This window comes from Citrobacter sp. On2M, from assembly GCF_018035235.1.
Taxonomy (GTDB): Bacteria; Pseudomonadota; Gammaproteobacteria; order Enterobacterales; family Enterobacteriaceae; genus Citrobacter; species Citrobacter meridianamericanus.
The window spans coordinates 230,686-341,583 of the sequence record NZ_WPCV01000003.1; the positions used below are offsets into that span (position 1 = coordinate 230,686).

The following is a 110,898-nucleotide window of genomic DNA, read 5'->3' on the forward strand; positions in this document are numbered from 1 at the left end:
CGGTGCGCGTGGTTTGCGTTCTATCGTCGAAGCTGCGTTGCTCGACACCATGTACGATCTGCCTTCTATGGAAGACGTCGAAAAAGTGGTGATCGATGAGTCGGTGATTGGTGGCCAGAGCAAGCCATTGCTGATTTACGGTAAGCCGGAAGCACAGCAGGCATCTGGCGAATAATTCATCAATTCATACAGACATTTAATTTAAAAGGGGGGATTTTATCTCCCCTTTTATTTTTCCGTAAACATGGCGTTGAATGTGTGGGAAACATCCCCATATACTGACATACATGTTAAAGGTGGTGTGGAGCACAGTCGTACCACCTGATTACCTGGCGGAAACTAAACTAAGAGAGAGCTCTATGAATCCTGAGCGTTCTGAACGCATTGAAATCCCCGTATTGCCGTTGCGCGATGTGGTGGTTTATCCGCACATGGTCATACCCTTATTTGTAGGGCGGGAAAAATCTATCCGTTGTCTGGAAGCGGCTATGGACCATGATAAAAAAATCATGCTGGTCGCGCAGAAAGAAGCGTCAACGGATGAGCCGGGTGTAAACGATCTTTTCACCGTCGGGACCGTGGCCTCTATTTTGCAGATGCTGAAACTGCCTGATGGCACCGTAAAAGTGCTGGTCGAGGGGTTACAGCGCGCGCGTATTTCAGCGCTGTCTGACAATGGCGAGCACTTCTCTGCGAAAGCGGAGTACCTTGACTCGCCTGCTATTGATGAGCGCGAACAGGAAGTGCTGGTACGTACTGCTATCAGCCAGTTCGAAGGCTATATCAAGCTGAACAAGAAAATCCCACCAGAAGTGCTGACGTCGCTGAACAGCATTGACGATCCTGCGCGTCTGGCGGACACCATCGCAGCGCACATGCCGCTGAAGTTGGCTGACAAACAGTCCGTGCTGGAGATGTCCGACGTTAACGAACGTCTGGAATATCTGATGGCGATGATGGAGTCTGAAATCGATCTGCTGCAAGTTGAGAAGCGCATTCGCAACCGCGTGAAAAAGCAGATGGAAAAATCCCAGCGTGAGTACTATCTGAATGAGCAAATGAAAGCGATTCAGAAAGAGCTCGGCGAGATGGACGACGCGCCGGACGAAAACGAAGCGCTGAAGCGTAAGATCGACGCGGCGAAAATGCCGAAAGAGGCAAAAGAGAAAGCGGAAGCAGAACTGCAGAAGCTGAAAATGATGTCTCCGATGTCGGCGGAAGCGACCGTGGTGCGTGGTTACATCGACTGGATGGTACAGGTGCCGTGGAATGCGCGTAGTAAGGTCAAAAAAGACCTGCGTCAGGCGCAGGAAATCCTCGATACCGACCATTACGGTCTGGAACGCGTCAAAGACCGTATCCTTGAGTATCTCGCGGTACAAAGCCGTGTAAACAAAATCAAAGGCCCAATTCTGTGTCTGGTAGGACCGCCGGGGGTGGGTAAAACCTCTCTGGGACAGTCCATTGCTAAAGCTACTGGGCGTAAATACATCCGTATGGCCCTGGGCGGCGTGCGTGACGAGGCTGAAATTCGTGGTCACCGCCGGACCTACATCGGTTCAATGCCGGGTAAACTGATCCAGAAAATGGCCAAAGTAGGCGTGAAAAACCCGCTGTTCCTGCTTGATGAGATCGACAAAATGTCTTCTGACATGCGTGGCGATCCGGCTTCCGCACTGCTTGAGGTGCTGGATCCAGAGCAGAACGTGGCGTTCAGCGATCACTATCTGGAAGTGGACTACGATCTCAGCGACGTGATGTTTGTTGCGACCTCTAACTCCATGAATATTCCGGCCCCGTTGCTGGATCGTATGGAAGTGATCCGTCTGTCTGGATATACCGAAGACGAGAAGCTGAACATTGCTAAACGTCACCTGTTGCCGAAACAGATTGAGCGTAACGCGCTGAAAAAAGGTGAACTGACGGTCGACGATAGCGCCATTGTAGGCATTATTCGTTACTACACCCGTGAAGCGGGCGTGCGTAGTCTGGAGCGCGAAATCTCCAAACTGTGCCGCAAAGCGGTGAAACAGCTGCTGCTTGATAAGTCACTGAAACATATTGAGATCAACGGCGACAACCTGCACGACTACCTGGGCGTACAGCGCTTTGACTATGGCCGTGCGGACAACGAAAACCGCGTGGGCCAGGTGACCGGTCTGGCGTGGACGGAAGTGGGCGGCGATCTGCTGACCATCGAAACCGCCTGCGTACCGGGTAAAGGTAAGCTGACCTACACCGGTTCGCTGGGTGAAGTCATGCAGGAATCCATTCAGGCTGCGCTGACTGTGGTGCGTGCGCGTGCGGAAAAACTGGGTATTAATCCGGATTTTTACGAAAAACGCGACATCCACGTTCACGTTCCAGAAGGGGCGACGCCGAAAGATGGTCCAAGTGCGGGTATCGCCATGTGTACCGCGTTGGTTTCTTGCCTGACCGGTAACCCGGTCCGCGCCGACGTGGCGATGACCGGCGAGATCACCCTGCGTGGCCAGGTTCTGCCGATCGGTGGTTTGAAAGAAAAACTGCTGGCGGCACACCGTGGTGGTATTAAAACGGTCTTAATTCCAGACGAAAACAAACGTGACCTGGAAGAGATTCCGGACAACGTGATTGCCGATCTGGACATCCATCCGGTGAAACGCATTGAGGAAGTACTGACTCTCGCGTTGCAAAATGAACCCTCCGGAATGCAGGTTGTGACCGCAAAATAGTGACCTCGCGCAAAGAGCACTAATAAAAACTGGGCTGGCAGGCCATTTCGGACTTGCCAGCCTTTTTTTGTATAGCTAATTTAGATGACGGATTGGGCTTGCCATCATTAACGGGTGTTGTAAGGGCATGGCAGGCCTGATATAACTGCTGCGCGTTCGCACTTTGAAGGATTCATGTGCGATATAAATTATAAAGAGGAAGAGAAGAGTGAATAAATCTCAACTGATCGACAAAATTGCTGCAGGGGCTGATATCTCTAAAGCTGCGGCTGGACGTGCGTTAGATGCAATTATTGCTTCTGTTACCGAATCTCTGAAAGAAGGTGATGACGTAGCGCTGGTAGGTTTTGGTACTTTTGCCGTTAAAGAGCGTGCTGCCCGTACTGGTCGCAACCCGCAAACAGGTAAAGAGATCACCATTGCCGCGGCTAAAGTACCGGGCTTCCGTGCAGGTAAAGCACTGAAAGACGCGGTAAACTAAGTGATTTCCCCTTTGGGGATGTGACGAAGTACAAGGGCGCATCGACTGATGTGCCTTTTTTATTTGTAATTCCGGTACTTTCTACGTGTTGTGGGCTGACAATTACCCCTGTTTCTTGTCACAATAGGCCTTTGTGCGCAGCGTTCAGGAAACGCTATGCTGCGTGAAGCATATATACTCAAAATCCTTGCCGCCGTTGTTGTGTCAACGCGCAGGCGGCTTGAGAGATAACGCGTATAGTCATCTACAGCGGAGTGTGGTTACACCATGATGGACAGCTTACGCACGGCTGCTAACAGTCTCGTGCTCAAGATTATTTTCGGTATCATTATCGTGTCGTTCATTTTGACCGGCGTGAGTGGTTACCTGATTGGCGGGGGCAATAACTTCGCCGCCAAAGTGAATGGCCAGGAGATCAGCCGCGGGCAGTTCGAGAATGCGTTCAACAGTGAACGTAACCGCATGCAGCAACAGCTGGGCGATCAATACTCCGAGCTGGCCGCGAACGAAGGCTACATGAAAACGCTGCGTCAGCAGGTGCTGAATCGTCTTGTTGACGAAGCGCTGCTGGATCAGTATTCCCGCGAGCTTAAGCTCAATATCAGCGACGATCAGATTAAGCAGGCTATTTTTGCCACGCCTGCTTTTCAGGTCGATGGCAAATTTGATAACAACCGCTACAACGCGATTGTTAATCAGATGGGCATGACCGCGGATCAGTACGCACAGGCATTACGTAATCAGCTTACTACCCAGCAGCTGATTAACGGCGTTGCCGGTACGGACTTTATGCTCAAAGGTGAAACGGATGAGCTGGCAGCGCTGGTTGCACAGCAGCGTATCGTGCGCGAGGCGACAATTGACGTTAACGCTCTGGCCGCGAAGCAGTCTGTTACTGAGCAGGAAATTTCCAGCTACTACGAGCAGAATAAAAACAACTTTATGACGCCGGAACAGTTCCGTGTGAGCTACATCAAGCTGGATGCTGCAGCAATGCAGGAGACGGCCAGCGATGCTGATATTCAGTCTTACTATGACCAGCATCAGGACCAGTTCACGCAGCCGCAGCGTAACCGCTACAGCATCATTCAGACCAAAACGGAAGATGAAGCCAAAGCAGTACTGGACGCGCTGAACAAAGGTGGTGATTTCGCTGCGCTGGCAAAAGAAAAATCTGCTGACATCATCTCTGCGCGCAAAGGCGGGGACATGGGATGGCTGGAAGATTCCACCACCCCGGACGAGCTGAAGAATGCCGGTCTGAAAGAAAAAGGTCAGCTGTCTGGCGTGATTAAGTCTTCCGTTGGTTTCCTCGTTGCGCGTCTTGATGACGTACAGCCTGCGAAGGTTAAACCGCTGAGCGAAGCCCGTGACGACATTGCGGCGAAAGTGAAGCAGGAAAAAGCGCTGGATGCATACTATGCGCTGCAACAGAAAGTCAGCGATGCGGCCAGCAACGATAACGAATCTCTGGCGGGTGCAGAGCAGGCAGCAGGTATGAAAGCGGTTGAAACGGGCTGGTTTAGCCGTGACAGCCTGCCGGAAGAGCTGAATTTCAAACCTGTTTCAGACATCATTTTCAATGGCGGTCTGGTTGGCGAGAACGGAACGCCTGGCAGCAACTCTGACATCATCACCGTGGATGGCGATCGCGCATTTGTCCTGCGTATTGCAGAGCACAAAGCCGAAGCCGTTAAGCCGCTGGCGGAAGTGAAAGAGCAGGTAACTGCGCTTGTTAAGCACAATAAAGCAGTGCAACAGGCGAAGCTGGATGCTGATAAACTGCTGGTGGATCTGAAGGCCGGTAAAGGCGATGAAGCCATGAAAGCGGCGGGTCTGAGCTTTGGTGAAGCGAAAACCCTGAGCCGTACTGGTCAGGATCCGCTGAGCCAGGCTGCGTTTAGTCTGCCTCTGCCGACGAAGGATAAACCGAGCTACGGCGTGGCAAACGACATGCAGGGCAACGTTGTTCTGCTGGCGCTGGACGAGGTGAAAGCCGGTTCTATGCCTGAAGCGCAGAAGAAAGCGATGGTACAGGGGATTACCCAGAACAACGCGCAGATTGTCTTCGAAGCGCTAATGAGCAACCTGCGCAAAGCGGCAAAAATTAAAATCGGTGATGCGCTGGATCAGCAGCAATAACCGAGGCTGCTCGCAAAAAATTGCAAAAAGTTGTATCCCCCAAAGGCCGCTTTCGCGGCCTTTTCCAATTCTGATATTTGCTGTTTGTCTGCCGTACTGCACCTCGCTATCGTGATTCCACTGTTAACAAACAAGGAGAAAACAGTATGAAACATGGAATCAAAGCTCTGCTTATCACCCTTTCATTGACCTGTGCTGGCATGGCTCAAAGCGCACTGGCTGCAGAGCCTGTCGCCAAAAGTCAGGCGGTACAAACTAAAGCGGAGACCTCAGGGGCGGCACAAAGCAAAGCCACACTGCCGACTAAGGCAAGCGACGATGAAGGCACCAGGGTAAGCATCAACAGCGCTTCCGCGGAGGATTTAGCGCGAGTCATGAACGGTGTCGGCCTGAAGAAAGCACAGGCGATTGTGAGCTATCGTGAGGAGTACGGGCCGTTTAAAACGGTGGAGGACTTAAAGCAGGTACCGGGTATGGGCAGTTCGCTGGTGGAGCGTAACCTGGCAGTTTTAACACTTTAATAACTTGCACAGCGCTGAAAATTTGCCAGACTAGAGAGGTCATACCAGTTATGACCTCTCTACCCTAAAGTATGTTCTTATAAAAACAACCTAAGGTTTCTGCGCTATGCAAACACAAATCAAAGTCCGTGGTTTTCATCTTGATGTCTATCAGCACGTCAACAACGCCCGCTATCTCGAGTTTTTGGAAGAAGCCCGCTGGGATGGTCTGGAAAACAGCGACAGCTTTCAATGGATGACTGCGCACAATATCGCTTTTGTGGTCGTGAATATAAATATTAACTACCGCCGTCCAGCGGTACTCAGCGACCTGCTGACCATTACCAGCCAGGTTCAGCAATTAAATGGCAAAAGCGGGGTGTTAAACCAGACAATTACCCTGGAGCCGGAAGGGCAGGTGGTGGCAGACGCATTGATAACCTTCGTCTGTATTGATTTGAAAACGCAAAAAGCGCTGCCGCTGGAAGGGGAGTTACGCGAAAAGCTGGAGCAGATGGTGCAGTAGTGGCTGCAAGTGTCTGCAGGCCGGATAAGCAAAGGCTATCCGGCATCACTCAACACATTACTTTAACCCGGTTTTCTGCTTCATTGCCGCCATCACCGCCGGTTTATCTGCAAGATAATGGTTCAGGCCGTTGGCGCGCAGATTACACGCCGCACAGTGTCCGCAACCGTCACCTTTGATGCCGTTATAGCAGGTCAGCGTTTCTTCACGTACCAGATCCAGCTTACCCCAGTAGTCAGCCAGCGCCCAGGTTTCGGCTTTATCGATCCACATCAGCGGGGTTTCAAAGCGGATATTTTTCGCCATCCCCAGGCTCACGGCATGGTTCAGCGCTTTGACGAACTCATCGCGACAGTCCGGGTATCCAGAGAAATCCGTTTCACACACGCCGGTAATGACCGCCTCTGCCTGTACCTGATATGCGTAAATTGCTGCCAGCGTTAAAAACAGAATATTGCGTCCTGGCACAAAGGTGTTGGGAATGCCGTTCGCATCCGGTTCGTAATCAGGTACCGGAATATTATCGCGGGTCAGGCTGCTGACGGCCAGTTCGCTGAGCAGCGTGACATCAAGTACCTTGTGCGCGCGTGCGCCGAGTTTTAAGGCCAGGTCACGTGCGACATCGATCTCAGCGCGATGGCGCTGACCATAATCGAAGGTTACGCAATGTACTTCATCATATTGATGTAGCGCTTGCGCCAGACAGGTTGTGGAGTCCTGGCCCCCACTGAATACAACAACGGCACGTTTCATGGCTTTTCCTGACAAATAACAAAACCCTTATGGTAGCGCCTGGGCGTGTCGCCGACCAGCTTCTTCATGCCAACGGGGGCGGTAGCCAGGCTTCGGTGAACTCAAACCAGCCGCGAGGATTCAGGCGTACGCCGTTCACGCCCGGTGGCGCGCTGATACGATAGTGATAATTGAACAGCGGCGTCAGGGTTGCGTCATGCATCAGCGTGGCGAAAACTTGTTGTAAGGCCGCATGACGATCGTCTTCATCGGCCTGGATTTGCAGGGCATCCAGGGTAGTTTGCAGATGAGTAAATGCTGGTGCGCTCAATACGTGTGACCAGAGTTGATCGCAGCGCAGCCACTGCTCGAGCGTATATTCAGGTGCTTCGCCAATTAATCTGTCGCCCATCATCAGGTCGGCCAGAGCTAAAGGATGCTCGCCATCCCAGTTTTTAGCATTATGAAAAATAAGGGTTAATTCACAGCCGAGCTGTGCCAGCGCCAGTCGAAGCTGTTCAGCCATGGCGTGCAGTTCTACCGGCAGGTGATAAGCCAGCGTCAGTTTTTCCGGTAGCGCTACCTCGTCCAGCTCATCCCATTGTGGGATAGTCCATCCTGGCAACAGCGCATTGCTTGGCGTGATCAGATTTTCATCCACCTCAAGCGTTTGTAGCAGGGAAGAACGATGGATAATATTGACCAGCCGACGGGCCTGCTGCGTATTCAGGCGTGCGCTTTTTCTGAGCGTGAGATAACAAAAACCGAGGCTGATTCCGCTGCTCACCTGGCTTAGCATTGGCAGCTCTTCGGGTTTACCAATTGCAATTTGCACAGGATGGCGACAGCTGGTGCCCAAATCCTGAGAGAACAGCTGCGGGGTTATCCAGTATTCAATGGCTTTTAGTAGCGGATGTCTCAAATGGTAGTGATCGTGACTCTCGATACGCACCAGCTCAGGAGTAAATAGTGTCAACCTAAACGGGCCAGTACCCACAACCGGGTATGCAGGATGCGCAAGGTGACTGCTGTAGCTTGCCAGACGATGCGCCAGCCAGTAATCGGGGCGATGCAAAATAAAGGTCAGGCACTGGGGATGCGTCACCTCAATACGCTTTACGCTGATAAACAGCTTATTCAATGCCGGTAGCGCTAACAGCTTCAGCAATTGTTGATGTAGCTGCGTGCTGCTGACCGCATCGCCGTTATGCCAGTACAAGGTGGACCGAATATAGAAATCCCAGCGCAGACCGTCGGCGGAGATATTCCAGTGGTGGGCCAAATCACCGCAGGGGCGTTGCGTATTACTGTCAAACCGGGTCAGGCCAGAGAAAATTTGTCCGGCGAGGTGTTGCTCCGCGCGGCCGGGGAGAAATCCAGGGTGCAAAGGGTCAAGCTGGCGGTAATAGGGAATACGCAGGGTTGGCGTGTCGTTTTGCCACTGACCGCCCATAAACGGCTGTAGCAACGTTCTTAATTCTCCCGGTGCCAGTTGAGCCAGCTCCAGCACGCTAAGCTGTTCTCCCTTTTGTAGCGCCTGTTCCATCATGGTGTTGCGCAGGGAATCTGGCGTCACCAAAAAGCGTAACTGCCCGCGTTTCCCGCGCCCCGACTGGGCGTGCCACTCCAGCCAGCCAGCATCCTGAGCTTGCTTTAGCAGGGTGCGTACGTGGCGCTCGCTGCAAAAACAACGTTCGGCCAGTTCCCCTACGGTCACCGACTGCGGTTCGCCGTGCGACGGTTGCCACAGGCGTTGGTACTGGTTCAGGCGATTAAGCAGACGCATTGATACTTGATCCTTCAGGATGGCCCGTTAACGGTTTTTGCGCAGATAAACCCGGAACAATTCATTTTATCTATTCACTATTACTTCCGTATATCTCAGGTGATACTGAATCACAAGTTAACCGCGTCACAGTGTGGAGAAAGAAATGGCTCGTCTGGCTGCATTTGATATGGATGGCACCCTTTTGATGCCGAATCACCATTTAGGTGACGAAACGCTTTCAACGCTGGCGCGCCTGCGTGAACGCGATATCACCCTGACATTTGCCACCGGCCGCCATGTGCTGGAAATGCGCCATATTTTGGGTTCGATCTCACTGGACGCCTTTTTGATCACCGGTAACGGCACGCGCATTCACTCCCAGGAGGGCGATGTGTTGCACCGACAGGATCTGGATCCGAATGTTGCGGATATCGTGTTACATCAGAAATGGGATACCACCGCCAGCATGCATGTCTTTAATGACAACGGTTGGTTCACCGGACAAGAGATCCCCTCGCTATTACAGGCGCATGTATATAGCGGATTTCGCTACCAGATCGTCGATGTGAAACGTATTCCGGCTCATCAGGTAACGAAGGTCTGTTTCTGTGGCGATCATGAGTCTCTGATCCAATTGCGCATTCAACTGAATGAAGCGCTGGGAGAACAGGCGCATCTCTGTTTCTCCGCGTTTGATTGCCTCGAGGTGCTGCCGCTGGGCTGTAACAAAGGATCCGCGCTGGCGGTGTTGAGTGACCACTTAGGGTATTCAATGGCCGAGTGTATGGCATTTGGCGATGCTATGAACGATCGCGAAATGTTAGGCAGCGTTGGGCGTGGTCTTATTATGGGTAACGCAATGCCGCAACTGATGGCTGAACTGCCTCATTTATCGGTGATTGGGCATTGCCGTAATCAGGCGGTGTCACACTTTTTGACGCATTGGCTGGACAATCCGCATCTACCTTATTCCCCCGAATGAGAGATCCCTTCCAGCAAGCCAGACTTCGCGTCTGGCTTTTTTTTGTCTGCTCAGTGTGTATTCAGCAACTGGGCAAGTTCTGCTTTCCACGGCGTTAAATCACCAATGTGCGCGTCGACCCACTGCGGGTTGTAGTAGGTTTCCAGATAACGTTCGCCGCTGTCACACAGCAGCGTCACCAGTGAACCCGTTTCTCCGGCGTTGCGCATGCGCGCGGCAAGTTGCAGCGTTCCCCACATGTTGGTGCCGGTTGAGGCGCCGACTTTACGACCCAGCTGCGTTTCCAGCCAGTGCGCGGTCGCCACGCTTGCGGCATCCGGTACGCGCAGCATTTCATCAACTACGTCAGGAATAAAGGACGGTTCGACACGCGGGCGACCGATGCCTTCGATTTTGCTTCCGACCGGGCTGCGCAATGTCGCATCGCGCTCCTGCCAGAAGGGCAGAAAAACCGAGTTCTCCGGGTCTACTACCATCAGACGAGTGTCGTAGCCCTGACAGCGAATATAACGGCCAATGGTTGCTGAAGTGCCGCCGGTTCCGGCGCTCATTACGATATGACGGGGGACGGGGTTGGGCTCGCACTGCATCTGACGGAAAATGCTGTCGGCAATATTGTTATTGCCGCGCCAGTCGGTGGCGCGCTCAGCATAAGTGAACTGGTCCATGTAATGACCGTTCAGCTCACGCGCCAGCTGTTCAGAGGCTGCATAGATTTCGCAGGCGCTTTCCACGAAATGACAGCGACCGCCGTAAAATTCAATCTGTTCAATTTTACGTTTCGCGGTGCAGGAAGGCATGACGGCAATAAACGGCAGTCCTAACAGTCGGGCGAAATAAGCCTCAGAGACCGCCGTTGAACCGGACGATGATTCAATAATGGTGGTGCCTTCTTTGATCCAGCCATTGCACAGTCCGTACAAAAACAGTGAACGCGCCAGACGATGCTTCAGGCTCCCGGTAGGATGCGTGCTCTCATCTTTCAAATAGAGCTGAATACCCGGAAACGCCGGTAGCGACAGACGAATGAGATGCGTATCCGCAGAACGCTGATAATCCGCGTTGATTTCATTGATGGCGTTTTTAACCCAGGAGCTATTCATAATTAATGGATATCCATTTGTCATTTTGTGCCCAGAATAGCGAAAAGCACGGAAAAAATTGTTGCCATTTAGCCTTTAAAATAGAATGTAAGGAGAAAATTCTTCTCTGTGGAGTGGATATGTTAGACAAAATTGACCGTAAGCTGCTTGGCTTACTGCAACAGGACTGCACCCTTTCTTTGCAGGCGTTAGCAGATGCCGTTAATCTGACTACCACCCCCTGCTGGAAACGCCTCAAACGGCTCGAGGATGACGGTGTTCTGCTGGGTAGAGTCGCTTTGCTGGACCCCGAAAAACTGGGGCTGGGCTTAACCGCGTTTGTGCTGATCAAAACTCAGCACCACAGCAGCGAATGGTATTGCCGCTTTGTTACCGAAGTCACCGGTATGCCGGAAGTACTGGGGTTCTGGCGTATGGCAGGGGAGTATGACTACCTGATGCGAGTGCAGGTTGCTGATATGAAAAGCTACGATGAATTTTATAAACGCCTGGTGAACAGCGTACCGGGCTTGTCTGACGTCACCTCCAGCTTTGCGATGGAACAGATTAAATACACAACAGCTCTCCCTATTGAATAATTCTCCCGGCGCTTATTGCCGAAAATTTTGTCAGGACATTACACGTGCGATTATTTGCTCAATTAAGCTGGTACTTCCGCCGGGAGTGGCGTCGCTACCTCGGGGCGGTGGCCCTGCTTATCATCATCGCTATTCTTCAGCTTATTCCGCCGAAAGTGGTTGGGATCATTGTCGATGGGGTAACCACTCAACGCTTCACCACCGAGCGGCTGTTGATGTGGGTGGGAACCATTGCATTGATCGCCGTGGTGGTTTATTTGCTGCGCTATGTCTGGCGCGTGCTATTGTTTGGCGCATCCTACCAACTGGCGGTTGAGCTGCGGGAAGATTATTACCGTCAGTTGAGTCGCCAGCATCCAGAGTTTTATCTGCGTCACCGCACGGGCGATCTGATGGCGCGTGCCACCAACGATGTCGATCGCGTGGTATTCGCCGCTGGTGAAGGCGTGCTGACGCTCGTAGATTCTCTGGTCATGGGATGCGCGGTGCTGATCGTGATGTCCACGCAGATCAGCTGGCAGCTCACGCTCATTGCGCTGCTGCCGATGCCGGTGATGGCGTTAATGATCAAGCGTTACGGCGATCGACTCCACAACCGCTTTAAGCTGGCTCAGGCGGCGTTTTCCAGTCTCAACGATCGTACTCAGGAAAGTCTGACCAGTATTCGCATGATCAAGGCCTTTGGTCTCGAGGATCGGCAGTCGGCATTATTTGCCGCAGATGCCGAAGATACCGGTAAGAAAAACCTGCGCGTGGCACGCATTGACGCTCGCTTTGATCCCACAATTTATATCGCCATTGGGATGGCTAATCTACTGGCGATTGCCGGAGGAAGCTGGATGGTGGTACACGGTTCGCTGACGCTCGGCCAGCTCACCAGCTTTATGATGTATCTCGGCCTGATGATTTGGCCGATGCTGGCGCTGGCATGGATGTTTAACATCGTCGAGCGTGGCAGCGCCGCCTACAGCCGTATTCGCGCCATGCTGGCTGAGGCACCGGTGGTGGATGACGGCACAGAACCCGTGCCGGAAGGACGCGGCGAACTGGCGGTGGCGATTCGCGAATTTTGCTACCCGCAAACCACCCACCCGGCACTGGAAAATGTGAACTTCCAGCTCAATCCTGGGCAAATGCTGGGCATTTGTGGTCCGACCGGCGCGGGGAAAAGTACGGTGTTGTCGCTGATCCAGCGTCATTTTGATATCACCGAGGGCGATGTGCGCTTTCATGATATCCCGCTGACGCGCTTACAGTTGGATAGCTGGCGCAGCCGACTGGCGGTTGTCAGCCAGACGCCATTCCTGTTTTCGGATACCGTCGGCAACAACATCGCGTTGGGACGCCCACAGGCCACGCAAGAAGAGATCGAACATGTGGCGCGCCTCGCCAGCGTCCATGAGGATATTCTACGGCTTCCACAAGGCTATAACACCGAAGTAGGCGAACGCGGGGTGATGCTGTCGGGTGGGCAAAAACAGCGTATTTCTATCGCCCGAGCGCTACTGCTAAACGCTGAAATCCTGATTCTGGATGATGCGCTGTCGGCAGTAGATGGTCGTACCGAGCATCAGATCCTGCATAACCTGCGCCAGTGGGGCGAAGGCAGAACCGTGATTATCAGCGCCCACCGCTTATCCGCCCTGACGGAGGCCAGCGAGATTATTGTGATGCAACATGGGCATGTTGCTCAGCGCGGCGAACATGAGGCCTTAGTGCAGCAGCCTGGCTGGTATCGCGATATGTACCGCTATCAGCAACTGGAAGCGGCGCTGTCTGATACACCAGAAATAAACGAGGAGGCGGCTAATGCGTAGTTTTGGGCAGCTATGGCCGCCCCTGAAAAGACTACTGGCGTACGGCTCTCCGTGGCGAAAACAGCTGGCAATTGCGGTGGTCATGCTGTGGGTGGCGGCGGCGGCGGAAGTCAGCGGCCCGCTGCTGATTAGCTATTTTATCGATAACATGGTGGCGAAGAATAATCTGCCGCTGGCAATGGTCGCCGGGCTGGTTACGGCGTATATCGGTCTGCAACTGCTGGCAGCAGGCCTGCATTACGCACAGTCATTGCTGTTTAACCAGGCGGCGGTTGGCGTAGTACAACAGTTACGCACCGACGTAATGGACGCGGCGTTACGCCAGCCGCTGAGCGCCTTTGATACGCAACCTGTCGGGCAGCTTATCTCCCGCGTGACCAATGACACCGAAGTTATTCGCGATTTGTACGTGACGGTGGTTGCAACGGTGCTGCGCAGCGCGGCCTTAATCGGCGCCATGCTGGTAGCGATGTTTAGCCTCGAGTGGCGTATGGCGCTGGTGGCGATGGCCATTTTCCCGGCTGTGCTGGTGGTGATGGTGATTTATCAACGTTACAGCACCCCGATTGTGCGCCGGGTTCGCGCTTATCTGGCGGATATTAACGATGGCTTTAACGAAGTTATCAACGGCATGAGCGTTATCCAACAGTTCCGCCAGCAGGCGCGATTTGGCGAGAGAATGGGCGAGGCCAGCCGTTCGCACTATATGGCGCGTATGCAGACTCTGCGCCTGGATGGCTTTTTGCTGCGTCCGCTGTTGAGCCTTTTCTCGGCGCTGATCCTCTGCGGTTTGCTGATGTTGTTCAGCTTTACCTCTGGCAGCGCCATCGAGGTTGGCGTGCTGTACGCGTTTATCAGCTATCTTGGCCGTTTGAACGAACCGCTGATTGAGTTGACTACCCAGCAATCCATGTTGCAACAGGCGGTTGTCGCCGGTGAGCGAGTGTTCGAGCTGATGGACGGACCACGTCAGCGCTATGGTGACGATGAGCGACCGCTGAAGAGCGGGGACATTGAGGTGGATAACGTTTCATTTGCCTATCGTGACGACAATCTGGTGCTGCAAAACATCAGCCTGTCCGTACCATCGCGCAGTTTTGTGGCTTTGGTCGGACACACTGGCAGCGGCAAAAGTACGCTGGCCAGCCTGCTGATGGGGTACTACCCTCTGACGCAGGGTGAAATCCGTCTTGATGGACGGCCGTTGTCTTCACTGAGCCACGGTGCATTGCGTCAGGGCATCGCGATGGTGCAGCAGGATCCGGTGGTGATGGCAGATACTTTCCTGGCAAACGTCACGCTGGGTCGTGATATCTCAGAAGAACGGGTGTGGCAGGCGCTGGAAACCGTACAGCTAGCGGAACTGGCGCGGGGTCTAAGTGAGGGGATTCATACCCGGCTGGGCGAGCAGGGCAATAATCTCTCTGTTGGGCAGAAACAGCTGCTGGCGCTGGCACGGGTATTGGTTGAAACGCCGCAGGTGCTGATCCTCGACGAAGCCACGGCCAGTATTGACTCCGGCACTGAACAGGCCATACAGCACGCGCTGGCGGCGGTACGTGAACACACCACGCTGGTGGTGATTGCGCATCGGTTATCGACGATTGTCGATGCGGATACCATTCTGGTGCTGCATCGTGGGCAGGCGGTTGAGCGTGGTACGCACCAGCAATTACTCGCGGCACAAGGCCGTTACTGGCAGATGTACCAGCTGCAGCTGGCGGGTGAGGAGTTAGCCGCCAGCACGCAAGAGGATTCTGTGCTCGCCTGATAGCGTAGCTCTGATACGACAATCAACAATCTGGTGCAAAAATGTAACGCACTATGCACCGCCATAGTGCGTTTTTTCTTTTTCTCCCTCGACAGTACCCTGTAAGCCTGAACTATTCCGCATTTTTCATTCCTGGCACATCCCTTGCAACATTCAACAGGTGTATCTGCAGCCACTACTGAATTCTGACTGGAGGGGATCTATGAAGCTGGTTACCGTGGTAATCAAACCGTTCAAACTCGAAGACGTCCGTGAAGCATTGTCGTCTATTGGTATTCAGGGGCTAACCGTCACCGAAGTGAAGGGGTTTGGCCGACAGAAAGGTCATGCTGAGTTGTACCGTGGGGCAGAATATAGCGTCAACTTTCTGCCAAAGGTGAAGATTGATGTGGCGATTGCCGACGACCAACTGGATGGCGTGATTGATGTCATCAGTAAGGCGGCCTACACCGGAAAAATTGGCGACGGCAAAATCTTCGTCGCCGAGCTGCAACGTGTGATTCGTATTCGTACCGGCGAAGCCGACGAAGCCGCACTGTAATTTCTGGCACACAGTGATAGGAAACCAAAAAATGAAGATAGCGACGATGAAAACGGGTATTGCTTCACTGGCGCTGCTGCCGGGGCTGTCGATGGCGGCACCGGCTGTTGCGGATAAAGCGGATAATGCTTTTATGATGATCTGTACCGCACTGGTGCTGTTTATGACTATCCCAGGCATTGCGCTGTTCTACGGCGGTTTGATTCGCGGTAAGAACGTGTTGTCGATGCTGACCCAGGTTACAGTGACATTTGCTCTGGTTTGTATTTTATGGGTGGTTTATGGCTACTCACTGGCCTTTGGTGAAGGGAATAATTTCTTCGGCAACTTTAACTGGGTATTGCTGAAGAACATCGCGCTGACGGCGGTCACGGGGAGCTTCTACCAGTACATTCACGTTGCTTTTCAGGGCTCGTTCGCCTGCATCACCGTGGGACTTATCGTTGGGGCACTGGCTGAACGTATTCGCTTCTCTGCGGTGCTGATTTTTGTGGTGGTGTGGCTAACGCTATCCTATATCCCCATTGCCCATATGGTCTGGGGCGGCGGCTTGCTGGCTTCCCATGGCGCCTTGGATTTTGCAGGTGGAACAGTGGTGCACATCAACGCGGCGATTGCCGGCCTGGTGGGGGCGTATCTGATTGGCAAACGCGTCGGTTTTGGTAAAGAAGCCTTTAAACCGCACAATCTGCCGATGGTCTTCACCGGTACCGCTATCCTTTATATTGGTTGGTTTGGCTTTAACGCTGGTTCTGCGGGTATGGCGAATGAAATCGCTGCACTGGCCTTCGTCAACACCGTGGTTGCCACCGCGGCCGCCATCCTCGGATGGATCTTCGGCGAATGGGCGCTGCGTGGCAAACCGTCTCTGCTGGGCGCGTGTTCTGGCGCCATTGCCGGTCTGGTAGGCGTAACACCTGCATGTGGCTATATCGGTGTTGGCGGTGCGCTGATTATTGGTGTCGTTGCGGGGCTGGCAGGTCTGTGGGGCGTAACCATGCTGAAGCGTTTTCTGCGCGTGGATGACCCGTGTGACGTGTTTGGCGTTCACGGTGTGTGCGGCATTGTCGGCTGCATCATGACCGGAGTTTTCGCTGCAAGTTCTCTGGGAGGCGTGGGCTTTGCCGAGGGTGTGACCATGGGGCATCAGCTGCTGATACAACTGGAAAGCGTGGCGATCACCATCGTCTGGTCCGGTGTGGTGGCTTTCATTGGTTATAAGCTGGCGGACATGACGGTTGGTCTGCGCGTACCGGAAGAGCAGGAGCGCGAAGGTCTGGATGTGAACAGCCATGGTGAGAACGCTTATAACGCCTGAATCTCAAACTGCCGGATGGTGCTAAACGCTTATCCGGCCTACGATGATTTAGTCTGTAGGCCGGATAAGACATCAATTGCGATTACGCATTACCCCTTCCTGGACGGTAGAAGCGACCAGCACGCCGTCCTGGGTATAAAACTCTCCGCGAACAAAGCCCCGGGCACCGGAGGCCGAAGTACTCTCGACGTTATACAGCAGCCACTCATTGATATTGAACGGACGGTGGAACCACATGGAATGGTCAATAGTGGCGATCTGAATCCCTTTCTCCAGGAAGCCAATCCCGTAGGGCTGCAGCGCAACAGGCAGGAAGTTCAGATCTGAGGCATACCCCAGCAGATACTGATGAACGCGCAGATCGTCTTGTAGTGTTCCGTTGGCTCGGATCCACACCTGACGCGCCGGAGGTGCGACGTGACCTTTTAAGGGATTATGAAACTCCACTGGTCGCACTTCCAACGGACGATCGTTAATAAATTTTTCTTTCAACAACGGCGGCAGCAAATGCGCCACTGAGCGGGCAATTTCCGTTTCTGATTTCAGCTCATCGGGACCCGGTGCCTTTGGCATGGTTTTCTGATGTTCAAATCCGTCTTCCGGTGCCTGAAACGAAGCAGTCATGTAAAAAATGGGTTTACCATTCTGGATCGCGGCAACGCGACGTGCGCTAAAGCTGTTACCATCACGCAGGACTTCCACATCATAGATGATCGGCTTTTGGCTATCGCCGGGGCGTAAAAAATAACTGTGAAAGGAGTGCACCAGGCGCTCTTCCGGTACGGTTTCTTTTGCGGCATATAGCGCCTGACCGACAACCTGTCCCCCAAAAACCTGACGTAACCCTAAGTCTTCACTTTGGCCCCGAAAGAGTCCTTCTTCAATTTTTTCCAGATTTAACAATGTCAGCAAATTTTTCAGTGCCAGACTCATACGTGCTCTCCAGGTGATATCGATGTCGCAGCGAGGTAGGCAGAGTATAACGCAATTTTAAAAGTGGTCCGATGGGTGCAATTGTCTGAATTACTGGCCGATTACAGGCAAAACCAGCTGTCTTGTGCCACACTTAGTCACGTTATGTTTTTGTTAACCACTCTTCTGGCGAGGAAAGTTCTCGCTGGTGCATAGATGATAAGGAGAATTTAATGAAACTCGTGCACATGGTAAGTGGTTTAGCGGTTGCGGTCGCTTTAGCGGCCTGTGCTGATAAAAGCGCGGATATTCAGACACCTGCGCCAAGCCCTAATATGTCAATTGCTGACACACAGTCTAAAATTCAACAGCCGAATGTCTCCGGTACAGTATGGATCCGTCAGAAAGTGGCCTTGCCACCTGATGCGGTGCTGACCGTGACGCTGTCGGATGCGTCACTGGCTGATGCGCCGTCAAAAGTGCTGTCGCAAAAAGCGGTTCGTACTGAAGGTAAGCAAGCACCATTCAGCTTCGTATTACCGTTTAACCCGGCAGATATTCAGCCTAACGCGCGTATCCTGCTGAGTGCGGCCATTACGGTTAATGACAAACTGGTCTTTATCACCGATACCGTTCAGCCGGTGATTAATCAGGGTGGTAAGAAAGCCGACCTGACGCTGGTGCCTGTGCAGCAAACGGCAGTACCGGTTCAGGCGAGTGGTGGCTCTGCAACCACGGTGCCGTCAACGTCACCAACCCAGATGAATCCGTCTTCTGCGGTTCCTGCTCCCACGCAGTACTAAGGTTTTCATAACCCTCTCCGCCTGGGGAGGGTTAGTACACCCAGCGATAGCGCTGTAAATCGATCTGTCCGCTTCCTGAAACCACGATCCCTTCTGCCAGTAACGCCTGACGTTGGCGTTGCAGGTCAGGCCCAGTCAGCGAAATAATACCATGGCGATTGACCACCCGATGCCAGGGCAGGCTACTCCCTTCGGGAAGACGTTTAAGCACGCCGCCTACCTGACGCGCAGCCCGAGGCGATCCCGCAAGCCTGGCCACATCGCCATAAGTGGTGACGAAACCTTCGGGAATTGACGCGACAATTTGCCAGACGCGTTGGGGGAAAGTGTCTTGTATATCCATCATTTATTCCTGCGCTAATCCTTCAGCATAATGCCGAATGGTGAAGGAGTGAAGCCGCATTGCGCAAGAAAACAGCATCCGGTGCTGGATGGGTTGCAATTACAGGGTGCAGCAGTGATAATGCGCCTGCGCGTTGGTTAACAACGCTCTCAATGGGGGCTCTGTTGGTTCTCCCGCAACACTACTCTGTTTACCAGGTCAGGTCCGGAAGGAAGCAGCCAAGGCAGATGACGTGTGTGCCGGGATGTAGCTGGCAGGGCCCCCACCCAATTCTGCCGTCCGGCAATTTTCCTTCTGCTTATCTACTTTTTTTGTCATCGTATTGTCATTTTAATGTCATCAAATGCTGTCAATGTGTTTCGGGGATGTTATTTGATGCTTTTGCCGCTGCCATCGCGTTGTAATGCCATGGGTCTTGCATCCGATGTGTTTTGGCTGACCACAAGGATTTTTTACGATGTCGACCGCTGTATTGAATGTCAAAATTGATGAGGCGCTAAAAGAAAAGCTTCGCCATTACGCTGAAGTACATAACGAGAATTTAAGTATCGCAACGGAAAAACTGCTGCTAATCGCATTTTCCGCCGTTGAAGAGGCAGGAGTCTCTGCTGAGGATATCGATAGCCAGCATACGGAAGAATCCGTAGTTGACGCTCTGACTCCTAAAGAAATCAAAGCATTGCGAAAATTGCTGAAGAAGAAAAAATGAAACAACAACCGCTCTCAACCGCCTGTAATTACAGCGAAGCCTGTGAAATGCTGCGCTCCGGTTATGTGAAACATGTTCGTTTGAGCTGGAATGTCGGCAGCGATGAGTTCTTTCGTATTGCCTCCGACTGGTGTGATGCAGGGGCAAAAATTAAAAAAGATGGTGAGAATTTCGTCATTTCGCTGAAGGGATTTCCGGTTCCCCCTCAGCGGTAATATTGCCGGGACTTCCTCGTCCATTGCGGCATTCCTGGGCGAGTCCGTTGACTCGTCGCTTAGATTATTTTACGCATTTTCCCGCTGCTGGCCTGTAAACGCAGATTATCCCAAATGGGTTGCAATACTCTGAAGGCGGCGCGCGCAGTGTCACCCGGTAACGTGAAGGGCATACGCAAAAAGCGATCGAATGCGCCATCAAGGCCAAATCGCGTACCGGTACCCAACTGGATGCCAGCGCTTTCGACGCGCGTGGCAAAGAGCGTTGCCAGCGTATCGGGTAGTTCAACCCAGAAAGAGAGTCCTCCCTGTGGCTGGGTAAATTGCCACTCCGGGAAATGTGAGTTCATCAGGCTCGAGCACAAGTCTCGCTGCGATGTGAGCAGGCGTCTTCTGCCAGGAAGAAAGTCGGCGGCGTTATCCAGCAACCAGCTGGTGGCGAGTTGTTCCAGCACCGGAGAGCCCAAATCGAAGGTGTCGCGGGTTTGTACCAGCGCGGCAATGGTACGCGACGAGGCCCGAATCCAGCCCAGACGTAATCCGCCCCAAAAGCTTTTCCCTGCCGAACCCAGCAGAATTATCGGTGCATCGCGATTGAATGCAGCAAGTGGCGGTGGAGGCGGGGCGTCATACCACAGGTTCACCATGGTCTCATCGACCACCAGTGTAGTGCGCGTCCTTTCAGCAATATCCGCCACGACCTGACGAGTTGCGGCGTCCATACAGCGGCCGGTCGGGTTGTGAAAGTCCGGCATCAGATAGGCCATTCTCGGGGCGGTTTGCGCGAGAGTGGCAACCAGACCCGCCGTATCCCAACCGTGCTCAGGCAGCGACACGCCAACGGGGCGACATGACGCCCCTTGTATTGCTGCAATCGCCAGCGGATAAGTGGGATGATCGACCACTACGCGATCGCCGGGACCGGTGAGTAAACGCAGGATCAGCGCCAGTCCGCTGACCGCGCCGTTCACGACCATTATTTCATCGGGCTGTGTCGGGAGTCCGCGTTCGCAATAATGCCGGGCGATGGATTCACGCAAAACAGCAAGCCCCTGTGGCAGATACCCAGAGCTTAGCAAATGCTGCGGCATCGCAAACAGCGCTTGCTGGTAAGCCTGGTGAATTTCAGGGCCAGCACTCAGTGCCGCCGTGGACAAATCAAGCGCTGTGCCGGTGCTGGTTCGCGTTGGCACATGGCGAATGTGTTCCGGCAGGATCACCCGTGAGCCGCTCCCATGACGACTTTCCAGATATCCCTCTTCACGCAGTTGCGCCATGGCGCTGGCGACGGTGGTTCGACTTACTTCCAGAACGGCGGCGAGCTCGCGCTCACCGGGCAAGCGACTATCCAGCGCCAGTCGACCATCAAGGATCAGCAGACGTAATGCTTCCGCCAGTTGTCGCCAGATAGGCGTTCGTGAGGGGCTTTCCTGCCAGTGCCCGAGCAGGCGCTGCAAAGATTGACTTCCGTAACGGCGAGATGACATAACAGTCCACTTTTTGAAAACTGGACATTAATCATAGTGCCAATTGCGGTGAAGATGAAAGCCATCTGAGAGTAAAAGGGAAATAACATGCTGCGTCGTTTACTTCAGCTGTTTATCGGGCTGACGCTGTACGGTGTGTCGACGGCGATGTTTGTCCGTGCCGATCTAGGGGCCGATCCGTGGAACGTATTTCACCTGGGCGTGGCAAATTTAGTGTCGATGAATATCGGTGTCGTGATTATCGCCGTGGGCGTATTGGTGCTGCTGGCATGGATACCGCTACGCCAGCGCCCGGGTTTTGGCACGTTGAGCAACGTGATTATGATCGGGCTGGCGGCAGATGTCGCACTGGTGGTTATACCGGGATTTGAATCCCTGATGGCGCGCAGCGGGCTGTTGGTGTCAGCGGTGATCCTGAATGCGTTAGCCACCAGTCTGTACATTGGCGCCGGTTTTGGCGCAGGCCCGCGTGACGGTCTGATGACTGGTATTCACGCGCGAACCGGCTGGCCAGTACGACGAATTCGCACCGCAATTGAAGTGTCTGTTCTGCTTATCGGCTGGCTGCTGGGGGGAACCGTCGGGGTTGGGACGGTGCTGTATGCGCTGGCTATCGGGCCGCTCATTCAGATTTGCCTGCCGTGGTTTCGCCATCAGCCGCAGTCGCGAATCCGTCCCAGGAATGCGCCTGGGGCACGATCGTCTGCTGGCGACTAAACTTAGTCTCGACTGACGCGGCCGGAATCGGCTTGCCGCGCAGTACACTTCGGAGGTTTTTCTCATGAAGTATGTTGATGGCTTTGTGGTTGCCGTACCCGCTGAAAACAAGGAGGCGTACATTGCGATGGCGGCAAAAGCAGCTCCGCTTTTCAAGGAGTTCGGCGCATTGCGCGTGGTGGAGTGTTGGGCAGATGATGTTCCCGACGGCAAACTGACCGATTTTCGCATGGCAGTGAAAGCCTTGGATCATGAAGAGGTGGTATTCAGTTGGATTGAATACCCTTCCAAAGAGGTCCGTGACGCGGCGAATCAGAAGATGATGTCCGATCCCCGGATGAAGGAATTCGGGGAATCTATGCCATTTGATGGCAAGCGGATGATCTACGGTGGATTTGCGCCCATCATGGAAGAGTGATGTGACTGGCTGTGCGGCGTGCCGCCAGCCATCTCAGTATCAACCGCTACGTTAAAGCCGTTTTTCTGCCCACAGAATAAATGCCGCCTTCGGCAGCGCTTTGCTATAAAGCCAGCCCTGACCATACTGTACGCCATGCTGGCGTAGCCAGGCTTCCTGCTTCTCGGTTTCAATACCTTCAGCCACCATCTCCAGCTTCAGTGTTTTCGCGATCTCGATGATATGCGGTGTGACGTTGTTGTACTCCAGCGCATCGACAAACGATTTGTCTATCTTCAGGATGTCCACATCCAGATCCTGCAAATAGCTCAGGCTGGAATAGCCGGTGCCAAAGTCATCAATATAAATTGAATGACCAGCCTGACGGTATTTGGCAATAAAGGGCGCGCTGTTTTTCGGGTCGGCAAACTCGCGTTCGGTCAGCTCCAGCGCGATTTGCTCAGGCTTTAGTTGCCATTGATTCACCTTGCGGCTCAACAGCGCAGGAAGCGTTTCCGAGGTCAGATCGGCTGACTCAAGGTTAATGGAGATATGCTGGTCAGGATGTTGACGCAGCCATCTTCCAAGATCGTCAAATACGCTTTCAATAATCAAAAGAGTAAGCGGCTCAGAAAGCCCGGTTTCTTGTGCCATTGCGACGAAAATTTCCGGCGACAGATAGCTTCCGTCGGCTTGCTGCCAGCGAGCCAGCGCTTCTGCCCCGACCACTTTGCCCGTTTTAAGCGAGATAATCGGCTGGTAGTGAACCTTGATATCCCGATGCTGGATAGCGTCCTGCAATTGGTGATGGGGAGACTGTAAACGGCGTAAAATACGCAGAATAAAAGCGGCGGTGAGTAAACCGATAAGAATCCCTGCCGGCAGCCAGATCAGCGCCTGTCTATGCCAGCTTTTTTGCACGGGTAATGTGGATGCCCATGTTACAACCGTAATGCCCAACTCGGGGAAAGGGCGGGCGTTATAAATACTGCCATCTTTCTGAAAATGGGTAATCGAACGCTCTTGTTGCACATGGTGTAAAACGTCCGATGGCAGATCGGCGCTACTGGCTACCACCATGTTACGCGCGGTGCCAATGATGGCGACTTCAATCGGCCAGGATCCAAACGGGATGACGTCAATAAAAGAACCGGGATCGATCATCACGACGTAATGCTGGCTACCTAATGCCGCCATAAAACGTTTGATGCCCAAATCGTTTTGCGTGGTCAGCCACGCGCGATATCCATCTGGCGTGACTTTCATTGCCGGAGGAAACGCGACCGCCTGGCTTCTTTTTTCCAGGGATGAGCATTGTGGAACGTTATCTTTAAGGTACAGCACTTCCTGAATGTTACGGTAACTGTATGATAAACGACGCATTTCCAGCAAGTGTTCGTCGCTGCATGGCACGCCCTGAAAGGACTCGATACTGCGTAAGGCTTTTTTGGCCTGTTCGCCAACGCGTTCCGTACGTAATGCAGCGCGCATGGAGAACATATCGAGTTCATCGATAAATTTCGTTTCAACCTGACGATGCGCCAGCCACAGGCTTAAACCTACGGGGGCGAGGATGGAAAGAAACAGTACCCCTGTCACCAAGCTTATCAGATGTCGTGTTGTCACGGTGATATCCTTATTTATACAGCGTAGGGAAAGTATATCTGAAAGCCGAAAAAGCAATTCGATTGGCATCATATATTTACGGCCATTTATCGTCCCGTTAAAAAACCACAACGTAAATCGGGTTGAGATTCGTACAAGAGTGGTGTATTTTGTTTGTATGTTATAACATAACAATTTGAGGTTGCCATGAAACCGGATATTCATCCTTTTTACCGTACCGTGGTGTTTCACGATACCAGCGCCAATGAATTCTTTAAGGTCGGTTCGACCATCAAAACGGAGCGTGAGATTGAGTTTGAGGGGAAAATGTACCCGTATGTGACTCTGGATATCTCTTCCAAATCGCATCCGTACTACACCGGGAAACAAAAAACCTTTGATAACGAAGGCAGTGCAGCACGTTTCCAGAAGCGTTTTGGTCATTTTATTGGCACTAAGCGAGGTTAAGATGCAGGTACTTAATTCACTTCGTAGTGCAAAACAGCGTCATCCCGACTGCCAGATAGTGAAACGCAAAGGGCGTTTGTACGTTATCTGCAAAACGAATCCGCGCTTTAAAGCGGTTCAAGGACGTAAAAAAAGACGTTAGTTTCTTTGCCAGCATTTCAGGGAATAAAGTGCGTTCCCTTTACAGGGACGCACTTTTTTTATCTGCGCTGAGACGCGCTTACTAACTGTTCTGGGACCGAGTTAGCGTAAACACATCGTAGAAAGAGAGCTCGCCCTTACGGGATATCATCTTTTGCAACTGCGTTTTATGTTCGCTATCGACGGAAGGTGAGTGCATGATGGTATCTATGAGTGAAGAGGGAACAAAGCGCGTGTTATACCATTCGCCGTTATAGCAAACTCTGAAATCCAGTACGTCGATATCTTCAAAGCGGTATCTTGGCGCAACGTCGAAAAAGAAAAACGCGTTGAGTATGACGAACAGAACCACCAGCAGCCATACTGAATCGACTAACGTTTCTGACTGTAGCATCACCGCCAGCGTGGCAAACCACGCAACATACATGCCGATAAACAGGCCAGGATATTTGCGAATAAAGCTGATGCTAAAGCGCGGTTTGTTGTCGCGTTTTTCGCGAATATTTAAGTCGTCGATGGTTTCGGTAAGCAGGCGCTGTATTTCTGTCATCTCTTGCCTTCGTGGTGTCTGCGATGTTCAGGTACGATCGCCCTATTTTAAAAAGGGGATACCTTTTGATGAAAGTAACAGATTAACCACAATTTAGCATAACAGTTACATTTAAGATCACAGCGTTTTGATAATCCTGGCGGGATTGCCCCCGACCACGCTATTTGCTGGAACGCTTTTCGTAACCACCGCGCCTGAGGCCACAACCACATTATCACCCAACGTTACGCCAGGGTTTATCACCGCGCGTCCACCTATCCATACGTTGTTGCCAATAGTCACAGGTTTGCCAAGCTCCATGCCACTGTTTCGCTCGGTAGCATCCAGCGGATGGGTCGCGGTATAGATATGGACTCCTGGAGCTAACATGCAGTTGTCGCCAATATGGATTGGGCAGACGTCGAGCATAACGCAGTCGAAGTTGGCGTAAAATTCTTTACCGAGATAGATGTTGTAGCCGTAATCACAGCGAAAAGAGGGTTCAATGTAAGCGCCTTTACTCTGGCCCAACAGTTCATGCAGAATAGTCTGTCGCTCACTTTTTTCATCAGGAGCGGTAAGATTGTAGCGCCAGGTCAACTGACGAGCGCGTAGCCGGTCGTGGCGTAACGTTTCATCTGCAGGGCTATAAAGTTCGCCAGCGATCATTTTTTGCTTTTCATTACTCATTACGAATTCCCTGTGTCTGGTAGTCATTTCAACACAGTAAAACGCAATGCACTCAAGGGGAACGTTCCCGTTTCTTCGCTGTGATCGTAGTCACGTGATTTGAATTAAATAATCATTGTAAATACGAAAATGGTCAGCCAGACAAATGTGCCGCGATACCTGACTTAACCTGTGAGTATTAGCGAATGAATTTCCAAACAGAAGTTGGAATCTTGTCGTAGAGCTTATTCATGGTCAATTCAGCAAGGCGATGATCTGCTGCTGAGTAAAATACAGCCAGTTCGTTGTCGGACAATTCATATTTATTTTTTTCAATAACGCGCTCAAGGGTGTCAATTGTCTGGCAACGTCGCAGGCGCATCAAATAATCAGTTTTAGTTAATGGTTTATCGGACATAACTCTTACCTATGATTGTAATAATTTTTAACAAGACAAACTAACAGGATTAGCCCTGGTGGCATTGACAAAACAGCGAAACAGTCGATTACCTGACTTCCGCCATTTCTGCAGATCCTGCATATTAATACCATAACTGCTGAACAACATAAAAGTGTCATCCAGATATTCATCTATCTGCGTAATCAGCTTATTGTCCTCATTGTACTTAATTTTATAATTAAGTGCGAAGGTTGCAATATGCTCTATCAGTTCATTGAGCTGCAAGCTGGTGGCAGAGGTAGGGTCATTAACCCAGCCATGGTTACTTTGTTCAAGGTTTGCAAGACAGTCATGATACAGGGTTTCACAGAGAAATTTAAGCTGTGCGATATCATGTCTTTTGGGTGAGTATTCATCCATAACGCATCCCCTTCTTAGTGGCTTAAACTAACCGAACACCTTTCGGGATGGATACAACAAACTACCTGGAACTTGCCCGCGACTCCTGATGATTTAACTATAATCTACTCTAAAAAAGATTTCATCGTCATATCACGAAAAATTACAATTATGCAAAATTATGATGCAGGGTCATTTTTACATTTTAACAGATCTCTGCCGCTATTCGAAATGGGACAACTTCTTTATTCTTCGGGCAATCATCGGGTTATCTTGATTAGGTTAACAAATGCAAGGCCACTGCCAACAATGTGTGCTGCTTACCAGGAATAATCTTAATATTTATTAAGGTTAATAAGTACTCTTAATCATTTTTTAAGAATAGCCTTTAAGGCTACAAGGATTATATCGATTATTTAACCTGGAGAAAATAAACGAAATCGCAATACGTGAATTTTATGATTTTTCAGAAAAAAGGCCGCTTGCGCGGCCTTATGTTTAGAAAGGTATCAATGATGGTCTACTGAGTGGCTATGCTCAATATCTTCGCTTTTACGGCTAAAGCGGCGGCGTACCACCACAAAGAACACCGGCACAAAGAATATAGCCAACACGGTTGCCGTCACCATCCCGCCCATTACGCCAGTACCAACGGCGTTCTGCGCGCCGGAACCTGCGCCGGAGCTGATTACCAGTGGCATTACGCCCAGAATAAAGGCCAGCGAGGTCATCAGGATCGGACGTAAACGCATGCGGACCGCGTCCAGCGTCGCCTCTATCAGACCTTTGCCTTCTTTATCCATCAAGTCTTTGGCGAATTCGACGATAAGTATCGCGTTCTTCGCCGATAACCCAATGGTTGTGAGCAGGCCCACCTGGAAGTAAACGTCGTTGGTCAGGCCGCGGAATGTTGCTGCCAGCAATGCGCCGATTACCCCCAACGGTACCACCAGCATAACGGAGAACGGAATGGACCAGCTCTCGTACAATGCCGCCAGACACAGGAATACGACAATCAGTGAAATGGCATACAGGGCAGGGGCCTGGTTGCCGGACAGTCGTTCCTGGTAGGACATACCGGTCCAGTCATAGCCGATACCAGATGGCAGTTTGCTGGCCAGTTGCTCCATCATTGCCATGGCTTCACCGGTACTTTTACCCGGTGCGGCCTGGCCTAAGATTTCCATGGAAGGCAGACCGTTGTAGCGTTCCAGACGCGGTGAACCGTATTCCCAGCGTGAGGTCGAGAAGGCAGAGAACGGTACCATTTGTCCATCGCTGCCGCGGACATACCAGTTTCCAATGTCTTCCGGCAACATACGGTATTTCGCTTCAGACATGACGTAAACTTTCTTCACACGACCACGGTCAATGAAGTCATTCACGTAGCTTCCGCCCCATGCCGCACCCAGCGTTGTATTAATGTCGCTAATGGAAACACCCAGAGCCTGCGCTTTTTCCTGATCGATATCGATCTTGAACTGCGGCGTATCTTCCAGACCGTTAGGACGTACGCCGACTAGCAGGTCAGGATGCTTCGCGACTTCACCAAACAGCTGGTTACGTGCCTGCGTCAGTTTCTCATGGCCCAGGCCCGCCTGGTCAATCAACTGGAAGTCGAAACCGGTAGCAGTACCTAACTCCACAATTGCTGGCAGGTTGAAGGCAAAGACCATGGCATCTTTAATCTGCGAGAATGCGCCCATCGCACGTTGAGTAATGGCCTCAACTTTGTTCTCTTCGCCGGGACGTTCACTCCAGTCTTTCAACGAGACGAACGCGATACCGGTGTTCTGACCACGACCCGCAAAACCGAAACCGTTAACGGCAAACACCGATTCAACGTTCGCTTTTTCTTTGGTCAGATAGTAATCCGTCATCTCGTCCAACACCTTCTGGGTACGCTCTTGCGTTGCACCCGCTGGCAGCTGAGCCATTGACAGGAATACCCCCTGGTCTTCATCCGGCAGGAACGAACTTGGCAGACGAACGAACAGATAGGCCATGCCCACGACGATGATCAGATACAGCGCCAGATAACGACCGGTGCTGCGCAGAATACCGCCTACGCTGTCGGTGTAATGGTGCGTGCTCTTATCAAACATGCGGTTAAACCAGCCGAAGAAGCCTTTTTTACCTTCTCCGTGATCGCCTTTTGCAATCGGTTTGAGCATGGTCGCACACAGGGCAGGGGTCAGAATCAATGCCACCAGCACTGACAACGCCATTGCCGAAACAATGGTGATGGAGAACTGACGGTAGATTGCACCGGTAGACCCTCCGAAGAACGCCATCGGGATAAATACCGCTGACAGTACCATCGCGATACCCACCAGTGCGCCCTGAATCTGGCCCATTGATTTACGCGTTGCTTCCTTCGGCGGTAGACCTTCCTCAGCCATTACACGTTCAACGTTCTCGACCACAACGATGGCGTCATCCACCAACAGGCCGATGGCGAGCACCATACCGAACATCGTCAGTGTGTTTATCGAGAAGCCGAAAACCGCAAGGACGGCAAACGTACCCAATAACACTACTGGCACAGCGATAGTCGGAATCAACGTCGCGCGGAAGTTCTGCAGGAACAGATACATAACCAGGAATACGAGGATGATTGCTTCAACCAGCGTTTTCACTACTTCGTGAATAGAGATTTTTACGAATGGCGTAGTGTCATACGGGTATACGATCTTCAGACCTGACGGGAAGAACGGTTCCATCTTCTTCAGCTCTTCGCGGATAGCGTTAGCGGTGTCGAGGGCGTTCGCGCCTGTCGCCAGCTTGATACCCAGACCGGAAGCCGGTTTACCGTTGAACTTCGCAATGATGTCGTAGTTTTCGCCACCCAGTTCGACTTTCGCGACGTCGCGCAGACGCACCTGGGAACCATCCTGATTTACTTTCAGCAGAATTTTGCCGAACTCATCTGCGGAGGTCAGACGGGTTTGCGCAATGATCGACGCGTTAAGTTGCTGGCCTTTCACCGGCGGCGTACCGCCTAACTGACCGGCTGCAACCTGGGCATTCTGCGCTTTAATGGCGCTGATCACATCAACCGGGGTCAGTTGGAAGTTGTTCAGTTTGTTCGGATCCATCCAGATACGCATCGCGTACTGGGAACCGAACAGCTGCACATCACCCACACCTGAAGTACGGCTGATCGCGTCCTTCATGTTGGCGCCCACATAGTCGGAAATATCTTCCTGCGTCATGGTGCCGTTGGTGTTGATAACGCCGACAACCATCAGGAAGCTACTGGACGATTTCTCAACGCTCACGCCCTGTTGTTGTACTTCCTGCGGCAGCAGCGGCATCGCCAGTTGCAGTTTGTTCTGCACCTGAACCTGCGCAATGTCAGCATCAGTGCCTGACTGGAAAGTCAGGGTGATCTGAACCGTACCGGTTGAGTCACTGTTAGAGGACATGTACATCAGGTTATCGATACCGTTCATATTCTGTTCGATAACCTGCGTAACAGTATCCTGTACTGTTTTGGCATCAGCGCCAGGGTAGGTCGCGGAGATCGTCACTGCTGGCGGTGCAATAGTTGGATATTGCGCCACCGGCAATTTGAGGATCGCGAGCCCCCCTGCCAACATGATGATAATGGCGATCACCCACGCAAATATTGGGCGATCGATAAAGAAATTAGGCATGTCTTAACGGCTCCTGTTTAAGTTAAGACTTGGACTGCTCAGACTGGCTACCGCTTGCGCCTTGCTGGTTGTTATCTGCGGTTATTTCCTGCGCTTTTACCTGAGCGCCAGGACGTACTTTTTGCAGCCCAGTAACAATCACGCGGTCGCCTGGCTTAAGTCCATCAGTGACTAACCATTTGTCGCCAATCGCTTGTGCGGCGACAATTTGACGCGTTTCAACTTTGTTGTCAGCACCGATAACCAATGCACTGGCATCGCCACGCGGTGTGCGGGTAACGCCTTGCTGTGGAACCAGTAATGCAGTTGGGTTAATCCCTTCTTCCAGACGTGCGCGGACGAACATACCCGGCAGTAAGGTATGATCCGGGTTCGGGAAAATTGCGCGTAACGTAATCGACCCAGTGGTTTGATCTACCGTCACATCAGAAAATTCCAGCGTACCGGACTGCGGGTATTTAATGCCGTCATTGGTCACCAGCTCAACTTTCGCTTTACCGTTCTCTTGCTTCAGCGTGCCGTTGGCCAGCTCTTGTTTCAGGCGCAGGAAGTCATTACTTGACTGCGTCACGTCTACATAGATGGGATCCAACTGCTGAACGGTCGCCAGTGCGGTCGCCTGACCGTTTTGTACCAGAGCGCCTTCCGTAACGGATGATTTACCAATGCGACCGCTGATCGGCGACGTCACTTTGGTGTAAGCCAGATTGATGCGTGCAGTTTCTACCGCGGCTTTCGCGGCAACAACGGCGGCGTTTGCCTGCTGTGCGTCAGCCAGCGCGCTATCGTAGTCCTGTTGGCTGATGTACTTCGTACCTAACAGTTTCTGATAACGTTTCACCGTCAGTTGAGCGATATTTGCTGCGGCTTGTGCTTTGGCCAGATCACCTTTTGCACTTTCATAAGCGGCCTGGTAAGTAGCAGGATCAATCTGATAGAGAGATACACCCGCTTCGATGTCACCACCTTCCGTGAAATTACGTTTCAGGATAATCCCGCTAACCTGAGGACGAACTTCAGCAATACGAAACGCACTGGTGCGACCCGGAAGTTCGGTTGTGATCTGTAGAGGTTCAGTTTTGAGCGTAACAACTCCAACCTCTGGCATTTGCTGGCCCCCTTGTTGGGCCTGTTTGTCGTCACATCCTGTTAGCGCTAAGCTGCCTGAGAGCATCAGAACGACTGCCAGAGGCGTTAACCCTCTGTTTTTGTTCATATGTAAACCTCGAGTGTCCGATTTCAAATTGATCAATGGCTTAAAGCCCATAAACCCATTGCTGCGTTTATATTATCGTCGTGCTATGGTACATACATTCACAAATGTATGTAAATCTAACGCCTGTAAATTCACTGACCTATGGCACGAAAAACCAAACAACAAGCACAGGAAACACGACAACACATTCTCGATGTCGCTCTGCGTATGTTTTCGCAACAAGGGGTCTCATCCACCTCGCTGGCTGAGATCGCAAAAGCCGCTGGTGTGACGCGCGGTGCAATCTATTGGCATTTCAAAAACAAATCGGATTTATTCAGTGAAATCTGGGAGCTAGCAAAACCTAACATTGATGAGTTAGAGACTGAGTATCAGGCAAAATTCCCTGACGATCCACTATCAGTATTAAGAGAAATTTTAATTTACGTTCTTGAAACTACCGTGACAGAAGAACGCCGACGTTTATTGATGGAGATTATATTCCACAAATGCGAATTTGTCGGGGAAATAGCATCAGTTCAGTTAGTCGAACGTAGCCTGTGTCTGGAAAACTATGACCGCATAGAAAAAACGTTACGCCACTGTATGGATGTCAACATGTTGCCGGAAAACCTGAACACACGTCGTGTAGCGGTGTTAATGCGTAGCTATATTTCCGGGATCATGGAGAACTGGTTATTTGCTCCCGAATCATTTGATCTGAAGAATGAGGCTCGCCAGTACGTGGCGGTACTGCTGGAGATGTGTCTGCTTTGTCCAAGCTTGCGTCTGCAGGCAGGAGAGACAAGCTAGTTTGCCATTCTGCACCAGGAATTCTCCTGGTCATTTTGCCTTCTGCTATTCTGCCGTTCACAGCCGTGATATTCTTGTCACTTGACTATTTCCGGTCACTTTCCTGGTTCAGAAACATTCATTCTCATGACTATGTTGCAGCTCTATAAACGTTCACAGCATGTAATTGCTATTAGCATTCTTTTCTTCATTCTATTGTTATCCTGCCAGTCATCTGCATTTGCGCGGGCGCAACAGAGTGGTGAACTGCCGACGAAAGCTGATATTCAGAGCCAGTTAGACACGCTGAATAAACAAAAAGATCTCTCCGCGCAGGATAAGCTGGTCCAACAGGATCTCATCGATACCATTGCCACGCTGGATAAAATCGATCGCGTGAAAGATGAGACCGTACAGCTTCGCCAGAAAGTGGCCCAGGCGCCAGAGAAAATGCGCCAGGCGACGGATGCGCTAAATTCACTCAGCGATGTCGATAATGACGACGAAACGCGAAAAACGCTGAGCACGCTTTCCTTACGACAACTTGAGTCGCGCGTAGCGCAGGTCCTGGATGACCTGCAAAGCTCGCAAAACGATCTGGCCACGTATAACAGCCAACTGGTATCACTGCAGACCCAGCCAGAGCGCGTACAAAATGCGATGTACACCGCGTCGCAGCAGATGCAGCAAATCCGCAACCGACTTGATGGCACTAATGTAGGCGAAGGAGCTTTACGCCCCAGCCAGCAGGTGCTGTTACAGGCGCAGCAGGCGCTGCTGAATGCGCAGATCGACCAACAGCGTAAGAGCCTCGAAGGGAATACGATTTTGCAGGATACCTTGCAAAAACAACGTGATTACGTGACGGCGAACAGTAACCGCCTTGAGCATCAGCTCCAGCTCCTGCAGGAAGCGGTGAACAGCAAGCGACTGACGTTAACCGAAAAAACGGCGCAGGAAGCGGTCAATCCTGACGAGGCCGAGCGTATTCAGTCCAATCCGTTAGTGAAGCAGGAGCTTGATGTTAACCATCAGCTCAGCCAGCGTCTGATTGCCGCGACCGAAAATGGCAACAGCCTGATGCAGCAAAATATCAAAGTTAAAAACTGGCTTGACCGCGCGCTGCAATCCGAACGCAACATTAAAGAACAGATCGCCGTTCTGAAGGGAAGTCTGCTGCTGTCGCGTATTCTGTATCAGCAACAACAAACACTGCCGTCTGCGGATGAACTTGCCGATATGACCAACCGGATCGCCGACTTGCGTCTGGAGCAGTTTGAGGTCAACCAGCAGCGCGACGCGCTGTTCCAGAATGATGCGTTTGTCGCCAAACTGGAAGAAGGGCACCGCAACGAAGTGAACGGCGAAGTCCATGATGCCTTACTGCAGGTCGTGGATATGCGTCGTGAACTGTTGGATCAGCTAAATAAGCAGCTTGGCAATCAGCTGATGATGGCGATTAATCTGCAAATTAACCAGCAGCAGTTAATGAGTGTGTCGAAAAACCTGAGAGGGATCCTCACGCAGCAGATTTTCTGGGTTAACAGTAACCGTCCGATGGACTGGGACTGGATCAAAGCTTTCCCGCAAACGCTTAAAGACCAGTTTAAGTCGATGAAAATCACGGTTAACTGGGAGAAAGCATGGCCCGCGGTGTTTATTGCGTTCCTGGCGGGATTGCCGCTATTGCTCATTGCCGGGTTAATCCGCTGGCGTCTGAAATGGTTGAAAGAGTATCAGGCGAAATTAGCCGCTGCGGTGGGTAACCTGCGTAATGACAGTCAGCTCAATACACCAAAAGCGATTCTGATCGATCTCATCAGAGCCTTGCCGGCGTGCCTGATTATCCTCGCGGTAGGTCTGATTCTTTTGACTATGCAGTTGAATATCAGCGACCTGCTGTGGGCGTTCAGCAAGAAGATGACTGTCTTCTGGCTGGTGTTTGGTTTGTGCTGGAAGGTGCTGGAAAAGGATGGCGTGGCGATTCGTCATTTTGGCATGCCTGCGAAGCAGACCAGCCACTGGCGTCGTCAGATTGTGCGCATCAGCCTCGCACTGTTGCCGTTGAACTTCTGGTCGGTTATTGCTGAGTTGTCGCCGCTTAATTTAATGGACGATGTGCTTGGGCAGGCGGTCATTTTCCTCAACCTGCTGCTGATCGCCTTCCTGGTATGGCCAATGTGCCGCGAAAGCTGGCGTGATAAAGAGTCGCATGGTCTGCGTCTGGTGACGATTACCGTGCTGTCTATTATCCCGATAGCATTAATGGTGCTGACGGCGACCGGCTATTTCTACACCACGCTGCGCCTGGCGGGACGCTGGATTGAAACGGTTTATCTGGTCATTCTCTGGAACCTGTTGTACCAGACCGTGCTGCGTGGGTTGAGCGTCGCGGCACGTCGTATCGCCTGGCGTCGCGCGCTGGCGCGTCGTCAGAACCTGGTGAAAGAAGGGGCGGAGGGTGCAGAGCCGCAGGAAGAGCCGACCATCGCGCTGGAGCAGGTTAACCAACAAACGCTGCGTATAACTATGCTGGTAATGGTTGCCCTGTTTGGTGTCTTGTTCTGGGCCATTTGGTCTGATTTGATCACCGTGTTCAGCTATCTCGACAGCATTACGCTCTGGCATTACAACGGCACCGAAGCGGGTGCGGCAGTGGTGAAAGACGTCACCATGGGCAGCCTGTTGTTTGCGATTATTGCATCAATGGTGGCGTGGGCGTTGATCCGCAACTTACCAGGGCTGCTGGAAGTGCTGGTGCTGTCGCGACTGAAAATGCGCCAGGGTGCTTCCTATGCGATCACTACGATCCTTAACTACGCGATCATCGCCATCGGCGCAATGACGGTCTTCGGATCGCTCGGTGTTTCGTGGGATAAGCTACAGTGGCTGGCCGCCGCCCTGTCGGTTGGTCTGGGTTTTGGCTTGCAGGAAATTTTCGGTAACTTTGTTTCCGGCCTGATTATCCTGTTTGAACGCCCGGTCCGCATCGGCGATACCGTTACCATCGGTACGTTCTCAGGAACGGTCAGCAAGATTCGAATTCGTGCCACCACCATTACCGACTTCGATCGCAAAGAGGTGATTATCCCGAACAAAGCGTTCGTGACGGAGCGCTTGATCAACTGGTCGCTCTCCGATACTACCACGCGCCTGGTGATTCGCATTGGCGTGGCCTATGGTTCGGATCTGGACAAAGTTAAGAAGGTGCTGCTGCAGGCGGCGATGGAGCACCCGAAAGTGATGCACGATCCGGAACCAGCGGTGTTCTTTACCGCCTTCGGCGCCAGCACGCTGGATCATGAGCTGCGTTTATACGTGCGCGAATTGCGCGATCGTAGCCATACGGTTGATGAGCTTAACCGTGCGGTCGATCGTTTGTGCCGTGAAAACGACATTGATATTGCCTTTAACCAGCTCGAAGTGCACCTGCACAACGCGAAGGGCGACACCGTGACCGAGGTTAAGCGTGACATCATTAAAGGTGATGACCCGACGCCTTCGGTAGGTTAATAGAAAAATCATCAGGCCTGCGAGCTTCGATTCATTCGTAGGCCTGATAAGTGCAATGCCATCAGGTTTTCAGTTACAGATCTTTTTTAGATAAAGAGAGCCGTTTCTTCTCGTAATCCTGCTTCACAATCTCCAGCGCTTTCAGCACAATTTCAGGCTCCATCTGATTCTCTTCAAGCAGGACAATCAGATCGACGGCCAGTTTGATCTCGTCCGGGGCGTTCTCTAATGACATAAATTCTCCGGGATTAACGGGTTAAACGCGCCAGCACGTTTTCTATTCTCGCCAGGGCATGGCGACAGCGTGCCAGTCGCGCCTCGAATGCTTCTACTTCACGATGCAGTTTTTGCTGTTCTTCAAAACCCGTTGCCTGAGCCAGACGCTTTTTGCGTTCATGCGTCATTTCCACCAGTCGGCGTTCAAACTCCTGGTGTTGAACTCGCTTGCGCTGCCAGCGCGCCAGGCCTGGAGATGCGCAGTCCCACTCGCGGAGTGACCAACTGGCGGTTTCACGCGAAATCGCCTCTAACTGTGAGGCAAGGTGTTCCGCCAGCCAGCTAATTTGTGGTAGTTGTTGCTGTTCAACTGCGCGCCGCAAGGCTGCGAGATTATCTTCAGCTTCAACCAGATAAGCTTGGAGCAACGTGCTGCGAGTGTGAAACAGATGCCTGTCAAAGCGGGCGCTCAGCGTGGCGTGATGCGCCAGCGGGGCACACTGCTGGCGCAGGCGATTAAGCTGGTTTTCGAGCGTCTGTAGCAGCATGACGGTTTTCACGACAACACTCCGATGAAAATGAGAACTGTTATGCTAAAGTAGCGATTCTCTGTGTTAAGTACTGATATTATGCAACGCATTATTCTAATCATCATTGGCTGGATAGCGGTAGTGTTAGGCACGCTGGGCGTTGTATTGCCGTTGCTGCCCACGACGCCATTTATCCTGCTGGCCGCCTGGTGTTTTGCCCGCTCATCGCCGCGCTTTCACGACTGGCTGCTGTACCGTTCGTGGTTCGGCGGGTATCTGCGTCACTGGCAAAAACACCGCGCGATGCCGCCTGGAGCGAAGCCACGCGCAATTTTGTTAATCCTGGTGACGTTTGCTATTTCACTCTGGCTGGTCAATATGATGTGGGTGCGCGGCCTGCTGCTGGTTATTCTCGCCTGTTTACTGATTTTTATGTGGCGGATCCCGGTGATTGATGAAAAACAACAAAAGCAGTAAACCGCAATAATCGCTGTTGCAATTGTCTCTCGCAGCCAGTAAATTCGACCGTTTTCGAGCACAGGCGCAGATGGTCAAAGGTTAAGCAAGTGTAACCCTGACCCTTAATATAGACACAAAATCATTCAAGATACGTCGAAGATGAAGTGTATAGTGCGCCGTGAAGTAATACTGTATCAATCAGGCACAAACTTATGACCGCGACTGCACAGCAGCTTGAGTTTCTCAAAAATAGCATCAAAAGCATCCACGATTACCCAAAACCGGGCATTCTTTTCCGTGATGTCACCAGTTTACTGGAAGATCCGAAAGCCTACGCCCTCAGCATTGAATTGCTGGTTGAACGCTATAAAGATGCGGGTATCACTAAAGTGGTTGGCACCGAAGCGCGTGGCTTCCTGTTTGGCGCGCCGGTAGCGTTGGGTCTGGGCGTCGGCTTTGTTCCGGTACGTAAACCCCGTAAGCTTCCGCGTGAGGTGATAGCTGAGAGCTATGAGCTGGAATACGGCACCGATCAGCTGGAAATTCACGTTGATGCCATCAAACCGGGCGATAAAGTCCTGGTTGTAGACGACCTGCTGGCAACCGGCGGCACGATTGAAGCGACCGTGAAGTTGATCCGCCGACTGGGTGGCGAAGTGACCGATGCTGCCTTTATCATTAACCTGTTTGATCTGGGCGGCGAACAGCGTCTGGAAAAGCAGGGGCTGACCTGTTACAGCCTGGTACCATTCCCGGGCCACTAAGTCGGGCTATCTTATCCCGTCTGAAGTAATACCGAGACACACAACCTCGCCGTCGCTGCGAGGTTGTGTTAGCATTACCCTCCTGTGAATCCACCCTCCAGCCTTTCAGAGCCTGCCAATGAGTTATCAGGTCTTAGCCCGAAAATGGCGCCCACAAACCTTTGCTGACGTCGTCGGCCAGGAACATGTGCTGACGGCACTGGCGAACGGCTTGTCGTTAGGGCGTATTCATCATGCTTATTTGTTTTCCGGCACCCGTGGCGTCGGAAAAACCTCTATCGCCCGCTTGCTGGCGAAGGGATTAAACTGTGAAACCGGCATCACCGCGACGCCGTGCGGCGTGTGCGATAACTGCCGGGAAATTGAGCAGGGGCGTTTTGTCGATTTGATTGAAATCGATGCCGCCTCACGCACCAAAGTCGAAGACACTCGCGATCTGCTGGATAACGTCCAGTACGCGCCTGCGCGCGGGCGATTTAAGGTCTATTTGATCGACGAAGTGCACATGCTGTCGCGCCACAGCTTTAATGCCTTGCTGAAAACGCTCGAAGAGCCGCCCGCGCACGTCAAGTTCCTGCTGGCGACTACCGATCCGCAGAAGCTGCCGGTGACCATCCTGTCGCGCTGTCTGCAATTCCATCTTAAAGCGCTGGATGTCGAACAGATTCGCCATCAGCTTGAGCATATTCTCAAAGAAGAGCATATCGCCCATGAACCGCGTGCGCTGCAACTGCTGGCTCGCGCCGCGGACGGCAGCCTGCGCGATGCGCTAAGTTTGACCGATCAGGCGATCGCCAGCGGCGATGGTCAGGTCTCGACCGACGCGGTCAGCACCATGCTCGGCACGCTGGACGACGACCAGGCACTCTCGCTTGTTGAAGCGGTTGTGGCCGCCGACGGCGAACGCGTGATGACGTTGGTTAACGACGCTGCCGCGCGCGGTATTGAATGGGAAGCGTTGCTGGTAGAAATGTCGGCTTTACTGCATCGTATTGCCATGGTTCAGCTTTCACCTGCCGCGCTCGGCAGCGATATGGCCGCCATTGAACAGCGTATGCGTGAACTGGCGCGAATCGTCCCGCCAACCGATGTGCAGCTTTATTATCAGACCCTGTTAATCGGGCGCAAAGAGCTGCCGTATGCGCCGGACAGACGAATGGGCGTCGAAATGACGCTGCTGCGTGCGCTGGCTTTTCATCCGCGCATGCCGCTCCCGGAACCTGAAGTTCCGCGTCAGTCGTTTGCCCCGGTCGCACCCACTGCGGTGATAACCCCAACGCAGGTGCCGCAGCAGCCTGCGTCAGCGCAACAGCAACAGAATGTGCCGCTCTCCGATGCTACCAGCCAGGTGCTGGCTGCACGTAGCCAGCTGCAACGCGCCCAGGGAGCAACCAAACCAAAAAAGAGTGAACCGGCAGCCGCTTCCCGCGCGCGGCCGGTGAATAATGCTGCGCTGGAAAGACTGGCTTCGGTGTCGGAACGTGTTCAGGCGCGTCCGGCGGTCTCTGCGCTGGAAAAGGCTCCGGCGAAGAAAGAAGCGTATCGCTGGAAGGCGACCAATCCTGTTGCAGAAGTTAAAGACGTCGTTGCCACGCCGAAAGCGCTGAAAAAAGCGCTTGAGCATGAAAAAACGCCGGAACTGGCGGCAAAGCTTGCGGCTGAAGCTATTGAACGCGATCCGTGGGCAGCCCAGGTAAGCCAGCTCTCGCTACCTAAACTTGTGGAGCAGGTGGCGCTTAATGCCTGGAAAGAAGAGGATGGCAACATGGTGCGCCTGCACCTGCGTTCCACGCAGCGGCACCTTAATTCCAGTGGCGCGCAGCAAAAACTGGCCGAAGCATTGAGTACCTTAACGGGGTCAACGGTTGAATTGACCATCGTTGAAGATGATAATCCTGCGGTGCGCACGCCGCTGGAGTGGCGTCAGGCCATCTATGAAGAGAAGCTCGCGCAGGCGCGTGAGTCGATTATTGCGGATAATAACATCCAGACGCTGCGTCGTTTTTTCGATGCGGACCTGGATGAAGAAAGTATTCGCCCCATTTGATCGTCAGCCAAATGGTTTGACGGTCGTCATCCCTTAACGTGATTGAGAGAGAAGCCTATGTTTGGTAAAGGCGGTCTGGGTAACCTGATGAAACAGGCCCAGCAGATGCAAGAAAAAATGCAGCAGATGCAGGAAGAAGTCGCCAAGCTGGAAGTGACCGGCGAATCTGGCGCGGGTCTGGTAAAAGTGACCATCAACGGCGCGCATAACTGCCGTCGCGTGGAGATCGATCCAAGCCTGCTGGAAGACGACAAAGAGATGCTGGAAGACCTGGTTGCTGCGGCATTCAACGACGCGGCGCGTCGTATTGAAGAGACGCAGAAAGAGAAGATGGCTTCTGTTTCCTCCGGAATGCAGCTGCCGCCTGGCTTTAAGATGCCGTTCTGATGCAAACCAGCCCGCTGTTAACTCAGCTTATGGAAGCACTGCGCTGTCTGCCGGGCGTTGGTCCGAAGTCTGCGCAGCGCATGGCGTTCACGCTGCTTCAGCGCGATCGCAGCGGCGGGATGCGTCTGGCGCAGGCGTTAACGAAGGCGATGTCGGAAATCGGCCACTGTGCCGATTGCCGCACTTTCACCGAGCAGGACGTCTGCAACATCTGCTCGAACCCGCGTCGCCAGGAAAACGGTCAGATTTGCGTGGTGGAGAGTCCGGCGGACATCTACGCCATTGAGCAAACCGGGCAATTTTCCGGACGTTACTTCGTGCTTATGGGACACCTGTCGCCGTTGGACGGTATCGGGCCGGATGACATCGGGCTGGATCGTCTTGAACAGCGACTGGCGTCTGAGCAAATCAACGAACTGATCCTTGCGACTAATCCCACGGTCGAAGGAGAAGCGACCGCCAACTATATTGCTGAGCTTTGCATGCAGTATGGCGTTGAAGCCAGCCGTATCGCCCATGGCGTTCCGGTCGGCGGCGAGCTGGAAATGGTCGATGGCACCACGCTATCGCACTCTCTGGCAGGACGGCACAAGATTAAATTCTGAACAAACGGAGGCCGCGACGGCGGCTTCCGCTTGAAATCCTTCCCGCTTGTCCCCATTTCACCCTCAACGTGTTTTTACCATTGAAAATGGCATTGTTGAGGTAGATCTACATGAAAGGACAAGAAACTCGTGGTTTTCAGTCAGAAGTAAAACAGCTTCTGCACCTGATGATCCATTCTCTGTATTCCAATAAAGAAATCTTCCTGCGTGAGCTTATCTCTAACGCCTCGGATGCGGCAGACAAGCTGCGTTTCCGCGCACTGTCTAACCCGGATCTGTATGAAGGTGACGGTGAGCTGCGTGTGCGTGTTTCCTTCGATAAAGATAAGTGTACGTTGACCATTGCCGATAACGGCGTGGGGATGAACCGTGATGACGTTATCGATCATCTGGGGACCATTGCGAAATCCGGCACCAAATCTTTCCTCGAATCCATGGGTTCCGATCAGGCGAAAGACAGCCAGTTGATCGGTCAGTTCGGGGTTGGCTTCTACTCAGCCTTCATCGTGGCGGACAAAGTCACCGTGCGTACCCGTGCTGCGGGTGATAAACCGGAAAACGGCGTGTTCTGGGAGTCTGCGGGCGAGGGTGAGTACACCGTTGCTGATATCACCAAAGACGATCGCGGCACCGAAATCACTCTGCATCTGCGCGAAGGCGAAGACGAGTTCCTCGATGACTGGCGCGTACGTTCCATCATTAGCAAATATTCCGACCATATCGCGCTGCCGGTAGAGATCGAAAAAACCGAAGAGAAAGACGGCGAGACCGTGGTTTCCTGGGAAAAGATCAACAAGGCGCAGGCGTTGTGGACGCGTAACAAGTCGGAAATCAAAGACGACGAATACAACGAATTCTATAAGCATATCGCCCACGATTTCACCGACCCGCTGACCTGGAGCCACAATCGTGTGGAAGGTAAGCAGGAGTACACCAGCCTGCTGTATATCCCATCGCAGGCGCCGTGGGATATGTGGAACCGCGATCACAAGCATGGTCTGAAACTGTACGTCCAGCGTGTATTCATCATGGACGATGCCGAGCAGTTCATGCCGAACTACCTGCGCTTTGTCCGTGGTCTGATAGATTCTAACGATCTTCCGCTGAACGTCTCCCGTGAGATCCTGCAGGACAGCACCGTCACCCGTAACCTGCGCAGCGCGCTGACCAAACGCGTACTGCAGATGCTGGAAAAACTGGCGAAAGACGACGCGGAAAAATACCAGACCTTCTGGAAACAGTTTGGTCTGGTTCTGAAAGAAGGCCCGGCGGAAGACCATGCTAATCAGGAAACTATCGCCAAACTGATGCGCTTCGCGTCTACGCATACTGACTCCTCCGCACAGACCGTGTCGCTGGAAGACTACGTTGCGCGGATGAAAGAAGGGCAGGAGAAAATCTACTACATCACCGCAGACAGCTATGCGGCGGCGAAGAGCAGCCCGCACCTGGAACTGCTGCGTAAGAAAGGCATCGAAGTGCTGCTGCTTTCTGACCGCATCGATGAGTGGATGATGAACTACCTGACCGAGTTCGATGGCAAACCATTCCAGTCCGTGGCCAAAGCCGACGAGTCCATCGACAAACTGGCGGATGAAGTTGACGAATCGGCAAAAGAAGCGGAAAAAGCGCTGACGCCGTTTGTTGAGCGCGTGAAAACCTTGCTGGGCGATCGCGTAAAAGAAGTGCGTCTAACTCACCGTCTGACCGACACACCGGCTATCGTCACCACCGATGCGGATGAAATGAGCACCCAGATGGCGAAACTGTTCGCCGCTGCGGGCCAGGCGGTACCGGAAGTGAAATATATCTTTGAACTGAACCCGGACCACGTGCTGGTAAAACGCACGGCGGATACTCAGGACGAAGCGCAGTTCAAAGAGTGGGTTGAACTGCTGCTGGATCAGGCGCTGTTTGCCGAGCGTGGCACGCTGGAAGATCCGAACCAGTTCATCCGCCGTATGAACCAGTTGCTGGTATCCTGATAGCGATAATGTGATGCCGGATGGCGCTAGCGCCATCCGGCTTTTTTTCGCCTTCTGAACTCAATTTTCCATCATTAACCGTTTCAGCGCAGGCACCTTCCTTGAGCCAATTGCGTGATGGTGGTATCGTTTAGCGCTTTTTAAAAAATATCGACAACCTTTAAGGGGATTTTCGTAATGCGTATCATTCTGCTTGGCGCTCCGGGCGCGGGTAAAGGAACTCAGGCTCAGTTCATCATGGAGAAGTATGGTATTCCGCAAATCTCCACCGGTGATATGCTGCGTGCCGCCGTGAAATCTGGCTCCGAGCTGGGCAAACAAGCGAAAGACATCATGGACGCCGGTAAGTTGGTGACTGATGAGCTGGTGATCGCGCTGGTAAAAGAGCGTATTGCTCAGGAAGACTGCCGTAATGGTTTCCTGCTTGATGGCTTCCCGCGCACTATTCCGCAGGCAGATGCCATGAAGGAAGCGGGTATCAACGTGGACTACGTTCTGGAATTCGACGTTCCGGACGAGCTGATCGTTGACCGTATTGTAGGTCGTCGCGTACACGCTGCTTCTGGCCGCGTTTACCACATCAAATTCAACCCGCCTAAGGTTGAAGGTAAAGACGACGTGACCGGCGAAGAGCTGACCACCCGTAAAGACGATCAGGAAGAGACCGTACGTAAGCGCCTGGTGGAATACCATCAGATGACCGCACCGCTGATCGGCTACTACTCGAAAGAAGCACAGGCGGGTAACACTAAATACGCGAAAGTTGACGGCACTCAGGCCGTGGCTGACGTTCGCGCAGCGCTGGAAAAAATCCTCGGTTAATTTTTAACGCAGTTAATGCCGGATGGCGGTGGATACACCTTATCCGGCCTACGATTCTTTGTAGGCCTGATAAGCGTAGCGCCATCAGGCAAATTCTCGTCTTACCTTTCACAGCAATTAGTTCTTCTTTACCGCTTTTCCGCTACAATTATCAACAATTTGAATCGATAAGAGGCGGTAATGCGTCAGACGAAAACCGGTATCCTGCTGGCAAACCTCGGCACTCCCGATGCCCCAACCCCCGAAGCCGTTAAGCGCTACCTTCGCCAGTTTTTAAGCGATCAACGCGTAGTCGATACGTCCCCTGCGCTGTGGTGGCCGTTGCTGCGTGGTGTGATCTTGCCGTTGCGAGCGCCGCGTGTGGCAAAGCTGTACCAGTCAATCTGGATGGAAGACGGTTCCCCGCTAATGGTCTACAGCAAGGCGCAACAGCAGGCGTTGGCACAACGTCTGCCTGATACGCCTGTCGCGCTGGGGATGAGCTACGGTTCGCCGTCGCTCGAAAGCGCGGTTGATGAACTGTTGGCAAGCGGAGTGGAACACATGGTGGTGTTACCGCTGTACCCGCAATATTCCTGTTCGACGGTTGCAGCAGTCTGGGACGAGCTGGCGCGCATCTTAGCGCGCAAACGCGCTATTCCTGGTGTCTCATTTATTCGAGATTACGCCGATGATAGCAGCTACATTGATGCGCTGGCCAAAAGTGCCCGGGATTCATTCGCTCAACATGGCGAACCTGATTTGCTGCTGCTCTCCTACCACGGCATTCCGCAGCGCTACGCCGATGAGGGCGATGACTACCCGCAGCGCTGTCGCGACACGACGCGTGAGCTGGTTTCGGCGCTTGGTCTGCCGCCGGAAAAAGTCATGATGACCTTCCAGTCTCGCTTTGGCCGCGAACCGTGGCTGACGCCGTATACCGATGAAACGTTAAAAATGCTGGCGGAGAAAGGGACCCGACATATCCAGGTTATGTGTCCGGGCTTCGCGGCTGATTGTCTCGAAACGCTGGAAGAGATAGCGGTGCAAAACCGGGAGATTTTCCTTGAGGCTGGCGGTAAGCAATATGAATATATTCCGGCGTTGAATGCCACACCGGAACATATCGAAATGATGGTTAAACTGACCGCCGCCTACCTTTAAAGCTGCGCCCTGAAATAACGCGCGCCGTCCTGCAGGGCATCGTCGGCGGTTTTCATCATCCGCGAATAGTGCAGGAAGGCGTGCAGCGTGCCGGGATACATTTTGTACTGGCAAGGCTGCTGATGCGCTTGTAACGTCTGGAATAATAAGCAGCTATCGTCGATCAGCGGATCGAACTCCGCACCGGCGATAAAACATGGCGGTACGTCGCGCGTCAGATCGTTATTAAACAGGCAATAGTACGGTGACTCGCGATCGTCAGCGCTGCGTAGGTACGCGTTTTCGTACATCTGCAGATCTTCGCGGGTTAAACCATCCCACGCGCCGCCCATCAGCCGTCGACTTAGTGAATCTTGCAGGCCGTAAAGGCCATACCACAACAGCACGCCAGCGACTTTGCCGCAGGCAATGTTTTTATCTCGCAGCCACAGAGTGCTGGCTAGCGCCAGCATCGCTCCGGCGGAATCGCCCGCAAAACCAATCGTATTTACATTGAGGGAATAGTCGCCAGCGTGTTGATGATAGTACTGGCAAACGGTGACTATCTCTTCAATGGCTTGCGGGTAGCGGGCTTCCGGCGCCAGCGAATAGTCAATGCCGATCACCGTGCACTGGGTGTAGTGCGCCAGTAAGCGCATAATACGGTCGTGGGTATCCAGATTACCGAGAATAAAACCGCCGCCGTGCAGGTAATACAGCGTCGCCTGGCTTTGGGGCTGCGGAGCGTAAATTCGTGTGGCAACGGGACCGCACGCGGTAGAAATCACGCATTCTCGGGTATTCATCTGCGGGGCATCGGCATTCCACAGTTGCCGCTCATGAATGTAGTGTTGGCGCTGAGCCACGAAGTCATCGGCAGCGGGCCATGGCGGCAAATCGTCGCGATGAAAATTCACCACGCTTTTCATTTCATCCGAAATTTTGTCGAGTACGGGGATTTTGTTTTCCGGCTTCATAAAACGCTCCTTGTAAAGGTGAGTTATTGTAGAAATTAATCCTGGATAAACTGCGATCTCACCGTCCGATATTGAAACTCAGCGCCGCATCGCATGCGCAGCAGGGAATGTGCTACCATGCATCGCTCAGTTAACCACCCTAAAATCGACCATGAAATTTCCCGGTAAACGTAAATCCAAACACTATTTTCCCGTCAGCGCGCGCGATCCGTTGCTGCAACAAATTCAACCAGAAAATGAAACCAGCGCTGCCTGGGTGGTGGGCATTGACCAGACGCTGGTAGATATTGAAGCCAAAGTAGATGATGACTTTGTCAAACGTTATGGATTAAGCGCCGGGCACTCTCTGGTGATTGCCGATGATGTCGCTGAAGCGCTCTACCAGGAGCTGGTGCGCGAAAATTTGATCACCCATCAGTTTGCGGGCGGTACTATCGGTAACACCATGCACAACTACTCCGTGTTGGCGGATGACCGCTCGGTGCTACTGGGCGTGATGTGCAGCAATATCGAGATCGGCAGCTATGCGTACCGCTATTTGTGCAATACCTCCAGCCGTACCGATCTGAACTACCTGCAAGGCGTTAATGGACCGATTGGCCGCTGCTTTACGCTGATTGGCGAATCCGGAGAGCGTACCTTCGCCATCAGCCCCGGACATATGAACAAACTGCGAGCGGATAGCATCCCTGAATCCGTCATTGCTGGTGCGTCCGCGCTGGTGCTGACGTCCTATCTGGTGCGCTGCGAACCGGGCGAGCCGATGCCGGAAGCAACCATGAAGGCGATTGAATATGCCAAAAAACACAATGTGCCGGTGGTACTGACGCTGGGCACCAAATTCGTTATTGCCGATAATCCGCAGTGGTGGCAAGCATTTCTGAAAGAGCATGTCTCTATTCTGGCGATGAATGAAGAAGAGGCCGAAGCGCTGACCGGCGAGAACGATCCGCTACTGGCGTCCGACAAGGCGCTGGACTGGGTGGATCTGGTGCTGTGCACTGCGGGCCCGGCGGGTCTGTATATGGCGGGCTTTACGGAAGAAGAAGTCAAACGTAAAACCCAGCATCCGCTGCTGCCTGGGGCGATTGCCGAATTTAACCAATACGAATTTAGCCGCGCCATGCGTCATAAAGACTGTACGAATCCGCTACGTGTGTATTCGCACATCGCGCCGTATATGGGCGGGCCAGAAAAGATCATGAACACCAACGGTGCTGGTGACGGCGCGCTGGCGGCATTGCTGCATGATATTACTGCCAACAGCTATCACCGTAGCAACGTGCCTAACTCCAGCAAGCACAAGTTCACCTGGCTGACCTATTCGTCATTAGCGCAGGTGTGTAAATATGCTAACCGAGTGAGTTACCAGGTGCTGAACCAGCATTCCCCGCGTCTGACGCGCGGCTTGCCGGAACGTGAGGACAGCCTGGAAGAGTCGTACTGGGATCGTTAAATCTTGCGTAGGCCGGATAAGCGATAACGCTATCCGGCACGTAACATTAACTGGCAGTAGCAACTTCACCAGCAGGCGGCGTTTCAATCAGCTCCAGCATGGTGCGGGCGATTTCACGCTCACCCATGACCACCTGATTGGCGCCCCGCTCGGTAATGTATTCCACTTCATCGTCATAATGCGCGCGGGCGATAATCTCAATCGACGGGCACTTTTCACGAGCTGAAGCGACAATTTCACCCGCTTCATAGCCATTCGGAATGGTCAGCAGCAGCCAGCGTGCGCAATCCAGGTGCGCCAGACCCATAATTTCCTCATTAGCAGCGTTGCCCAGCACCGCCAGGATCCCACGCTCGCGCAGTTCATCCACCCGGGTACGCGAGGTTTCGATAACCACCAACGGGATCCCTGCTGCCATCAGTTTCTCACCCAGCAGGCTGCCGACGCGGCCAAAGCCCACCAGCAAGGCGTGATTACAGATATCCACCGGAATTTGCTTCTCTTCTTCGATGGCTTCTTCCAGCGTCTGCTCTTCCAGCGTTTCGGTTTTGGCGAGATATTTTTCTAACACTGCGAACAGCACCGGGTTGAGCATAATGGACAGGATAGCCCCTGCCAGGACCAGATTCTGTCCGGCCTGTGGCAGCAGGTTTAACGCCATTCCCAGACCCGCCAGGATAAAGGCAAACTCACCAATCTGCGCCAGACTGGTGGCAATGGTGAGTGCTGTGCGTTGGGAGTGACCAAACAGGCGCACCAGGAAATAGGCGGCAACGGATTTACCAAAGACAATAATCGCCAGCGTGCCAAGTACCGCCAGCGGCTGCTGGATCAAGATTAACGGATCAAACAGCATCCCGACGGATACAAAGAACAATACGGCGAACGCATCGCGCAGCGGCAGAGTATCATGCGCTGCACGGTGACTCAGTTCCGATTCATTCAGCACCATACCGGCGAAGAACGCGCCCAGTGCAAAAGAGACATCGAACAATTCCACTGCGCCAAAGGCGATACCTAATGCCAGGGCAAGGACTGACAGAGTAAACAGTTCTCGTGAGCCGGTTGCGGCGCTACGCGCCATGATCCAGGGCACCAGGCGACGGCCAACCAGCATCATAATGGCGATAAACGCCACCACTTTACCGATGGTAATGCCCATATCGACGGCCAGCGATGCAAACCCAACATCTTCTTTTTCCAGCATTCCGGCGACGGCGGGTAGGAGCACCAGCGTCAGCACCATCATCAGGTCTTCAACAATCAGCCAGCCTATAGCGATTTGCCCGCGCTGGCTGTCAATAAGTTGTCGTTCCTCAAGAGCACGCAGTAGTACTACGGTACTGGCGGTCGAAAGACACAGTCCAAAGACGATACCCACCATCAGCGACCAGCCCATTACCGCTGAAAGCGCCATACCCAGTAGCGTTGCCACCGCTATCTGGGCAATCGCGCCGGGAATGGCGATTGACTTTACCGCCATCAAATCCTTCAGGGAAAAGTGCAGCCCGACGCCGAACATCAACAGGATTACGCCAAGCTCAGCCAGTTCAGGCGCGAGTTTGGTATCAGCAACAAAACCAGGTGTAAATGGACCGGCCAGAACGCCCGCTAACAGATATCCCACCAGAGGAGAAATACGTAGTTTATTGGCAATCATGCCTAATATAAAAGCGAGCACAAGGCCGCCGACAATGGTGGTGATAAGCGGGGTGGCGTGATGCATTCCGTCTCCTTTGGTTGCTGTGTTGATCCTGAAAACCCAAATTCCGAGTAATAGTTTATGACAAATTTGATGTTTATGTTGATGAATAATTATTGAATTTTGATGAAAACAGGATTTTAAAGGAAAAAAAGCACGGATCGGAAAACCAGGGGGGGATGTCTGAGGCAAACGCTGATGGTCACTGTAAGTGATGACGACCAAAGTCTAGCTTTGGTCGTCAAAAAATCAGGCTTTATGTCGGTTATCAGGTAAGAATATGGTCAGTATCCCCAAAAGTGGCAGGAAAGCACATATTTTGTAGACCAAATCGATACTGGTATGGTCGGCAATCAGCCCTAACACCGCGGCTCCCAAGCCACCCATGCCGAAGGCAAAACCGAAAAATAGCCCAGAAACCATGCCGATACGCCCAGGAAGCAGCTCCTGTGCATAGACCAGAATGGCAGAAAACGCTGATGCGAGGATAAAACCAATGATTACGGTTAAAATCCCGGTCCATTCCAGCGTTGCATAGGGTAAAACGAGGGTAAATGGCGCTACGCCGAGGATAGAGCCCCAAATAACATATTTTCTGCCAATTTTATCGCCCAATGGTCCACCAATTACCGTTCCGGCGGCGACGGCAAATAAGAAGGCAAACAGGTGAAACTGGGCATTTTGTACCGATAATCCGAATTTTTGCATCAGATAAAAGGTGTAATAGCTGCTAATGCTCGCCATATAGAAGTATTTGGAGAAAATCAGCACCAGCAGAATGCTTACCGCCAAAACCACTTTATTACGCGGCAACGGATTAACGATGGCGACCTTCGGCTTTCCTTTACTCATCCGATGCTGTGCTGCATACCAACGGCTGATTTGCGCCAGGACGACAATCGCTAATAACGCGGCCAGCACAAACCAGGCCACATTACCTTTACCGTATGGCGCAATGATGACAGCCGCCAGCAACGGTCCCAGAGAGCTACCGAAGTTACCGCCAACCTGGAAAATCGACTGGGCAAGGCCGTGGCGACCACCGGAGGCCATACGCGCCACACGGGACGATTCCGGGTGAAATACCGATGAACCGGTACCAACCAGCGCCGCGGCGAGCAACACCATATGGAAGCTGCCGGCCATGGCCAGCAAAACAAGCCCGCTCAGCGTGAAGCACATCCCAATGGGCAGCGACCACGGCATCGGGTATTTGTCCGTCCAGTAACCCACGACCGGTTGTAGCAGCGAGGAAGCAAGCTGGAAGGTCAGGGTAATCATCCCTATCTGCATAAACGTCAGCGAGAACTCTGACTGTAAAAGCGGATAAATCGCGAGGATCAGCGACTGGATCATATCGTTGAGCAGATGGGAGAGGCTGATTGCCCCTAAAATGCCAAATGAGGTGCGCGCTTTAGCAACCGACGCTGACGCGCCAGCCGCTGGCTGGGTTGGTTCACTTATTGCCATAGAAAGTCACTTCTGTTTGGTTGCGATTATGAGGGTAATCTAATTTGTTATTATTACCTGACTAACATACCTGCGGAAGGTGTTTGAAGGAAGTCTCATTTCTGAAAACATTTTCGACTATTATTTCATATCATTGTAATTTCAGTCGTTGATTTTGGCTCAGGGAGAGTACATGAAATTTTTAAAACGGGGCGTGGCGCTGGCGTTATTAGCCGCATTTGCGCTGGCAGGCCAGCCTGCACAGGCGTACGAAAAAGATAAAACTTATAAAATCACCATTCTGCATACTAACGATCATCACGGTCATTTCTGGCGTAGCGAATATGGGGAATATGGACTGGCGGCGCAAAAAACGCTGGTGGACGGTATTCGTAAAGAAGTGGCCGAAGAAGGGGGCAGCGTACTGCTGCTTTCCGGCGGCGATATTAACACCGGCGTACCAGAATCCGATCTGCAGGATGCGGAACCTGATTTTCGCGGCATGAACCTGATTGGCTACGACGCGATGGCGGTCGGAAACCACGAGTTTGATAATCCGCTTAGCGTATTGCGCCAGCAGGAAAAATGGTCGAAATTTCCGTTTCTCTCGGCCAATATTTATCAGAAAAGCACCGGCGAGCGTTTATTTAAGCCGTGGGCCATCTTTAAGCGCCAGGACTTAAAAATTGCCGTACTTGGTTTAACCACTGATGATACGGCGAAAATTGGCAACCCCGAGTTCTTTACCGATATCGAATTCCGTAAACCTGCCGATGAAGCCAAACTGGTTATCCAGGAACTGAATATGGGGGAAAAGCCAGACATCATTATTGCCACCACCCATATGGGACATTATGACAATGGCAATCATGGATCTAACGCCCCTGGTGATGTGGAGATGGCGCGCAGCCTGCCAGCAGGGTCGCTGGCAATGATTGTGGGTGGTCACTCACAGGACCCTGTGTGTATGGCTGCGGAAAATAAAAAACAGGTGGATTACGTCCCGGGGACGCCGTGTGCGCCAGACAAGCAGAACGGGATCTGGATTGTTCAGGCGCATGAGTGGGGGAAATACGTGGGACGGGCGGACTTTGAGTTCCGCAACGGCGAAATGAAAATGGTTAATTACCAGCTTATCCCCGTTAACCTGAAGAAAAAAGTGACCTGGGACAACGGTAAAAGTGAGCGGGTACTCTACACCCCGGAGATTGCTGAAAATCAGCAAATGCTTTCGCTGCTGACACCGTTCCAGAATAAAGGTAAAGCGCAGCTCGACGTGAAAATTGGCAGCGTCAATACGCGTCTCGAAGGCGATCGTAGCAAAGTCCGTTTCGTGCAAACCAATATGGGGCATTTGTTGCTGGCTGCGCAAATGGCCCGGACCAGCGCTGATTTTGGCGTGATGAGCGGCGGCGGTATCCGTGACTCCATTGAAGGCGGCGATATCACCTATAAGAGCGTGCTGAAGGTACAGCCGTTTGGCAACATCGTGGTGTATGCCGACATGAGCGGGAAAGAGGTGATTGACTATCTGACTGCGGTGGCGCAAATGAAGCCGGACTCCGGGGCCTATCCGCAGTTTGCCAACGTCAGCTTTGTAGCGAAAGACGGCAAACTTAACGATGTGAAAATCAAAGACGAACCTGTTGATCCAGCCAAAACCTATCGTATGGCAACGCTGAGCTTCAACGCCACCGGCGGTGATGGCTATCCGCGTATTGATAACAAACCAGGCTATGTGAATACCGGATTTATTGATGCGGAAGTGCTGAAAGAATACGTGCAGAAGAACTCACCGCTGGATGCCAGTGCGTATGAGCCGAAGGGGGAGGTGAGCTGGCAGTAACAGTGCGGAGTGCCGGATGGCGGTGCTGGCACCTTATCCGGCCTACAGGTCAGTGCGATGTGTAGGCCTTAAAGCTGCGCGCCATCAGGCATTCATTCTATAACCGCTTAGTCCCGGCGGGCGATGTCAGCGAATTTTGCATCCAGAATTTTCGCCAGATCGCTCGCTGCCAGTTCGATATCCAGCCCGCGTTTGCCGCCGGACACATAAATGGTGTCAAACGTTTGGGCTGGCGCGTCGATAAGCGTCGGCAATCTTTTTTTCTGTCCCAGCGGGCTGATACCACCTACCAGATAGCCGGTAGTGCGTTGCGCGACCATGGGATCGGCCATATCGACCTTTTTGGCGCCCAACGCTTTGGCGACCTTTTTGAGATCCAGTTGACCGGCTACCGGTGTGACGGCGACCGCCAGATGCTTCATGTCGCCGTTCACGGCAACCAGCAGCGTTTTGTAAACCTGGTCCGCATTCAGACCTAACTTGCGCACCACTTCGTCACCAAAATTCGTCTCGGACGGATCGTGATCGTAGGTGTGGATCTGGAAAGAAATTTTGTTTTTTTCGAGTAATTTAACGGCGGGTGTCATAGCAATTTTCCTGGCCCAGACAAAATACGACACAAGCATACGCCTGATGTCTGTCTAAAAAATAGTACCATCTTGCGCAATAGTATTGGCAGGATGATGACTTTGAGCGACAATCGAACTACACCGACGCTTTAAGCGCCGGGATCATAATAATGATGAAATTCCTCTTTGACGGGCCAATAGAGATATTGGCCATTTTTTTTACCGTAACATCTCCGGCAAATTTCCTTCTCCGTATAAATGCAGCGCGCCAACGGCCACCACATAGTGACCGGCAGGCATCGCTCTGAGTCGATCGCACCAGGCCGCATTACGTTGATGCATCAAAACGTCATACAACGACTGACTAAATGTATTGGGTAGTGTGAGTTCGCTATTGTGCGGCGGCGTTTCAAGCCACCAGCTCATCATCTGTTGTAGCAGTCTGGCATTGGTATGCCAGTGTGTCAGGGTATCGTCCAACAGAGCCAGGCCGTTATCGGGCAACTGACATAACAGTGCGATTTGGCTGGATGCGCCTTCCAGTTCGATTATCGGTTTATGCACTTTTTTAGCCGCATTCAGCAGTTGGTAATCAATCCCGTATTCAGCCCGCAGCCCCAGCTTCTGCGCCTGCGTTGCCTGTAATACCATGGCGATTTGCCATAACGGCTGCGTGGACAGCAGGGAAGGGGAAATGCCCAGTTCGTCGGTGACCTTATGCAGATTATCTAACTGCTCCGGGCTGATGCGTTCTTCCAGTGCGGCAAAGGTCGGAAGGTTGGCAAACGGTGCATCGTCGCCGGAAACATCAGCTTCGACAATCAACGCATCGGCATGCTTGAGCTTTTTGAGTAATTTGGCAGGCAGAGGCGCCATATCGCGGCTGCCCATGTGAATGCTGCCAATCAGATGAAAATGGCGGTTGCCGGGCAAAGAGATGTCGATGGCAGGCCAGGTATAGTGGTTGCCGCGCAGTGCAGACCAAAATGCTTTTACCCGGTATAACAAATCCATACGACCTCCCTAAGTGGACTTCCATGCTAGCGCGTGGTCCTGGAAGGTGCAATGCGTGAATTGCCGGATGGCACAGTTGATAGCGCCATCCGGCAAAGGGTTACTCTTTAGGTTTGAAGCGCAGCAGTCGGTTCGCGTTGCTCACCACGGTGATGGAAGAAAGCGCCATCGCCGCCCCGGCGACGACCGGGTTGAGCAGCGTGCCGGTGAACGGCCACAAGATCCCGGCGGCAACGGGGATACCGATGCTGTTATAGATAAACGCGCCAAGCAGGTTCTGCTTCATATTGCGCAGCGTTGCCCGGGAGATAGACAGCGCATCTGCAACGCCCATCAGGCTATGACGCATCAGCGTAATTGCGGCTGTTTCAATCGCCACATCGCTGCCGCCACCCATGGCGATCCCTACATCGGCCTGAGCCAGCGCTGGCGCATCGTTGATACCGTCACCGACCATGGCAACCTGACGCCCCTGGCTCTGCAGACGCTTAATCGCCTCGGCCTTACCGTCCGGCAGAACGCCCGCAATCACCTCATCAATACCAGCTTCTTTGGCAATGGCGTTGGCAGTCGTTGGGTTGTCGCCGGTGAGCATCACCAGACGATACCCAGCGCGGTGCAGGCGCTGGAGCGCTGCCACACTGTCGCTACGCAGTGGATCACGTACCGCTAACAGCGCCGCGGCTTTACCATCAATTGCCAACAGCACGGGGGTTGAACCCCGGGAAGCCTGAGCGGTGATTTCATCTTCCATTTCTGTGGTATCGACCTGCTGCTCATTGAGCAGCGCCTGGTTGCCCAGCAGTAGCGTATGACCTTCCGTTTCGCCACTGACGCCTAAACCACGCAGCGTACGGAAACCGTTGACCTGCGGCAGCGTGATATCACCCGCTTTGTCGAGAATCGCTCTGGCCAGCGGGTGGCTGGAACCCTGTTCAAGGGCCGCTGCCAGACGAATTGCCAGCGCTTCCTCGGTATTACCAAACGTTTTGATGGCGACAACCTGCGGTTTGCCTTCGGTCAGCGTCCCGGTCTTATCAAAGACGAGAGTATCGAGCGTGCTGGCGCGCTGCAGCGCATCGGCATCGCGTACCAGTACCCCAAACTCAGCGGCACGCCCCACGCCGGAAATAATCGACATCGGCGTTGCCAGACCCAGCGCACAAGGGCAGGCGATAATCAGAACGGTGGTGGCAATCACCAGCGTATAGACAATCTGCGGCGCTGGTCCAAAGAAATACCAGATAGCCGCACTGACCAGCGCAATGGCGACCACGACCGGAACGAACACCGAGGAGATACGGTCGGCCAGTTTGCCAATTTCCGGTTTACTGCTTTGCGCCTGACGCACCATACGAATAATGCGCGACAGCGTGGTGTGGCTGCCAACGGCGCTGGCGCGGAATAGCACGCTGCCGTCCTGGACGACCGTACCGGCGTGGACGCTATCGCCTTCACCTTTTTGCTGCGGAATCGGCTCGCCGGTCAGCATCGCTTCATCCAGCCAGGCTTCACCTTGTGTAATTTCTCCATCGACCGGCACGCGGTCACCGGTAGTCAGACGCAGTAACATTCCGGCCTGAACGTCTGCCAGCGGTACGTTCTTTTCACCTTCGTCAGTAACGACGCGTGCGGTCGGCGGCGTCAAATCGAGCAGTTTTTCCAGCGCTTTGGACGAGCGTTGGCGAGCCCGCGCTTCCAGCATGTGTCCGAGGTTAATCAGACCAATAATCATGGCGCTGGCTTCATAATAGAGGTGTCGCGCTTCCATTGGGAACCATTGCGGCCAGAGGTTGACGCTCATGGAATAGAGCCATGCCACCCCTGTACCCAGCGCGACCAGGGTATCCATAGTCGCGGTGCCGTTCATCAGGCTTTTCCACGCATTGCGATAAAAGTGACCGCCCGCGAAAACCATCACGGCAAGCGTTGCCAGGCCAATCGTCAGCCACAGGCTGCGGTTGTCATCGCTCACCATCATGTTGTCGCCGATCATACCCCATACCATGACAGGGATACCCAGCAGCAGCGCAACAACTGCCTGCCAGCGAAAACGCTTCATGGTTGCCACGGCGGTTTCTTGCTGACGTTCGCGGCGCTTGACGTCATCTTCAATCGCTTCTGCGCCGTAACCCGCTTTTTCAACTGCCTGGACTAAATCTGCGGCGGAGGCACTGCCCATTACCAGCGCAGTGCGTTCCGCCAGGTTTACCCGTGCCTGAGTGACGCCCGGTACACTTTGCAATGCATTTTGTACACGGGTCACACAACTGGCGCAGCTCATGCCGTTTAACAGCAACTGTTGGCTGTCATCATCAGCCGTAGCTGCCGGAAGCTCGGAAGGGACCGCTGCCAGTGCTTCCGACGGGATTGATGACTCCGTCAGCGGTTTAGCCTTTGGGTGGCTTAACTCCGCGCCGTAACCGGCTTGTTTGATGGTTTCAATCAGCGCTTCTGCGCTGGCGCTCCCGGTAACATGCGCCTCTGTCACGGTGACATCCGCTTGCTCAACGTCTGGACGTTGTTCCAGACTTTCTTTAACGCGTTTTACGCAGTGACCACAGGACAAACCGTCCAGGGTTAGATCGATTGTTTGAGACATAACAAATTTCCTCTATGAGTGGTCGGTTACTTATTGACCTTGGCAATCGTTTTGACTAACTGTTATAAAGGTTAAACCTTCCATCTGGGGGAAGGTCAAGGGAGAAAAGATGAATATATCCGATGTTGCTAAAAAAACCGGTTTAACCAGCAAAGCCATACGCTTTTATGAAGAAAAAGGCTTAGTGACGCCGCCGCTACGTAGCGAAAATGGCTATCGTACATACAACCAACAGCATCTGAATGAACTTACGCTGCTGCGCCAGGCACGCCAGGTGGGTTTTAATCTCGAAGAGTGTGGCGAACTGGTGAACCTGTTTAACGATCCGGCGCGTCATAGTGCAGATGTGAAAAAGCGTACCTTAGAAAAGGTAGCGGACATTGAGCGGCATATCAGCGAGTTGCAGGCCATGCGCTTGCATTTGCTGGCGCTGGCGGAGAGTTGCCCAGGCGATGACAGTGCCGAATGCCCGATTATTGATAACCTCTCCGGCTGCTGCCACCATAAAGCGAAGGCTTAACGGCGAGGGGGATTAAGCATAAACACCACCGTGCCGCGGTACCATGGGGATTTCTCAAGTTGTGCTTCAGCCAGCGGATCCCGGCTACCGTTTTGCACCAGCCCCAGCTTAAACGGAATGCGCAGATGGCTGAGTGCGGGCAGATACGCCTGATAATTCGTTACCGTATGACGGCCCTGATAGCTCTGGACCACCAGTTCATCGACCGCCAGCGCGTTCAGCGTGGCGACGTCGCCCGTTTTTGCCCAATCCAGAAGTCCAGTCACGCCAAGTGCAAACTCGGCTGGTAACTGTTGACGTAATTGCTGCAAAAAGCGGGCGTAATCGGCAAGCTGATGAGTCGCCGCGTCAAAATCAACCTGTAGGCCGACCACGTGATTCCCGGCCGTCTGCCAGCGTTGCATCAACCGTATGATACGCGCCGGGATCGCCTCCGGTACGTCGAGCGTGGTAAAGCGCACGGTCAGCCAGATCGAGGGAAAAGACAGGCGGCTGACCGGCAGCCCGAGACGCTGGAAAACCACGTTACCCGAACGAATCAGCACCTCACCCTGATGCAGATAGACCGTTTGCGCGTCTTTCAGCTCATCACTGGCCTTCACGCCGGACCACAGCCAGAAGGCCGGATGCTCACGGGCGGCGACGATATCCGCCGCCTGCGGCTGGCCTGTCAGCAGCGCGGTTACCAGTAGTATTTGAGTTTTTGCGCCCACGGACTTCCCGGATACTGCGTTTTCAGTTGGGTGAACCAGCCTTTACGCTGCAGTTTATCCACTTCCTCACCGCCGCATTCGTTAGAGCCTGACGGCGCATAGCACATGATGGCGCGATACAGCGCGAAGCTCTTGTCTTCAACCTCTGCTTTCGGTGAAGTGATTACCTGCTGATAGTAGCTTTGCCTGTCGAACTGGCCGAACGGTTCTTTGCGCGATATTGCTGATTCAAGTACGTCGTTGCCGGCACTGTTTTTCCACAAATCAACGTGGGTTTGCGTGGTGCGGAAGAATTCGCCTAAGCAGTTCAGCGCGTGGGCATCATCCGCTTTTTTGCTCAATACCGTTACCGTTTCATTGAGGCTGCGACAGGTATAACCGGCTTGAGCGGCATCGCCATTCCAGTCGAAAATACTCAGATTAACGTCATCAAACGCGTCGCCAATAACCGGTGGAGTAATGGCGCTGGCCAGTTTTCTGTCATTCAACCAGTCGCCAAAGCGGTTTTCAGTAAGATCGCGTACCAGCAGCGTATGCAGGGCGATGGTACGCTCTTCATTGTTGGGTCCATGGACGGCCTGCTGGCGCAGCAGTTCCGGCGAGGCCTGTGTTTTCAGTATCTGCGAGCGAAAACGCAGGTTGGTCACTGCGCTTTCTGGGGCAAAAACCGCCGCCACATCGCCGCTATAAACCAGCGTGGCGGCGAGCTTAGCCTGTACATACTGCTGCTGTTCGTTGTCCTGGCTGAGTTTTAGCAACTGCAGCCAGAAATCACGCGCCGCGGGCCAGTTCTTCTGGCCCATCAGCGCTTCGCCATACAGCACTTGTTCGCTGAAGGCGAGGGTATCGTGAGCGGCAAGTTTCTGCGCTGGCGTAACTGCCTGAATAATCGCCGCGTAGTTCTCCGTCGCCAGCCACAGATTCAGTTGCAGATCGCGCCATAGCGGCAATTTTTGGCTCTGTTCAAACACCGGTTTGCTGGCATCGAGCTGCGCCTGGGTCAGTGTGGGTTTACTGTTGTTATCCAGACGCAGCGCGCGCAGCAGTTCGATATAGCTGACATGCGGCGCATCGGGGAAGGCTTCTACCACGGACTGTTCGTAGAACGCCATACCGTAGACATTATCGTATTCGATGACAATGTCACGCAGTTGCCGTGCGTCAGCCGACTGCTGGAGCGTTTGCTCATACAACCCGGCCAGCTGTGGCCACGCCTGTAAATACCAGTTGATGCGACGCAGCATACCGCGCGCGGATTCGGCATACAGGCCTTGCGGGAAGCGTTGCAAATAGACTTGTGCCTGCGTCTGAGCCTGAGTCGCATCCTCGCGGTTAATTTTTGCAATATCAAAATCGCCGTACTCGCCCACGCTGTTCTGGCTGCTCTTGTTCAAGGCCGCACGCATCAACATGTATTGCGCGGTCTCTACCAGCCACGGGCGCTCACTTTTGGCAAGCTGAGTGAAATCGCGTTCGGCGCTGGCATAATCACCGGCATAGAAACTGGCAGCTGCGGCCAGATAATTTTTATAGGACTGAGCCGGTGAATCAGCCGGGAGGGTGGCAAGTGAAGACTCAATTTGTTCGCGGGTTGCCCCGGATAGCAGCCCCGTACGCGCCTGGGCTAAGGCCTGACGCTGTTCCGCCGCTAACGTCGGGTCGGCCAGCAGTGCGGCAAAAAATGCGCTGACGCTCTCGGTGTTATTTGAAACATGACGGTTCTCAAGCTCAGCGTCGTTGACGTTTATTTCGTCTGCGCTAATGTTCAGTTCGGCCATCTGTCGGGAGAGTGGGCTGTCTGCGGCGGATGCCGGCGCAGCGGCTGGCTGCGGGGCTGCCTCATCCCATTGCGGGTGATAGGCAAAATAGAAATCTCGGGAGCGGGTGATATCCGCTGGCATTGATTGCACCGGCAGAGCAAATGATTTTTCCTGGCTCAGCAGCCGCAGCAGGTTGTCGCGGCTGTCGTTTTCAGGGTTAAAGGTTGGCGTGCCTTTCAGCAGGCAGCTGTCGTCGCTCCATTTGCAGTCTTCCATATCGAAAGAGGCGAATGCCTGCGGGACGGCGGTCAGTAATGTGCAAAGGGCAAAGGCAAGGGGTGTCTTCCTGACCATAGTCTTATTTCCTGTCTTTTTAGTGTGATACCGCTTTAATAATCAGGGTTATCCCTTCAACGGCAATAACTTCAACCTGCGTTCCGGCGCTCAAATCGTCGCGGGCGCTGACGGGCCATGAGCTATCGCCGACGCGCATATGTCCACGGCCATTGACCAGGCCAGTTTCCAGAATAAATCGACGACCAACCAACTGCTGCCCGCGCTGGTTCAGATGGCTGTCGGCGGGTTTCTGCTCCTGAACACGCCTTGCCAGCCACTTCCACCAGAGCCAGGCTGCCAGCAGGGTGAGGACGGCGAACATCGCTCCTTGCCAGGCCCAGTCAAGCGGAACGAGCCACACCACCAGGCCGGTAATCACCGCCGCCACGCCGCTCCACAGCAGATAGCCGTTACCGCCCAGCATCTCGGCAGCGAGTAGCAAACCGCCGAGGCTGAGCCAAAAGATGTGCGGGTGTACCAGAATCATCGCTATCATGATTTTTTCCGCTCGCTGGCGCTGTCCTTAACCAGTTCTGCGATCCCGGCAATGGAGCCCATCAGGCTGCTGGCATCCAGCGGCATCATTACCACTTTGCTGTTATTCGATGAACCGATATGCTGCAGCGCTTCGGTGTATTTCTGCGCCACGAAGTAGTTCACGGCCTGAATATCCCCGGCGGCAATGGCTTCAGAAACCATCTGCGTTGCGCGAGCCTCAGCTTCTGCCGAACGTTCACGCGCTTCAGCCTGTAAAAACGCAGACTGGCGTTCACCTTCCGCTTTAAGGATCTTCGACTGCTTCTCACCTTCGGCCTTGACGATTTCTGCCTGACGGATCCCTTCGGCTTCAAGAATGTAGGCGCGTTTGGTACGTTCGGCTTTCATCTGCGCGTTCATCGCGTCGATAAGTTCTGCCGGAGGACGCACGTCGCGGATCTCGATACGGGTGATTTTAATGCCCCAGGGATTCGTGGCTTCATCAACAATATGCAGCAGGCGCGTGTTGATGTTGTCGCGCTGGGAGAGCATTTCATCAAGCTCCATCGAGCCGAGAACGGTACGAATGTTGGTCATGGTCAGGTTGATGATCGCCAGTTCCAGATTACTGACTTCATAGGCGGCTTTCGGCGCGTCGATCACCTGAATAAAGCACACGGCATCAATCGCGACGTTGGCGTTATCTTTGGAGATGACTTCCTGAGAAGGGATATCAAGCACCTGTTCCATCATGTTGATCTTACGACCAATGCGATCCATGAACGGCACGACAAGGTTTAAACCTGGTTGCAGGGTTTTGGTGTAACGGCCAAAACGCTCTACCGTCCACTGATATCCCTGCGGGACGATTTTGACGCCAGCGCCGACGATGACCAGTGCGACAAAGATGAGAATAGGAATAAAAATGAGCATTGATGAAACCTCCTGTTGTGCTGTCCTTTACTGCCTCATTAATCAAATTATACCCGATTAATCAAGGGGGGCTCCCTTATAATAAATTACAGGCATAGACTGTCTGCACGAAAGATGTAAAAAAGGGATGGGTAATGGAAGAAAGCAGCATTCTGCTTCAGTTAAAAAATGTCGCATGGCAGGCAGGGGAGACGCAGGTTCTCAATAACATCAATTTTGATCTCCGTGCCGGAGAATTTAAGCTGATTACCGGCCAGTCCGGCTGCGGGAAAAGTACGTTACTCAAGATTGTGGCGTCATTAATGAGTCCGACTGCCGGTGAAATCCTCTTTGAAGGCAAGGAGATAAGTACCCTCAAGCCGGAAGCGTATCGCCAGCAGGTCTCCTATTGTGCGCAAACGCCTGCCTTGTTTGGTGAGACCGTCTACGACAACCTCATTTTCCCCTGGCAAATCCGTAACAAACGTCCGGAGCCGGATGCGTTTCTGACCGTACTGGCCCGTTTTGATCTCCCCGAGACGATCCTCAAAAAAAACATAAATGAGCTGTCCGGTGGCGAAAAGCAGCGCATCTCGCTAATTCGTAATTTGCAGTTTCTGCCCAAAATCCTGCTGCTTGATGAAATCACCAGCGCGCTGGATGAAGCTAATAAACGTAATGTGAACGAATTAGTTCACCATTATGTTCGCGATAAGAATATTGCGGTGCTGTGGGTGACGCACGACAAAGATGAAATTACGCATGCGGATAATGTCATAACCCTTCAACCGCACGCCGGAGAAATGCAGGAAGCACGCAATGAACGAGCATAATATTACCAATGAGTCCCTGGCATTAGCGATGATGCTGGTGGTGGTGGCGATCCTGATTAGCCACAAAGAAAAACTGGCGCTGGAAAAAGATATTCTCTGGAGCGTTTGCCGGGCGGTGGTTCAGCTTATTATCGTCGGCTATGTGCTGAAATATATTTTTGGCGTTAACCACAGTATTCTGACTTTACTGATGGTGCTGTTTATCTGCTTTAACGCGGCTTATAACGCGCAAAAGCGCAGTAAATATATTGATAAAGCTTTCCTCTCGTCGTTCATCGCCATCACGGTGGGGGCGGGATTAACGCTGGCGGTGCTGGTTTTGTCTGGCTCTATCGAGTTCGCGCCGATGCAGGTCATCCCGATCTCAGGCATGATTGCAGGCAATGCGATGGTGGCGGTGGGGTTGTGTTACAACAATCTGGGTCAGCGGTTTAGCAGCCAACAGCAGCAGATTCAGGAAAAACTCAGCCTCGGCGCGACGCCGAAAGTGGCCTCCGCGCCGCTGATTCGCGACAGCATTCGCGCCTCGCTGATCCCAACGATCGACTCTGCGAAAACGGTAGGGCTGGTGAGTTTACCGGGGATGATGTCCGGGTTGATCTTCGCGGGTATTGATCCGGTAAAAGCGATTAAATATCAGATTATGGTGACGTTTATGCTGCTTTCGACCGCCAGCCTGTCAACCATTATCGCCTGCTACCTGACCTATCGGAAATTCTATAATTCGCGTCACCAATTAGTCGTAACGCATTTGAAGAAGACGTGATGTGATGGCCGGATGACGGCTAACGCCATCCGGCAAATGCAGCAGATTAGTACAACAGCGCGTACAGCTGTCGGCGGTATTTTGAGGCCAGTGCATCGCCGGTTCCGAGTGCGGCAAGGATCTCCTGGAAGGTCTTACGCGCCAGGCCGTCGGCAGCAGTGAGATCTTTCTTCAGGTGGCTGAACAGCAGTTCCAGCGATTCTTCGTTGCGTCCGACCTGATGTAACTGAATGGCCAACTGTGTTGCCAGCGCCGCATCCTGCGGATTGCTGGCAACCTGCTGTTGCAGCTGTTGGATTTCCGGCGTATCGGCCGCCTGCTTCAGCAGTTCAATTTGCGCGACCAGTCCCTGATAGCGGGTGTCCTGATCCTGCAACGGAATGGTTTTCAGCACCGCTTCGGCTTCGTCAGAGCGGTTCAGGGCGATTTGCGTTTCCGCCAGCAGCAGGCCAATTTCGCTACTCTGGTTGGAGATCTGCCACGCTTCTTTCAGGAGCGGCAGCGCGTCGGCGTGATTACCTGCCTCAATGAACTCGATAGCCTGACGCGCTTTCAGCTCTTCTTCGCTCGGCAACACTTTTTCCAGCAGCGCGCGGATAACCTCTTCCGGCTGCGGGCCCTGGAATCCGTCCACTGGCTGACCGTTCTGGAACAGATAAACCGTAGGGATGGCGCGCAGGCCAAACTGAGAAGCGATCATCTGCTCGGCGTCGCAGTCGAGCTTGGCAAGAATAAACTGGCCGTTGTACTGGGCGGCAAGGCTCTCCAGTACCGGCGTCAATTGCAGGCAGTGCTGACTGCGCTCAGACCAGAAATAGAACAGGACCGGCGTGGTCATCGACTGTTCAAGGGTCTGCTGCAGGTTCGATTCGTTAATGTTAACAATATTCTGTGTGGACATGGAGTTACTCTCTTTTGTCGATTTCTTGTTACATGGGGGCTGACGCGCGTGCTTCAACTCAACCCTGTAAAATTTTGTCCATTATGCGGCCTGGCAACAGGCGTTTAAGTAGCATCACTGCCCAGGTCACCAACGTAACCGGATAACGAAGCTTCGGTTTGTCGCTCTCAAACGCATGACGCACTTTGGCGACAACCGCTTCTGGTCCCAGCGTAAAACGTGCGGCAATACCAGGGTTTTCAACGGGAGCATCACGTTGAGTCTGATTGACATTTTCGGTAAAACGGGTGCGAATAGGGCCGGGCTCAATCAGGCTGACCTTGATCCCGCTGTGGCGCAGTTCCATGCGCAGCGCGTCGGACCAGGCTTCCAGTGCGTATTTGCTGGCGGCATAGGCTCCGCGTCCCGGTGTTGAGATCAATCCCATCACCGACGAGGTCATCACAATACGTCCTTCTCCGTGAGGGAGCATGGCGGGCAACAGGCGCATGGTCAGCTGATGTGCACCAAAGAAGTTGGCCGAAAACTGCTGCTCCATTTGCTCGCGGCTAATGGTCGGCAGTGGGCCATAGACGCCGTATCCGGCATTGTTAAAGATCCCATACAAACGATTATCGGTCAGGGCGATCACCTCATCGGCGGCGTGATCCACGCTTTCGGGTGAGTCCAGATCCAGCAATACGCCGGTGAATCCCATACTGTTCATACGCGCAACATCGTCAGGTTTGCGACAGCCTGCCAGAATTTGAAAACCCTGGCGCTTTAGTTCAAGCGCGCTTTCCAGACCGATTCCGCTGGAACATCCTGTTATTAAGACCGATTTTTGCATAACTTTACCTGTCAGGATCTCCGTTGAATTACGAGTCGTGATTAACTAGAGGAGTGAGATGTTGCGCCATCCAGTCGGCAATAAACGGCTGGGCGTCACGGTTAGGATGAATACCATCATCCTGCATCCACTGGGGTTTCAGATAAACCTCTTCCATAAAAAAGGGCAGCAGAGGGATATCAAACTCTTTGGCGAGCTTTGGATAAATCGCGCTAAAGGTTTCATTATAACGGCGACCGTAGTTTGCCGGCAGACGAATTTGCATTAATAGCGGTTCGGCATTTGCCGCTTTCACGTCCTGCAGGATTGTGCGCAGGGTTTGTTCGGTTTGCGCAGGCGCAAAGCCGCGCAGACCATCGTTGCCGCCAAGTTCGACCAGCACCCAGCGAGGCTGGTGCTGCTTGAGTAATGCGGGCAGACGGGCCAGACCCTGCTGCGAGGTGTCGCCGCTAATGCTGGCATTCACCACCGGCGTTTTAGTTTTCCATTTATCATTAAGTAGCGCAGGCCACGCGGCGCTGGCGGACATACGGTATCCGGCGCTCAGGCTGTCACCCAGAATTAATAACGTGTCCGCAGCGGCGGCGCGGAAAGTTAACAGAACCAGGAACAGGAAAGGCCAATGCCAGCGGAAAACATTGTTGAAGTTCATCATCTTAAGAAATCCGTCGGTCAGGGTGATCAAGAGCTATCCATCCTTACCGGAGTTGAACTGGTTGTCAAACGCGCCGAGACCATTGCGTTGATTGGCGAGTCGGGATCGGGGAAATCCACGCTGCTGGCGATCCTCGCCGGGCTTGACGATGGCTCCAGCGGTGAAGTCAGCCTGGTTGGACAGGCGCTGCACGCCATGGACGAAGAAGCAAGGGCGCAACTGCGGGCGCGACACGTGGGCTTTGTCTTCCAGTCGTTCATGTTAATTCCAACCCTGAATGCACTGGAGAACGTTGAGCTGCCCGCGTTGTTGCGTGGCGAAAACAGTGGAAAAAGCCGCGACGGAGCAAAAGTGCTGCTGGAGCAACTGGGACTGGGTAAGCGCCTTGATCATCTTCCGGCCCAGCTTTCCGGCGGGGAGCAGCAGCGCGTGGCGCTGGCGCGGGCGTTTAATGGACGCCCTGACGTGCTGTTTGCCGATGAACCGACGGGCAATCTGGACAGGCAGACCGGAGACAAAATCGCCGACCTGCTGTTTTCTCTGAACCGGGAACATGGCACAACCCTGATTCTGGTGACCCATGACCCGCAGCTGGCGGCGCGTTGCGATCGGCGTTTACGCCTGGTGAACGGACAGTTGCAGGAGGAGGCATGATTGCACGCTGGTTCTGGCGCGAGTGGCGCTCGCCTTCATTACTGATTGTCTGGCTGGCGCTAAGTCTGGCTGTGGCTTGCGTGCTGGCGCTGGGCAATATCAGCGATCGCATGGAAAAAGGGCTGAGCCAGCAAAGCCGTGAGTTTATGGCGGGCGATCGGTCGCTGCAAAGTTCGCGCGCCGTACCGAAAGCGTGGATTGACGAGGCGCGACAGCGTGGTCTGAAAGTAGGTGAGCAACTGACCTTTGCCACCATGACCTTTGCCCGGGATACGCCGCAGCTGGCGAACGTCAAAGCGGTGGATGATGTGTATCCGATGTATGGCTTGTTGCAAACCAATCCGCCGGGGTTGAAACCGCAGCCAGGCTTGGTGCTGCTGGCCCCGCGTCTGATGGCGCTGCTCAACTTAAAAATCGGTGATTCCATCGACGTTGGCGATGCCACCCTGCGCATCGCCGGAGAAGTGGTGCAGGAACCAGATTCTGGTTTTAATCCTTTCCAGATAGCGCCGCGCCTGATGATGAACATGGCGGATGTCGAAAAAACGGCGGCGGTCCAGCCGGGAAGCCGTGTGACCTGGCGCTATAAATTTGGTGGGACGCCACAGCAACTGGAAGCTTATGAAAAATGGCTGCTGCCGCAGTTAAAGCCGGAACAGCGCTGGTATGGTCTGGAGCAGGATGAAGGGGCGCTGGGGAAATCACTGGAGCGTTCGCAACAGTTCCTGCTGCTGTCGGCACTGTTAACGCTACTGCTGGCGGTTGCTGCCGTTGCCGTGGCGATGAATCATTACTGCCGCAGCCGTTACGACTTGGTGGCGATATTAAAAACGCTCGGTGCAGGCAGAGCGCAGCTACGCAAGCTGATTATCGGCCAGTGGCTGATGGTGCTGGTGCTGTCCGGCGTGACCGGCGGGCTGTTCGGGCTGTTATTTGAGCGGGTGCTGGTGGTCTTACTTAAGCCGGTTCTGCCCGGTGAACTGCCGCCCGCCAGCCTGTGGCCGTGGCTGTGGGCATTCGGTACGATGACCGTCATTTCTCTGCTGGTGGGATTACGCCCTTATCGCCTGCTGCTGGCGACGCAGCCGCTGCGGGTACTGCGTCGCGACGTGGTGGCTAACGTCTGGCCGCTCAAGGTCTATTTGCCCGTAGCAACGATAGTTGTAGTTGCGCTGCTGGCCGGATTGATGGGCGGAAGTATGCTGTTGTGGGCAGTACTGGCCGGGGCGGTAGTGCTGGCGCTGCTGTGCGGCGTGCTTGGCTGGATGCTGCTTAACCTGCTGCGTGGTCTGACGCTGACATCGCTGCCACTGCGTTTGGCGGTCAGCCGGCTATTGCGCCAGCCATGGTCAACGCTCAGCCAACTATCGGCATTCTCGCTGTCCTTTATGCTGCTGGCGCTGTTACTGGTGCTGCGCGGCGATCTCCTCGATCGCTGGCAGCAGCAAATGCCGCCGGAAAGCCCAAACTATTTTCTGATCAACATTGCCACCGAGCAGGTGGCTCCGCTGAAGGCTTTCCTGGCTGAGCATCAGGTGATCCCGGAGTCGTTCTACCCGATAGTGCGGGCGCGTCTGACCGCTATCAATGAGCAGCCGACCGAAGGCAATCAGGATGAAGCGCTGAACCGCGAGCTTAATCTGACCTGGCAGGATACCCGACCGGATCATAACCCGATCGTTGCCGGGAGCTGGCCGCCAAAAGCGGGTGAAGTGTCGATGGAAGAGGGGTTGGCAAAACGGCTGAACGTCAGGCTTGGCGATCGGGTCACCTTTATGGGTGATACTCAGGATTTCAGCGCCACGGTCAGCAGTCTGCGCAAAGTGGACTGGGAAAGTCTGCGACCTAACTTTTTCTTTATCTTCCCCTCCGGCGCGCTGGACGGACAGCCGCAAAGTTGGTTAACCAGTTTTCGTTGGGAGAACGGCAACGGCATGCTGACGCAGCTTAACCGTGAGTTTCCGACCGTCAGCCTGCTGGATATTGGCGCTATCCTCAAACAGGTGAGCCAGGTACTGGAGCAGGTGAGCCGCGCGCTGGAGGTGATGGTGGTGCTGGTCACCGCCTGCGGTATGTTGCTCCTGTTGGCGCAGGTGCAGGTCGGGTTGCGTCAGCGTCATCAGGAACTGGTGGTCTGGCGTACGCTGGGCGCGGGCAAGAAGCTGCTGCGTACCTCGCTGTGGTGCGAGTTCGCGATGCTCGGGATGGTTGCCGGACTGGTGGCGGCCATTGGGGCGGAAACCGCACTGGCGGTGTTGCAAACCCGCGTGTTTGATTTCCCGTGGGAGCCAGACTGGCGACTGTGGGTCGTGTTGCCGCTTTGTGGGGCATTGCTGCTCTCTCTCTGTGGTGGATGGTTAGGTTCACGTCTGTTAAAAGGCAAAGCGCTATTCCGTCAGTTCAGCAGTTAATTCATAATTGTGATGATTACGCACCGGTTTTTTTAAATCGGTGCGTTTTTTATTTATGTAGCACAAATTGATAACTCATTGATATTTAACAGCACAGAACAATAAAAACCCGACAACACGAGTGTATTAATAAACGTTAATATTTGTGTGCTGAATAATTGGCAGGCTATCTATCAAGGTACAAATAATGACTATAAAAAAAACGGCGCTGGCGGTATCGATTGGCGCAGCAGTGGCATTAACGACCTTCGCCTCCCAGGCGGAAATCACGATCCTGAAACAAGATCCGCAGGCGGGCAACCCGCTGAGCCGTCTTAACTTCACCGTCGGTGGGAGTATTCGTCCGCAGTTCCAGAATATGGCCGGTGACGATGGTAAAAATGGCTACAAGCGTAATGGCTTCGACGGTGGAACGCGTTTCCGCTTCGCCGCTGACTACTATCTGTTTGATGACATCAGTTGGGTGAGCTACTACGAGCTGGGCGTTAACTTCCCGGCGATGTTCAACTGGGACAATCACTATGCTAACGGTGCCAATGATACCACGCGTCGTATGCTGTACACCGGTCTGAAGAGCGCGACCTGGGGGACACTGACCTTCGGTCAACAGAACAGCATTTACTATGATGTGGTGGGGGCAAAAACGGATATCTGGGACTACGACATGATCGGCCAGGCACCGGGTAACGGTATCAATGGCGACTATGATGGTTCTTATCGTACACGTAAATCACTGAAATATAAAAATACGGTAGGTGATGTCGATCTTTACGCGTCTTATCTGTTCAGCGATGACTACAACCCGAACAACGGGTTGCGCTACAAGCGTAAAGGTGGTGGCTCGCTGGGTGTGGATTACCACATCACTGATGACCTGACCTGGGGTACGGCGTGGAACTATACTCGCGCGGAAATGCGTGGTAACACCAGCAAAACCTACGATCAAAACATTGTCGGTACTGCGCTGAGTTGGAAACCGGACAACTGGACGTTCTCCATGGGCGGCGGCTGGTATCAGAACTTCATGACCACCAAAAAAGTCTCGGTTAACGACTATTTTGCCGGTGATGCCTGGGGTCTGGAATACTTCGCGGGTTACACCTTCCCGGTTGGTCAGTATGCGCTGAAATCCGTGCAGCCATACTTTATGGGCGATCGTATTGAATACGTGAATGGTCGTAACTACCTGCGCACCGACAACGGTGTGGGTATCAGCTTCCAGCTGGATTACGGTTTCCGTGTGGATTACGAACATGTCTTCACTTCCAGCACCGATAATCTGGGCGACATGAATCTGGTTCGTCTGCGTTACGACTTCTAAGTCAATTTCCCTGCCAAAACCGGGTAACCAAAAGGTTATCCGGTTTTTTACTCTCCTTTGTTAAAAAACCATAAGTGCCTTCCGCGTACATTCAACGACATATCTCGCAACATCATGAAATAATTTCAAGGACAGCAGGTTGTGATCTGTGTCATGTTAACAATCAGCCTGTTGACAGGCCAACAAGAACAACGCCGCAAGAACGGCGTGAGACATGACACCACAACGTTAAAATGGAGAGATTATGGGATTGCGTCAGAGTTTACGCGTCGCGACCGGAGCGCTGTTACTGGCCTGCGGATTACAATTTGCTCATGCGAACAGTGATCCACACACCATCGTATTTGGCGTCGCACCTGGGCCGTACGGCGATATGGTAAAACAAGCCATTGCCCCTACGTTGAAAGAGAAAGGCTATAAGGTTGTGGTGCGCGAATTCAGCGACTACGTGCAGCCGAACATGGCGCTCTCCAACGGCAGCATTGATGCCAATCTGTTCCAGCACTCGCTCTACTTTGACAAATTCACCGCCGATAAAGGCCTGAAGCTGAGCAAGCTGATTGTGGTCCCAACGGCCGGGATGGGCTTTTACTCGCATAAAATCAAAAGCCTGGATGAGTTGAAAAAAGGGGATGTGATCACGCTTTCCAACGATCCCACTAACCTGGCTCGCGGGCTGCGTTTCCTGCAGTCTATTGGCCTTATCACCATCAAAGATAACATCGACCCGACTAAAGCCTCCGAGCGCGATATCGCCAGCAATCCGAAAGGCCTGGTGTTTAAACCGCTGGAAGCCGCGCAGTTGCCGCGGACGCTGGACGGCGTGACCGGCGCGCTGGTCAACGGTAACTTTGCCGTGGCGGCAAAACTGGATCTCGCCAGCGCCATCAAGCAAGAGCACCTGGATGAAAATCTGAAAAATATCATCGCGGTACGCAGCGAAGATGCGGATAAACCGTTCGCGAAAGATATTGTGGAGGCGGTGAAATCCCCGGCGTATCGCGCCGTGATCGACGACCCGAAAAATATCTACAGCGCCTTCCAGAAACCGGAATGGATGTCGTCAGCCCAATAATCGCTGCGCACAAGGGTTAACAGGGGCAGCGACGACTGCCCTTTTCGCATTTCTGAGGTAGCTATGATTGAGATTGAGAAAGTTTGCGTGGATTTTAGCGCAGGCCGTGGAACATCAACCCGGGCGGTTGATGACGTCAGCTTGCACATTGGCGCAGGTGAAATATTCGGTATTGTCGGGACCAGTGGCGCGGGGAAAAGTACGCTGCTGCGCACCCTCAACGCCTTAACGCGCCCGAGCCAGGGAAGCGTAAAAGTGAATGGCGTGGAGATCTCTGCGCTCGAGGGGGGGCATTTACGCAAAGCGCGTCAGCGTATCGGTATGATTTTTCAACATTTTAACCTGATGCATACCCGCACCGTGGCGCAAAACGTTGCTTTCAGCCTGAAGGCTGCCGGATGGGAGCGCAGCAAAATCGCTCCACGCGTTGCGGAGATTCTGGCGTTGGTCGGGCTGGCGGATAAAGCAAACCGTTTTCCGGTTCAGCTCAGCGGCGGGCAAAAGCAGCGCGTGGGTATTGCCCGTGCGATTGCTAATCACCCGGATGTGCTGTTGTGTGATGAACCCACTTCCGCGTTAGATCTCGAAACCTCGGCCACAATTCTGACATTGCTCAAGCAGATCAACCAACAGTTGGGGATCACGATCGTGCTGATCACCCATGAGATGAACGTGATCAAATCCATTTGCGATCGCGTAGCGGTGATGTCCGGTGGCAAGGTGGTGGAGTCTGGTGAGGTGTTTGATGTTTTTGCTCACCCGCAGCACGTTTTCACTCAGCAACTGGTGTCGCATACCCTCAATCTGACGCTACCTGAACGTCTGCGCCAGCACCTGCCGGGTCAGCTGTTAAAAATTCTGTTCATCGGTGATTCGGCGGAACAGCCGGTTTTATCAGAAGTCACGGTTAAATTTGGCGTGGCGGTGAACATTCTGCACGGCAAAATTGAATATATCGGCGAACGTGCGCTGGGGATTCTGGTGGTGCAACTGACCGCGCCGCATAACCCTTCTGCGGTTGAAGTTGCCGTGGAACATATTCGTCAACGTACTGCTCAAGTGGAGGTGATTCGTGGATGATTTATTGCCTGATTTGACGCTGGCGTTTAATGAAACCTTCCAGATGCTGAGCATCTCAACGGTGCTGGCTATTATTGGCGGTTTGCCGCTCGGTTTTCTTATTTTCGTCACCGATCGGCATTTATTCTGGCAGAACCGTTTTGTGTATCTGCTCAGTTCCGTGCTGGTGAATATTATCCGCTCGGTGCCGTTTGTGATCCTGCTGGTGCTGCTGCTACCGCTCACCCAGTTTTTGCTCGGGAATACCATCGGGCCGATTGCGGCATCGGTTCCGCTGTCGGTGGCGGCTATCGCCTTCTATGCCCGTCTGGTCGACAGCGCGCTGCGCGAAGTCGATAAAGGCATTATTGAGGCGGCGGAAGCTTTTGGTGCCAGCCCGATGCGCATCATTTGCACCGTTCTGTTACCTGAGGCGAGCGCGGGACTGCTGCGTGGGCTGACGATAACGTTGGTGAGCCTGATCGGTTACTCCGCAATGGCCGGGATCGTTGGCGGCGGCGGGGTAGGTGACCTGGCGATTCGCTTTGGTTATTACCGCTACGAAACCCAGGTCATGATCGTCACCGTGGTGGCGCTGATTATTCTGGTGCAGGTCGTGCAGGTGCTGGGCGACTGGCTGGCAAAACGCGCGGATAAGCGCGACCGGCATTAATGCGCCTGGAGCCAGTCATTTACGTCCTGCCATGAGCCGCGAAACACGATTTTCGCGGCTTTTTTCTCTAGCTGGTAGCGATACATTGGGTCGTAGTATTCGTTGAGTAACGGTACCAGCCATCCCATATGGGCGTCGGTACTGCCGTTGGCTTGTTGCTCTTGCAGGGCGACGTCGAGCAGGGCGTTCAGCTCGGCAAAGCGCTGTAAACCCAAACGGCGGCGGATAGCAAACAGGCCGTGATGCAAATATTCACAGTACTCCTGCCAGCCCTGACTATCGCCATAAGCGTGGGTAAAATCGTGGTGCATGCGCACAAAATATTCTTCACGTAGTCGCTCAAGGCGTAGCTCAAAAGGATCGTCGACCACCGCAATAGATGCCTGACTCATGCGCTCGCGCAGGCATTCGGGCAAATGATTGGCGCCAATCATGCGGCCTTCATCTTCCAGCACCCAGCGATGCAGCGCCTGACGGCTGTCGGTTTTCAGCATCTCGACCGCCAGCAGGTTTTCAAAGCTTGCCTGACTCAGCTGCGGTTCAACGGTGCGGCCAAAAGAAGATCCACGATGGTGCGCCAGACCTTCGAGGTCAATGCCGTTCGGCTGTTGTTGCACTAGCTGCGTTTTACCGTTCCCGGTACAGCCGCCAATTAAGACGATCGGTTTTTGCACCAGTTCTTCAGTCAGTTGAATCACCGCCTGACGCAACGCTTTATAACCGCCTTGTATTAGCGGGTAGTCAGTGCCGGACTCGTGTAGCCACTGCTGCACAATGTGCGACCGCTGGCCGCCGCGCGCGCAGCATAAGTATCCCGCAGGATTTTGACGACAGGCATCCAGCCAGGCCTTCATGCGTCGCTGGCGAGTCTCGCCACAGACCAGTTGATGGCCAAGCGCGAGGGCGGCCTCAGGCCCCTGACGTTTATAACAGGTACCCACGGCTGCACGTTCGTCATCGTTCATTAAGGGAAGGTTTATTGCACCCGGCATTGCGCCCTGCTGAAATTCGACGGGGGCGCGTACATCGATTAAAGGCGTACCGGCGAGCAGAATTGCGCGATAGTCCGTTCCATCGTTCATGTTTGTTCCTGAAAATACAAAACAGCAATGGAGAGGATTTTACGCGCCAGAGGAGGGGCCGGGGAAGGATAAAATCAACTCCCCGGCATTAATGGCTTATTTCAGCTTTGACTGCGCCCAGATAATGCCGCTGGCGTATTCGGGCGGCAGCAGGGGGATAAGCGCTTCCAGCGTCGCGCTAAGACGTGCTGTATCGCTGTCGCTCAGATTCAGATGACCCACCTTACGACCTTCACGCACTTCTTTGTCATACCAGTGCAGGTGTACCAGCGGCAGCTTCAGCCAGTCGTAGTTCAGGTCGCTACCAATCAGGTTTACCATCACCGAAGGATTGTTCACCACCGGCGTCGGTAACGGCAGATTGGTAATGGCGCGCAGGTGTAGCTCAAACTGGCTGATGCTGGCGCCGTTTTGCGTCCAGTGTCCGCTGTTGTGTACGCGCGGAGCCAGTTCGTTGATCAGCAGACCTTCCGGGGTGATGAAACACTCCATCGCCATCACACCGACATAGCCCAGTTCCTGCATGATGGCAGAGAGCATCGCTTCGGCCTGCGCCTGCTGTCTGGCGTTAGCCTGCGGGAAGACTACGCTGGTGCGCAGAATACCGTCCTGGTGCAGGTTATGGGTCAGCGGATAGAAGACGGTGCTGCCGTCGTGCGCACGAGCCCCCACCAGCGACACTTCACCAGAGAAGTTGATTCCCCGCTCGACGATGCACTCGCCGTAGCAGTCGTCTGGCAGTTGTTCGGTTTCATTGGCGCGTAAACGCCACTGCCCACGACCGTCGTAGCCACCGATGCGGCGCTTGACGATAGCCAGTTCACCCAGTTTGTCGAATACCGCAGGCCATTCGCTTTTATCCGCCAACAGTTGCCACGGCGCAGTCGCCAGGTCGAGCTTGTCGAAAAGCTGCTTTTGCGTCAGGCGGTCGGCAATAATCGGGAAAACGTCGCGGTTAACAAACGCTGGGTGGCGCGCCAGTTCGCGAGTGAGCGCTGTTTCCGGCCAGCGTTCAATCTCTGCGGTGATCACGCTTTGCTGAAAAGGTACTGCAGCAGGCTCAGCATCCAGCCCGACGGGCCAGACCGCAATACCCAGCGGCTCACCGGCCTGGCGCAGCATGCGCCCTAACTGACCGTTACCGAGTACGCAAACCTGCTTCATGCCGCACCTCGCGGGTCCGGGTTTTCCAGCACCTCATCGGTTTGCGCTTTGCGCCAGTCGTCCAGACGCTGGTGTAATGTTTTGTCGTGTGTAGCAAGAATCTGTGCTGCCAGCAGAGCCGCATTGGCCGCACCCGCTTTGCCGATCGCCAGCGTTCCAACGGGAATTCCGCGCGGCATTTGAACAATGGAGTAGAGGCTATCTACGCCGCTCAACGCCGCGCTTTGCACCGGAACGCCGAGAACAGGCACCAGCGTTTTCGCCGCAATCATACCTGGCAGATGTGCAGCGCCGCCGGCACCGGCAATTATCACCTGATAGCCGTTCTCTTCAGCATTTTCGGCGAAGCTGAATAGCTTGTCTGGGGTGCGGTGGGCGGAGACGACTTCAACATGATGCGGAACGTTCAGGATTTCGAAGATTTCGGCGGCGAACTGCATGGTAGCCCAGTCGCTTTTGGACCCCATCACGATGGCGACACGCGCCGGATTATTGCGGGAAGACATGCGTCTGAAAACTCCTGTGGTGCACTACACTCGACTTTTGAGGCCACCGAGAATAGCATAATTCAATCTCAAGGAAAACGATTGCGCGCTTTACACTTCACTCTTCAAGCTGCCTCTTTGTTGGCTGCATCTGCTCACCCCAGTCACTTACTTTTGTAAGCTCCAGGGGACTCACAGATTTGCCGCCTCGATGCAACTCGAATAGTTTTGTGTAAAGAGGAACTGGGTGCCTGCAGAATTAAAACGGAAAAGCGATTAGCTCAACGTCGCTGGACGTGACTTTCACCATTGAGCCTTCGGTATGCCATGCGCCTAATACCACGCGGAAAGCGGGTTGTTCATTGGCCGTGAGTTCGTGGACAGCCGGACGGTGTGTATGACCGTGAATTAACCACTGGACCTGATGTTTTTCCATCTCGTTAATCACGGCCTGCGGATTCACATCCATGATTTCCAGCGATTTACTGCTGTTGGCGGCAAGACTTCCGGCGCGCATTTTTGCGGCAATGCGCTGGCGAACGAACAGGGGCAGGGCGAGAAACAGCTTCTGTAGCCAGGGGTGATGCACTTTGGCGCGAAACGCCTGATAGCCCGCGTCGTCGGTACACAAGGTGTCGCCATGCATGATCAGTACCTTGCGGCCATACAGGTCGAGCACTTTTTCTTCGGGCAGCAGAGTCATGCCGCTTTCACGGGCAAAACGCTTGCCGAGCAGAAAGTCACGGTTGCCGTGAATAAAAAAGCAGGGGACGCCGGTGTCAGCCAACGCTTTTATCGCCACGGCCATTTCATGATGCAGCGGATTAGGATCGTCATCGCCAATCCAGGCTTCAAACAGATCGCCGAGAATGTATAGTGCATCGGCCTTGCGCGCATCGCCGGCTAAAAAACGCAGAAAACCGGCGGTGATCGCCGGTTCTTCTGTGCAGAGGTGAAGGTCTGCAATAAACAGTGTCGCCACGATTACTCGCTGACGGTCACGTTTTCAATGATGACGTCTTCTTTTGGCACATCCTGGTGCATGCCGCTGCGACCGGTGGAAACGCCTTTGATTTTATCAACCACGTCCATGCCTTCAACCACTTCAGCGAACACGCAGTAACCCCAACCCTGCATGCTTTCGCCGGAGAAGTTCAGAAAGTCGTTGTCTGCAACGTTGATAAAGAACTGTGCGGTTGCGGAGTGCGGAGCCTGAGTACGCGCCATTGCCAGCGTACCACGGGTATTTTTCAGACCGTTGTTCGCTTCGTTTTTGATCGCTTCTTTCGTGGCTTTTTGCTTCATGCCCGGCTCGAAACCGCCGCCCTGGATCATGAAACCGTTAATAACACGGTGGAAAATGGTGTTGTTATAAAAACCTTCGCGGCAGTAGTCCAGGAAGTTTTTAACTGTTTCAGGCGCTTTATCATCAAACGTTTTGATTACGATATCGCCGTGATTAGTGTGGAAAGTAACCATTTTTGCATCCTGTTCCGATAGATTGGTGCTTCGACCCCGTCAAGGGTCAGAGTTAGGGGTGTGTTATAGCATAACCGCAAGCTGCGATCACCTCGCAAAGTGTGCTGCTTCCGGTCTCAATTATGGGTATTATACAGACTTTACTATCCACACACGTCTACACGGAATCTTCGATGTTAAAAATCTTTAATACACTGACGCGCCAAAAAGAGGAATTCAAACCTATTCATGCCGGGGAAGTCGGCATGTACGTGTGTGGTATTACCGTTTACGATCTCTGTCATATTGGCCACGGACGTACCTTCGTTTCTTTCGACGTCGTTGCACGCTATCTGCGCTTCCTCGGCTATAAGCTGAAGTATGTGCGCAACATTACCGATATCGATGACAAAATCATCAAGCGCGCGAATGAAAACGGTGAAAGCTTTGTCGCGTTGGTTGATCGTATGATTGCGGAAATGCATAGCGATTTTGATGCGCTGAATATTCTGCGCCCGGATCTGGAACCGCGCGCGACGCATCATATTGCCGAGATTATTGAAATCACCGAACAGCTGATCGCCAAAGGTCACGCCTATGTTGCCGATAATGGCGACGTGATGTTCGACGTCCCGACTGATCCGAACTACGGTCAGTTGTCACGCCAGGATCTGGATCAGCTTCAGGCTGGCGCTCGCGTTGACGTGGTTGACGTGAAGCGCAACCCGATGGACTTCGTGCTGTGGAAAATGTCCAAAGAGGGCGAGCCGAGCTGGCCGTCACCGTGGGGCGCGGGCCGTCCGGGCTGGCACATTGAATGTTCTGCGATGAACTGCAAACAGTTGGGCAATCATTTTGATATTCACGGCGGCGGTTCAGACCTGATGTTCCCGCACCATGAAAACGAAATTGCGCAGTCTACCTGTGCGCACGACGGTGAATACGTCAATTACTGGATGCACTCCGGAATGGTGATGGTTGACCGTGAGAAAATGTCCAAATCGCTGGGCAACTTCTTTACCGTGCGCGACGTGCTGAAATACTACGACGCCGAAACCATTCGCTACTTCCTGATGTCCGGCCATTATCGCAGCCAGTTGAACTACAGCGAAGAGAACCTGAAACAGGCACGCTCTGCGCTGGAGCGTCTGTATACTGCGCTGCGCGGCACTGACAAGTCCGTTGCTCCAGCCGGCGGCGAAGCCTTTGAAGCGCGCTTCATTGAAGCGATGGATGACGACTTCAACACGCCGGAAGCCTACTCCGTACTGTTTGATATGGCCCGTGAGGTTAACCGCCTGAAGGGTGAAGATATGGCGGCGGCTAATGGTATGGCTGCGCATCTGCGTAAGCTCTCCAGCGTGCTGGGCCTGCTGGAACAGGAGCCAGAAGCCTTCCTGCAAAGCGGTGCGCAGGCGGATGACGGTGAAGTTACTGAAATTGAAGCGTTAATCCAACAGCGTCTGGATGCCCGTAAAGCGAAGGACTGGGCGGCAGCCGACGCCGCGCGTGATCGCCTCAACGAGATGGGCATCGTGCTGGAAGACGGTCCGCAGGGCACCACCTGGCGTCGTAAGTAACACTCTATATTGCCGGATGGCGGCTTACGCCTTATCCGGCCTACGATGGAATGATCGGTAGGCCTGATAAGCGTAGCGCCATCAGGCACTATTAATGACGTTTGTACCACCACAGCACACCCATCATCATAACGCCCGGCAGCCAAACCCACATCAGCTCCGAAATTATTACCTGATGCCCATATGGTGTGGCGTAGCGTGATAGCGCGAACGGGGCGACTTTAATCACCTGCCACGGTGCGAAGAACCGTTCATCCGACCACGGCCACAGCCAGCCGACGCCTTTACCGCCGGTGGTGACAGAATCCAGCAGGCTATGCGACAACAGTGAAACCGTCAGGAATAACCAGCAGCGAATCAGTCCGGCTTTAAACCATCGTCGGCCAATGATTACGCACAGCAGCGGTACCACGAAGGCGAACAGCAGTGAGTGGGTAAATCCACGGTGGCCAAACACATTGCCATAGGCGACACCGAACTTAAATGACAACACATCGGCATCTGGCAGCATAGCCAGAACGACGCCAGTAAACAGTAAGCGCGGGGGGATGACTTTAAGTCCGAGACCTAACCCTAAGCAGAGTGGCACGGCTGCGTGGGTAACAATTGTTGGCATGATGATCGCTTCGTGTGGAAAAACGACATGCTAACAATTCGCTGTGAAGTGGTGATGAAGTTATTATCTGAAAATGAGAGAGGAAGTAGCCGGACAGGGGGTTAACCTCATCCGGCACCAGGGATCATGCCACGACGGTAATGCTTTGGCCTTCAAAGCTTACGGTCTGTCCGGCAACGATTTTGCAGCGCTTACGCGTTTCTACTACACCATCGACCTTCACCAACCCTTCGCCAATGGCGATTTTTGCCTGGGCGCCGCTTTCACTCCAGCCTTCCAGCTTCAGCAGATCGCAGAGTTCAACATGTGGGTGTTTCCCCAGTGAAAATGTGGCCATCTTAAACGTCCTTTACATCATGATATTCAACACACGCCTGGAGCGTGTTTTCGATAAGTGTGGCGACGGTCATTGGGCCTACGCCGCCTGGGACAGGCGTGATATATGACGCGCGTGCGGCAGCATCTTCAAAGACCACATCGCCAACAACCTTACCATTCTCCAGACGGTTGATGCCGACATCAATCACAATTGCGCCTTTTTTGATCCACTCACCGGGAATAAAGCCCGGTTTACCGACGGCAACAATTAGCAGATCGGCATGCTCAACGTGGCGACGCAGATCTTTGGTGAAGCGATGGGTAACGGTGGTGGTGCAGCCAGCCAGCAGCAGTTCCATGCTCATCGGGCGACCGACAATGTTTGAAGCGCCAATGACGACCGCATTCAGGCCGTAGGTGTCGATGTTGTAACGCTCAAGCAGGGTCACAATACCGCGCGGGGTACATGGACGCAGGCGCGGCGCACGCTGGCACAGACGACCGACGTTATACGGGTGGAAACCGTCAACGTCTTTATCCGGTGCAATACGCTCCAGCACTTTAACGTTGTCGATACCGGCAGGTAACGGCAGTTGTACCAGAATACCGTCGATGGTGGTATCTGCATTGAGCGTATCGATCAGCTCAAGAAGCTCCGCCTCGCTGGTGGTTTCGGGCAGGTCATAGGAGCGGGAGACGAACCCCACTTCGTCGCAGGCTTTGCGTTTACTCGCGACGTAAATTTGCGAAGCCGGGTTGCTACCTACCAGCACAACAGCCAGGCCCGGAGCGCGTAATCCAGCCGCTAAACGCGCCTGAACTTTTTGAGCAACCTCAGAGCGCACCTGCTGCGCAATCGTTTTACCGTCAATAATCTTTGCTGCCATCAGAGAGAGGATTCCGTCTGTTACGTTAAATCGAAGGGGATGCCACTATTTTGTCAGAAGCGGGACGTGCTGTCAGTTTTCGTTTGCGTTTTTATGTGCGCCAGGGCTGTCACGGGCTGGAAATGGTGTCAGTACAGAGACTAAAGTCTAACGAATAAATGATGAGCACGCTAATTAAAATTAACGTGAATGAAACATCTCATCACCCTGGGTTTTCTATGGGTAATGCTTCATAAACCAGACTGTTACGTACTATTAAGGCGGCATTTAGGTAATATTAACCAAGACTTTTCTTAGATCTCATTAAGAATTAGCCAGGGCTATTAAAAGGATTTGCAGGTATTTTTCATTAATTGAAATGTTTAATTTATCGCTGTGACGAATAGTCATATTCGCGAAGGATAATTAGTAAATCAAATACTCAGGAGAGTCAGGGTAAAAGGTTAGCTAATTCTCTTACGATATATATCTTTACAGGATGCAGAGATAATTAGCCTGACATTTAATGTCGATAATGAAAACGGATCCCGCAGGATGCTGGAGCCGGATGTGTGTAATTCAAGGGAAATCCATGAAACGTAAATTAATGACCTCTTCTGTTATTGCCAGCCTGATGTTAGTCGCAGGTGCTGCGGTTGCAGCCGATCCGGTAAGCGTGAGCGGCGGTACTGTGCATTTTGAAGGTGAACTGGTCAATGCAGCCTGTGCAGTCAGTACTCAGTCATCCGATCAGGTTGTCACTTTAGGCCAGTATCGTACTGCCAGTTTTGCCGCAGTGGGTGATACAACAGCACAAATTCCGTTCTCCATCGTGCTGAATGACTGCGATCCTGCCGTTGCTGCGACGGCGGCCGTGGCTTTCTCTGGTCAGGCGGATGCCACCAACTCGGCTCTGCTGGCTGTTTCTTCAGGGAATAACACCACCACCGCTGGCGGTGTAGGTATCGAGATTCTGGACAACGCCTCTACTGCGCTGAAACCTGATGGCGCGACCTTCTCTACCGCTCAGGCGCTGGTAGAAGGAACCAACACCCTGCGTTTCTCTGCGCGTTATAAAGCGACTGCCGCAAGCGCTACGCCGGGTCAGGCAAATGCCGACGCAACGTTCATCATGAAGTACGAATAAGCCGTTTTGAGTTGCGCAAGGATGACGTTCGCCTCAATGGATGAGGCAATATCCGGGGATGATGAAGGATGCGGCAGATGATAGGGAAAGGCGTAGCGCTGGCAGGAATGCTGTGCGTAATGCCTGTGTTTGCACATACGGTGATACTGGAAAGTGGTCGCCTCCACTTACGTGGACAGCTCGTCAATGGTGCTTGTACGGTCGCCACTGACAGTCAGAATATGCGGGTGCAAATGGGGCAGTATCGTACGAATGCTTTCTCCGGGACGGGAAGCTTCGCCTCTACCAGTGTTCCGTTTTCACTGCGCTTAACGTCGTGCAGCGCCGATGTTTATGACCATGTTGGGATTGCCTTTGCAGGCGTGACGCCAGCCGAAGATCCCCAGGTTTTTCTTGCAAGCGGTGATGCGTCTGCGGCTTCGGGGATCGGTCTGGCATTATTTGATGAGCGTCAACGGCAAATTATTCCGAATGCGCTGCCGCTTCATTATGCGCCAATTATAACGCAAGAAATGACGTTTCATTTCACTGCTCGCTATCGGGCTGTATCGGAAAATATAACCCCGGGAACGCTTCGTTCAGACGTGTGGTTTACGTTGGTTTATCCCTGATTTATTTCCCAACGATAATCGCATCAAAGGTATTTGTAGCTTATGTCTAATTATCTGAAATCAGGTTTTATCCTTTTTCTGGCCTTATTTTCTGCTGCCAGTGTTCATGCTGCTGGCGGTATTGCATTAGGCGCCACTCGCGTTATTTATCCGGCTGATGCCAAACAAACGTCCCTGTCTATTGGCAATAGCGATACCAAAGAACGTTACCTGGTAAATTCATGGATTGAGAATAGCGCAGGTGTTAAAGAAAAATCGTTTGTGGTTACACCTCCACTGTTTGTTAGCGAACCCAAAAGCGAAAACACGCTGCGTATCATCTATGCAGGTGTTCCGCTACCCAAAGACCGTGAGTCGCTGTTCTGGATGAACGTAAAAGCCATTCCGTCAGTCAATAAAAACAGCCTTGAGGGCAAAAACGTTTTACAACTGGCGATCCTGTCACGTATCAAACTTTTCGTGCGTCCGAATAATTTGCCGCAAATCCCGGAAGATGCGCCGGGGATGTTGACGTTTGCCCGTTCCGGCAATCACCTGAAAATTAACAATCCGTCAGCGTATTACGTCACGTTGGTCAATCTCAACGTGGGGAAAACGAAGGTAGATAACGTGATGGTTGCACCGAAAAGCGATGCACAGGTTCTGTTACCAACGGGCGTGCAGGGCAACGTTACGTTCCAGACGGTCAATGATTATGGCGCTGTGACCCCGGCCAAAACGGTTAGTGTGCGTTGAGATAACGATGAATAAGACAACGTATTTTCCTGGCCTGTTTCCGGGGGTTACGCCACCGCTGGCGGGGGTGGCGTTGTCCACGCTGGCGGCGCTTTTTCCCTCTCTCAGCTACGGGGAAAGCTATTTTAATCCGGCCTTTTTATCTGCGGATACGGCAACCGTGGCGGATTTATCACGTTTTGAAAAAGGCAATCACCAGCCTGAAGGTGTCTATCGTGTGGATATCTGGCGCAATGATGAGTTTGTTGCCACTCAGGATATTCGTTTTGTCACCAGTGCGGCAAAAGCAGGCGAGAAGTCTGGCGGGTTGATGCCGTGCTTTGGGCTCGACTGGGTGAAGCGTCTTGGCGTCAATATCGCCGCGTTTCCGGCACTCAGTAAGGATCCTAACGATACCTGTATCAATCTACCTGAAGCGATTCCAGGCAGCGAGATTGCGTTTGATTTTTCTACCCTGCGACTAAACATCAGCCTGCCACAGGCCTCGATGTTAAACAGCGCGCGCGGCTATATTCCACCGGAAGAGTGGGATGAAGGCATTCCGGCCGCGCTGGTTAACTACAGTTTCACCGGCAGCCGTGGTAGTGATACGGACAGCTATTTTCTGAGTATGCTCAGTGGTCTGAACTATGGCCCCTGGCGGTTGAGAAACAACGGTGCCTGGAGCTATTCCAAGGGCGACGGGTACCGCTCACAAAGCTGGAAAAACATCGGCACATGGCTTCAGCGCGCGATTATCCCGCTGAAGGGGGAACTGGTGATGGGCGACAGCAACACCGGCAACGACGTTTTTGACAGCGTCGGTTTTCGCGGTGCGCGCCTTTACTCCTCTGACAGTATGTATCCCGACAGCTTACAGGGCTATGCGCCAACCGTTCGTGGCATTGCGCGTACCGCCGCGAAACTGACCATTCGCCAGAATGGCTATGTGATTTATCAAAGCTATGTTTCACCCGGCGCTTTCTCGATAACCGATCTTAACCCGACATCGTCCAGCGGCGATCTTGAGGTCACGGTGGATGAGAAGGACGGCAGCCAACAACGCTATACGGTGCCTTACTCCACGGTTCCTTTATTACAGCGGGAAGGGCGTTTCAAATATGACGTGGTCGCCGGGGATTTTCGCAGCGGCAATAGCCAACAGTCTTCTCCGTTCTTTTTCCAGGGAACATTAATTGCCGGGTTACCAGAAGGCTACACCGCGTATGGTGGGACGCAGTTGGCCTCACGCTACACCGCGTTAGTTTTAGGCACAGGCCGAAACCTGGGGGACTGGGGGGCGGTTTCAGTCGATCTAACCCATGCTCGCAGCCAACTGGCGGATGACAGTACGCATCAGGGGCAGTCATTGCGTTTTCTGTATGCGAAATCGCTGAACAATTTTGGCACCAACTTTCAGTTGTTGGGATATCGCTACTCTACGCGTGGTTTCTACACCCTCGACGATGTGGCGTATCGCAGTATGGAAGGTTATGAGTACGAATACGACAGCGAAGGCAATCGCCACGATGTGCCCGATGTGAAGAGTTACCACAACCTGAACTACAGCAAAAAAGGCCGTTTCCAGATCAACATTTCGCAAAATCTGGGGGATTACGGATCGCTGTATATCTCGGGTAGCCAGCAGACATACTGGAACACTTCAGACACCAATACCTGGTATCAACTGGGCTATGCCAGCGGCTGGCAGGGGATTAGCTATTCACTATCCTGGTCGTGGAATGAATCGGTTGGCATCTCCGACACCGATCGTATTGTCGCGTTCAATATGTCAATACCGTTCAGCCTGCTGAGCGGACGGCGCTACTCGCGAGATAGCGCTTTCGATCGCACCTACGCCACCTTTAATGCCAACCGTAATAGCAATGGACAAAATAGCTGGCAGAGCGGGATCGGCGGTACGTTGCTGGATGGACGCAACCTGAGCTACAGCGTGAATCAGGGGCACAGCAGCACCAATGGCTACAGTGGAAACGCCAGTGCCAACTGGCAGGCGGCCTATGGCACGCTGGGCGTGGGATACAACTACGATCGCGATCAGCATGACTACAACTGGCAGCTCTCCGGCGGCGTGGTTGGGCATGCGGACGGCATTACGCTCAGTCAGCCTCTGGGCGATACCAACGTGTTGATTAAAGCGCCTGGTGCACAGGGGGTGCGGATAGAAAACCAGACCGGCGTTCAAACCGACTGGCGTGGATACGCGGTGATGCCGTATGCCACCGTCTATCGCTATAACCGCGTCGCGTTAGACACCAATTCCATGAATAACAATACCGATGTGGAAAATAACGTCAGCAGCGTCGTGCCAACGCAAGGGGCACTGGTGCGAGCGGCGTTTGATACGCGAATCGGCGTGCGGGCGCTGATTACCGCCAGACATGCCAGTAAACCCGTGCCGTTTGGTTCTATTGTGCGGGAAAACACCAGCGGCGTGACCAGTATGGTGGGCGAAGACGGGCAAATTTATCTCAGTGGTCTGCCGCTCAAAGGCGAGTTGCTGATCCAGTGGGGAGAAGGCGCAAACGCTCGCTGCGTGGCGCGCTATGCCTTGCCTGAGGATAGCCTGAAACAGGCGGTGACGCTCACGAACGTGACGTGCGAATCTCCAACGGCACGACAGGAATAATACGATGAAAAGACAAACGGGTTTATTACTGGGAAGCGCTTTATTGTTGATTGCCCATTCATCATGGGCGACGGTCTGCCAGAACTCGAATGGCACGCCAACGGATGTTTTTTACGATTTGTCGAATGTCTTTAACAGCAGCAACAACCAGCCGGGACAGGTGGTAACGTTACCGGAAAAATCGGGCTGGATTGGCGTGAATGCCACCTGTCCGGCCGGAACGACGGTGAATTACACTTACCGAAGCTATGTTACTGAACTTCCGGTGCAAAGTACCGAGGGCGGTTTTCAGTATCTGAAGCTCAATGACTACCTGCTGGGAGCCATGAGCATCACCGACAGCTATGCCGGACTATTTTATCCCCCGCGTAGCTATATCCGTATGGGGACTCACCCCAACGTACCTAAACAGCAGCCTTTTGGCGTAATGGATTCAAAGCTGGTGTTTAAACTCAAAGTGATCCGTCCGTTTATTAATATGGTTCCGATTCCGCGGCAGACGATGTTCAGTGTTTATGTCACGACCAGTACCGGGGATGCGCTAAGTACGCCGGTGTATACCATCAGCTACAGCGGCAAGGTGGAGGTTCCACAAAACTGTGAAGTGAATGCCGGGCAGATTGTCGAGTTTGATTTTGGTGATATTGGCGCATCGCTATTCAGCAAGGCGGGAGCGGGAAACCGGCCCGAAGGCATCAATCCGCAGACCAAAACGGTGGCGATAAAATGTACCAACGTCGCGGCACAGGCCTACTTAACCATGCGTGTAGAGGCTGAGAAAGCCACCGGACAAATGATGGTATCTGACAACCCGGATTTAGGTTTTATCGTCGCCGATAGCAGTGGTAACCCGCTGACGCCTAACAATTTGTCCAGCAATATCCCCTTTCAATTGGATGATAACGCCGCAGCCAGGGTCGGTATTCGGGCATGGCCGGTCAGCGTGACGGGGAATAAACCTACCGAAGGGCCTTTTACGGCTCGTGGCTATCTGCGAGTGGATTATGACTAATAAGCCAATGCCATCCACATGGGGACTTCTGACGATGGTGTCCCTGCTGACATTTAGTTTGTTGTGCCATGCCTCCTCGTCGCTGGGTGAAATCAATATTGAACTGCGTGGTAATGTGGTGGACTTTACCTGCGCAGTGATTGCCAGCGACAGCAATAAGTCGGTGGAGTTAGGGACCTGGCCGACAAAGCAGCTTCAGACCAGCGGAGATACCACTCAACCGGTCGCGTTTACGCTGAAGCTTGAAGGTTGCCCGCCGGGATCCGCTTCGATAACGTTTTCCGGTACTCCGGCTCCGGGCACGACGCTGCTGGCGCTCGATGATGTGGTCATGGCGCAAAAGGTGGCGATTGAACTGCACGACAGCGACCGTACGCGACTGCCTCTTGAGCAGGCCAGCGAGTCAGTGAGTATTGATGAGAACGGCAATGCCACACTAACCTTTTTCGCTAACTACATCGCGTTAGCTGATGGGGTTCAGCCAGGTGTTGCCAGGGCTGATGCCACGTTTATGATTAACTATAACTAATCAATGCGCTGACAAGACGCTCCCGAACGACATCTCGCCGGGAGTGTTATTACATTAACTCATGCATTTTTGCATAATCGATCAGCTCAACGATGGTGTGCAACCCGAGCTTGGAGTAGATATTAGCCTTGTGAGCACTAATCGTTTTATTGCTGAGTAACAACTGTTCAGCAATTTCCTTATTGGACAGACCGTTTGCCAGATAACGCAAAACCGTAACCTCGCGGTTAGAGAGCGGCATGTCATTCAGCACACCTTTTTGTGCATTTATATTGTTAATGAAGTTAAGGGTATCCGACGGAAAAAAAGAATATCCCGATAAAATCATTTTTACCGCATTATAGATATCATTGAGATCCTTTCGTTTACTGACAAAACCATTTGCACCGGCCCGGATAGCACGCCCGGCATAAAAAGACTCAGATTTTGAGGATAGAAACAGTACCCGAGTTTTCTCCTGCAATGATTTTATTCTTTTGAGCAATGTAAACCCATCAGAGCCAGGTAGTTCAATATCCAGGATGACAAGATCGACGGGGTACGTGCGCAGATGTTCTATTGCCGTACGGCTGTCGTCGGTTTTCAATACTACCTGAATATTACTGTTTTTCTCGAGTAGTACTTCTATCGACATTCTGACAATAGGGTGTTCGTCCATAATGATAACGGATGCTGGTTTCATTTTTGTATGCCTCAAACTGTTTGCGTATCTTGCGAATTTGATAAAACATCAGGCGTTATAATATTGTCAAATAGCCAAGAATTGTTCTGAGGAGAATCGAATAAATATTATTTCATCCTTGTTTATTCGGTTGTTCTTCTGCAGAACAATGAATTTGTGGAAAATCCATTTCACACCGGGAAACTAACAATTAATCAGGAAACTAAGAGGATTATACCTGCTCTGTTCTTTCGGAAAAGACTTACGACATCCCGGATGTTAATGTCAGTTAGGATATTCTGAAAGTTCCAGATGTGTTAATGGCTATTGGTATTATTGATCTGTGGTTCGAATTATGGCAGATTGAAAATTTTTTTTAAATGGTAAAAACAATACAATAGACTAATTGTTTAGGTTTTGTTAAGACTGAAATTATGCTTTTTTATATCGAAATGCACAGAATCAGTAAGGTTAACTGTGAAAGTGGTACCAGATATAATACCAGGAATAGTTGTAAATATTAAATATTTGTAAAAATTAGATCTTTATTCTTATTCGAGAATAAGTAATTTCCTAAAAAATCTTATGGCACATAGGGTTATGATGTTAAATTAAATGAAGAGAGGTAACGCTGAGGCGGTGTATCAGATGCAAAAATCGCTGTCTGTTGGGCAATCCCAGGCGCGTAATCAACTGGTTCAGGCGATAGATGATACGGTGGTAGGGTTGCGCTTGTAATAATGCAATATTTTTTAATGAGTTACCTTGTAAAAGTAAGGTAATCATCTCCCAATCGAGCTGATTAATGCACCTTGAGTGAAAATAATTTGGAACCGGAGATAATAAGGCTATACGTATCTCAGGGAGGTGTAAATTGCGTGACAAGATATAGAATGGACCGGACAGTGAAATAAAGGTAGTCAGATCGTCATCACGACTGGGAAGCATTATGAAGATCTGAATGTCACTACGCTGCTTAATTAGCTGGCGCAAACATTCAAGTATATCGAAATAAGGAGTTGTTAAGCTTTCTATGTCAATCACAAACTGGCTAATTACCGACTCCTGGATGCTGAGTAAGGCCGACTCAACGCTCTGGAAGATCGCCGTACGAGTACCTGAGAATAAATGTCGACTTAGTGCATAGGCCAGGTAGTAGTCTGTTGTGATTATCGCCTGAGATATAGTGTCGTCCGGTAAATTATGTTCGAGTTTTTGCGCCAGATACTCGAGCCGGTCAAATACTTGTGAGGTACAGTGGGGATATTGCCAGGTACAGTTAGGGTTTCGTATGCGGCGATAGCGATCCCGGCGTTTTGCGCTGTGCATCCTTTTTCATTCCATTTCTGTTGCGGCAGGTCTGGATAAATTGCTGACTATAAACATCCCTGACCCAAATTTTTTCCAGCGTAAGGGTTATGTCCTTGTGCCGTTGGGTTTCAGTACTTCAACAATCATCAGACTGGCAATTGCGTATCTCATCAGAATAATCTGCCGGAAATTTTCTGGTGTCTTACTCAATGCCCAAAAGATCGTTTTATCCAGTTCAACCTCTCTCTGATATTAGATAAAATATTACCGGGTGTGTCTTTCTGTTACTCCGGAAATAGTATTTCTGGATTATTCTGGCAGTCTGAGGATAGGTACAGTAGGAGCCGATACTTAATTGAGGATGAGATATTTCTCAATAAAAATTAGGCAGAGATATCCCGTCTAATTTTGTAGAAAATTCAGATGGGCGCGGATGTATCTTAAGAATTGCTGATCGTTTTTCACATGCAGCTTTTTCATTATGCCGCGTCGAGTCGCTTTGGCCTGAAGATCGCTAATTGAGAGCAGGTGAGCCGTTTCGGCTAAGGTGTATCCGCTGGCGAGAAACATTAAGAACTGGCGTTCTGCGACAGAAAAGTTGCGGGTAGTGCAGTAATGGCAGATAGTCGCAGGTACGCTGTGGCGCAGCGCGCGTTTTTGCAGGATGAGGACCAGTTTTTTGGTTATCTCATCTACGTCATCTTCCCGATAGATTAGCGGCAACATGTACAGGCAGGGTCTGAACATCAGCTTATCTTTATCGTTTTTGCTACAGATAACCACCCTGTGTTGGCGCCTGGTGTGGACCGGAACCTGGTAGCAATCGGCGCTGAGCCAATCTTCATCCAGTGAGATAAACGCGATTTCAGCGCGATCGATATCCTCGACAGGCAAAAAGCAAATCTCCTGATGCCACTGATTCGCCAGGTGGGAGATGATGATTTTCAGTCCATGTTCGAAGTGACTGTTTTCTTCCTTGATGGCAATACTTAACATTAAAGAGTTCCTGAACCGCTGGAGAGGGATAAAGGAATGTTAAGCAAAATCATAAATATTCTAAATACATGTATCCCTAAATCTAACGTTTTGTGAGCTGAGTTGTTACCAGGTGATTTCCTGGATACCTTTGAACAAGCAGAAAAAATCAACATTCGTACACTTCGTCAGCAACCGAAATCAAAAGGCATTGACTCAGCAGGCGCTGACCGTATAATTCACGCGTTTCATCTGCATGAAGTAATCACTTCGCAATGCGCCCTTAGCTCAGTTGGATAGAGCAACGGCCTTCTAAGCCGTAGGTCGTAGGTTCGAATCCTACAGGGCGTACCATTATATTTCAGTAACTTACCCATTTTCCGCAAACTCCTTACTTTCCAGATGGGACATATTTGGGACATCATCACTAAAAATCGAGTCAATTTGCTTCGCGTGTTCCGTTAAATGGTTCGGCGCAAGGTGAGCGTATCGACGTACCATTTCGATGCTCTCCCATCCCCCCATCTCCTGCAAAACAGAAAGCGGTACTCCGGACTGAATCAGCCAACTTGCCCATGTATGCCTCAGGTCGTGGAAGCGGAAATCTTCAATTCCAGCCCTGCGGCAAGCTGCGTTCCATGCCCGCCGATCATCGACACGCATCTTTCTGACGGTAGGTGTCTTTGAGCCATCTGGCCGGATGCCTTCTTTCGTATGCACGAACACCCATTTATGATGCTTACCAATCTGGTCACGCAAAACCTTACAGGCAGTATCATTCAGCGCTACGCCAATAGCGCGATTTGACTTACTGTCTTCAGGATTTACCCAGGCAACTCGACGCTGCATGTCGATCTGCTGCCATTCCATATTGATAATGTTCGAACGACGTAGGCCGGTTGCCAGCGCAAACTTAACAACCGACTTAAGCGGCTCAGGACATTCATCAATCAGCCTTTTCGCCTCATCAGCCTCAAGCCACCTGACGCGCTTATTGCGCACCGATGGAACCTTGATCACCGGAGCTTTCTCCAGCCATTTCCAGTCACGTTCTGCCGACCGCAGAATTGCCTTCATCAATGCCAGATGTTTGGCCTTGGTAGAGGTAGTGACCGGTTTAGCTGAATAGACTGGCACTGGTTCTCCATTCTTTTGCGCCGCTGCAGCTTTTATTTTCCATATCTCAAGCTGCTTGCGGTTGCTCATCTTGTTCACTGCTGAGTAAATCTTTTGCTCGGTCACATCCTTTAACCGGATCCCCTCAAAATGCGCCAGCCAGAAAGCCATACGGCTGCGGTCATCCTTCAGTGATTTCTTCTCTGCCTTTTCCTCCAGCCATCGCATGCAGGCATCATCAAACGTTACATCAGGGAAATCCCCAAGCCGGTCTACTCGCCACAATTCAGCTTTGCGCTTGTCATGTAGCTCAGTAGCGAGCCGCTTATCGGAAGTCCCAAGGCTTTCCTTAATTCGCTTCCCGCCCGGTGTCGAGTAGGACGCGTACCATATTTCACCTCTGCGGAAGAGTGACATTGTTTTTCCTCTGTTATGCCATCACCCGCGCTCACGGCGACAGTATGCAGCGGAGAGTTAAGCGCCGCAATGCAGGCCTGTCGGGTAGTGAGGTAAGGAGATTTAGGTTTTGCGGGGTCTTTGCGTGTTGCTTGCAGTCGGCCTGAGCGGATCCAGTTGGTGGCTGTCGGTCTGGATATCTGAAGAAATGCGCAGGCCTCATCGAGTGTGAGGCTGTGTGATTCCATGGTATCTCCTGTCAGCAAGAGACTACATACAGAGCTACAGAACAGGAGATGAATGCGATGATTAGCGCAGCAAAAAATATCTTCGCAGACTTGGTGTGTTTCATACTTTTCTCCAGGCAAAAAGAAGCCCGGCGAACCGGGCAAATTGGGGATAACGTGGCAGTGCATTCGCACCCAATAGCCAGCTCATAACTGGCTATCAGTTGCGTCAAACAAAGCATTGTCCGCTGTCACAGAACTGAATCAGGTCCATCTGGGTATTCTTCCCTCCACTAGGTTTAAGCGGGGCCTCAGCTAACGGTACGCCGTACTTAGTCAGCCACAGGTGCGGCCACAGTTTCTGAATCTCTTTCTCATGAGCACATGCTCTCGCGAAGTCTTCAGGAACGTGGTTCTTCATGAATAGCCATAGGTCGTCATCTCGGTTTGGGCACATCCAGCAGAGAGAGGCAGGAGGAGTAGGCAGTCCATAATCCTCGACACACTGGATAGCCATTTGCTTTGTCATCATCATCTCGATTAGCGGGTACCGGCGCTGCCATTTTCCTGGAGGGAACTTTGCACGCCTCTGAGCTTCTTCGATGCTGATTCCAAGCCAAGTATCGACGCCTCGTTCCGTGAGATACTTCTCTCCAAATCGATCATTGAGATACCGATGGATAACTTCTGTTTTCCACTTAATGGAGCAGAAAGCCGGCTGCTTTCCTGAGCACTGGCCTCGAATATCCCGGCCTTCGTACTCAGTGAAATATCCTGGTAGTGGAGCATCCTCATCACTGCCGATCAGGTCGTAGGTGGCATACCTGCTCTTTGGGATGATCTGGTACTCAACACCCATTTCCTCGCATAGAGGGGCAATGTATTTCCTCTGATACTCGAAAACATTGCTGGCTTCCCGCTCCGTGTCAGACATAACGATGATGTCTGGCTTTGGGAGTACGCCGGCATGAATCAGGCAGATGATGGCGTTACTTTGCGTTCCCCCACCTGAAGACAAAACATTGAAGCGTTCTGGTCGGTGATTGAAATTTTTCTGGGGAATGAAGTTTTTCGTAAACCCTGGCATAAAACCTCCGGGCATAAAAAAAGCCCTTCAGGGCTTATGTTTTGATTATGCCGCCCGCATAGCGCGGAGGCGTTTTAAGTGTTCTGCTGTTTCGATTTCTTCGGCGATCCGCTCGGCCTGTGCTTTTGTCAGCGGCTCGAATTCATGCTGAAAGCGGCCCATGCTGGCAATGCAGGTGCGACCGTTTCGGATGTAGTGGATGACTTCGTGGGTAGAGCGGAGGATTTTGCAGGGTACGCCGAAATCATCGGCGTACCAGGTATTAGGCTGGATTATCCTGAACATTGGGCACCACCTTAAATTCGATTACCCAGACCCAAGGGTTGGACTGCCAGCCGTCTTCGCCATAGATGGACTTCCACAGATTTTCCCACACCTGAAAGCCATAAGTGGCAGGGCGGAAGTCGTAAAGACCACAGCCGATTTCCTTACAGATATCCCCAAGGGTAATGACCTGCAATCGCTCAACTCGCAAACCGGTAATTTCCAGCATTAGACGACTGGCCCAGCGCGGCATGTGAATTGATGGACGCCAGCCGCAATGCAGATTATCGTCAGCATCGTAAAACTCTGGCGCAGGCTTACCATCAGCCCTGTAGACACAAAATTCTGGCTTCTCAAATTTAGAACTGTCTTCGAGATACGACTCCATGTGTTCGTAATCGAATAGCGGCCCCTGATAGGTCTCGCGCACCCAGATGCGATCGCCAACTTCTCCATAAGGACAGCCGAACACTTTTGAACGCATCTTTAGGCCGCGCGCATCTGACTGCGACCAAAAATACTTCCCGTTATCTCTACCATTTTTGGAGTCAATTACCCGGCGCAATCCCATCTCTGAATGCTCTGGCTGAATCGCCATAATCCGCCGCGTCTGCGTCTTGCCGCCGTCTAGGATGGCGCGCACCATCTCGCCGTTAAAAATCATTCCGCGCTCTTTCACTGGGTCCCCCTCTGCTTATTCTTTAGTTCGATAACACCCTGGCATTCCGCGCACGTCTGGCAGCCGGGAACGGCAGCGCGCCGCGGCTCGGGAATCGGTTCGTCGCATTCCGCGCAATGCTCAGCTGATACGGCGTTGTGGTCGATGCGGTGAGCGGAGAGGGCGGCGTTACGCTGAAGCTCTTCAATCTCTGCTGCGGTATCGATGATGTCGGCCATGTTATGCGTCCCAGTTGATGCCAGCAGACACAAGCTGTCGGCAATGCCTGATGATTTGAGCGCGGTTGACTGTGCCAAGCCACCATGGAGAGCAGTAAGGTGTAATGTCTATTTCAGCGTCCCAGCCAGCTTTATTGCGGGCATCCATCTCGCCTTCATGGTCGTGCGTCAGCATAATTAAATGGTCGTGGAGCACGAAAAAGGCATCGTAACTATCGCACTCGCCAGTCCAGTAATCAGGGGAGCCCAAAAGGTGCCATTCGTCGTGATACACCGTTCCATGACGGCCTTCGAAATCGCCATACTCAAGGGTGAAATCTTCGGAGTTAATGCTTCTTGGCCTTAGTTGAATAAGCAGTTCCATAGCCGATTTACTGAACTTCTTTTCAATGCGAGCCTTACGGTTTGTGAACTTGTAGCGAGCCATAGTCAATGCTCCCGAAACTGTCGGTTAATTCGGTTGAAGGTGAACTCTAGAAAATAAAAAGGCCGCCTTAGCGACCTTGTGATTCGTTTGGTTAGCGTCATGCGTCCTCCGGTTTATGCTTATCCCATCCATTGCGCTCAATATTCACAGCCAGCCGCTTATCTCCGACCTCTTCGATACTCCGACCGGTAATCTCTGCTACTTCTGCGTTGGTGTAGCGCATGAGTGCAGCCAGTTCACATGCAGTCCATTCACGCATAGTTAATCCTCCTGAGCGTGCCAGTGAGTTGCGTTTGCTTCTGACTGAGTAAATGGAGCGACCGGTTGCCGTTGCTATCTCTTCCACTGAGAATCGACCGAACAGATATAGCTCGGCTGCCGTCCATGGCTTACCGGTCATCTTGCTGATAAGTGGTGCGCCGATACGTGATGCCTGGCGAGCGACTGCCGATTCGGAACGCTCAAGCTTTTCTGCAATAATCTGAATCGGCATAGTTCTGCCAACTTCATGCAAAAACAGGTTTTCCCACGGTTGCCAAAGTTCGCTCATCTCGCCTCCTATTTGATAATCAGAGAGGGTTTTCCGAGCTTGATATGAGCTCCTGGGATATCAATTCCGGCCTCAATCTGGTGCTTTATTGCCAACTTGTCAGGCTTGATTGTCGTTTCATACTCGACAAAATCAGGAGGAATGGCGTTAACATCAGTGATTTCAACAGACTTTGACGGGGCGCGAAGAGTTACCTGATGCAAACCTGCCTTCATGGACTTCTTCCCAGCAGTTTCAAGTGATCTGGCGACATACTCTTTAAGGCTTACTACGCGATTCTCAGATGCTTTTGCTCTCTCGATAAGTCGTCGAGCCTCTTCCTTGAGCGCCTCTGCATCGGCGAGTTCGTTTTTGCACACGGCAAGTATTTGCTCGACCTTTTCCTCAAGCTCCCATTCAATACCATCAAGAGTGTCGGCGATCATTTCAGGCGGCATGTCTGAATCGGTAAGTTTGGCGAAGTCATTGGCGATCTGATAAAGATCGGTCATTATGCGGCCTCCTCAAATTTAATTTTACATTCTGAATAAATGGCCTGGATGTTTTGCTGCAACTTCATCCCTGCTGTGAGCCGGTATGCTTCAGCAAAATGACGCTTCAGATCTGCCATGGTTTCGGCATGCGCCATTTCTTCACACAGCGATTGCGCCTTATCCATGATTTCTTGCTGCTGTTTCTTAGCATCCTCGCGAATGTCTTCCTCTGACTTGTGCGCCATAACTGGCTCCTGGAAAACACCCTCATCTTCATTGATGACGTGGATCGCGTTATCCAGACGCTCTGCGCGGGGCCAATACTTGCTGGCTCGCTTAACGATGGTCTTACGCGCCATCTCTTCCCAGAAGTTTTTCCATGGTCCGTTTTTTGCCTTGCTGGTTGCTTCCGTAGCTTTGATTTCTGCCAGGCTCATTTCTTCTGTCAGGTAATCGCCGTCAGCAGTTTTAACTGTGCAGTAACCGCCTACTACATCACCGCGATCGCCGAATGCGTTGTATTTGTGGGTTGGCGCAGTATCGAGTCCGTTCGATTCGTATGTGTCATTTGAATACACCAGTTTGCACTGTCCCCACTTAATGGATCCGGTAGACTGAGCTAGGTGTAGAAGGCCCATATAGCTGATATCGAGACATACCATTCCATCACGAGGCACCAAATAAGCCAGCTTGCTTGCCGGGTTAAGGGTGATCCCGATCGCCGCAACGTTGATAATGGCGTTCTGTGCGCTGGTAGGGTTTGATAGCGCCGTCTTGGCTAAGTAGTCGTTACGTTGGAAGTACTGAATAGCAAACTGGCTTTCCTTAGCCCATGTGACTGATTGGTCTGTAACCGCCCCAACAAAGAGCGGCTCTTGCTGTTTTACGAACTCAACAATACTGAGGCTCATTGTTACTACTCCTCATCAATATCTGTTTGGTGGCGAGCAATTGTCTCTGCCATGTAGCGAATAAATTCAGCGGCCTTTTCTTGAAACTCGACGTCATCATCGAATGCCTTTGAAATGGCCTTCTTGCTGGCCCCGCGACGTTGCAACTCGTCAACGCACAATGATTCCAGTTTGCTCTGCGGGAATCCTTTCTCAAGGTCATCAGCCAGTTCAGATTCACGCTCTTCTCTGGCGATCTGCTGATAATGGCGCGTCCAGTTCTGCGCCTCGATACGGTCTTGAACGAGATATGCAGCCATAATCGGCTCCTGAAATTTGGTTGTGCGCTTCCCGTCTGCTATAGCCGGACGAGTAGGGGGAATAGGTGTTTGGTGTGGTTTACTTGCCGAGTGCTTTGTTGATTGCTTGCTCTGTTTGGTACAGCAACTCTTCTGTTGGGTTCAGTGATTTTTCTTTGCTTTCGTATCCGGCGGCATAAAGTTGATTTCTCATCCGAATACACGCTTCTAGTAGTTCAGGAGCTGCAGCGATAAGGGCCATATCTTCATACTTCACCGATAAAGAAGTGTGCCCATCGCTCATTTTGTAGGAGTCAATTACCCCACCATCTTTACCTGTCGCCCGGCTTGATAAACGCAGGAATGAATTACTTGTCCACCATTCCCACGGGCCCGGTGTTCCTTTGAACTCACTCATGTAATCATCCTCAATGACTCAATCCACCACCAAGCCCGCCAAGATAAACTTCAACGAGCAATTCTTTCGTATAAGTACGCTCACATCCGCGATGGAGATACAGCTTCCCGCGCTTGTGTGCCGATGCCGTCCACGTAGCATCTTTGTGCTTAACCAGCATTCCAGGCTGAACTGCGCCACGGTTAACTTCCTGCGTTCCGTAATGATGTAGGCTCATGATTTACCCTCCACCTGCTGCAATAACCCGGCAATGTGCATCTGCCAGCGGTTCATTGTGATTTTCTCGCGAGGTTTATCGACTGATGAGGGTTGCCACTCGTTGTCGTTTAGTTTTGATGCGTGGTACTGCTTGCCGTTGTGGGTGACTGTCATGAATCAGTCTCCAGATGACCATTTCTACGAAGCCACTCAATCACCTCATCGGCGTTAAGTCGTTCAAGAATGTCGTCGGTATGTCCGGCTGATTCTGCTGAGTCGATGTAGTCATCAAGGTCAATGCTTTCGAAAACCTTCTTATCACCAATGGCTTCTAGTAATTCGTGTATGTCTACCGAGTCAATCGCTACGTTAACCTCATCCCATTTACTTCCACTGACGGTGGCACTTTTGCATTTAAATTCGATATCGATAGTCATAATCATCTCCAGAACGTTAAATACTGCTTTCATATCTACCCACACTCATTGAATGCGGAGAGATATAAAAACCCGCCGGAGCGGGTTAGTAACCGTTATTTAATATTGAAGAAGTTGCATAATTTGAGATGTCCGTTACTGACCATATACATCTTTTCAGGACGGTTCATTCGGTGTGCTTTGCGGCGTTTTTCTCGATTACTCACAGTATCGTGACGAGATTTGCGGCGTTGTTCACGACTAATACCTTCATTGATTACGATATAGCGCATTTTGTTTCCTCTTTATGATTCTCTTGAGCTAATAAAAAGGCCGCCTAAGCGACCTCAAATGTCAGTTAACTGGTAGTCGCAAATCATGTCGCAACAACTCTTATCTTCTTCATTTCTTAGTCTTAAATCTGTTTGCTGTGTTTCCTGTTTAATCTCACCCCAGCAAACCTGATTCACCTCATCAGGCCATCCATCCACGGCATCGCCACGGTAGTAGTCAATTGCTTCTTCAGCAGCAGATTTTGCTTCTTCAGCTGTTTTGTAAGTCTCGAATCCGTTGTCAGGATTGAACATAAAGAATTTGTATGTTTCCATTGCCTCACCTCTAAATAAGTGGAGTAGATTTACCGCGCTGTAATCTGCCCGGATTTACGATGACCTGCTGCGAATATTGCAACTTCTGGCAAACATGCAGATCCGCCTGTATTGCTGTCACGCAGACTACCGAGCGAAGTGGCTCTATCTACGCGGCTCATATCCAGCTTTCTTTCATGTGACGCATTCTGAGCAGCCTCAGCGCGTCGTTTAGCCATCAGCTCACCACGTTTCAGATAACGCCGTGTAACGCTGTTGCTTGCGATAAATTTGGTCATATGTCCTCCAGTGGTTGCTTTGGTGATTGAATGGCCGGTGCTGATATCCGGCTTGCGGCTAGCCCAGCAATATGAAGCAACTCTGGTTGAGCGATTTGGGCAGGAGTTGGTTGACTGGCTGAATGGCCCGCATGAAATGACCAGATACCGGCGCGAAGACTTCATCCGGATCCGCGATGAGTACCGGCGCAAATGTCGTGAAATGGAAAAGAAACTGGAGGATGTATGACATTCGAATCCTACTTTGCTGATCACATTCGACTGCGCTGGACACGGTTACGCATCTATCGTCACCCTGGCTCATTTGCCACTGACTACCGGATATTACGCAATTACATCAGTCGCTATAAACCATCAGGAGCAGAAGCATGAATCTCGAAAATACAGTGAAATATCACTTTGCGAAGTCAACGATGATTAGCGACTCTCCCCGCGCCACGGCGTCAGACTCTTTGACCGGAACTGACATCATGGCGGCGATTGGCATGACACAAACACGCGCCGCTCTCGGATTTAGCGCTTTCCTCGGCAAGATGGATATCAGCGACTATGACCGCGACCGGGCGATCAAACTTTTAACTCAATATGCAATGGAGCAGTGCGATAAGGTTGCAGCCTTACGCAAGCTCGAGACAGATATTAAGCTGAAAGTAATGCAAGTACTCGCAACGTTCGCATTTGCTGACTACTCACGTAGCGCCGCCAGCACCAGAACGTGCGACTGCTGTCAAGGTAATAAATTCGTAGAAGCGCAGGTGATGACGATGAAGCACATCGGCAGACCTAATCTGGAGGAAAGGCGGGAAACGGTTAAGGTGCTTTGCCACAAATGCAAAGGGAAGGGTGTGCTGACCAATGCTTGCCAGTGCAATGGAAAAGGTATGGTTCTGGACAAAGAGAAAACTATTCTACAAGGCGGCGTTCCAGCTTATAAAACATGCATCCGGTGTAATGGGCGAGGATATGCGAGATTGCTACCGGATAGCGTCCGTAAATATATCTGCGCGACAGTGATGGATATACCTGAAACCACGTGGCGCAGGTCTTATAAGGATTTCTTTGAAAGCCTGGTAGGTGAGTGCATTAAACAGGAGGAATACGCAAACCGGATGTTGAACAAAGTCACACAGTAGTGAATATTTTCTACGAAATAGGATTTATCTAGAAAATTACACTTTACAAAGTGGCGATTTTTGTTTAATCTCGATTCTAACGATGGGTTACTGACTTCGTTGGCGGTGAGATAAGCGAGGTGGCGCTCACCACTGAACTGCCTAGTTGGTATCTTCGACGCATCGTCTGGTACTCCAACCATCAGCAAGCTGAGAGGTTTGCAAACTGAGTCACCGGCAGCTATCAGAATCCTTAGTTTCTCAGGCCGAGATATGATAGTTGCACCCATTTAAGCCCTTGCATAAATGCAGGGGCTTTTTGTATTCAGGGTCAGAAGCACAGAGGTTGTGCGATCGGCTGTTAACCGATTGGTCGAAGGTTCGAATCCTTCCTGTCCCGCCAAATTCCTACCAGGACCATAAGAGCGAAAGCTCAACGCACTACCCTCATCTTGCCAGCCGCGCCGCTGGCTTTTTTCGAGCGCATTACCACCAAGAACCAGACCCAACCAACTCACTGCTGAATATCTGTGGCTACGGTGGTTTAGTGCGCTTCAAAAAAGAAAACCCGCACTATGGCGGGCTTCGTGAAAATGGGCGACGGTAAGTAGTTGACGCTACTCACCGCCATCTTGCCCGTGAATCGACTCACGAACAAAGACCGAAGGCCCATATCGTCTGATCAGACGGATGTAACTTAGTTCGGATTTGTTCATTAAACAAGATCCACATTAATAAATGTGAACAAGTCCCTCAATTTGAGGGTCGCATCTTTCGCGGCCTGGCTAGTCTCTCCCCGCGCCGTTTTACGGCCAGGCGCATTTTAAGCAGCCACCAGAGTGGTGGAGACTACGCAATGGCAAACGGAATCGACTTCATTCCGGCTCTGCTTCTCGCGGTCATCATGAATCTGGTTGGCTCACTGGCGAAGTATGCTTACAGCTCTCCTGATGAAAGAGTTCCGCTCTTTAATCATGTGATCGTGTCACTCTTTGCCGGAATGATGATGTTTTTATTTTCAATGACGAACGGGTGGTCGTTATACGTTATGGGTATTGGTTGCGGCGCTGCCGGTTGGCAGGGTGCATCAATAATAAGGCGTATCCATCCACCTGGGTTCGGACCAGATGGTGAAAGTGATGACAAATAACGTTGAGCTGAAGGTTGGGCGTTATGTTATCAGGATTATGCCTGTGCTTTTTTTCCTAATAACTGCATTCGCCTGTTACAACATCCAGGCGGTTATTGACAATAGTCAGCAAACAATCGTCCAGATGCAAAAAGAAAACAGCAGCCTTTCAAAGCGGCTGACTGCATCAGATTTAAAGCGCCGTACTGCAGAGCAGGAATTGGCGTCACAGAAAAGTAATGGCCAATCACCTGGTGTGGTGATCATTTCGCCAGAAGGTTCCAAGGTTCACACATTTGATGCCCCCAGAGCTTACCCCAGCGTGCAGAAAGATCTCATCTTCTGAAGGAAATAATAATGAGTAACATTGTGAAAATCCTCAATTATGAAGAGGGGTATAAGGAGCGGCCATACATCGATACGGAGGGTTATCCCACTGTAGCGTGTGGTGTGAAGATTGGGCCAAAGGGTGCATCTCTGAGCAATTATATATTCACCGTTCCTCGTGAAGTGGGCGATGTATGGCTGGAGTCATTCGTTGCTTCAACTATCAAAAAGATGAATGAAAACCCTCTCATCATTTCCGCGATGAAAGCATGTAATCAGGAACGCAAAGATATCCTAATTAGCATGGCTTATCAGATGGGCGTTCAGGGGCTCGCGGGGTTCAAGAACACTCTCGCTATGGTGTCTTCTGGTAACTTCTCTGGTGCTGCATCCGGAATGCTATCAAGCAAATGGGCAAAGCAAACTCCAAACCGTGCAAACCGTCACGCAGAGGTAATGCGAACCGGGACGCTTGACGCCTATAAGGGGGTTATCTGATGAAAATATTCATCGCATTCTGCCTGGTTGCTATTGTTGTTCTGTTAATGGCCCAGAGATACACCCGTCTCGAGTTCGTGTCACACGCAAAGCTGTTGTTCAAGACTTGGTCTGTCTGGTTGGCTTCAATGGGCGCAATGATGGGAGCATGGATACAGAGCTTCCCTGATGCAGCTATTCAGGCCTGGACGTTATTGCCTGAAGACATCAAAGGCTATATCCCTCATGACATTCTCGGTTACATCAGCCAGGGCATGGTTGTGATCGCGGTACTTGCTCAGTTCGTTCGGCAGTCAAAGCTGAAAGACAAGGCCGTAGAAATGAGGGAGTCAAAATGAGTTCGTTAATGGCTGTCGGATGGGAGTACATAATTGGTGCAATAGGGATAATTTGTGCTGTTGCTCTTACCTGGTTCACAGCGAAAAACAAAGGTCAGACAGAGGCAAAAGCTGACGCTGATGTTAAGAGTGCAAACTCAGAAAAAGAGACGGCACAGAACATCACCATAAAACAGGAGGCCACCATAAAGGCGGTGAAAGATGTTACACAGGAAAATCAGTCTCTGTCTGATGATGCTGCTCGCCAGCGCATGCGTGGATCGAAATACCACTCCGCAGATTAAATACGTATACGTCGATAGCGCGTGTACAGCTTTTCAGCCAATCATCACTCATGGGAAAGATCCTGATGTGATGGATGGTAGAACAGTAAAAGCAATAAACACCCATAACGACACATGGGACAGGCTGTGCGCTAAATGATTTGTGTGACCCTCTAAGGAGCGTGATTCACCATCTTGGCAGGCCGGAACAGACGGAAGTGACCAATCACTACTGAGAAGCAGAGAAACCGTTGCGCTAAGGAGAAGGTATGATAATCCCAGAAAATATTAAGGCCATCGGATCCACCGGGGGAAATTCATCGCAAAGCATCACTATAAATTCAGTGGCAGCGAACGGAAGGCCTTTTGGAACCCCATTTGTTCTATCTCAAACAAGCCCTGCATTCGTAACATACTCAATAGATCAAAGCATTCCTTCTGATGTCGGAGGGCAGGCAACTATCACAGCTACAGTAGATGGAGTGTTTGTTTCTGGAACAAGAAATACAGAGGTCGCCAATAGCGGAGAAGTAGTAGCAATCAACAGGCGAGAGGTAATCTCATTTTTTGTTCCTCCAGGATCTTCTGTATCACTTGGTAGGTCATTAAGCACTGGAGTAACAGCAGCATTGGCTGGCGGACAGGAGGTGATTTTTAAATGAGCACAACGACTATAACCGTCAGTGATGATTGGCAGCAAGTAACCACTGGCACAGAAACAAAATTGCTACAAATATGTTCAGGGGTAATTCTTGTTGCGGACTCTCTCACTAAACCTGATGTTAATTCTCCTGGATATGTAATTCGCGGCTTTGTACAGATAACTCCGCCAACTATTGCATGGATTAGAAACTCAAATTCAGGCGAAGTGTTGGTGACAATATAACACTGCCAGATTTTATCCTTCAAAATGCGATTCGCTCCTATGAGCGGAAAGCAGGAAATTCTGATTATGTTAATTGATGTCGGTGAGTTTCAGTTATGGATGTATCTTGAAGGAGAACTAGACCTCCAGCACGTGGGTTTCATTAAGGGGTTTAAGCCTGAAATGGATGATTGTTTTATCTACTTCCACCCCAAAAAAGACAACCCAAGCATTTCTGCAATTAAGAAATCTTCAGTTGGTGGCTTTACAGTAATCCCCATCGAAAAGAGTAAATAACATGACAAAGAAATTCGAAGAGATGCCGTTCGACGTGCAAGAGTCAATTCTTCGCACCATTGAATGGCGACTTACCCATGGCTGCTCCGGTGATGACGGAAAAGATGTTGATTCTGTTATGGCTGCTTATTGTCGGCTGTTTGAATCAAACTCCACAACTAAGGTTGGCGAGGTTGTAGTAAATATCACTACGGTGAATGGGAATACATAACATGGCAAAGCTCACAGACAAACAAGAGCTGTTTGCCCGTGAGTTCATTAAAGACCTCAACGCCACTCAGGCAGTCATACGGGCAGGGTTCAGCGAAAAGTCAGCCCGCAATCAGGCTTATCGCTTGATGACAAATGATGACATTTTAAATCGCATTGCAGAACTTAAAGCCGATCGCAACGAGCAGGTTGGCGTTGACGCTGCCTATGTGCTGCGCCGCCTAACAGAAATCGACCAGATGGATGTACTTGACATCCTGCTAGCCAACGGCGAACTGAAGCCGATTAAAGACTGGCCTAAAGTGTGGCGTACAACACTATCGGGAATGGATGTTGTCGAGATGGCATCTACTGATAGCGCTGCTCTCCTGAAGAAAATTAAGTGGCCTGACAAGGTGAAAAACCTCGAGCTGCTCGGAAAGCATGTCGATGTTCAAGCGTTCAAAGAGAATATTAAAACTGAAGTCACCGGTGCTAATGGCGGACCTATTGTTACTGCTGAAATGAGCGCCGAAGAGGCTGCCGAGAAATACAAAGACCTGATGGGTTAAATCATGCCAATTCCTTTCCCGTTCGACTTCCGAAACCCGGATTATGTTCAGGTATTCGAATGGCGACAGGAGCGGATCCTGCGCATAAGAAACACTCCTGACTCCATTCCGATTCTTAGCTCTTTCTACAGAGATAATCCAGCCCAGTTCATTATTGACTGGGGTATGACGTACGACCCTCGTAATCCAGAAAGAGGGCTACCGTCATATATTCCATTCCTGCTTTTCCCACGACAGGAAGAATGGATGGAATGGTTTATGGATAGATGGAGAGCACAAGAGCCAGGAATCACTGAAAAGACGCGTGACATGGGTATGAGCTGGCTTACAGTCGCTCTAGCATGCACTGTGTGCAACTTCAACAAAGGCATAAGCGTTGGCATAGGTAGCCGAAAAGAAGAATACGTAGATAAGATTGGCGTACCAAAATCCCTGCTTGAAAAAGCTCGCATGTTTATGTCTCTGCTACCCAAGGAATTCCGTCATGGATGGAGCAGGGATAAAGACGCGCCTCACATGCGCATCAAGTTTCCACATACCAGCTCTATTATCTCTGGTGAGTGTGGCGACGGCATAGGGCGAGGCGATCGCGCTAGCTTCTACATTGTAGATGAAGCGGCTTTCCTTGAGCGACCCACATTAGTTGACGCCTCGCTTTCTGCAACGACCAACTGCCGACAAGATATTTCAACCCCCAATGGTAACGCCAATAGCTTCGCTATACGACGCCATGGTGGAAAGATACCAGTGTTCACATTCCACTGGCGGGATGATCCTCGTAAAGACCAGGCGTGGTATGACAAGCAGGTGGAGTTACTCGATCCTGTTACCGTGGCGCAGGAAATTGACATCGACTACAACGCATCAGTGGAAGGCGTGATTATTCCGTCATCGTGGGTTCAGGCTGCTATCGATGCACATATCAAGTTGGGCATTGAACCATCAGGAGCTAGAAAAGGCGCGCTTGACGTGGCTGACGAGGGAATTGATAAAAACGCCTTCACATCAGGTCATGGAATTCTGGTTGATGTTTGTGAGGAGTGGAGCGGAAAAGGTTCTGATATCTTCCAGACCGTTGTAAAAGCGACAAACCTTGCTGATGACAACGGTTGCAGTGATGTCCTTTATGATGCAGATGGCATTGGAGCAGGATGCAGAGGAGACTCCAAGCAGGTTAACGATGAGCGCACAAAAGCCGGCAAGAGACCTGTTAACTTTAATGCGTATAAGGGAAGTTCTGGAGTATTAAACCCTGACAAAGTTCTGATGAAGGATGCAAATGGAAGAAGCATCACCAACAAAGACTTTTTCCAAAACTTCAAAGCCCAATCATGGTGGCATCTAAGGACTCTATTCCTGAATACATATCGCGCCATTAATGGAATGAAATACGACGCAGACGAAATTATTTCTCTCTCTTCAAAAATGGCTGCATTACCAAGATTAACCTCTGAATTAAGCCAGCCAACATATAGCAAAAACTCAGCAGGGAAGATTCTGGTCGATAAGAAACCGGATGGAGCCTTGTCACCTAACTGCGCAGATAGCCTGGTAATCCTCAAGTCACCTGACAGAGGTCCGTTACGCATATCTGAAGAACTTTTGAGGCTCGCATAGTGTTTGAACGCTGGAAAAAGAAAAAAGCTGAGCCTCCAAAGGAAGAGGCAAAACAGCCCATGTCGTTGGCAAGTGCGCTGGCGATGCTGAATGAGCAGGAAAGGATTAAGTCAGAGGGTGAAGTGCTTCGCCAGATTGAGCGCTACACACCGCCGCCGGGGGTTATCCCTGAGCATATCGGTGATGCTGCTCTGGCGATGGACTCCACCCCCTACAGTTACCTGAATTCAGCCAATATCACAGCATATGGATATGGTGGCTTCCCCGGCTATCCGTATCTGTCACAGCTTGCCCAGCTGCCGGAGTATCGCAAGATTACTGGCACGATCGCCGAGGAAATGACGCGCAAGTGGATTGAGTTGAAGCACGTCGGAAAAGATGAAGGTGACGACAAAGCCGACAAGATTCGCCAACTGGATGACGCGTTAAGGCGCTTTCAGGTTCGTGAAAAGTTCCGTGAAGCCGCAGAGCATGACGGTTACTTCGGGCGGGGCCAGATTTACATCGATGTGAAGACACCGAGCGGTAACTCTGCCTGGCTGGTTCCTGATGAGCTGGACAAGAAGCTCTACATCAGCCCTCGCAAGATAACCAAAGGCAGCCTGAACGGGTTCCGCGTTATCGAGGCTATGTGGACTTACCCGGGCGTGTATAACGCTGACAACCCGCTAAGCCCTGATTTCTTCAATCCGGCCGAATGGTACGTCATGGGGCGCACAGTTCACGCCAGCCGTATGCTGACGATGATTTCGCGTCAGGTGCCAGACATTCTCAAAGCAGCGTACAACTTTGGCGGCCTGTCTCTTAGCCAGATGGCAGAGCCCTACATACAGAACTGGCTGAGAACGCGTGACAGCGTAAGCGATCTGGTTCACTCGTTTGTGGTGTACGGCCTTAAGACGAACATGCAAAACGTGTTATCTGGAGTTGCGGATCCAAACCTGTTCATGCGCGCTGAGTTCTTCAATAAGGTTCGCGACAATCGCGGAATGTTCCTTGTTGATAAGGATGCGGAAGAATTCTTCCAGTTCGTGACAAGCCTGTCCGGTGTCGACGCTCTCCAGGCTCAAGCGCAAGAACAAATGGCATCGGTATCAAGCATTCCTCTGGTAAAGCTGCTTGGGATTACGCCAAACGGCCTCAACGCTTCGTCTGATGGTGAGATTCGCGTCTTCTACGACTCAATTCACGCCATGCAGGAGAATCTGTTCAGGAGCCCGCTTAAAACGGTGCTGGATGTCATTCAGTTGAACGAATTCGGTGAGATTGACCCTGATATCGATTTTGAGTTCCTGCCGTTGTACGAGCTTACAGAAGCCGAGAAGGCCGAGGTCATGAAACATCAGTCTGAGGCTGACAAGAACTACGCCGAAGCCGGAGTGTTCGACCTTGACGCGATCAGGAGTATGCGCCAGTCAGACAAGTCCAGCCCATACCACATGATGGAATCCGAAGATGACGAAGAAGAGTACGAAAACGAGTCCATCGAAGAAGGATTCGAAGACCCAGAAAATCCTTCGTCCAGTCAGGGCTAACGCCGGAGTTCATGAGTGGTATCGCGCTGAGCTTCTCAAGCTGGTTCGGGAGATGAACAAGTCTTACCGATACTGGCTTGAAGCTGGATACAAAGACAGCATGGCGATGGATGCCAGTCCTGCGAATGAGTTAAAACGCAGGCTGGCGAAGCTCGGCAAGAAGTGGGAGAGAAAGTTCAGCGAGCTTGCCAAGAAACTTGCAGATCGCTTTGTCGATAAGACTCTGCGAAATACCGACGTTTCTCTACACTCCGCGTTAAAAGCTGGCGGATTCACGGTTAAGTTCACGATGAATGATGAGCTTAAAAACGCGATGCAGGCCGTCATTAACGAGAACGTCAACCTGATTAAGTCGATATCCTGAATTCTCATCTGTCGACGACGCACTCCTTCAGCAGTATTTCACCCAGGCAACCATCTATCTCGATAACACCGATTTTAGTCGTGTGTCGGATTTGGCTGTCCGCGCAATGCTGCTGAATATGCTGGTTGCCCATATTGCCTTTCTGTATTCGGGCGCTAATGGGCAGTCTCCATCCGGATTGGTAGGGCGAATTGACAGCGCATCAGAGGGTTCAGTTAGCGTTCATGCGGATATGCCAGGGGTAACAGCAAACTCAGCATGGTACATGCAAACAAAGTATGGCGCTGATTACTGGAATGCTACGGCACCATTCCGCACCTTCCAGTATATAAGCGGTCATTCCCCATCAAATTATCCCTACGGATATTACCGGAGGTACTGATGGATAAGGTAATGGATGCACTGGATAAAGCAGCAAGCTCATTCGGAAATCTTCAACTAAAAGTTGGATTCCTTGAAGGGGCTACTTATCCAGACGGAACCCCTGTCCCAATGGTTGCTGCGACGAACGAATTTGGTAACCCGGCAAATAACCAACCGCCAAGACCATTCTTTCGCAATGCAATAGCTGGACATGAAACGGAATGGCAAGAGGCAACAGCCAAGCTGATTGAAAACGGTGATGAGACCAGAGACGTTCTTTCTCTGCTTGGTGAAATAATCGTGGATGACATTAAAGAATCTATTCGATCACTTGATTCTCCGCCACTTTCACCAGTGACCATTGCGAAGAAAGGGTTTGATAAGCCGCTGATTGACACATCAAACATGCTAAACAGCGTTAGCTACGAGGTGGGAGAAATTGAATCTCAGACAAATAGCGAATAACGCGATCACCAGCATCAACCCCAATATCTCAGCAATCCTGAAGAAATACGCCGGTGAAACTATCGGACCCGGTCGCAAGCCATTTCCGTCTTACCTTCCTGATCAGAACGTCACCATTCAATTGCAGCCTATCAGCCGCGGCGACATGCAACACGTCGACGGTCTGAATATTCAGGGGCTGGCAAAGGTGATTTACGTCAATGGCAACTACTTCAGCGTGCAGCGCGAAATGGAGCAGGGCGGCGATATCTTCGTGATTAATGGCGAGCAATGGCTTGTCGTCGAACCGGTGGAGTTGTGGCCTGACTGGTGTCGTCTGATTGCTGTATTGCAGGTGAGCCCATGAATGATTACACGCTAGACGAAATCATTGACGATTTGGCTGGGTACATCGAGCCGATCGCCGGCACATGCCAGCAAGCGCAGGCAAACCGTGTTCCGATGCTAAAAGGCCAGTTCTGCATCCTGACCCCCTTGCGATTTACCCGGTTATCCACGACGAGAGACATCAAGCAGGACACTGGCTCTCCGGCAACAAGCGCCATGGGATACACAGAAGTTCGCCAGGCTGATATTCAGGTGGATATCTATGGTCAGGGTGCAGGGGATCGAGCGATTGCACTCGAAACCACGTTCGCGAGTAGTTATGGCTACGACACCATCAAAACCATCGACGCCCGGATTGCGCCGCTTTACTCATCACCTGCCATTCAGGCGCCGATGATCGACGCCGAAAGCCAGTGGCAGGAGAGATGGACCCTGACTCTTTCTTTACAGGCTCATATTACCGTGTCGTTCCCGCAGGATTACTTCGACAAGGCCGAAATCACTTTACAACAGGTAGATATATGACCATTCCATTATCAACGGATTTTAATATCACGCCCAATGTCGTTACGCCTGCCGGTTCTGCGGTTGATGCTAACGGCCTGATGCTGACCGATAACGAGCTTATCCCGGTCGGAGCGGTGCAATCTTATTTCTCATCCTCCGATGTCTCTGCTCTGATGGGCAGCGAATCAAAAGAATTCCTCGCCGCGCAGCAGTATTTCAACGGCTACGAAAACTCATCTGTTATTCCTGGTGAGTTGCTGATGTACCGCATCGTTACTGCTGACGTTGCTGGATATTTGCTGTCCGGTAATCTGAAAGGTGTGGCGCTGACCACCCTGAAGGCAATCCCGGCAGGGACCATCACCCTGTCAGTTGACGGCGTATCGGTCACCAGTACGTCAATCGACCTGTCAACGGCTACCAGCTTCAGTGACATTGCATCAAAGCTGCAGGTTGGTATTGGGGCAAGCAAGGTCGCGGTAGAATGGCTGCCGATTGCTAACCGCTTCATTATTCGCTCTGCCACTACCGGCGCGGATAGCGAAGTGTCTTATGCGTCCGCTGGCGCACTGGCTACCGGACTGTTGCTTACTCAGGCAACTGCGGCAATCGTATCTCCGGGTTCCGATGCTGTAACGCTGACAGACACGATGAATAACATCATCAACGTCAACCAGAACTGGATCCTGTTTAACTCGCTGGTCGAACTTACCGATGACCAGAAAACAGAGCTGTGCGCATGGGCAAGCAGCAGCAAAAACCGCTTTGGCTATGTCGTGCATGACACTACGGCTGAAGGAACTGTCGCCAACAATGCTAACTGCTTCGTGCAGAAAGTGGTTGTGGCTAATGGCTACGAGAACATTTTCCCGGTGTACGGCACATATCTGTACGGGGTAACCGCGCTGGCCTACGCCGCATCGGTAGATTTTGCTCGCACCAATGGGCGTATCTCGTTCAAATTCCGCGGCTTCCCGGGGTTGGCCCCTAACGTGACAGATCTGGCTACTGCTCAGGCTCTGAAATCGAACGGTTACAACTTCTACGGTGCTTACAGCCTGAATAAGACCATGGCTCAGTACGCATCTGACGGTGCTATTACCGGTAAATTCGTCTGGCTGGATACCTTCATCGATCAGGTATGGATTAACGCTAATCTGGTCAGCGCATACGCCAACCTGTTCACCAATAATCAGTCCTACCCGTTCAACCAAAACGGCTACGGTGCGATTCAGGCGGCCACAATTGACGTTGCTAACCAGGCTCTGACGTTCGGCGCAATTCAGAAAGGTGTCGTGCTGGATAATGCGCAGATCCGCATCGTGAATAACACAGTTGGCAAAGATATCTCCGCGACGCTGTATTCCGAGGGATGGTACTTGTATATCCCGACGCAAACCGGCGCGGCGCGTCTTGAGCGAGACCTGAAAGGCGTCATTTTCTATTATGTTGACGGGCAACTTATTCAGTCAATTACCATGTCCTCAACCGCTATTTTATAAGGGAATAAACCATGCCTATAGATATTACCTCGGCTAACAGTAAGCTGCGCATCGTCGTACCTGCTTACTATCCCGGCGGTTTTGACGTTGATGATTACGCAGCCGACAACATGTTTGAAACCGGCGCATTGCAGAACAAAGAAGACATGATGTCTGCTGATGGTAAATACCACGCTGGATTCGTCTTCAACCCGACAGAGTTCACCATTAACCTGATGGCAACATCGAATGCCAGCAGCCTGATTGATGACTGGATTGCTGCCGAGCGAACGGCAATTTCTGCGTTTGCATGCAACGCCACTTTGACCGTGCCGGCGCTGGGGGCGAAGTGGAACTTCGTTAACGGAGTCCTCTACACCTGGACACCTACTCCTCCGGGTCGCCGAGTTCTTCAGCCACGCCCGGCAGTATTCCACTTTGAGACCGTCACACGGAGCGCAATCTGATGGCACGTAAAGAGATCCCCTTCATCGTTGAGGAAGAAGGCCGCGATAAGGGTAAGGAATTCCTCATTACTGAGATGTCGGCGTGG

General features: G+C 52.0%; 124 protein-coding genes, 2 tRNA genes, 1 other RNA gene, 3 pseudogenes and 1 other annotated feature (2 of these 131 cut by a window edge). Of the genes and pseudogenes, 73 read left to right on the forward strand and 57 right to left on the reverse strand.

Translation table 11 applies throughout. From position 1 onward, the window contains the following. From clpX to fadM, 6 genes are all read left to right on the forward strand, one after another. A protein-coding gene (gene clpX, locus On2M_RS09660; protein ID WP_003831013.1) for an ATP-dependent protease ATP-binding subunit ClpX crosses the window boundary here: on the forward strand, positions 1-175 show its 3' end. 1,100 nt of this gene lie to the left of the window's left edge; 175 of the gene's 1,275 nt are visible here — the last part of the coding sequence; its start codon lies off the left edge, out of view; its stop codon occupies positions 173-175. A 184-nt stretch (positions 176-359) separates the two neighbouring features. After that, complete coding sequence (gene lon, locus On2M_RS09665; RefSeq protein WP_016152052.1) at positions 360-2,714, forward strand: endopeptidase La; 2,355 nt, start codon at positions 360-362, stop codon at positions 2,712-2,714. Between the two features lie 190 nt (positions 2,715-2,904). After that, the gene (hupB, locus tag On2M_RS09670; RefSeq protein WP_219352570.1) at positions 2,905-3,195 is read left to right on the forward strand and encodes a nucleoid-associated protein HU-beta; all 291 of its coding nucleotides are present in this window, start codon (positions 2,905-2,907) and stop codon (positions 3,193-3,195) included. Between the two features lie 267 nt (positions 3,196-3,462). Further along, positions 3,463-5,337, forward strand: coding sequence for a peptidylprolyl isomerase (gene ppiD, locus On2M_RS09675; protein ID WP_210904723.1), 1,875 nt, complete (start codon positions 3,463-3,465; stop codon positions 5,335-5,337). Positions 5,338-5,483: 146 nt separating this feature from the next. Beyond that, on the forward strand, positions 5,484-5,858 hold the full coding sequence (locus On2M_RS09680; RefSeq protein WP_151218629.1) for a helix-hairpin-helix domain-containing protein: 375 nt from the start codon (positions 5,484-5,486) through the stop codon (positions 5,856-5,858). Positions 5,859-5,964: 106 nt separating this feature from the next. Next, the gene (gene fadM / locus On2M_RS09685) at positions 5,965-6,363 is read left to right on the forward strand and encodes a long-chain acyl-CoA thioesterase FadM (protein WP_003021636.1); all 399 of its coding nucleotides are present in this window, start codon (positions 5,965-5,967) and stop codon (positions 6,361-6,363) included. Positions 6,364-6,420: 57 nt separating this feature from the next. Here fadM and queC read toward each other — a convergent pair whose 3' ends face one another. Both queC and On2M_RS09695 read right to left on the reverse strand, forming a co-directional pair. Next, the gene (queC, locus tag On2M_RS09690; protein WP_151224863.1) at positions 6,421-7,116 is read right to left on the reverse strand and encodes a 7-cyano-7-deazaguanine synthase QueC; all 696 of its coding nucleotides are present in this window, start codon (positions 7,114-7,116) and stop codon (positions 6,421-6,423) included. A 64-nt stretch (positions 7,117-7,180) separates the two neighbouring features. Further along, positions 7,181-8,881: an SgrR family transcriptional regulator gene (locus tag On2M_RS09695; RefSeq protein ID WP_187252913.1), complete on the reverse strand. Its 1,701-nt coding sequence runs from the start codon at positions 8,879-8,881 to the stop codon at positions 7,181-7,183. Positions 8,882-9,026: 145 nt separating this feature from the next. On the opposite strand from On2M_RS09695, the gene cof reads away from it, so the two are divergent. Next, positions 9,027-9,845: an HMP-PP phosphatase gene (cof, locus tag On2M_RS09700; RefSeq protein WP_187252912.1), complete on the forward strand. Its 819-nt coding sequence runs from the start codon at positions 9,027-9,029 to the stop codon at positions 9,843-9,845. A gap of 50 nt (positions 9,846-9,895) precedes the next feature. Here the strand turns inward: cof and On2M_RS09705 are convergent, their stop codons facing one another. Next, the gene (locus tag On2M_RS09705) at positions 9,896-10,951 is read right to left on the reverse strand and encodes a PLP-dependent cysteine synthase family protein (protein ID WP_219608505.1); all 1,056 of its coding nucleotides are present in this window, start codon (positions 10,949-10,951) and stop codon (positions 9,896-9,898) included. A gap of 116 nt (positions 10,952-11,067) precedes the next feature. Between On2M_RS09705 and On2M_RS09710 the strand changes: the two genes are divergently transcribed. The 5 genes from On2M_RS09710 (at position 11,068) to amtB (ending at position 16,973) form a co-directional block, all read left to right on the forward strand. Next, a complete protein-coding gene (locus tag On2M_RS09710; protein ID WP_003021649.1) occupies positions 11,068-11,526 on the forward strand; it encodes an Lrp/AsnC family transcriptional regulator in 459 nt (152 codons plus the stop codon). 44 nt (positions 11,527-11,570) lie between these two features. Beyond that, positions 11,571-13,343: a SmdA family multidrug ABC transporter permease/ATP-binding protein gene (locus tag On2M_RS09715; RefSeq protein WP_151218634.1), complete on the forward strand. Its 1,773-nt coding sequence runs from the start codon at positions 11,571-11,573 to the stop codon at positions 13,341-13,343. Further along, the gene (locus tag On2M_RS09720) at positions 13,336-15,114 is read left to right on the forward strand and encodes a SmdB family multidrug efflux ABC transporter permease/ATP-binding protein (RefSeq protein WP_210904724.1); all 1,779 of its coding nucleotides are present in this window, start codon (positions 13,336-13,338) and stop codon (positions 15,112-15,114) included. Before On2M_RS09715 ends, On2M_RS09720 begins: the two co-directional genes overlap by 8 nt. 202 nt (positions 15,115-15,316) lie before the next feature. Further along, entirely contained in the window at positions 15,317-15,655 is a 339-nt protein-coding gene (glnK, locus tag On2M_RS09725) for a P-II family nitrogen regulator (protein WP_003021657.1), read from the forward strand. 31 nt (positions 15,656-15,686) lie between these two features. After that, positions 15,687-16,973: an ammonium transporter AmtB gene (amtB, locus tag On2M_RS09730; protein WP_151218637.1), complete on the forward strand. Its 1,287-nt coding sequence runs from the start codon at positions 15,687-15,689 to the stop codon at positions 16,971-16,973. A 72-nt stretch (positions 16,974-17,045) separates the two neighbouring features. On the opposite strand, the gene tesB is transcribed toward amtB, so the two are convergent. Then, positions 17,046-17,906 (reverse strand): acyl-CoA thioesterase II, encoded by an 861-nt coding sequence (gene tesB, locus On2M_RS09735; RefSeq protein WP_151218638.1) that lies wholly within the window; start codon positions 17,904-17,906, stop codon positions 17,046-17,048. Positions 17,907-18,118: 212 nt separating this feature from the next. On the opposite strand from tesB, the gene On2M_RS09740 reads away from it, so the two are divergent. Further along, entirely contained in the window at positions 18,119-18,688 is a 570-nt protein-coding gene (locus tag On2M_RS09740) for a YbaY family lipoprotein (protein ID WP_210904725.1), read from the forward strand. Between the two features lie 31 nt (positions 18,689-18,719). Here On2M_RS09740 and On2M_RS09745 read toward each other — a convergent pair whose 3' ends face one another. Continuing rightward, complete coding sequence (locus tag On2M_RS09745; protein ID WP_151218774.1) at positions 18,720-19,031, reverse strand: MGMT family protein; 312 nt, start codon at positions 19,029-19,031, stop codon at positions 18,720-18,722. 162 nt (positions 19,032-19,193) lie between these two features. Between On2M_RS09745 and ffs the strand changes: the two genes are divergently transcribed. From ffs to On2M_RS09760, 3 genes are all read left to right on the forward strand, one after another. Further along, positions 19,194-19,290, forward strand: an RNA gene (gene ffs / locus On2M_RS09750) — signal recognition particle sRNA small type. Between the two features lie 198 nt (positions 19,291-19,488). Beyond that, entirely contained in the window at positions 19,489-19,740 is a 252-nt protein-coding gene (locus On2M_RS09755) for a hypothetical protein (protein ID WP_151218640.1), read from the forward strand. Then, positions 19,737-19,955 (forward strand): hypothetical protein, encoded by a 219-nt coding sequence (locus On2M_RS09760; RefSeq protein ID WP_151218641.1) that lies wholly within the window; start codon positions 19,737-19,739, stop codon positions 19,953-19,955. Before On2M_RS09755 ends, On2M_RS09760 begins: the two co-directional genes overlap by 4 nt. A 59-nt stretch (positions 19,956-20,014) precedes the next feature. On the opposite strand, the gene On2M_RS09765 is transcribed toward On2M_RS09760, so the two are convergent. After that, positions 20,015-21,442: a PLP-dependent aminotransferase family protein gene (locus On2M_RS09765; protein ID WP_151218642.1), complete on the reverse strand. Its 1,428-nt coding sequence runs from the start codon at positions 21,440-21,442 to the stop codon at positions 20,015-20,017. An 87-nt stretch (positions 21,443-21,529) separates the two neighbouring features. On the opposite strand from On2M_RS09765, the gene On2M_RS09770 reads away from it, so the two are divergent. Further along, on the forward strand, positions 21,530-22,159 hold the full coding sequence (locus On2M_RS09770; RefSeq protein ID WP_210904726.1) for a hypothetical protein: 630 nt from the start codon (positions 21,530-21,532) through the stop codon (positions 22,157-22,159). Positions 22,160-22,223: 64 nt separating this feature from the next. After that, on the forward strand, positions 22,224-22,577 hold the full coding sequence (locus tag On2M_RS09775; protein WP_151218644.1) for a DUF1428 family protein: 354 nt from the start codon (positions 22,224-22,226) through the stop codon (positions 22,575-22,577). Between the two features lie 51 nt (positions 22,578-22,628). On the opposite strand, the gene On2M_RS09780 is transcribed toward On2M_RS09775, so the two are convergent. Beyond that, positions 22,629-24,182 (reverse strand): EAL domain-containing protein, encoded by a 1,554-nt coding sequence (locus On2M_RS09780; RefSeq protein WP_187252907.1) that lies wholly within the window; start codon positions 24,180-24,182, stop codon positions 22,629-22,631. Positions 24,183-24,368: 186 nt separating this feature from the next. Here On2M_RS09780 and On2M_RS09785 point away from each other — a divergent pair, with 186 nt between their 5' ends. Together On2M_RS09785 and ykgO are read left to right on the forward strand one after the other, a co-directional pair. Beyond that, positions 24,369-24,629 carry a type B 50S ribosomal protein L31 gene (locus tag On2M_RS09785; RefSeq protein WP_016152070.1) on the forward strand — a complete coding sequence of 87 codons (261 nt, stop codon included), beginning with the start codon at positions 24,369-24,371 and terminating at the stop codon, positions 24,627-24,629. 1 nt (position 24,630) lies between these two features. Then, positions 24,631-24,771 carry a type B 50S ribosomal protein L36 gene (ykgO, locus tag On2M_RS09790; protein WP_005125190.1) on the forward strand — a complete coding sequence of 47 codons (141 nt, stop codon included), beginning with the start codon at positions 24,631-24,633 and terminating at the stop codon, positions 24,769-24,771. An 81-nt stretch (positions 24,772-24,852) separates the two neighbouring features. Here the strand turns inward: ykgO and On2M_RS09795 are convergent, their stop codons facing one another. The 6 genes from On2M_RS09795 to acrA all read right to left on the reverse strand — a co-directional run bounded on the left by On2M_RS09795 (position 24,853) and on the right by acrA (position 31,642). Further along, a complete protein-coding gene (locus tag On2M_RS09795; protein WP_187252906.1) occupies positions 24,853-25,320 on the reverse strand; it encodes a YlaC family protein in 468 nt (155 codons plus the stop codon). 117 nt (positions 25,321-25,437) lie between these two features. Continuing rightward, a complete protein-coding gene (gene maa / locus On2M_RS09800; RefSeq protein WP_210904727.1) occupies positions 25,438-25,989 on the reverse strand; it encodes a maltose O-acetyltransferase in 552 nt (183 codons plus the stop codon). Between the two features lie 178 nt (positions 25,990-26,167). After that, complete coding sequence (locus tag On2M_RS09805) at positions 26,168-26,386, reverse strand: HHA domain-containing protein (protein ID WP_002892050.1); 219 nt, start codon at positions 26,384-26,386, stop codon at positions 26,168-26,170. Positions 26,387-26,413: 27 nt separating this feature from the next. Then, positions 26,414-26,788: an Hha toxicity modulator TomB gene (gene tomB / locus On2M_RS09810; protein ID WP_151218646.1), complete on the reverse strand. Its 375-nt coding sequence runs from the start codon at positions 26,786-26,788 to the stop codon at positions 26,414-26,416. Positions 26,789-27,276: 488 nt separating this feature from the next. After that, on the reverse strand, positions 27,277-30,426 hold the full coding sequence (acrB, locus tag On2M_RS09815; RefSeq protein ID WP_187252904.1) for an efflux RND transporter permease AcrB: 3,150 nt from the start codon (positions 30,424-30,426) through the stop codon (positions 27,277-27,279). A gap of 22 nt (positions 30,427-30,448) precedes the next feature. After that, on the reverse strand, positions 30,449-31,642 hold the full coding sequence (gene acrA, locus On2M_RS09820; RefSeq protein ID WP_151218648.1) for a multidrug efflux RND transporter periplasmic adaptor subunit AcrA: 1,194 nt from the start codon (positions 31,640-31,642) through the stop codon (positions 30,449-30,451). Between the two features lie 141 nt (positions 31,643-31,783). Here acrA and acrR point away from each other — a divergent pair, with 141 nt between their 5' ends. Both acrR and mscK read left to right on the forward strand, forming a co-directional pair. Continuing rightward, positions 31,784-32,434, forward strand: a complete 651-nt coding sequence (gene acrR, locus On2M_RS09825; protein WP_003021744.1) for a multidrug efflux transporter transcriptional repressor AcrR — start codon at positions 31,784-31,786, stop codon at positions 32,432-32,434. Between the two features lie 126 nt (positions 32,435-32,560). Then, positions 32,561-35,926, forward strand: a complete 3,366-nt coding sequence (gene mscK, locus On2M_RS09830; protein ID WP_210904728.1) for a mechanosensitive channel MscK — start codon at positions 32,561-32,563, stop codon at positions 35,924-35,926. 73 nt (positions 35,927-35,999) lie between these two features. Here mscK and rsmS read toward each other — a convergent pair whose 3' ends face one another. Both rsmS and priC read right to left on the reverse strand, forming a co-directional pair. Then, positions 36,000-36,161, reverse strand: coding sequence for a pleiotropic regulatory protein RsmS (gene rsmS, locus On2M_RS09835; RefSeq protein WP_151218650.1), 162 nt, complete (start codon positions 36,159-36,161; stop codon positions 36,000-36,002). A gap of 13 nt (positions 36,162-36,174) precedes the next feature. Further along, positions 36,175-36,702 (reverse strand): primosomal replication protein N'', encoded by a 528-nt coding sequence (priC, locus tag On2M_RS09840; RefSeq protein ID WP_187252903.1) that lies wholly within the window; start codon positions 36,700-36,702, stop codon positions 36,175-36,177. 69 nt (positions 36,703-36,771) lie between these two features. Between priC and On2M_RS09845 the strand changes: the two genes are divergently transcribed. The 8 genes from On2M_RS09845 (at position 36,772) to hemH (ending at position 44,884) form a co-directional block, all read left to right on the forward strand. After that, a complete protein-coding gene (locus tag On2M_RS09845; protein ID WP_003847534.1) occupies positions 36,772-37,149 on the forward strand; it encodes a DUF454 family protein in 378 nt (125 codons plus the stop codon). A gap of 194 nt (positions 37,150-37,343) precedes the next feature. Beyond that, entirely contained in the window at positions 37,344-37,895 is a 552-nt protein-coding gene (apt, locus tag On2M_RS09850) for an adenine phosphoribosyltransferase (protein ID WP_005125198.1), read from the forward strand. Between the two features lie 118 nt (positions 37,896-38,013). Next, positions 38,014-39,942 (forward strand): DNA polymerase III subunit gamma/tau, encoded by a 1,929-nt coding sequence (gene dnaX / locus On2M_RS09855; protein WP_151218652.1) that lies wholly within the window; start codon positions 38,014-38,016, stop codon positions 39,940-39,942. Then, positions 39,275-39,339, forward strand: a sequence feature (DnaX frameshifting element). (Overlaps the previous gene by 65 nt.) Positions 39,943-39,999: 57 nt before the next feature. Next, positions 40,000-40,329 (forward strand): YbaB/EbfC family nucleoid-associated protein, encoded by a 330-nt coding sequence (locus tag On2M_RS09860; protein ID WP_003021764.1) that lies wholly within the window; start codon positions 40,000-40,002, stop codon positions 40,327-40,329. Continuing rightward, entirely contained in the window at positions 40,329-40,934 is a 606-nt protein-coding gene (gene recR, locus On2M_RS09865) for a recombination mediator RecR (protein ID WP_003021767.1), read from the forward strand. The genes On2M_RS09860 and recR overlap by 1 nt, the downstream gene beginning before the upstream one ends. Positions 40,935-41,044: 110 nt before the next feature. Beyond that, complete coding sequence (gene htpG / locus On2M_RS09870; RefSeq protein ID WP_210904729.1) at positions 41,045-42,919, forward strand: molecular chaperone HtpG; 1,875 nt, start codon at positions 41,045-41,047, stop codon at positions 42,917-42,919. Between the two features lie 177 nt (positions 42,920-43,096). Continuing rightward, complete coding sequence (gene adk / locus On2M_RS09875; protein WP_003021773.1) at positions 43,097-43,741, forward strand: adenylate kinase; 645 nt, start codon at positions 43,097-43,099, stop codon at positions 43,739-43,741. Positions 43,742-43,921: 180 nt separating this feature from the next. Beyond that, the gene (hemH, locus tag On2M_RS09880) at positions 43,922-44,884 is read left to right on the forward strand and encodes a ferrochelatase (RefSeq protein ID WP_151218655.1); all 963 of its coding nucleotides are present in this window, start codon (positions 43,922-43,924) and stop codon (positions 44,882-44,884) included. Here hemH and aes read toward each other — a convergent pair. Beyond that, positions 44,881-45,840, reverse strand: a complete 960-nt coding sequence (gene aes / locus On2M_RS09885; RefSeq protein WP_187252901.1) for an acetyl esterase — start codon at positions 45,838-45,840, stop codon at positions 44,881-44,883. The genes hemH and aes overlap by 4 nt on opposite strands. A 151-nt stretch (positions 45,841-45,991) precedes the next feature. Here aes and gsk point away from each other — a divergent pair, with 151 nt between their 5' ends. Further along, positions 45,992-47,296: an inosine/guanosine kinase gene (gene gsk, locus On2M_RS09890; RefSeq protein ID WP_003021781.1), complete on the forward strand. Its 1,305-nt coding sequence runs from the start codon at positions 45,992-45,994 to the stop codon at positions 47,294-47,296. Positions 47,297-47,342: 46 nt separating this feature from the next. Here the strand turns inward: gsk and ybaL are convergent, their stop codons facing one another. Beyond that, a complete protein-coding gene (gene ybaL, locus On2M_RS09895; RefSeq protein ID WP_210904730.1) occupies positions 47,343-49,022 on the reverse strand; it encodes a YbaL family putative K(+) efflux transporter in 1,680 nt (559 codons plus the stop codon). A 225-nt stretch (positions 49,023-49,247) separates the two neighbouring features. Next, positions 49,248-50,468: an MFS transporter gene (locus On2M_RS09900; protein WP_149691418.1), complete on the reverse strand. Its 1,221-nt coding sequence runs from the start codon at positions 50,466-50,468 to the stop codon at positions 49,248-49,250. Between the two features lie 172 nt (positions 50,469-50,640). Between On2M_RS09900 and ushA the strand changes: the two genes are divergently transcribed. After that, the gene (ushA, locus tag On2M_RS09905) at positions 50,641-52,293 is read left to right on the forward strand and encodes a bifunctional UDP-sugar hydrolase/5'-nucleotidase UshA (protein WP_187252899.1); all 1,653 of its coding nucleotides are present in this window, start codon (positions 50,641-50,643) and stop codon (positions 52,291-52,293) included. 107 nt (positions 52,294-52,400) lie between these two features. Here ushA and ybaK read toward each other — a convergent pair whose 3' ends face one another. The 3 genes from ybaK to copA all read right to left on the reverse strand — a co-directional run bounded on the left by ybaK (position 52,401) and on the right by copA (position 56,478). Then, positions 52,401-52,880, reverse strand: a complete 480-nt coding sequence (ybaK, locus tag On2M_RS09910) for a Cys-tRNA(Pro)/Cys-tRNA(Cys) deacylase YbaK (RefSeq protein WP_003021794.1) — start codon at positions 52,878-52,880, stop codon at positions 52,401-52,403. A gap of 201 nt (positions 52,881-53,081) precedes the next feature. Next, positions 53,082-53,876: a TraB/GumN family protein gene (locus On2M_RS09915; protein ID WP_210904731.1), complete on the reverse strand. Its 795-nt coding sequence runs from the start codon at positions 53,874-53,876 to the stop codon at positions 53,082-53,084. Between the two features lie 100 nt (positions 53,877-53,976). Next, on the reverse strand, positions 53,977-56,478 hold the full coding sequence (gene copA, locus On2M_RS09920; protein WP_210904732.1) for a copper-exporting P-type ATPase CopA: 2,502 nt from the start codon (positions 56,476-56,478) through the stop codon (positions 53,977-53,979). 109 nt (positions 56,479-56,587) lie between these two features. On the opposite strand from copA, the gene cueR reads away from it, so the two are divergent. Continuing rightward, complete coding sequence (cueR, locus tag On2M_RS09925) at positions 56,588-56,998, forward strand: Cu(I)-responsive transcriptional regulator (RefSeq protein ID WP_029139441.1); 411 nt, start codon at positions 56,588-56,590, stop codon at positions 56,996-56,998. Here the strand turns inward: cueR and On2M_RS09930 are convergent. From On2M_RS09930 to On2M_RS09945, 4 genes are read right to left on the reverse strand one after another with little or no spacing between them, the layout of a single operon-like run. Continuing rightward, a complete protein-coding gene (locus On2M_RS09930) occupies positions 56,995-57,711 on the reverse strand; it encodes a DUF3142 domain-containing protein (RefSeq protein ID WP_210904733.1) in 717 nt (238 codons plus the stop codon). The two genes, cueR and On2M_RS09930, sit on opposite strands and share 4 nt — an antisense overlap. After that, positions 57,681-59,825: a hypothetical protein gene (locus On2M_RS09935; RefSeq protein WP_210904734.1), complete on the reverse strand. Its 2,145-nt coding sequence runs from the start codon at positions 59,823-59,825 to the stop codon at positions 57,681-57,683. The genes On2M_RS09930 and On2M_RS09935 overlap by 31 nt, the downstream gene beginning before the upstream one ends. A 19-nt stretch (positions 59,826-59,844) precedes the next feature. After that, positions 59,845-60,303, reverse strand: a complete 459-nt coding sequence (locus On2M_RS09940; RefSeq protein ID WP_151218661.1) for an NfeD family protein — start codon at positions 60,301-60,303, stop codon at positions 59,845-59,847. Beyond that, positions 60,300-61,217 carry an SPFH domain-containing protein gene (locus tag On2M_RS09945; RefSeq protein ID WP_016152106.1) on the reverse strand — a complete coding sequence of 306 codons (918 nt, stop codon included), beginning with the start codon at positions 61,215-61,217 and terminating at the stop codon, positions 60,300-60,302. The genes On2M_RS09940 and On2M_RS09945 overlap by 4 nt, the downstream gene beginning before the upstream one ends. A gap of 134 nt (positions 61,218-61,351) precedes the next feature. Here On2M_RS09945 and fetA point away from each other — a divergent pair, with 134 nt between their 5' ends. Together fetA and fetB are read left to right on the forward strand one after the other, a co-directional pair. Then, positions 61,352-62,029, forward strand: coding sequence for an iron ABC transporter ATP-binding protein FetA (gene fetA, locus On2M_RS09950; RefSeq protein WP_210904735.1), 678 nt, complete (start codon positions 61,352-61,354; stop codon positions 62,027-62,029). Further along, positions 62,016-62,795 (forward strand): iron export ABC transporter permease subunit FetB, encoded by a 780-nt coding sequence (gene fetB, locus On2M_RS09955; RefSeq protein WP_151218662.1) that lies wholly within the window; start codon positions 62,016-62,018, stop codon positions 62,793-62,795. The genes fetA and fetB overlap by 14 nt, the downstream gene beginning before the upstream one ends. A gap of 46 nt (positions 62,796-62,841) precedes the next feature. Here fetB and On2M_RS09960 read toward each other — a convergent pair whose 3' ends face one another. From On2M_RS09960 to tesA, 3 genes are read right to left on the reverse strand one after another with little or no spacing between them, the layout of a single operon-like run. After that, entirely contained in the window at positions 62,842-63,696 is an 855-nt protein-coding gene (locus On2M_RS09960; RefSeq protein ID WP_187252892.1) for a co-chaperone YbbN, read from the reverse strand. A gap of 58 nt (positions 63,697-63,754) precedes the next feature. Continuing rightward, the gene (locus tag On2M_RS09965; protein WP_151218664.1) at positions 63,755-64,525 is read right to left on the reverse strand and encodes an SDR family oxidoreductase; all 771 of its coding nucleotides are present in this window, start codon (positions 64,523-64,525) and stop codon (positions 63,755-63,757) included. A gap of 28 nt (positions 64,526-64,553) precedes the next feature. Further along, positions 64,554-65,180: a multifunctional acyl-CoA thioesterase I/protease I/lysophospholipase L1 gene (gene tesA / locus On2M_RS09970; protein WP_187252890.1), complete on the reverse strand. Its 627-nt coding sequence runs from the start codon at positions 65,178-65,180 to the stop codon at positions 64,554-64,556. Between tesA and ybbA the strand changes: the two genes are divergently transcribed. From ybbA to On2M_RS10000, 6 genes are all read left to right on the forward strand, one after another. Next, positions 65,148-65,834 (forward strand): putative ABC transporter ATP-binding protein YbbA, encoded by a 687-nt coding sequence (ybbA, locus tag On2M_RS09975; RefSeq protein WP_151224880.1) that lies wholly within the window; start codon positions 65,148-65,150, stop codon positions 65,832-65,834. The two genes, tesA and ybbA, sit on opposite strands and share 33 nt — an antisense overlap. Next, positions 65,831-68,245: a putative ABC transporter permease subunit YbbP gene (ybbP, locus tag On2M_RS09980; RefSeq protein ID WP_210904736.1), complete on the forward strand. Its 2,415-nt coding sequence runs from the start codon at positions 65,831-65,833 to the stop codon at positions 68,243-68,245. The genes ybbA and ybbP overlap by 4 nt, the downstream gene beginning before the upstream one ends. A 187-nt stretch (positions 68,246-68,432) precedes the next feature. Continuing rightward, a complete protein-coding gene (locus On2M_RS09985; protein WP_187252888.1) occupies positions 68,433-69,566 on the forward strand; it encodes a porin in 1,134 nt (377 codons plus the stop codon). A gap of 244 nt (positions 69,567-69,810) precedes the next feature. After that, entirely contained in the window at positions 69,811-70,641 is an 831-nt protein-coding gene (locus tag On2M_RS09990; protein WP_151224881.1) for a MetQ/NlpA family ABC transporter substrate-binding protein, read from the forward strand. A 63-nt stretch (positions 70,642-70,704) separates the two neighbouring features. Beyond that, positions 70,705-71,721 (forward strand): methionine ABC transporter ATP-binding protein, encoded by a 1,017-nt coding sequence (gene sfbB, locus On2M_RS09995; protein ID WP_210904737.1) that lies wholly within the window; start codon positions 70,705-70,707, stop codon positions 71,719-71,721. Next, positions 71,714-72,373, forward strand: a complete 660-nt coding sequence (locus On2M_RS10000; protein WP_003831085.1) for a methionine ABC transporter permease — start codon at positions 71,714-71,716, stop codon at positions 72,371-72,373. Before sfbB ends, On2M_RS10000 begins: the two co-directional genes overlap by 8 nt. Here On2M_RS10000 and mnmH read toward each other — a convergent pair. The 5 genes from mnmH to ppiB form a co-directional block, all read right to left on the reverse strand. After that, on the reverse strand, positions 72,370-73,455 hold the full coding sequence (mnmH, locus tag On2M_RS10005; RefSeq protein WP_151218670.1) for a tRNA 2-selenouridine(34) synthase MnmH: 1,086 nt from the start codon (positions 73,453-73,455) through the stop codon (positions 72,370-72,372). The two genes, On2M_RS10000 and mnmH, sit on opposite strands and share 4 nt — an antisense overlap. 96 nt (positions 73,456-73,551) lie before the next feature. Next, positions 73,552-74,619 (reverse strand): 5-(carboxyamino)imidazole ribonucleotide synthase, encoded by a 1,068-nt coding sequence (purK, locus tag On2M_RS10010; protein WP_151224882.1) that lies wholly within the window; start codon positions 74,617-74,619, stop codon positions 73,552-73,554. After that, positions 74,616-75,125 carry a 5-(carboxyamino)imidazole ribonucleotide mutase gene (purE, locus tag On2M_RS10015; RefSeq protein ID WP_151218672.1) on the reverse strand — a complete coding sequence of 170 codons (510 nt, stop codon included), beginning with the start codon at positions 75,123-75,125 and terminating at the stop codon, positions 74,616-74,618. Before purE ends, purK begins: the two co-directional genes overlap by 4 nt. Before the next feature lie 238 nt (positions 75,126-75,363). Continuing rightward, entirely contained in the window at positions 75,364-76,086 is a 723-nt protein-coding gene (lpxH, locus tag On2M_RS10020; protein ID WP_210904738.1) for a UDP-2,3-diacylglucosamine diphosphatase, read from the reverse strand. Positions 76,087-76,088: 2 nt separating this feature from the next. Continuing rightward, positions 76,089-76,583 carry a peptidylprolyl isomerase B gene (ppiB, locus tag On2M_RS10025; RefSeq protein ID WP_003021875.1) on the reverse strand — a complete coding sequence of 165 codons (495 nt, stop codon included), beginning with the start codon at positions 76,581-76,583 and terminating at the stop codon, positions 76,089-76,091. Between the two features lie 173 nt (positions 76,584-76,756). On the opposite strand from ppiB, the gene cysS reads away from it, so the two are divergent. Beyond that, positions 76,757-78,142, forward strand: coding sequence for a cysteine--tRNA ligase (gene cysS, locus On2M_RS10030; protein WP_210904739.1), 1,386 nt, complete (start codon positions 76,757-76,759; stop codon positions 78,140-78,142). Between the two features lie 91 nt (positions 78,143-78,233). Here cysS and On2M_RS10035 read toward each other — a convergent pair whose 3' ends face one another. The 3 genes from On2M_RS10035 to folD form a co-directional block, all read right to left on the reverse strand. Further along, positions 78,234-78,758, reverse strand: coding sequence for a metal-dependent hydrolase (locus On2M_RS10035; RefSeq protein ID WP_151218674.1), 525 nt, complete (start codon positions 78,756-78,758; stop codon positions 78,234-78,236). A gap of 124 nt (positions 78,759-78,882) precedes the next feature. Further along, positions 78,883-79,095: a ribosome-associated protein YbcJ gene (gene ybcJ / locus On2M_RS10040; RefSeq protein ID WP_048212377.1), complete on the reverse strand. Its 213-nt coding sequence runs from the start codon at positions 79,093-79,095 to the stop codon at positions 78,883-78,885. A gap of 1 nt (position 79,096) precedes the next feature. Further along, on the reverse strand, positions 79,097-79,963 hold the full coding sequence (gene folD, locus On2M_RS10045; RefSeq protein ID WP_210904740.1) for a bifunctional methylenetetrahydrofolate dehydrogenase/methenyltetrahydrofolate cyclohydrolase FolD: 867 nt from the start codon (positions 79,961-79,963) through the stop codon (positions 79,097-79,099). Between the two features lie 571 nt (positions 79,964-80,534). Here folD and fimA point away from each other — a divergent pair. The 6 genes from fimA to sfmF all read left to right on the forward strand — a co-directional run bounded on the left by fimA (position 80,535) and on the right by sfmF (position 86,605). Continuing rightward, positions 80,535-81,089 carry a type 1 fimbrial major subunit FimA gene (gene fimA / locus On2M_RS10050; RefSeq protein ID WP_151218675.1) on the forward strand — a complete coding sequence of 185 codons (555 nt, stop codon included), beginning with the start codon at positions 80,535-80,537 and terminating at the stop codon, positions 81,087-81,089. 77 nt (positions 81,090-81,166) lie between these two features. Next, positions 81,167-81,700: a type 1 fimbrial protein subunit FimI gene (fimI, locus tag On2M_RS10055; protein WP_151218676.1), complete on the forward strand. Its 534-nt coding sequence runs from the start codon at positions 81,167-81,169 to the stop codon at positions 81,698-81,700. Between the two features lie 42 nt (positions 81,701-81,742). Further along, positions 81,743-82,435, forward strand: a complete 693-nt coding sequence (fimC, locus tag On2M_RS10060) for a type 1 fimbria chaperone FimC (protein WP_151218677.1) — start codon at positions 81,743-81,745, stop codon at positions 82,433-82,435. 7 nt (positions 82,436-82,442) lie between these two features. After that, positions 82,443-85,064: a fimbrial biogenesis usher protein gene (locus tag On2M_RS10065; protein ID WP_210904741.1), complete on the forward strand. Its 2,622-nt coding sequence runs from the start codon at positions 82,443-82,445 to the stop codon at positions 85,062-85,064. 4 nt (positions 85,065-85,068) lie between these two features. After that, the gene (fimH, locus tag On2M_RS10070; protein ID WP_151218679.1) at positions 85,069-86,076 is read left to right on the forward strand and encodes a type 1 fimbria D-mannose specific adhesin FimH; all 1,008 of its coding nucleotides are present in this window, start codon (positions 85,069-85,071) and stop codon (positions 86,074-86,076) included. Positions 86,077-86,110: 34 nt separating this feature from the next. Continuing rightward, positions 86,111-86,605, forward strand: coding sequence for a fimbria assembly protein (sfmF, locus tag On2M_RS10075; RefSeq protein ID WP_151225080.1), 495 nt, complete (start codon positions 86,111-86,113; stop codon positions 86,603-86,605). A gap of 49 nt (positions 86,606-86,654) precedes the next feature. Here the strand turns inward: sfmF and fimZ are convergent, their stop codons facing one another. The 3 genes from fimZ to fimW form a co-directional block, all read right to left on the reverse strand. Beyond that, a complete protein-coding gene (fimZ, locus tag On2M_RS10080; protein WP_003021902.1) occupies positions 86,655-87,287 on the reverse strand; it encodes a fimbria biosynthesis transcriptional regulator FimZ in 633 nt (210 codons plus the stop codon). A 585-nt stretch (positions 87,288-87,872) separates the two neighbouring features. Further along, entirely contained in the window at positions 87,873-88,595 is a 723-nt protein-coding gene (locus tag On2M_RS10085; RefSeq protein ID WP_151218680.1) for a fimbriae Y protein, read from the reverse strand. Between the two features lie 384 nt (positions 88,596-88,979). After that, positions 88,980-89,573: a fimbria biosynthesis transcriptional regulator FimW gene (fimW, locus tag On2M_RS10090; RefSeq protein WP_151218681.1), complete on the reverse strand. Its 594-nt coding sequence runs from the start codon at positions 89,571-89,573 to the stop codon at positions 88,980-88,982. Positions 89,574-89,829: 256 nt separating this feature from the next. Between fimW and On2M_RS10095 the strand changes: the two genes are divergently transcribed. After that, positions 89,830-89,906: transfer RNA gene (locus On2M_RS10095), tRNA-Arg, on the forward strand. A gap of 15 nt (positions 89,907-89,921) precedes the next feature. On the opposite strand, the gene On2M_RS10100 is transcribed toward On2M_RS10095, so the two are convergent. The 18 genes and pseudogenes from On2M_RS10100 to On2M_RS10185 all read right to left on the reverse strand — a co-directional run bounded on the left by On2M_RS10100 (position 89,922) and on the right by On2M_RS10185 (position 98,096). Beyond that, the gene (locus On2M_RS10100) at positions 89,922-91,085 is read right to left on the reverse strand and encodes a site-specific integrase (protein WP_210904742.1); all 1,164 of its coding nucleotides are present in this window, start codon (positions 91,083-91,085) and stop codon (positions 89,922-89,924) included. Between the two features lie 131 nt (positions 91,086-91,216). Further along, positions 91,217-91,480, reverse strand: a pseudogene (locus tag On2M_RS24415) (helix-turn-helix domain-containing protein); the annotation flags it as partial. 40 nt (positions 91,481-91,520) lie between these two features. Then, the gene (locus On2M_RS10110; RefSeq protein ID WP_210904743.1) at positions 91,521-92,378 is read right to left on the reverse strand and encodes a hypothetical protein; all 858 of its coding nucleotides are present in this window, start codon (positions 92,376-92,378) and stop codon (positions 91,521-91,523) included. Positions 92,379-92,423: 45 nt separating this feature from the next. Further along, positions 92,424-92,663 carry a DUF4222 domain-containing protein gene (locus On2M_RS10115; protein WP_210904744.1) on the reverse strand — a complete coding sequence of 80 codons (240 nt, stop codon included), beginning with the start codon at positions 92,661-92,663 and terminating at the stop codon, positions 92,424-92,426. After that, positions 92,641-93,321 carry a hypothetical protein gene (locus On2M_RS10120; protein ID WP_210904745.1) on the reverse strand — a complete coding sequence of 227 codons (681 nt, stop codon included), beginning with the start codon at positions 93,319-93,321 and terminating at the stop codon, positions 92,641-92,643. Before On2M_RS10120 ends, On2M_RS10115 begins: the two co-directional genes overlap by 23 nt. Then, positions 93,318-93,539, reverse strand: a complete 222-nt coding sequence (locus On2M_RS10125) for a TraR/DksA family transcriptional regulator (protein ID WP_210904746.1) — start codon at positions 93,537-93,539, stop codon at positions 93,318-93,320. The genes On2M_RS10120 and On2M_RS10125 overlap by 4 nt, the downstream gene beginning before the upstream one ends. 1 nt (position 93,540) lies before the next feature. Beyond that, positions 93,541-93,966: a hypothetical protein gene (locus On2M_RS10130; protein WP_210904747.1), complete on the reverse strand. Its 426-nt coding sequence runs from the start codon at positions 93,964-93,966 to the stop codon at positions 93,541-93,543. A 97-nt stretch (positions 93,967-94,063) separates the two neighbouring features. Then, positions 94,064-94,516: a hypothetical protein gene (locus tag On2M_RS24200; protein WP_247604977.1), complete on the reverse strand. Its 453-nt coding sequence runs from the start codon at positions 94,514-94,516 to the stop codon at positions 94,064-94,066. Positions 94,517-94,524: 8 nt separating this feature from the next. Further along, on the reverse strand, positions 94,525-95,007 hold the full coding sequence (locus On2M_RS10140) for a siphovirus Gp157 family protein (RefSeq protein WP_210904748.1): 483 nt from the start codon (positions 95,005-95,007) through the stop codon (positions 94,525-94,527). After that, positions 95,007-95,900, reverse strand: coding sequence for a RecT family recombinase (locus tag On2M_RS10145; RefSeq protein WP_210904749.1), 894 nt, complete (start codon positions 95,898-95,900; stop codon positions 95,007-95,009). The genes On2M_RS10140 and On2M_RS10145 overlap by 1 nt, the downstream gene beginning before the upstream one ends. Before the next feature lie 5 nt (positions 95,901-95,905). Beyond that, positions 95,906-96,199: a host-nuclease inhibitor Gam family protein gene (locus On2M_RS10150; RefSeq protein ID WP_210904750.1), complete on the reverse strand. Its 294-nt coding sequence runs from the start codon at positions 96,197-96,199 to the stop codon at positions 95,906-95,908. 79 nt (positions 96,200-96,278) lie between these two features. After that, a complete protein-coding gene (locus On2M_RS24205) occupies positions 96,279-96,596 on the reverse strand; it encodes a hypothetical protein (RefSeq protein WP_247604965.1) in 318 nt (105 codons plus the stop codon). Positions 96,597-96,606: 10 nt separating this feature from the next. Further along, positions 96,607-96,813, reverse strand: a complete 207-nt coding sequence (locus On2M_RS10160; RefSeq protein ID WP_087857310.1) for a cell division inhibitor protein — start codon at positions 96,811-96,813, stop codon at positions 96,607-96,609. Then, the gene (locus On2M_RS10165; RefSeq protein WP_210904751.1) at positions 96,810-96,968 is read right to left on the reverse strand and encodes a hypothetical protein; all 159 of its coding nucleotides are present in this window, start codon (positions 96,966-96,968) and stop codon (positions 96,810-96,812) included. The genes On2M_RS10160 and On2M_RS10165 overlap by 4 nt, the downstream gene beginning before the upstream one ends. Beyond that, on the reverse strand, positions 96,965-97,231 hold the full coding sequence (locus tag On2M_RS10170; protein ID WP_247604966.1) for a hypothetical protein: 267 nt from the start codon (positions 97,229-97,231) through the stop codon (positions 96,965-96,967). Before On2M_RS10170 ends, On2M_RS10165 begins: the two co-directional genes overlap by 4 nt. A 95-nt stretch (positions 97,232-97,326) precedes the next feature. Further along, positions 97,327-97,503 (reverse strand): hypothetical protein, encoded by a 177-nt coding sequence (locus On2M_RS10175; RefSeq protein ID WP_210904753.1) that lies wholly within the window; start codon positions 97,501-97,503, stop codon positions 97,327-97,329. 54 nt (positions 97,504-97,557) lie between these two features. Then, positions 97,558-97,818: a hypothetical protein gene (locus On2M_RS10180; RefSeq protein WP_210904754.1), complete on the reverse strand. Its 261-nt coding sequence runs from the start codon at positions 97,816-97,818 to the stop codon at positions 97,558-97,560. A 29-nt stretch (positions 97,819-97,847) separates the two neighbouring features. Beyond that, entirely contained in the window at positions 97,848-98,096 is a 249-nt protein-coding gene (locus On2M_RS10185) for a hypothetical protein (protein ID WP_210904755.1), read from the reverse strand. Between the two features lie 58 nt (positions 98,097-98,154). Here On2M_RS10185 and On2M_RS10190 point away from each other — a divergent pair. From On2M_RS10190 to On2M_RS10305, 24 genes and pseudogenes are all read left to right on the forward strand, one after another. Next, positions 98,155-98,325: pseudogene (locus tag On2M_RS10190) on the forward strand (recombination protein NinG); the annotation flags it as partial. Further along, positions 98,322-98,468 (forward strand): YlcG family protein, encoded by a 147-nt coding sequence (locus On2M_RS10195; RefSeq protein WP_210904756.1) that lies wholly within the window; start codon positions 98,322-98,324, stop codon positions 98,466-98,468. The pseudogene On2M_RS10190 and the gene On2M_RS10195, both read left to right, overlap by 4 nt. Continuing rightward, positions 98,465-99,229, forward strand: a complete 765-nt coding sequence (locus On2M_RS10200; protein ID WP_210904757.1) for an antitermination protein — start codon at positions 98,465-98,467, stop codon at positions 99,227-99,229. The genes On2M_RS10195 and On2M_RS10200 overlap by 4 nt, the downstream gene beginning before the upstream one ends. Before the next feature lie 307 nt (positions 99,230-99,536). Continuing rightward, positions 99,537-99,611, forward strand: a tRNA-Asn gene (locus tag On2M_RS10205). 453 nt (positions 99,612-100,064) lie between these two features. Beyond that, complete coding sequence (locus tag On2M_RS10210) at positions 100,065-100,358, forward strand: hypothetical protein (protein WP_101699709.1); 294 nt, start codon at positions 100,065-100,067, stop codon at positions 100,356-100,358. After that, on the forward strand, positions 100,348-100,683 hold the full coding sequence (locus tag On2M_RS10215) for a hypothetical protein (RefSeq protein ID WP_101699711.1): 336 nt from the start codon (positions 100,348-100,350) through the stop codon (positions 100,681-100,683). The genes On2M_RS10210 and On2M_RS10215 overlap by 11 nt, the downstream gene beginning before the upstream one ends. Positions 100,684-100,694: 11 nt before the next feature. Then, complete coding sequence (locus tag On2M_RS10220) at positions 100,695-101,162, forward strand: glycoside hydrolase family protein (RefSeq protein ID WP_101699713.1); 468 nt, start codon at positions 100,695-100,697, stop codon at positions 101,160-101,162. Next, the gene (locus On2M_RS10225; RefSeq protein WP_210904758.1) at positions 101,162-101,500 is read left to right on the forward strand and encodes a hypothetical protein; all 339 of its coding nucleotides are present in this window, start codon (positions 101,162-101,164) and stop codon (positions 101,498-101,500) included. Before On2M_RS10220 ends, On2M_RS10225 begins: the two co-directional genes overlap by 1 nt. Further along, positions 101,497-101,784: a hypothetical protein gene (locus On2M_RS10230; protein ID WP_210904759.1), complete on the forward strand. Its 288-nt coding sequence runs from the start codon at positions 101,497-101,499 to the stop codon at positions 101,782-101,784. The genes On2M_RS10225 and On2M_RS10230 overlap by 4 nt, the downstream gene beginning before the upstream one ends. Before the next feature lie 248 nt (positions 101,785-102,032). Beyond that, entirely contained in the window at positions 102,033-102,425 is a 393-nt protein-coding gene (locus On2M_RS10235; RefSeq protein ID WP_210904760.1) for a hypothetical protein, read from the forward strand. After that, on the forward strand, positions 102,422-102,649 hold the full coding sequence (locus On2M_RS10240; RefSeq protein WP_210904761.1) for a hypothetical protein: 228 nt from the start codon (positions 102,422-102,424) through the stop codon (positions 102,647-102,649). Before On2M_RS10235 ends, On2M_RS10240 begins: the two co-directional genes overlap by 4 nt. Before the next feature lie 66 nt (positions 102,650-102,715). Further along, a complete protein-coding gene (locus On2M_RS10245; protein ID WP_210904762.1) occupies positions 102,716-102,925 on the forward strand; it encodes a hypothetical protein in 210 nt (69 codons plus the stop codon). Between the two features lies 1 nt (position 102,926). Continuing rightward, complete coding sequence (locus tag On2M_RS10250; protein ID WP_210904763.1) at positions 102,927-103,136, forward strand: hypothetical protein; 210 nt, start codon at positions 102,927-102,929, stop codon at positions 103,134-103,136. A 1-nt stretch (position 103,137) separates the two neighbouring features. Then, positions 103,138-103,686 (forward strand): terminase small subunit, encoded by a 549-nt coding sequence (locus On2M_RS10255; RefSeq protein ID WP_210904764.1) that lies wholly within the window; start codon positions 103,138-103,140, stop codon positions 103,684-103,686. Positions 103,687-103,689: 3 nt separating this feature from the next. After that, positions 103,690-105,303 (forward strand): TerL protein, encoded by a 1,614-nt coding sequence (locus tag On2M_RS10260; RefSeq protein WP_210904765.1) that lies wholly within the window; start codon positions 103,690-103,692, stop codon positions 105,301-105,303. Further along, entirely contained in the window at positions 105,303-106,838 is a 1,536-nt protein-coding gene (locus On2M_RS10265; protein ID WP_348772784.1) for a DUF1073 domain-containing protein, read from the forward strand. The genes On2M_RS10260 and On2M_RS10265 overlap by 1 nt, the downstream gene beginning before the upstream one ends. Before the next feature lie 52 nt (positions 106,839-106,890). Continuing rightward, complete coding sequence (locus On2M_RS10270) at positions 106,891-107,202, forward strand: hypothetical protein (protein ID WP_210904766.1); 312 nt, start codon at positions 106,891-106,893, stop codon at positions 107,200-107,202. Beyond that, a pseudogene (locus On2M_RS10275) lies at positions 107,192-107,584 on the forward strand (DUF4054 domain-containing protein); the annotation flags it as partial. The gene On2M_RS10270 and the pseudogene On2M_RS10275, both read left to right, overlap by 11 nt. Further along, complete coding sequence (locus tag On2M_RS10280; RefSeq protein ID WP_210904767.1) at positions 107,584-108,030, forward strand: hypothetical protein; 447 nt, start codon at positions 107,584-107,586, stop codon at positions 108,028-108,030. The pseudogene On2M_RS10275 and the gene On2M_RS10280, both read left to right, overlap by 1 nt. After that, a complete protein-coding gene (locus On2M_RS10285; RefSeq protein WP_210904768.1) occupies positions 108,005-108,376 on the forward strand; it encodes a hypothetical protein in 372 nt (123 codons plus the stop codon). The genes On2M_RS10280 and On2M_RS10285 overlap by 26 nt, the downstream gene beginning before the upstream one ends. Then, positions 108,373-108,882: a hypothetical protein gene (locus On2M_RS24210; protein WP_247604967.1), complete on the forward strand. Its 510-nt coding sequence runs from the start codon at positions 108,373-108,375 to the stop codon at positions 108,880-108,882. The genes On2M_RS10285 and On2M_RS24210 overlap by 4 nt, the downstream gene beginning before the upstream one ends. Continuing rightward, positions 108,879-110,366, forward strand: a complete 1,488-nt coding sequence (locus On2M_RS10295; RefSeq protein WP_210904769.1) for a DUF3383 domain-containing protein — start codon at positions 108,879-108,881, stop codon at positions 110,364-110,366. Before On2M_RS24210 ends, On2M_RS10295 begins: the two co-directional genes overlap by 4 nt. A gap of 11 nt (positions 110,367-110,377) precedes the next feature. Beyond that, complete coding sequence (locus On2M_RS10300; protein ID WP_210904770.1) at positions 110,378-110,812, forward strand: hypothetical protein; 435 nt, start codon at positions 110,378-110,380, stop codon at positions 110,810-110,812. Continuing rightward, positions 110,812-110,898: the 5' end (the start) of a hypothetical protein gene (locus On2M_RS10305; RefSeq protein WP_210904771.1), read on the forward strand. It continues 324 nt past the right edge of the window; 87 of the gene's 411 nt are visible here — the first part of the coding sequence; it begins with the start codon at positions 110,812-110,814; its stop codon lies beyond the right edge, outside the window. Before On2M_RS10300 ends, On2M_RS10305 begins: the two co-directional genes overlap by 1 nt.

Excerpts from the sequence above, each read along its gene's own strand:
- lon (WP_016152052.1), top strand. The coding sequence starts at position 360 with ATGAATCCTGAGCGTTCTGAACGCATTGAAATCCCCGTATTGCCGTTG.
- ppiD (WP_210904723.1), top strand. The coding sequence starts at position 3,463 with ATGATGGACAGCTTACGCACGGCTGCTAACAGTCTCGTGCTCAAGATT.
- On2M_RS09680 (WP_151218629.1), top strand. The coding sequence starts at position 5,484 with ATGAAACATGGAATCAAAGCTCTGCTTATCACCCTTTCATTGACCTGT.
- fadM (WP_003021636.1), top strand. The coding sequence starts at position 5,965 with ATGCAAACACAAATCAAAGTCCGTGGTTTTCATCTTGATGTCTATCAG.
- queC (WP_151224863.1), bottom strand. The coding sequence starts at position 7,116 with ATGAAACGTGCCGTTGTTGTATTCAGTGGGGGCCAGGACTCCACAACC.
- On2M_RS09695 (WP_187252913.1), bottom strand. The coding sequence starts at position 8,881 with ATGCGTCTGCTTAATCGCCTGAACCAGTACCAACGCCTGTGGCAACCG.
- cof (WP_187252912.1), top strand. The coding sequence starts at position 9,027 with ATGGCTCGTCTGGCTGCATTTGATATGGATGGCACCCTTTTGATGCCG.
- On2M_RS09710 (WP_003021649.1), top strand. The coding sequence starts at position 11,068 with ATGTTAGACAAAATTGACCGTAAGCTGCTTGGCTTACTGCAACAGGAC.
- On2M_RS09720 (WP_210904724.1), top strand. The coding sequence starts at position 13,336 with ATGCGTAGTTTTGGGCAGCTATGGCCGCCCCTGAAAAGACTACTGGCG.
- glnK (WP_003021657.1), top strand. The coding sequence starts at position 15,317 with ATGAAGCTGGTTACCGTGGTAATCAAACCGTTCAAACTCGAAGACGTC.
- amtB (WP_151218637.1), top strand. The coding sequence starts at position 15,687 with ATGAAGATAGCGACGATGAAAACGGGTATTGCTTCACTGGCGCTGCTG.
- tesB (WP_151218638.1), bottom strand. The coding sequence starts at position 17,906 with ATGAGTCTGGCACTGAAAAATTTGCTGACATTGTTAAATCTGGAAAAA.
- On2M_RS09740 (WP_210904725.1), top strand. The coding sequence starts at position 18,119 with ATGAAACTCGTGCACATGGTAAGTGGTTTAGCGGTTGCGGTCGCTTTA.
- On2M_RS09745 (WP_151218774.1), bottom strand. The coding sequence starts at position 19,031 with ATGGATATACAAGACACTTTCCCCCAACGCGTCTGGCAAATTGTCGCG.
- On2M_RS09755 (WP_151218640.1), top strand. The coding sequence starts at position 19,489 with ATGTCGACCGCTGTATTGAATGTCAAAATTGATGAGGCGCTAAAAGAA.
- On2M_RS09760 (WP_151218641.1), top strand. The coding sequence starts at position 19,737 with ATGAAACAACAACCGCTCTCAACCGCCTGTAATTACAGCGAAGCCTGT.
- On2M_RS09765 (WP_151218642.1), bottom strand. The coding sequence starts at position 21,442 with ATGTCATCTCGCCGTTACGGAAGTCAATCTTTGCAGCGCCTGCTCGGG.
- On2M_RS09770 (WP_210904726.1), top strand. The coding sequence starts at position 21,530 with ATGCTGCGTCGTTTACTTCAGCTGTTTATCGGGCTGACGCTGTACGGT.
- On2M_RS09775 (WP_151218644.1), top strand. The coding sequence starts at position 22,224 with ATGAAGTATGTTGATGGCTTTGTGGTTGCCGTACCCGCTGAAAACAAG.
- On2M_RS09785 (WP_016152070.1), top strand. The coding sequence starts at position 24,369 with ATGAAACCGGATATTCATCCTTTTTACCGTACCGTGGTGTTTCACGAT.
- ykgO (WP_005125190.1), top strand. The coding sequence starts at position 24,631 with ATGCAGGTACTTAATTCACTTCGTAGTGCAAAACAGCGTCATCCCGAC.
- On2M_RS09795 (WP_187252906.1), bottom strand. The coding sequence starts at position 25,320 with ATGACAGAAATACAGCGCCTGCTTACCGAAACCATCGACGACTTAAAT.
- maa (WP_210904727.1), bottom strand. The coding sequence starts at position 25,989 with ATGAGTAATGAAAAGCAAAAAATGATCGCTGGCGAACTTTATAGCCCT.
- On2M_RS09805 (WP_002892050.1), bottom strand. The coding sequence starts at position 26,386 with ATGTCCGATAAACCATTAACTAAAACTGATTATTTGATGCGCCTGCGA.
- tomB (WP_151218646.1), bottom strand. The coding sequence starts at position 26,788 with ATGGATGAATACTCACCCAAAAGACATGATATCGCACAGCTTAAATTT.
- acrB (WP_187252904.1), bottom strand. The coding sequence starts at position 30,426 with ATGCCTAATTTCTTTATCGATCGCCCAATATTTGCGTGGGTGATCGCC.
- acrA (WP_151218648.1), bottom strand. The coding sequence starts at position 31,642 with ATGAACAAAAACAGAGGGTTAACGCCTCTGGCAGTCGTTCTGATGCTC.
- acrR (WP_003021744.1), top strand. The coding sequence starts at position 31,784 with ATGGCACGAAAAACCAAACAACAAGCACAGGAAACACGACAACACATT.
- mscK (WP_210904728.1), top strand. The coding sequence starts at position 32,561 with ATGACTATGTTGCAGCTCTATAAACGTTCACAGCATGTAATTGCTATT.
- rsmS (WP_151218650.1), bottom strand. The coding sequence starts at position 36,161 with ATGTCATTAGAGAACGCCCCGGACGAGATCAAACTGGCCGTCGATCTG.
- On2M_RS09845 (WP_003847534.1), top strand. The coding sequence starts at position 36,772 with ATGCAACGCATTATTCTAATCATCATTGGCTGGATAGCGGTAGTGTTA.
- apt (WP_005125198.1), top strand. The coding sequence starts at position 37,344 with ATGACCGCGACTGCACAGCAGCTTGAGTTTCTCAAAAATAGCATCAAA.
- dnaX (WP_151218652.1), top strand. The coding sequence starts at position 38,014 with ATGAGTTATCAGGTCTTAGCCCGAAAATGGCGCCCACAAACCTTTGCT.
- On2M_RS09860 (WP_003021764.1), top strand. The coding sequence starts at position 40,000 with ATGTTTGGTAAAGGCGGTCTGGGTAACCTGATGAAACAGGCCCAGCAG.
- recR (WP_003021767.1), top strand. The coding sequence starts at position 40,329 with ATGCAAACCAGCCCGCTGTTAACTCAGCTTATGGAAGCACTGCGCTGT.
- htpG (WP_210904729.1), top strand. The coding sequence starts at position 41,045 with ATGAAAGGACAAGAAACTCGTGGTTTTCAGTCAGAAGTAAAACAGCTT.
- adk (WP_003021773.1), top strand. The coding sequence starts at position 43,097 with ATGCGTATCATTCTGCTTGGCGCTCCGGGCGCGGGTAAAGGAACTCAG.
- hemH (WP_151218655.1), top strand. The coding sequence starts at position 43,922 with ATGCGTCAGACGAAAACCGGTATCCTGCTGGCAAACCTCGGCACTCCC.
- aes (WP_187252901.1), bottom strand. The coding sequence starts at position 45,840 with ATGAAGCCGGAAAACAAAATCCCCGTACTCGACAAAATTTCGGATGAA.
- gsk (WP_003021781.1), top strand. The coding sequence starts at position 45,992 with ATGAAATTTCCCGGTAAACGTAAATCCAAACACTATTTTCCCGTCAGC.
- ybaL (WP_210904730.1), bottom strand. The coding sequence starts at position 49,022 with ATGCATCACGCCACCCCGCTTATCACCACCATTGTCGGCGGCCTTGTG.
- On2M_RS09900 (WP_149691418.1), bottom strand. The coding sequence starts at position 50,468 with ATGGCAATAAGTGAACCAACCCAGCCAGCGGCTGGCGCGTCAGCGTCG.
- ushA (WP_187252899.1), top strand. The coding sequence starts at position 50,641 with ATGAAATTTTTAAAACGGGGCGTGGCGCTGGCGTTATTAGCCGCATTT.
- ybaK (WP_003021794.1), bottom strand. The coding sequence starts at position 52,880 with ATGACACCCGCCGTTAAATTACTCGAAAAAAACAAAATTTCTTTCCAG.
- On2M_RS09915 (WP_210904731.1), bottom strand. The coding sequence starts at position 53,876 with ATGGATTTGTTATACCGGGTAAAAGCATTTTGGTCTGCACTGCGCGGC.
- copA (WP_210904732.1), bottom strand. The coding sequence starts at position 56,478 with ATGTCTCAAACAATCGATCTAACCCTGGACGGTTTGTCCTGTGGTCAC.
- cueR (WP_029139441.1), top strand. The coding sequence starts at position 56,588 with ATGAATATATCCGATGTTGCTAAAAAAACCGGTTTAACCAGCAAAGCC.
- On2M_RS09935 (WP_210904734.1), bottom strand. The coding sequence starts at position 59,825 with ATGGTCAGGAAGACACCCCTTGCCTTTGCCCTTTGCACATTACTGACC.
- On2M_RS09940 (WP_151218661.1), bottom strand. The coding sequence starts at position 60,303 with ATGATAGCGATGATTCTGGTACACCCGCACATCTTTTGGCTCAGCCTC.
- On2M_RS09945 (WP_016152106.1), bottom strand. The coding sequence starts at position 61,217 with ATGCTCATTTTTATTCCTATTCTCATCTTTGTCGCACTGGTCATCGTC.
- fetA (WP_210904735.1), top strand. The coding sequence starts at position 61,352 with ATGGAAGAAAGCAGCATTCTGCTTCAGTTAAAAAATGTCGCATGGCAG.
- fetB (WP_151218662.1), top strand. The coding sequence starts at position 62,016 with ATGAACGAGCATAATATTACCAATGAGTCCCTGGCATTAGCGATGATG.
- On2M_RS09960 (WP_187252892.1), bottom strand. The coding sequence starts at position 63,696 with ATGTCCACACAGAATATTGTTAACATTAACGAATCGAACCTGCAGCAG.
- On2M_RS09965 (WP_151218664.1), bottom strand. The coding sequence starts at position 64,525 with ATGCAAAAATCGGTCTTAATAACAGGATGTTCCAGCGGAATCGGTCTG.
- ybbA (WP_151224880.1), top strand. The coding sequence starts at position 65,148 with ATGCCAGCGGAAAACATTGTTGAAGTTCATCATCTTAAGAAATCCGTC.
- tesA (WP_187252890.1), bottom strand. The coding sequence starts at position 65,180 with ATGATGAACTTCAACAATGTTTTCCGCTGGCATTGGCCTTTCCTGTTC.
- ybbP (WP_210904736.1), top strand. The coding sequence starts at position 65,831 with ATGATTGCACGCTGGTTCTGGCGCGAGTGGCGCTCGCCTTCATTACTG.
- On2M_RS09985 (WP_187252888.1), top strand. The coding sequence starts at position 68,433 with ATGACTATAAAAAAAACGGCGCTGGCGGTATCGATTGGCGCAGCAGTG.
- On2M_RS09990 (WP_151224881.1), top strand. The coding sequence starts at position 69,811 with ATGGGATTGCGTCAGAGTTTACGCGTCGCGACCGGAGCGCTGTTACTG.
- sfbB (WP_210904737.1), top strand. The coding sequence starts at position 70,705 with ATGATTGAGATTGAGAAAGTTTGCGTGGATTTTAGCGCAGGCCGTGGA.
- mnmH (WP_151218670.1), bottom strand. The coding sequence starts at position 73,455 with ATGAACGATGGAACGGACTATCGCGCAATTCTGCTCGCCGGTACGCCT.
- purK (WP_151224882.1), bottom strand. The coding sequence starts at position 74,619 with ATGAAGCAGGTTTGCGTACTCGGTAACGGTCAGTTAGGGCGCATGCTG.
- purE (WP_151218672.1), bottom strand. The coding sequence starts at position 75,125 with ATGTCTTCCCGCAATAATCCGGCGCGTGTCGCCATCGTGATGGGGTCC.
- ppiB (WP_003021875.1), bottom strand. The coding sequence starts at position 76,583 with ATGGTTACTTTCCACACTAATCACGGCGATATCGTAATCAAAACGTTT.
- cysS (WP_210904739.1), top strand. The coding sequence starts at position 76,757 with ATGTTAAAAATCTTTAATACACTGACGCGCCAAAAAGAGGAATTCAAA.
- On2M_RS10035 (WP_151218674.1), bottom strand. The coding sequence starts at position 78,758 with ATGCCAACAATTGTTACCCACGCAGCCGTGCCACTCTGCTTAGGGTTA.
- ybcJ (WP_048212377.1), bottom strand. The coding sequence starts at position 79,095 with ATGGCCACATTTTCACTGGGGAAACACCCACATGTTGAACTCTGCGAT.
- folD (WP_210904740.1), bottom strand. The coding sequence starts at position 79,963 with ATGGCAGCAAAGATTATTGACGGTAAAACGATTGCGCAGCAGGTGCGC.
- fimA (WP_151218675.1), top strand. The coding sequence starts at position 80,535 with ATGAAACGTAAATTAATGACCTCTTCTGTTATTGCCAGCCTGATGTTA.
- fimI (WP_151218676.1), top strand. The coding sequence starts at position 81,167 with ATGATAGGGAAAGGCGTAGCGCTGGCAGGAATGCTGTGCGTAATGCCT.
- fimC (WP_151218677.1), top strand. The coding sequence starts at position 81,743 with ATGTCTAATTATCTGAAATCAGGTTTTATCCTTTTTCTGGCCTTATTT.
- On2M_RS10065 (WP_210904741.1), top strand. The coding sequence starts at position 82,443 with ATGAATAAGACAACGTATTTTCCTGGCCTGTTTCCGGGGGTTACGCCA.
- fimH (WP_151218679.1), top strand. The coding sequence starts at position 85,069 with ATGAAAAGACAAACGGGTTTATTACTGGGAAGCGCTTTATTGTTGATT.
- sfmF (WP_151225080.1), top strand. The coding sequence starts at position 86,111 with ATGGTGTCCCTGCTGACATTTAGTTTGTTGTGCCATGCCTCCTCGTCG.
- fimZ (WP_003021902.1), bottom strand. The coding sequence starts at position 87,287 with ATGAAACCAGCATCCGTTATCATTATGGACGAACACCCTATTGTCAGA.
- On2M_RS10085 (WP_151218680.1), bottom strand. The coding sequence starts at position 88,595 with ATGCACAGCGCAAAACGCCGGGATCGCTATCGCCGCATACGAAACCCT.
- fimW (WP_151218681.1), bottom strand. The coding sequence starts at position 89,573 with ATGTTAAGTATTGCCATCAAGGAAGAAAACAGTCACTTCGAACATGGA.
- On2M_RS10100 (WP_210904742.1), bottom strand. The coding sequence starts at position 91,085 with ATGTCACTCTTCCGCAGAGGTGAAATATGGTACGCGTCCTACTCGACA.
- On2M_RS10110 (WP_210904743.1), bottom strand. The coding sequence starts at position 92,378 with ATGCCAGGGTTTACGAAAAACTTCATTCCCCAGAAAAATTTCAATCAC.
- On2M_RS10115 (WP_210904744.1), bottom strand. The coding sequence starts at position 92,663 with ATGTTCAGGATAATCCAGCCTAATACCTGGTACGCCGATGATTTCGGC.
- On2M_RS10125 (WP_210904746.1), bottom strand. The coding sequence starts at position 93,539 with ATGGCCGACATCATCGATACCGCAGCAGAGATTGAAGAGCTTCAGCGT.
- On2M_RS10130 (WP_210904747.1), bottom strand. The coding sequence starts at position 93,966 with ATGGCTCGCTACAAGTTCACAAACCGTAAGGCTCGCATTGAAAAGAAG.
- On2M_RS24200 (WP_247604977.1), bottom strand. The coding sequence starts at position 94,516 with ATGAGCGAACTTTGGCAACCGTGGGAAAACCTGTTTTTGCATGAAGTT.
- On2M_RS10140 (WP_210904748.1), bottom strand. The coding sequence starts at position 95,007 with ATGACCGATCTTTATCAGATCGCCAATGACTTCGCCAAACTTACCGAT.
- On2M_RS10145 (WP_210904749.1), bottom strand. The coding sequence starts at position 95,900 with ATGAGCCTCAGTATTGTTGAGTTCGTAAAACAGCAAGAGCCGCTCTTT.
- On2M_RS10150 (WP_210904750.1), bottom strand. The coding sequence starts at position 96,199 with ATGGCTGCATATCTCGTTCAAGACCGTATCGAGGCGCAGAACTGGACG.
- On2M_RS24205 (WP_247604965.1), bottom strand. The coding sequence starts at position 96,596 with ATGAGTGAGTTCAAAGGAACACCGGGCCCGTGGGAATGGTGGACAAGT.
- On2M_RS10160 (WP_087857310.1), bottom strand. The coding sequence starts at position 96,813 with ATGAGCCTACATCATTACGGAACGCAGGAAGTTAACCGTGGCGCAGTT.
- On2M_RS10165 (WP_210904751.1), bottom strand. The coding sequence starts at position 96,968 with ATGACAGTCACCCACAACGGCAAGCAGTACCACGCATCAAAACTAAAC.
- On2M_RS10170 (WP_247604966.1), bottom strand. The coding sequence starts at position 97,231 with ATGACTATCGATATCGAATTTAAATGCAAAAGTGCCACCGTCAGTGGA.
- On2M_RS10175 (WP_210904753.1), bottom strand. The coding sequence starts at position 97,503 with ATGCGCTATATCGTAATCAATGAAGGTATTAGTCGTGAACAACGCCGC.
- On2M_RS10180 (WP_210904754.1), bottom strand. The coding sequence starts at position 97,818 with ATGGAAACATACAAATTCTTTATGTTCAATCCTGACAACGGATTCGAG.
- On2M_RS10185 (WP_210904755.1), bottom strand. The coding sequence starts at position 98,096 with ATGACCAAATTTATCGCAAGCAACAGCGTTACACGGCGTTATCTGAAA.
- On2M_RS10195 (WP_210904756.1), top strand. The coding sequence starts at position 98,322 with ATGACATTCGAATCCTACTTTGCTGATCACATTCGACTGCGCTGGACA.
- On2M_RS10200 (WP_210904757.1), top strand. The coding sequence starts at position 98,465 with ATGAATCTCGAAAATACAGTGAAATATCACTTTGCGAAGTCAACGATG.
- On2M_RS10210 (WP_101699709.1), top strand. The coding sequence starts at position 100,065 with ATGGCAAACGGAATCGACTTCATTCCGGCTCTGCTTCTCGCGGTCATC.
- On2M_RS10215 (WP_101699711.1), top strand. The coding sequence starts at position 100,348 with ATGACAAATAACGTTGAGCTGAAGGTTGGGCGTTATGTTATCAGGATT.
- On2M_RS10220 (WP_101699713.1), top strand. The coding sequence starts at position 100,695 with ATGAGTAACATTGTGAAAATCCTCAATTATGAAGAGGGGTATAAGGAG.
- On2M_RS10225 (WP_210904758.1), top strand. The coding sequence starts at position 101,162 with ATGAAAATATTCATCGCATTCTGCCTGGTTGCTATTGTTGTTCTGTTA.
- On2M_RS10230 (WP_210904759.1), top strand. The coding sequence starts at position 101,497 with ATGAGTTCGTTAATGGCTGTCGGATGGGAGTACATAATTGGTGCAATA.
- On2M_RS10235 (WP_210904760.1), top strand. The coding sequence starts at position 102,033 with ATGATAATCCCAGAAAATATTAAGGCCATCGGATCCACCGGGGGAAAT.
- On2M_RS10240 (WP_210904761.1), top strand. The coding sequence starts at position 102,422 with ATGAGCACAACGACTATAACCGTCAGTGATGATTGGCAGCAAGTAACC.
- On2M_RS10245 (WP_210904762.1), top strand. The coding sequence starts at position 102,716 with ATGTTAATTGATGTCGGTGAGTTTCAGTTATGGATGTATCTTGAAGGA.
- On2M_RS10250 (WP_210904763.1), top strand. The coding sequence starts at position 102,927 with ATGACAAAGAAATTCGAAGAGATGCCGTTCGACGTGCAAGAGTCAATT.
- On2M_RS10255 (WP_210904764.1), top strand. The coding sequence starts at position 103,138 with ATGGCAAAGCTCACAGACAAACAAGAGCTGTTTGCCCGTGAGTTCATT.
- On2M_RS10260 (WP_210904765.1), top strand. The coding sequence starts at position 103,690 with ATGCCAATTCCTTTCCCGTTCGACTTCCGAAACCCGGATTATGTTCAG.
- On2M_RS10270 (WP_210904766.1), top strand. The coding sequence starts at position 106,891 with ATGAACAAGTCTTACCGATACTGGCTTGAAGCTGGATACAAAGACAGC.
- On2M_RS10280 (WP_210904767.1), top strand. The coding sequence starts at position 107,584 with ATGGATAAGGTAATGGATGCACTGGATAAAGCAGCAAGCTCATTCGGA.
- On2M_RS24210 (WP_247604967.1), top strand. The coding sequence starts at position 108,373 with ATGAATGATTACACGCTAGACGAAATCATTGACGATTTGGCTGGGTAC.
- On2M_RS10295 (WP_210904769.1), top strand. The coding sequence starts at position 108,879 with ATGACCATTCCATTATCAACGGATTTTAATATCACGCCCAATGTCGTT.
- On2M_RS10300 (WP_210904770.1), top strand. The coding sequence starts at position 110,378 with ATGCCTATAGATATTACCTCGGCTAACAGTAAGCTGCGCATCGTCGTA.